The sequence below is a fragment of the Halomonas sp. FeN2 genome (assembly GCF_020595105.1).
Taxonomy (GTDB): Bacteria; Pseudomonadota; Gammaproteobacteria; order Pseudomonadales; family Halomonadaceae; genus Vreelandella; species Vreelandella neptunia.
In genome coordinates this window covers 2761287-2876629 of sequence record NZ_CP074200.1, presented here as the reverse complement: position 1 = coordinate 2876629, position 115343 = coordinate 2761287, and the positions used below count along the sequence as shown (strand labels likewise).

The 115343-nt window shown below is 54.2% G+C and carries 102 protein-coding genes, 1 tRNA gene and 1 other RNA gene (2 of these 104 cut by a window edge); 45 read left to right on the top strand and 59 right to left on the bottom strand.

Annotated elements, in window-relative coordinates; all coding sequences use genetic code 11:
• On the bottom strand, window positions 1-551 hold the 5' portion of the coding sequence (gene dapB / locus KF947_RS13275; RefSeq protein WP_133731598.1) for a 4-hydroxy-tetrahydrodipicolinate reductase. Its footprint begins 256 nt before the window's first position; 551 of the gene's 807 nt are visible here — the first part of the coding sequence; it begins with the start codon at window positions 549-551; the stop codon falls past the left edge of the window.
• Window positions 552-631: 80 nt separating this feature from the next.
• A complete protein-coding gene (locus tag KF947_RS13270; RefSeq protein ID WP_133731599.1) occupies window positions 632-913 on the bottom strand; it encodes a DUF2218 domain-containing protein in 282 nt (93 codons plus the stop codon).
• Window positions 914-1178: 265 nt separating this feature from the next.
• Between KF947_RS13270 and KF947_RS13265 the strand changes: the two genes are divergently transcribed.
• Genes KF947_RS13265 through KF947_RS13255 form a run of 3 tightly spaced genes read left to right on the top strand, consistent with a single transcriptional unit; the run spans window position 1179 to window position 4160 of the window.
• Complete coding sequence (locus KF947_RS13265) at window positions 1179-2312, top strand: ABC transporter substrate-binding protein (protein ID WP_227404169.1); 1134 nt, start codon at window positions 1179-1181, stop codon at window positions 2310-2312.
• Window positions 2302-3417: a FecCD family ABC transporter permease gene (locus KF947_RS13260; protein WP_227404168.1), complete on the top strand. Its 1116-nt coding sequence runs from the start codon at window positions 2302-2304 to the stop codon at window positions 3415-3417. The genes KF947_RS13265 and KF947_RS13260 overlap by 11 nt, the downstream gene beginning before the upstream one ends.
• Entirely contained in the window at window positions 3411-4160 is a 750-nt protein-coding gene (locus KF947_RS13255; RefSeq protein ID WP_227404167.1) for an ABC transporter ATP-binding protein, read from the top strand. The genes KF947_RS13260 and KF947_RS13255 overlap by 7 nt, the downstream gene beginning before the upstream one ends.
• Here KF947_RS13255 and KF947_RS13250 read toward each other — a convergent pair.
• From KF947_RS13250 to grpE, 4 genes are all read right to left on the bottom strand, one after another.
• On the bottom strand, window positions 4157-5062 hold the full coding sequence (locus KF947_RS13250; protein WP_227404166.1) for a DMT family transporter: 906 nt from the start codon (window positions 5060-5062) through the stop codon (window positions 4157-4159). The two genes, KF947_RS13255 and KF947_RS13250, sit on opposite strands and share 4 nt — an antisense overlap.
• An 88-nt stretch (window positions 5063-5150) precedes the next feature.
• The gene (gene dnaJ, locus KF947_RS13245) at window positions 5151-6299 is read right to left on the bottom strand and encodes a molecular chaperone DnaJ (RefSeq protein ID WP_223288908.1); all 1149 of its coding nucleotides are present in this window, start codon (window positions 6297-6299) and stop codon (window positions 5151-5153) included.
• A gap of 164 nt (window positions 6300-6463) precedes the next feature.
• Window positions 6464-8398 carry a molecular chaperone DnaK gene (gene dnaK, locus KF947_RS13240; protein ID WP_227404165.1) on the bottom strand — a complete coding sequence of 645 codons (1935 nt, stop codon included), beginning with the start codon at window positions 8396-8398 and terminating at the stop codon, window positions 6464-6466.
• Between the two features lie 157 nt (window positions 8399-8555).
• Window positions 8556-9197, bottom strand: coding sequence for a nucleotide exchange factor GrpE (grpE, locus tag KF947_RS13235; RefSeq protein ID WP_223288906.1), 642 nt, complete (start codon window positions 9195-9197; stop codon window positions 8556-8558).
• A gap of 210 nt (window positions 9198-9407) precedes the next feature.
• Here grpE and recN point away from each other — a divergent pair, with 210 nt between their 5' ends.
• Window positions 9408-11081 (top strand): DNA repair protein RecN, encoded by a 1674-nt coding sequence (gene recN, locus KF947_RS13230; RefSeq protein ID WP_227404164.1) that lies wholly within the window; start codon window positions 9408-9410, stop codon window positions 11079-11081.
• 206 nt (window positions 11082-11287) lie between these two features.
• On the opposite strand, the gene fur is transcribed toward recN, so the two are convergent.
• Window positions 11288-11740: a ferric iron uptake transcriptional regulator gene (fur, locus tag KF947_RS13225; protein WP_007111850.1), complete on the bottom strand. Its 453-nt coding sequence runs from the start codon at window positions 11738-11740 to the stop codon at window positions 11288-11290.
• Window positions 11741-11812: 72 nt separating this feature from the next.
• Here fur and bamE point away from each other — a divergent pair, with 72 nt between their 5' ends.
• The gene (gene bamE / locus KF947_RS13220) at window positions 11813-12271 is read left to right on the top strand and encodes an outer membrane protein assembly factor BamE (protein ID WP_227404163.1); all 459 of its coding nucleotides are present in this window, start codon (window positions 11813-11815) and stop codon (window positions 12269-12271) included.
• A gap of 7 nt (window positions 12272-12278) precedes the next feature.
• On the opposite strand, the gene KF947_RS13215 is transcribed toward bamE, so the two are convergent.
• The gene (locus KF947_RS13215; protein ID WP_133731610.1) at window positions 12279-12596 is read right to left on the bottom strand and encodes an RnfH family protein; all 318 of its coding nucleotides are present in this window, start codon (window positions 12594-12596) and stop codon (window positions 12279-12281) included.
• Entirely contained in the window at window positions 12586-13020 is a 435-nt protein-coding gene (locus KF947_RS13210) for a type II toxin-antitoxin system RatA family toxin (protein ID WP_088702172.1), read from the bottom strand. The genes KF947_RS13215 and KF947_RS13210 overlap by 11 nt, the downstream gene beginning before the upstream one ends.
• Before the next feature lie 125 nt (window positions 13021-13145).
• Between KF947_RS13210 and smpB the strand changes: the two genes are divergently transcribed.
• Window positions 13146-13637 carry an SsrA-binding protein SmpB gene (gene smpB / locus KF947_RS13205; RefSeq protein WP_008958772.1) on the top strand — a complete coding sequence of 164 codons (492 nt, stop codon included), beginning with the start codon at window positions 13146-13148 and terminating at the stop codon, window positions 13635-13637.
• Between the two features lie 45 nt (window positions 13638-13682).
• Window positions 13683-14063, top strand: a transfer-messenger RNA (tmRNA) gene (ssrA, locus tag KF947_RS13200).
• Window positions 14064-14429: 366 nt separating this feature from the next.
• Here ssrA and KF947_RS13195 read toward each other — a convergent pair.
• Entirely contained in the window at window positions 14430-14705 is a 276-nt protein-coding gene (locus KF947_RS13195; protein WP_227404162.1) for a hypothetical protein, read from the bottom strand.
• Between the two features lie 559 nt (window positions 14706-15264).
• Between KF947_RS13195 and KF947_RS13190 the strand changes: the two genes are divergently transcribed.
• On the top strand, window positions 15265-16245 hold the full coding sequence (locus KF947_RS13190) for an Abi family protein (protein WP_227404161.1): 981 nt from the start codon (window positions 15265-15267) through the stop codon (window positions 16243-16245).
• Between the two features lie 124 nt (window positions 16246-16369).
• A complete protein-coding gene (locus tag KF947_RS13185) occupies window positions 16370-17482 on the top strand; it encodes a hypothetical protein (protein ID WP_227404160.1) in 1113 nt (370 codons plus the stop codon).
• 71 nt (window positions 17483-17553) lie between these two features.
• Here KF947_RS13185 and KF947_RS13180 read toward each other — a convergent pair whose 3' ends face one another.
• From KF947_RS13180 to KF947_RS13170, 3 genes are all read right to left on the bottom strand, one after another.
• Window positions 17554-18147, bottom strand: coding sequence for a hypothetical protein (locus KF947_RS13180; RefSeq protein WP_227404159.1), 594 nt, complete (start codon window positions 18145-18147; stop codon window positions 17554-17556).
• A gap of 278 nt (window positions 18148-18425) precedes the next feature.
• A complete protein-coding gene (locus tag KF947_RS13175) occupies window positions 18426-19181 on the bottom strand; it encodes a metal-binding protein ZinT (RefSeq protein ID WP_227404158.1) in 756 nt (251 codons plus the stop codon).
• A gap of 264 nt (window positions 19182-19445) precedes the next feature.
• The gene (locus tag KF947_RS13170; protein ID WP_007111857.1) at window positions 19446-19652 is read right to left on the bottom strand and encodes a cold-shock protein; all 207 of its coding nucleotides are present in this window, start codon (window positions 19650-19652) and stop codon (window positions 19446-19448) included.
• A gap of 369 nt (window positions 19653-20021) precedes the next feature.
• Here KF947_RS13170 and KF947_RS13165 point away from each other — a divergent pair, with 369 nt between their 5' ends.
• Both KF947_RS13165 and KF947_RS13160 read left to right on the top strand, forming a co-directional pair.
• Window positions 20022-20978 (top strand): calcium/sodium antiporter, encoded by a 957-nt coding sequence (locus KF947_RS13165; protein WP_227404157.1) that lies wholly within the window; start codon window positions 20022-20024, stop codon window positions 20976-20978.
• Window positions 20979-21063: 85 nt separating this feature from the next.
• Window positions 21064-21621, top strand: coding sequence for a hypothetical protein (locus KF947_RS13160; protein ID WP_227404156.1), 558 nt, complete (start codon window positions 21064-21066; stop codon window positions 21619-21621).
• 9 nt (window positions 21622-21630) lie between these two features.
• Here KF947_RS13160 and KF947_RS13155 read toward each other — a convergent pair whose 3' ends face one another.
• Both KF947_RS13155 and KF947_RS13150 read right to left on the bottom strand, forming a co-directional pair.
• Complete coding sequence (locus KF947_RS13155) at window positions 21631-23430, bottom strand: TRAP transporter permease (RefSeq protein ID WP_227404155.1); 1800 nt, start codon at window positions 23428-23430, stop codon at window positions 21631-21633.
• Window positions 23431-23526: 96 nt separating this feature from the next.
• On the bottom strand, window positions 23527-24504 hold the full coding sequence (locus KF947_RS13150; protein WP_227404154.1) for a TAXI family TRAP transporter solute-binding subunit: 978 nt from the start codon (window positions 24502-24504) through the stop codon (window positions 23527-23529).
• 450 nt (window positions 24505-24954) lie between these two features.
• Between KF947_RS13150 and nhaD the strand changes: the two genes are divergently transcribed.
• A complete protein-coding gene (gene nhaD, locus KF947_RS13145) occupies window positions 24955-26433 on the top strand; it encodes a sodium:proton antiporter NhaD (RefSeq protein WP_227404153.1) in 1479 nt (492 codons plus the stop codon).
• A gap of 70 nt (window positions 26434-26503) precedes the next feature.
• On the opposite strand, the gene KF947_RS13140 is transcribed toward nhaD, so the two are convergent.
• The 5 genes from KF947_RS13140 to KF947_RS13120 all read right to left on the bottom strand — a co-directional run bounded on the left by KF947_RS13140 (window position 26504) and on the right by KF947_RS13120 (window position 30521).
• A complete protein-coding gene (locus KF947_RS13140; RefSeq protein ID WP_227404152.1) occupies window positions 26504-28342 on the bottom strand; it encodes a putative bifunctional diguanylate cyclase/phosphodiesterase in 1839 nt (612 codons plus the stop codon).
• A 9-nt stretch (window positions 28343-28351) separates the two neighbouring features.
• Window positions 28352-29023: a glutathione S-transferase gene (locus tag KF947_RS13135; RefSeq protein ID WP_227404151.1), complete on the bottom strand. Its 672-nt coding sequence runs from the start codon at window positions 29021-29023 to the stop codon at window positions 28352-28354.
• 151 nt (window positions 29024-29174) lie between these two features.
• Window positions 29175-29750, bottom strand: coding sequence for an antibiotic biosynthesis monooxygenase (locus tag KF947_RS13130; RefSeq protein ID WP_133731624.1), 576 nt, complete (start codon window positions 29748-29750; stop codon window positions 29175-29177).
• Between the two features lie 128 nt (window positions 29751-29878).
• Window positions 29879-30286, bottom strand: coding sequence for a hypothetical protein (locus KF947_RS13125; RefSeq protein ID WP_227404150.1), 408 nt, complete (start codon window positions 30284-30286; stop codon window positions 29879-29881).
• A 7-nt stretch (window positions 30287-30293) separates the two neighbouring features.
• Entirely contained in the window at window positions 30294-30521 is a 228-nt protein-coding gene (locus KF947_RS13120; protein ID WP_133731734.1) for a DUF2835 family protein, read from the bottom strand.
• Between the two features lie 142 nt (window positions 30522-30663).
• On the opposite strand from KF947_RS13120, the gene KF947_RS13115 reads away from it, so the two are divergent.
• On the top strand, window positions 30664-31305 hold the full coding sequence (locus KF947_RS13115) for a putative metalloprotease CJM1_0395 family protein (protein WP_133731626.1): 642 nt from the start codon (window positions 30664-30666) through the stop codon (window positions 31303-31305).
• Here KF947_RS13115 and KF947_RS13110 read toward each other — a convergent pair.
• From KF947_RS13110 to KF947_RS13050, 13 genes are all read right to left on the bottom strand, one after another.
• The gene (locus tag KF947_RS13110) at window positions 31302-33020 is read right to left on the bottom strand and encodes a putative bifunctional diguanylate cyclase/phosphodiesterase (RefSeq protein ID WP_227406295.1); all 1719 of its coding nucleotides are present in this window, start codon (window positions 33018-33020) and stop codon (window positions 31302-31304) included. The two genes, KF947_RS13115 and KF947_RS13110, sit on opposite strands and share 4 nt — an antisense overlap.
• A gap of 366 nt (window positions 33021-33386) precedes the next feature.
• On the bottom strand, window positions 33387-35339 hold the full coding sequence (locus KF947_RS13105; RefSeq protein WP_227404149.1) for a methyl-accepting chemotaxis protein: 1953 nt from the start codon (window positions 35337-35339) through the stop codon (window positions 33387-33389).
• Window positions 35340-35583: 244 nt separating this feature from the next.
• Window positions 35584-36096, bottom strand: a complete 513-nt coding sequence (locus KF947_RS13100) for a C40 family peptidase (protein WP_133731629.1) — start codon at window positions 36094-36096, stop codon at window positions 35584-35586.
• A gap of 65 nt (window positions 36097-36161) precedes the next feature.
• Entirely contained in the window at window positions 36162-36791 is a 630-nt protein-coding gene (locus tag KF947_RS13095; protein WP_227404148.1) for a histidine phosphatase family protein, read from the bottom strand.
• Window positions 36792-36825: 34 nt separating this feature from the next.
• On the bottom strand, window positions 36826-37641 hold the full coding sequence (phnE, locus tag KF947_RS13090) for a phosphonate ABC transporter, permease protein PhnE (RefSeq protein WP_009287892.1): 816 nt from the start codon (window positions 37639-37641) through the stop codon (window positions 36826-36828).
• A gap of 61 nt (window positions 37642-37702) precedes the next feature.
• The gene (phnE, locus tag KF947_RS13085; RefSeq protein WP_227404147.1) at window positions 37703-38521 is read right to left on the bottom strand and encodes a phosphonate ABC transporter, permease protein PhnE; all 819 of its coding nucleotides are present in this window, start codon (window positions 38519-38521) and stop codon (window positions 37703-37705) included.
• Window positions 38518-39378, bottom strand: coding sequence for a phosphonate ABC transporter ATP-binding protein (gene phnC, locus KF947_RS13080; protein ID WP_227404146.1), 861 nt, complete (start codon window positions 39376-39378; stop codon window positions 38518-38520). The genes phnE (KF947_RS13085) and phnC overlap by 4 nt, the downstream gene beginning before the upstream one ends.
• 77 nt (window positions 39379-39455) lie before the next feature.
• Window positions 39456-40421 carry a phosphate/phosphite/phosphonate ABC transporter substrate-binding protein gene (gene phnD, locus KF947_RS13075; protein WP_227404145.1) on the bottom strand — a complete coding sequence of 322 codons (966 nt, stop codon included), beginning with the start codon at window positions 40419-40421 and terminating at the stop codon, window positions 39456-39458.
• Window positions 40422-40524: 103 nt separating this feature from the next.
• Window positions 40525-42282, bottom strand: coding sequence for an EAL domain-containing protein (locus tag KF947_RS13070; protein WP_133731635.1), 1758 nt, complete (start codon window positions 42280-42282; stop codon window positions 40525-40527).
• 148 nt (window positions 42283-42430) lie between these two features.
• On the bottom strand, window positions 42431-44350 hold the full coding sequence (locus KF947_RS13065; RefSeq protein WP_227404144.1) for an alkaline phosphatase D family protein: 1920 nt from the start codon (window positions 44348-44350) through the stop codon (window positions 42431-42433).
• 19 nt (window positions 44351-44369) lie between these two features.
• The gene (locus tag KF947_RS13060; protein ID WP_227404143.1) at window positions 44370-45758 is read right to left on the bottom strand and encodes a sensor histidine kinase; all 1389 of its coding nucleotides are present in this window, start codon (window positions 45756-45758) and stop codon (window positions 44370-44372) included.
• Window positions 45755-46429 (bottom strand): response regulator transcription factor, encoded by a 675-nt coding sequence (locus tag KF947_RS13055; protein WP_133731638.1) that lies wholly within the window; start codon window positions 46427-46429, stop codon window positions 45755-45757. Before KF947_RS13055 ends, KF947_RS13060 begins: the two co-directional genes overlap by 4 nt.
• A 37-nt stretch (window positions 46430-46466) precedes the next feature.
• Window positions 46467-46826, bottom strand: a complete 360-nt coding sequence (locus KF947_RS13050) for a PepSY domain-containing protein (protein WP_022520757.1) — start codon at window positions 46824-46826, stop codon at window positions 46467-46469.
• A gap of 174 nt (window positions 46827-47000) precedes the next feature.
• Between KF947_RS13050 and KF947_RS13045 the strand changes: the two genes are divergently transcribed.
• Entirely contained in the window at window positions 47001-47480 is a 480-nt protein-coding gene (locus KF947_RS13045) for a PepSY domain-containing protein (RefSeq protein WP_133731639.1), read from the top strand.
• Between the two features lie 120 nt (window positions 47481-47600).
• Entirely contained in the window at window positions 47601-48614 is a 1014-nt protein-coding gene (locus KF947_RS13040) for a DUF1853 family protein (RefSeq protein ID WP_133731640.1), read from the top strand.
• Window positions 48615-48633: 19 nt separating this feature from the next.
• Here the strand turns inward: KF947_RS13040 and proB are convergent, their stop codons facing one another.
• From proB to rplU, 4 genes are all read right to left on the bottom strand, one after another.
• Window positions 48634-49773: a glutamate 5-kinase gene (gene proB / locus KF947_RS13035; RefSeq protein ID WP_133731641.1), complete on the bottom strand. Its 1140-nt coding sequence runs from the start codon at window positions 49771-49773 to the stop codon at window positions 48634-48636.
• Window positions 49774-49955: 182 nt separating this feature from the next.
• On the bottom strand, window positions 49956-51143 hold the full coding sequence (gene cgtA / locus KF947_RS13030) for an Obg family GTPase CgtA (RefSeq protein WP_035582832.1): 1188 nt from the start codon (window positions 51141-51143) through the stop codon (window positions 49956-49958).
• Between the two features lie 207 nt (window positions 51144-51350).
• On the bottom strand, window positions 51351-51608 hold the full coding sequence (gene rpmA, locus KF947_RS13025; protein ID WP_008957069.1) for a 50S ribosomal protein L27: 258 nt from the start codon (window positions 51606-51608) through the stop codon (window positions 51351-51353).
• A gap of 29 nt (window positions 51609-51637) precedes the next feature.
• Window positions 51638-51949: a 50S ribosomal protein L21 gene (gene rplU, locus KF947_RS13020; protein WP_133731642.1), complete on the bottom strand. Its 312-nt coding sequence runs from the start codon at window positions 51947-51949 to the stop codon at window positions 51638-51640.
• Between the two features lie 323 nt (window positions 51950-52272).
• On the opposite strand from rplU, the gene ispB reads away from it, so the two are divergent.
• The 12 genes from ispB (at window position 52273) to KF947_RS12960 (ending at window position 71035) form a co-directional block, all read left to right on the top strand.
• Window positions 52273-53277, top strand: coding sequence for an octaprenyl diphosphate synthase (gene ispB / locus KF947_RS13015; protein ID WP_227404142.1), 1005 nt, complete (start codon window positions 52273-52275; stop codon window positions 53275-53277).
• Between the two features lie 100 nt (window positions 53278-53377).
• Window positions 53378-53454, top strand: a tRNA-Pro gene (locus KF947_RS13010).
• Between the two features lie 470 nt (window positions 53455-53924).
• A complete protein-coding gene (locus KF947_RS13005; protein ID WP_227404141.1) occupies window positions 53925-55457 on the top strand; it encodes a type I restriction-modification system subunit M in 1533 nt (510 codons plus the stop codon).
• A 3-nt stretch (window positions 55458-55460) separates the two neighbouring features.
• Entirely contained in the window at window positions 55461-56711 is a 1251-nt protein-coding gene (locus KF947_RS13000) for a restriction endonuclease subunit S (protein ID WP_227404140.1), read from the top strand.
• Window positions 56708-57742, top strand: coding sequence for an SIR2 family protein (locus KF947_RS12995; RefSeq protein ID WP_227404139.1), 1035 nt, complete (start codon window positions 56708-56710; stop codon window positions 57740-57742). The genes KF947_RS13000 and KF947_RS12995 overlap by 4 nt, the downstream gene beginning before the upstream one ends.
• Window positions 57739-60879: a type I restriction endonuclease subunit R gene (locus KF947_RS12990; protein WP_227404138.1), complete on the top strand. Its 3141-nt coding sequence runs from the start codon at window positions 57739-57741 to the stop codon at window positions 60877-60879. The genes KF947_RS12995 and KF947_RS12990 overlap by 4 nt, the downstream gene beginning before the upstream one ends.
• Before the next feature lie 539 nt (window positions 60880-61418).
• Window positions 61419-62186 carry a hypothetical protein gene (locus tag KF947_RS12985; RefSeq protein WP_227404137.1) on the top strand — a complete coding sequence of 256 codons (768 nt, stop codon included), beginning with the start codon at window positions 61419-61421 and terminating at the stop codon, window positions 62184-62186.
• A gap of 395 nt (window positions 62187-62581) precedes the next feature.
• Window positions 62582-63763 carry an MFS transporter gene (locus KF947_RS12980; protein WP_319796393.1) on the top strand — a complete coding sequence of 394 codons (1182 nt, stop codon included), beginning with the start codon at window positions 62582-62584 and terminating at the stop codon, window positions 63761-63763.
• Between the two features lie 225 nt (window positions 63764-63988).
• Window positions 63989-64387 carry a response regulator gene (locus tag KF947_RS12975; RefSeq protein ID WP_227404136.1) on the top strand — a complete coding sequence of 133 codons (399 nt, stop codon included), beginning with the start codon at window positions 63989-63991 and terminating at the stop codon, window positions 64385-64387.
• A complete protein-coding gene (locus KF947_RS12970) occupies window positions 64371-66023 on the top strand; it encodes a diguanylate cyclase (RefSeq protein ID WP_227404135.1) in 1653 nt (550 codons plus the stop codon). The genes KF947_RS12975 and KF947_RS12970 overlap by 17 nt, the downstream gene beginning before the upstream one ends.
• Before the next feature lie 33 nt (window positions 66024-66056).
• A complete protein-coding gene (locus KF947_RS12965; RefSeq protein ID WP_227404134.1) occupies window positions 66057-68033 on the top strand; it encodes an ATP-binding protein in 1977 nt (658 codons plus the stop codon).
• Window positions 68030-71035, top strand: a complete 3006-nt coding sequence (locus KF947_RS12960; protein WP_227404133.1) for a response regulator — start codon at window positions 68030-68032, stop codon at window positions 71033-71035. The genes KF947_RS12965 and KF947_RS12960 overlap by 4 nt, the downstream gene beginning before the upstream one ends.
• Before the next feature lie 17 nt (window positions 71036-71052).
• Here KF947_RS12960 and KF947_RS12955 read toward each other — a convergent pair whose 3' ends face one another.
• The 14 genes from KF947_RS12955 to KF947_RS12890 form a co-directional block, all read right to left on the bottom strand.
• Window positions 71053-71835, bottom strand: a complete 783-nt coding sequence (locus KF947_RS12955) for a sulfite exporter TauE/SafE family protein (protein WP_227404132.1) — start codon at window positions 71833-71835, stop codon at window positions 71053-71055.
• Between the two features lie 21 nt (window positions 71836-71856).
• On the bottom strand, window positions 71857-74145 hold the full coding sequence (locus KF947_RS12950; RefSeq protein WP_227404131.1) for an ATP-dependent DNA helicase: 2289 nt from the start codon (window positions 74143-74145) through the stop codon (window positions 71857-71859).
• Entirely contained in the window at window positions 74142-75833 is a 1692-nt protein-coding gene (locus KF947_RS12945) for a VRR-NUC domain-containing protein (RefSeq protein ID WP_227404130.1), read from the bottom strand. The genes KF947_RS12950 and KF947_RS12945 overlap by 4 nt, the downstream gene beginning before the upstream one ends.
• A 52-nt stretch (window positions 75834-75885) precedes the next feature.
• Complete coding sequence (locus tag KF947_RS12940; protein ID WP_227404129.1) at window positions 75886-77661, bottom strand: peptidase M14; 1776 nt, start codon at window positions 77659-77661, stop codon at window positions 75886-75888.
• Window positions 77658-78512 (bottom strand): ABC transporter permease, encoded by an 855-nt coding sequence (locus KF947_RS12935; RefSeq protein ID WP_227404128.1) that lies wholly within the window; start codon window positions 78510-78512, stop codon window positions 77658-77660. Before KF947_RS12935 ends, KF947_RS12940 begins: the two co-directional genes overlap by 4 nt.
• Before the next feature lie 2 nt (window positions 78513-78514).
• Entirely contained in the window at window positions 78515-79438 is a 924-nt protein-coding gene (locus tag KF947_RS12930) for an ABC transporter permease (protein ID WP_133731654.1), read from the bottom strand.
• 94 nt (window positions 79439-79532) lie between these two features.
• Window positions 79533-81062: an ABC transporter substrate-binding protein gene (locus tag KF947_RS12925; RefSeq protein WP_227404127.1), complete on the bottom strand. Its 1530-nt coding sequence runs from the start codon at window positions 81060-81062 to the stop codon at window positions 79533-79535.
• A gap of 50 nt (window positions 81063-81112) precedes the next feature.
• Window positions 81113-82969: an ABC transporter ATP-binding protein gene (locus KF947_RS12920; protein ID WP_227404126.1), complete on the bottom strand. Its 1857-nt coding sequence runs from the start codon at window positions 82967-82969 to the stop codon at window positions 81113-81115.
• A gap of 231 nt (window positions 82970-83200) precedes the next feature.
• Window positions 83201-83536, bottom strand: coding sequence for a hypothetical protein (locus KF947_RS12915; RefSeq protein WP_227404125.1), 336 nt, complete (start codon window positions 83534-83536; stop codon window positions 83201-83203).
• Window positions 83537-83638: 102 nt separating this feature from the next.
• Window positions 83639-84673, bottom strand: coding sequence for a histone deacetylase family protein (locus KF947_RS12910; RefSeq protein ID WP_227404124.1), 1035 nt, complete (start codon window positions 84671-84673; stop codon window positions 83639-83641).
• 9 nt (window positions 84674-84682) lie between these two features.
• Window positions 84683-84982, bottom strand: a complete 300-nt coding sequence (locus KF947_RS12905; protein ID WP_227404123.1) for a GIY-YIG nuclease family protein — start codon at window positions 84980-84982, stop codon at window positions 84683-84685.
• The gene (locus KF947_RS12900; protein ID WP_227404122.1) at window positions 84979-88479 is read right to left on the bottom strand and encodes a bifunctional diguanylate cyclase/phosphodiesterase; all 3501 of its coding nucleotides are present in this window, start codon (window positions 88477-88479) and stop codon (window positions 84979-84981) included. The genes KF947_RS12905 and KF947_RS12900 overlap by 4 nt, the downstream gene beginning before the upstream one ends.
• 36 nt (window positions 88480-88515) lie before the next feature.
• A complete protein-coding gene (locus tag KF947_RS12895; protein ID WP_227404121.1) occupies window positions 88516-89544 on the bottom strand; it encodes a tripartite tricarboxylate transporter substrate binding protein in 1029 nt (342 codons plus the stop codon).
• A 32-nt stretch (window positions 89545-89576) separates the two neighbouring features.
• On the bottom strand, window positions 89577-90050 hold the full coding sequence (locus KF947_RS12890) for a YchJ family protein (protein ID WP_227404120.1): 474 nt from the start codon (window positions 90048-90050) through the stop codon (window positions 89577-89579).
• Between the two features lie 184 nt (window positions 90051-90234).
• On the opposite strand from KF947_RS12890, the gene KF947_RS12885 reads away from it, so the two are divergent.
• Window positions 90235-90546 carry a hypothetical protein gene (locus KF947_RS12885; protein ID WP_022520780.1) on the top strand — a complete coding sequence of 104 codons (312 nt, stop codon included), beginning with the start codon at window positions 90235-90237 and terminating at the stop codon, window positions 90544-90546.
• A gap of 77 nt (window positions 90547-90623) precedes the next feature.
• Here the strand turns inward: KF947_RS12885 and argE are convergent, their stop codons facing one another.
• Window positions 90624-91787, bottom strand: coding sequence for an acetylornithine deacetylase (gene argE, locus KF947_RS12880; protein ID WP_227404119.1), 1164 nt, complete (start codon window positions 91785-91787; stop codon window positions 90624-90626).
• A 215-nt stretch (window positions 91788-92002) separates the two neighbouring features.
• On the opposite strand from argE, the gene ugpB reads away from it, so the two are divergent.
• The 4 genes from ugpB to KF947_RS12860 all read left to right on the top strand — a co-directional run bounded on the left by ugpB (window position 92003) and on the right by KF947_RS12860 (window position 96222).
• Entirely contained in the window at window positions 92003-93328 is a 1326-nt protein-coding gene (ugpB, locus tag KF947_RS12875) for a sn-glycerol-3-phosphate ABC transporter substrate-binding protein UgpB (RefSeq protein ID WP_227404118.1), read from the top strand.
• Between the two features lie 88 nt (window positions 93329-93416).
• On the top strand, window positions 93417-94301 hold the full coding sequence (ugpA, locus tag KF947_RS12870) for a sn-glycerol-3-phosphate ABC transporter permease UgpA (protein ID WP_227404117.1): 885 nt from the start codon (window positions 93417-93419) through the stop codon (window positions 94299-94301).
• 18 nt (window positions 94302-94319) lie between these two features.
• Window positions 94320-95162, top strand: a complete 843-nt coding sequence (gene ugpE, locus KF947_RS12865; RefSeq protein WP_133731662.1) for a sn-glycerol-3-phosphate ABC transporter permease UgpE — start codon at window positions 94320-94322, stop codon at window positions 95160-95162.
• 1 nt (window position 95163) lies between these two features.
• Window positions 95164-96222 carry a sn-glycerol-3-phosphate import ATP-binding protein UgpC gene (locus KF947_RS12860; protein WP_223288615.1) on the top strand — a complete coding sequence of 353 codons (1059 nt, stop codon included), beginning with the start codon at window positions 95164-95166 and terminating at the stop codon, window positions 96220-96222.
• 18 nt (window positions 96223-96240) lie between these two features.
• On the opposite strand, the gene KF947_RS12855 is transcribed toward KF947_RS12860, so the two are convergent.
• Both KF947_RS12855 and KF947_RS12850 read right to left on the bottom strand, forming a co-directional pair.
• On the bottom strand, window positions 96241-97881 hold the full coding sequence (locus tag KF947_RS12855; RefSeq protein ID WP_227404116.1) for a bifunctional metallophosphatase/5'-nucleotidase: 1641 nt from the start codon (window positions 97879-97881) through the stop codon (window positions 96241-96243).
• Between the two features lie 544 nt (window positions 97882-98425).
• Complete coding sequence (locus KF947_RS12850) at window positions 98426-99433, bottom strand: porin (RefSeq protein WP_133731665.1); 1008 nt, start codon at window positions 99431-99433, stop codon at window positions 98426-98428.
• Between the two features lie 326 nt (window positions 99434-99759).
• On the opposite strand from KF947_RS12850, the gene KF947_RS12845 reads away from it, so the two are divergent.
• The 6 genes from KF947_RS12845 (at window position 99760) to KF947_RS12820 (ending at window position 104192) form a co-directional block, all read left to right on the top strand.
• Window positions 99760-100923 carry a glycosyltransferase family 4 protein gene (locus KF947_RS12845; protein WP_227404115.1) on the top strand — a complete coding sequence of 388 codons (1164 nt, stop codon included), beginning with the start codon at window positions 99760-99762 and terminating at the stop codon, window positions 100921-100923.
• Entirely contained in the window at window positions 100886-101425 is a 540-nt protein-coding gene (locus tag KF947_RS12840) for a phosphatase PAP2 family protein (RefSeq protein WP_133731667.1), read from the top strand. Before KF947_RS12845 ends, KF947_RS12840 begins: the two co-directional genes overlap by 38 nt.
• 983 nt (window positions 101426-102408) lie before the next feature.
• The gene (locus KF947_RS12835; RefSeq protein ID WP_133731668.1) at window positions 102409-102540 is read left to right on the top strand and encodes an entericidin A/B family lipoprotein; all 132 of its coding nucleotides are present in this window, start codon (window positions 102409-102411) and stop codon (window positions 102538-102540) included.
• 5 nt (window positions 102541-102545) lie between these two features.
• Window positions 102546-103073, top strand: coding sequence for a YqiA/YcfP family alpha/beta fold hydrolase (locus tag KF947_RS12830; RefSeq protein ID WP_227404114.1), 528 nt, complete (start codon window positions 102546-102548; stop codon window positions 103071-103073).
• Window positions 103074-103162: 89 nt separating this feature from the next.
• A complete protein-coding gene (locus KF947_RS12825) occupies window positions 103163-103336 on the top strand; it encodes a DUF6435 family protein (RefSeq protein ID WP_007111925.1) in 174 nt (57 codons plus the stop codon).
• Window positions 103320-104192, top strand: coding sequence for a ChaN family lipoprotein (locus KF947_RS12820; RefSeq protein WP_227404113.1), 873 nt, complete (start codon window positions 103320-103322; stop codon window positions 104190-104192). The genes KF947_RS12825 and KF947_RS12820 overlap by 17 nt, the downstream gene beginning before the upstream one ends.
• Before the next feature lies 1 nt (window position 104193).
• Here KF947_RS12820 and ntrC read toward each other — a convergent pair whose 3' ends face one another.
• The 4 genes from ntrC to glnA form a co-directional block, all read right to left on the bottom strand.
• Window positions 104194-105621, bottom strand: a complete 1428-nt coding sequence (ntrC, locus tag KF947_RS12815; RefSeq protein WP_133731671.1) for a nitrogen regulation protein NR(I) — start codon at window positions 105619-105621, stop codon at window positions 104194-104196.
• Window positions 105618-106676, bottom strand: coding sequence for a nitrogen regulation protein NR(II) (glnL, locus tag KF947_RS12810; RefSeq protein ID WP_133731672.1), 1059 nt, complete (start codon window positions 106674-106676; stop codon window positions 105618-105620). The genes ntrC and glnL overlap by 4 nt, the downstream gene beginning before the upstream one ends.
• 275 nt (window positions 106677-106951) lie before the next feature.
• On the bottom strand, window positions 106952-107506 hold the full coding sequence (locus KF947_RS12805; RefSeq protein ID WP_227404112.1) for a DUF4124 domain-containing protein: 555 nt from the start codon (window positions 107504-107506) through the stop codon (window positions 106952-106954).
• A 122-nt stretch (window positions 107507-107628) separates the two neighbouring features.
• Window positions 107629-109035: a glutamate--ammonia ligase gene (gene glnA / locus KF947_RS12800; protein ID WP_133731674.1), complete on the bottom strand. Its 1407-nt coding sequence runs from the start codon at window positions 109033-109035 to the stop codon at window positions 107629-107631.
• 533 nt (window positions 109036-109568) lie between these two features.
• On the opposite strand from glnA, the gene KF947_RS12795 reads away from it, so the two are divergent.
• On the top strand, window positions 109569-110192 hold the full coding sequence (locus KF947_RS12795; protein ID WP_133731675.1) for a hypothetical protein: 624 nt from the start codon (window positions 109569-109571) through the stop codon (window positions 110190-110192).
• A 62-nt stretch (window positions 110193-110254) separates the two neighbouring features.
• Here KF947_RS12795 and KF947_RS12790 read toward each other — a convergent pair whose 3' ends face one another.
• Complete coding sequence (locus KF947_RS12790; protein ID WP_227404111.1) at window positions 110255-111283, bottom strand: acyltransferase family protein; 1029 nt, start codon at window positions 111281-111283, stop codon at window positions 110255-110257.
• A gap of 152 nt (window positions 111284-111435) precedes the next feature.
• Here KF947_RS12790 and KF947_RS12785 point away from each other — a divergent pair, with 152 nt between their 5' ends.
• The 6 genes from KF947_RS12785 to KF947_RS12760 all read left to right on the top strand — a co-directional run.
• Window positions 111436-112395: an alpha/beta hydrolase gene (locus tag KF947_RS12785; protein WP_227404110.1), complete on the top strand. Its 960-nt coding sequence runs from the start codon at window positions 111436-111438 to the stop codon at window positions 112393-112395.
• Between the two features lie 73 nt (window positions 112396-112468).
• A complete protein-coding gene (locus tag KF947_RS12780; protein WP_133731678.1) occupies window positions 112469-112774 on the top strand; it encodes a hypothetical protein in 306 nt (101 codons plus the stop codon).
• A 320-nt stretch (window positions 112775-113094) separates the two neighbouring features.
• Window positions 113095-113766, top strand: coding sequence for a hypothetical protein (locus KF947_RS12775; RefSeq protein ID WP_227404109.1), 672 nt, complete (start codon window positions 113095-113097; stop codon window positions 113764-113766).
• A gap of 180 nt (window positions 113767-113946) precedes the next feature.
• On the top strand, window positions 113947-114096 hold the full coding sequence (locus KF947_RS12770) for a hypothetical protein (RefSeq protein WP_166650368.1): 150 nt from the start codon (window positions 113947-113949) through the stop codon (window positions 114094-114096).
• Window positions 114093-114827, top strand: a complete 735-nt coding sequence (locus KF947_RS12765; protein ID WP_133731680.1) for a metal ABC transporter ATP-binding protein — start codon at window positions 114093-114095, stop codon at window positions 114825-114827. Before KF947_RS12770 ends, KF947_RS12765 begins: the two co-directional genes overlap by 4 nt.
• A protein-coding gene (locus tag KF947_RS12760; RefSeq protein WP_227404108.1) for a metal ABC transporter permease crosses the window boundary here: on the top strand, window positions 114811-115343 show its 5' portion. The gene runs 358 nt beyond the window's last position; the window shows 533 of its 891 coding nt (coding positions 1-533); it begins with the start codon at window positions 114811-114813; the stop codon falls past the right edge of the window. The genes KF947_RS12765 and KF947_RS12760 overlap by 17 nt, the downstream gene beginning before the upstream one ends.

Below are 115343 nucleotides of genomic sequence, written 5' to 3'. Positions count from 1 at the left end.
TTAAGGTTACGCCCCAGGCTGTCGGCAATGACTTCGCCCATTTTGATCGCAGTACCGGAAGGCGCATCAACCTTATGGCGGTGGTGAGACTCGATCACTTCAATATCGTAGCCTTCATCGCCCAGCGCTTTGGCAGCCGTTTCGAGCAGCTTCAGGGTCAAATTAACCCCGACGCTCATATTGGGCGCGAACACCATGGCAACCTTGTCACGGTAGCTATCGAGCTGAGCCAACTCATCATCGCTCATGCCGGTAGTGCCAATCACGATACGCTTGCCGTGCTCTGCGCAGAACGCCAGATTACCCAGCGTGACCTGGGGAGCCGTGAAGTCGATTAGCACATCAAAGTCATCGACAATCGACGCGAGCGAATCGACCGCAACAACGCCGCGCTTCCCTACGCCAGCAAGCTCGCCAATGTCAGCGCCCGCCAAGGAACTGCCTGGCTCCACAATCCCACCAGCAAGCGTCGCCTCAGCATCTTGCTCTACAGCATTTACCAACGTACGGCCCATGCGGCCAGCCACGCCTACAATGGCAATTCGGGTCATGCGAACTCCTGCGCTCTCGGTTTCAGTGCATAAGACTTATGTTTTCAAAATCAGCGCGATTATAGCAGACCAGTCGTTGCCTAGTTCTCCCATACAATCGCCAGCTCTTCATCACCGGCCATACGCACCAAGTGGCGCTCGACTACCCCCTCCAACTCATCCAGATGCTCCTCTTCCAGGGTTTCGAGGGCCACCACCAACTTATCGGCCTCAGCCACCATCAAGCAGGTACCGGTAGCAAACGTAATGGTGGCTTGCTGGTCGCTTTGCTCGACCTCCAACTTATGCGCCCAGTGCTTGCAGAGCCGATTAATCAAACGCTCGGCGGAAGGCGTGACAATTTCAACTCGAGATAAAGGCATAGCGGCCTCTCCAAAAATGTAAGTACTTACTAACTAACAATGCATCAATAACGCATTGCTGCTTAGAGCCAGATGCGTGAAGCCACCGCCGCAGAATAAATGCTAAAACTAGAGCGTAGCATGTTGACCATTAAGCGCAGCACCCCAATAATGCCGCCCAAACGCTAATCAGTTACAATAGCAACTGCATCTCTGTGCTATCAAACTGTAAAGCCCATCAGCGATGCCAGCCTTGTTAATCAATATCGACCAACGAGTTAAAAAAATGCTCAGTTCTCCGCGCTTAAAAATCCTGTTTGGTACGCTTATCAGCTTTGCTTGCGGCGCCACTGCTATGGCTGACGCTATCACTGTTACTGATGTCGCGGGCCGAGAAATCACTCTGGACGCCCCTGCCGAGCGGGTTATTCTAGGCGAAGGGCGGCAAATTTATTTGCTCGGCTTACTCGAACCTGACGCCCCATTCGCCCACGTGGTCGGTTGGCGCGAGGACTTTTCTCAGGCGGATCCTGATAACTATGCCCGCTACCTGGAGCGCTTTCCCGAGATTGAGGAAATTCCCACCTTTGGCGGTTTTAAAGACGGCACTTTTGACGTAGAGCAGGCGGCCTCGCTTAACCCTGACGTGGTGCTGATGAACATCGAGGCTAAGGCCGCCACAGAAGACGCCGCCTACGACGACAAGCTGGCACAACTCGGCATTCCCATCATCTATGTGGACTTTCGTGAAGACCCGCTTGAGCACACCATTCCCTCCATGCGCATTATCGGCCAGATCATGGACGACGAAGAAGCGGCGGAAGAGTTCATCGAGTTTGCCGAGACGCAGCTGGCACGGGTAACCGATGTCATCGCCGAGGCCAACCCGGAGCGCCCCAGCGTGTTTATTGACCGGGCCGGCGGCTACTCCGATGAGTGCTGCATGAGCTTTGGCCCCGCCAACTTTGGCGACTATGTCACTCTGGCTGGTGGAAGCAATATTGCCGAGGGCATCATCCCTAACAGTTTCGGCAACCTGAATCCTGAACAGATTATTGCCGCCAATCCTGACCATGTGGTTGTCACCGGCGGCAACTGGGATGCCTACGTGCCGGGCGGCGATTGGGTGGGCGTAGGACCTGGTTCAGATATGCAGCAGGCCCACGCCAAGCTGGAAGCGCTGACCGAGCGCACCGCGATGACCGGCATTAAGGCCGTTGAATCTGGCAATTTCCACGCCATTTGGCACCAGTTTTACAACAGCCCCTACTACTTCGTGGCCGTGCAACAGTTAGCCAAGTGGTTCCACCCTGAGCTCTTTGCCGACCTAGACCCCAACGCCACCATGGAAGAGCTCCACGAGCGCTTCTTGCCCATCGACTATGAACCCGGCTATTGGATCTCGCTCCATGACGACTGAAACGAAGCTCACTGAAGCCAGACTTTCAGAGACCAGGCATCCAGATACTGCGGCAGCGGAGCACGTTTCACAGGGTCGCGCCTTCTACCATAGCCAGGTTTTCCGCCGCCAGATGATACTGGTGGCACTGGTTTTAGCGCTGTTTTTTAGCCTCTGTGTTGACCTGGCGCTGGGGCCTGCCCGCTATAGCCTGGGTGAAGTGATCGCAGCGCTGTTTACGCCAGACAGCGTTAGCCAGCAGGCGCGAGTCATTCTGTGGGAAATTCGTATGCCGGTGGCGCTAATGGCGCTGGTGGTGGGCGCCAGCCTGTCGGTGGCCGGGGCGCAGATGCAAACCATTCTGAGCAACCCGCTAGCCAGCCCGTTTACCCTGGGGATTTCCGCCGGGGCCAGTTTTGGCGCCGCACTGGGTCTCGCCTTCGGCGTGGCGCTGGTACCAGCCGCCATTGAGTTTGTGGTACCCATCAACGCCTTTGTAATGGCCATGTTCACCGCGTTTTTAATTCATGCCTTAAGCCTTAAGCGCGGCGTGACGGTAGAGACCATTGTGCTGCTCGGCATCGCCATGGTGTTTATCTTCAACTCGCTGATGGCGCTGATTCAGTTCTTTGCCAGCCAGGAGGCAGTCTCCGCAGTGGTGTTCTGGACAATGGGCAGCTTAACCAAAGCCACCTGGCCCAAGTTCTGGATCGCCCTTAGCATTCTTGCCTTGTCCATGCCGCTGCTTGCCCGGCATGGCTGGGCGCTGACCGCCATGCGCCTGGGCGACGCCAAAGCCGAGAGCATGGGCGTCAATCCCCGCGCGCTGCGTTTGGAAGTGCTGGTGCTGGTGTCACTGCTTGCCGCCATCGCGGTAGCGTTCGTGGGCACCATTGGCTTTATCGGCTTGGTGGGGCCGCATATTGCGCGCATTTTACTGGGCGAAGATCAGCGCTTCTTTTTGCCCGGCTCGGCCCTGTGCGGCGCGCTGATACTCTCCGTGGGCTCGGTCATTTCCAAGATCATTATCCCCGGCACCATTATTCCCATTGGCATTATCACCTCGCTGGTGGGCATTCCCTTCTTTCTATTTCTGGTGCTTAACCACAAGAAGGCCTCATGGTAACCCTACAACTGAACCGTGTATCCGCTCGCTACGGGCGTCGCGCTATTCTGGAAGATATCACCACCCCCTGTTTTCAAGGTGGGCAAGTCGTGGCCTTGCTAGGGCCCAATGCGGCGGGTAAATCGACACTTTTTCGCCGCATACTGGGCTTATTGAAAGGCGAAGGCGAGGTGATTATTAGCGGCACCAACGCCGAGCGCCCCGTGGGCTATATGCCCCAGGACACAGGCGCCAAGGCCGTGCTGACGGTCTATGAATCAGTACTTTTGGCACGTATGCAGGGGCGTGGATTAAAAGTGCAGCCTGAGGATTTAGCGCAGGTTGATCGCGCGCTGGAGGAACTCAGCATTACACCCCTTGGCGAACGGGATATTGGCGACCTTAGCGGCGGCCAGCGCCAGTTGGTCAGCGCAGCTCAGGCCCTGGTGCAAGAGCCCGAGATTCTGATGCTGGATGAGCCCACCTCGGCACTCGACCTTAACCGCCAAATTAGCCTGTTGACGGTGCTGCGGCGGTTAGCCGATGAGCGCCAGATGCTGATTCTGGTGGCGCTCCATGACCTGGGGCATGCACTACGTTTTGCCGATGCCGCCATGATGCTCGAAAATGGTCGCTTGATTGCCTGCGGCCCTACCGCCGAGGTGATTACCCCAGAGCTTTTACGTCAGGTCTACCAGGTAGCAGCGCGTATCGAGCCCTGCTCGAAGGGCCAGCCGCAGCTTATCGTCGAAGCGGCTATCTAGCCCTTAACCCTCGCTCTTAACCTACGCCGCCGCCCCTCCATCGCCGCCAGCGCTACCCCGCTTAACATCAGCGGTAGCGCGAGCAGGAAGCCGCTGGAGACAGGGATTCCAAACAGCACCCAATCGGCGATCACAGGCCAGACGAGCGCCACATACTCAAAGGGAGCCAGCCGCGAGACTTCGGCATAGCGAAATGCCAGCGTCATGGCGATGTGCCCCGCCCCACCAAACAGGCCCGAAAGCACCAAAAGCGCAAACTGGGTGTGACTAAGCGAGGCCCACCCCAGCGGCAGCGTCGCCAGCCCGGCTAGCGCTGCCACCACGATAAAGTAGAAGGCGATGGAGCCGGCGGTTTCAGTGCGCGAGATGCGCCGAACGGTAAGCAGCGCCCCAGCGGTCAATATCGCCCCTAGCGTACCCAATACATACCCCAGTAGCCGCCCATCACCTTCGCTTGAATTAAGCCCTGGAATGACCAGCACGGCCATACCCGCAAGGGCCAGCACAATAGCGCCAGCACGATAAAATGAGAACCTCTCACCTAGCAGCAGCACACCGCCTATCGCCATAAACACCGGCGCAAGCTGTACCAAGAGCGTCGCCTCTGCCACCGGCAAGAACGCCACGGCGGAAAACGAGAAGAACATCGCCGCCGCGCCCAATCCAGAGCGCAATAAATGGCCCAATGGTCGGCGGGTAGCCAGCGCCTTGGGAAATTCCCGGCGGATCATTAAAAAGATGACGATCGGGAAGAGTGCAAACAGCGAGCGGAAAAATATCGACTGCCCCACAGGCACTTCGTCACTGACTGCCTTAATGCACACCAGCATGCCGGTGAACAGGGCACCTGACGCTACCCGGAGCAAAATTCCCTTTATGGGTTTATCCTGAAGGTTATCCATCGCGCGGATCATTCCCTAAATAGCAAAAACCCCCGGCGAACCGAGGGTTTTTGAACCAAACAACTAACTGCTAACCATTATCTCAGACTTACGGCTTCATATCTTCAAAGAAGCTCTTCACGCTGTCGAAGAAGCCGGTTTTCTTCGGTGAGTGGTTATGGCTATTGCTGTCGTCGAAGCTCTGTTGCAGTTGGCGCAGTAGGTCGCGCTGCTCGTCGTTGAGCTTGACGGGGGTTTCCACCACTACCTTGCACAGCAAATCGCCGGGCATACCACCACGCACGGGCTTCACGCCTTTACCGCGTAGGCGGAACAGCTTGCCTGTTTGGGTTTCCGGGGGAATCTTCAGCTTCACGCGGCCGTCTAGCGTGGGCACTTCAAGCTCACCACCTAGCGCGGCATCAACAAAGTTGATCGGCACATCGCACTGCAGGTGCTTGCCGTCACGCTGGAAGATGTGGTGCGGCTTGATCGCCACCTGCACATACAGATCCCCAGGCGGGCCACCGTTCACGCCGCTTTCGCCTTCACCATTCAAGCGAATACGGTCGCCGGTATCCACGCCGGGCGGAATCTTGACGGACAGCGTGCGCGTCTCACGTACACGGCCTTCGCCATTACACTTATGGCACGGCACTTTAATGTGCTGGCCAGAGCCATGACAGGTGGGGCACGTTTGCTGCACGGCAAAGAAGCCTTGCTGCATACGCACTTGACCGTGACCGTGGCAGGTAGGGCAGGTCTCTTTAGAAGAGCCTGGCTCAGCGCCGCCGCCATCACAACGGTCACACTCGATATGCCGCGGCACGCGAATATCCACCGTGGTGCCTGAAACGGCGTTTTCCAGATCCAGCTCTAGGTTATAGCGCAGGTCGGAACCGCGTGCCGGGGCATTGGGGCCACGACGGCGACCACCGCCTCCGCCAAAAATATCGCCAAACACATCGCCGAAAATGTCGCTGAAATCACCAGCGCCAGCACCGCCGAAACCACCGCCGCCGCCACCTTGGCCATCAACGCCCGCATGGCCGAATTGGTCATAGGCAGCGCGTTTTTCGCCGTCGCTTAGCACTTCATACGCTTCGGACACTTCGCGGAATTTTTCCGCGGAGCTGGTATCGTCCGGGTTTCGATCAGGGTGGAATTTTTGCGCCAGACGGCGATAGGCCTTCTTGATCTCTTTCTGATCAGCCCCTTTTTCGACACCCAGGACTTCGTAATAATCGCGTTTGGACATAGGCCCTACGCCTCCTGGTTAGCTACGCACTCAACTGCACATTTAGCCATGTATTCAACTGTATATTTAACTACGTGATACTTAACTACGTGCGTCTTGGCCGCGGAAACAGCAACGCGGGAGTAAGCTCCCGCGTCACCGCTTTCCTTGGCAGAAAGAGGATGTTACTGCTTTTTCTGATCGTCGTTGACTTCTTCGTACTCGGCGTCAACCACGTCTTCTTCCGGCTTGGTACCCGCGTTCTCGGCACCCTCACCGCCCTCTTGCTGAGCCGCTTCGGCCTGCTCGGCGTACATCTTCTGGGCTAGCTGGCCAGAGGCTTCGGTCAGTGCATCCAGTTTCTTCTGAATGTTGTCGACGTCGTCACCTTTAACCGCTTCTTCCAGCTCGCTGATGGCCGTTTCAATCGCCTGCTTCTCGTCGTCAGTCGCTTTGTCGCCAGCTTCTTCCAACGTTTTACGCGTGGCGTGAATCATGCCGTCAGCTTGGTTACGCAGTTGCACCAGCTCTTCGAACTTTTTGTCCTCTTCGGCGTGAGCTTCGGCATCACGCACCATCTGCTCGACTTCTTCCTCGGACAGACCGCTAGACGCCTTGATGACAATCGACTGCTCTTTGCCAGTGGCCTTGTCTTTCGCCGATACGTTCAGGATACCGTTGGCATCCAAGTCAAAGGCGACTTCGATCTGCGGCACACCGCGCGGCGCGGGCGGAATGTCGGCGAGGTCAAAGCGACCCAGCGACTTATTCTGCGATACTTGCTTACGCTCGCCCTGAACGGCGTGAATGGTCACCGCCGTCTGGTTGTCATCCGCGGTTGAGAAGGTTTGCGTCTTCTTGGTCGGGATGGTGGTGTTCTTGTCGATCAGCGGCGTCATCACGCCACCCAGGGTTTCGATACCCAGGGTAAGCGGAGTAACGTCGAGCAGCAGAACGTCTTTAACATCGCCACCCAGTACGCCGCCCTGAATCGCTGCACCCACGGCAACCGCTTCATCCGGGTTAACGTCTTTGCGTGCTTCTTTACCGAAGAAGTCAGCGGCTTTCTTCTGCACCATCGGCATACGTGTCTGGCCACCGACCAGGATCACTTCGTCGATTTCAGAAGCAGATAGGCCTGCATCTTTCAGCGCCATTTTGCACGGCTCAAGCGAGCGCTGAACCAGCTCTTCTACCAGCGACTCCAGCTTGGCGCGTGTCACCTTGACGTTCAGGTGTTTCGGGCCAGTGTTGTCGGCGGTGATGTAAGGCAGGTTCACATCAGTCTGCTGGGCGCTGGAAAGCTCAATTTTGGCTTTCTCGGCGGCTTCTTTCAGACGCTGCATGGCCAGGTTGTCGCCGGACAGGTCAATGCCGCTGTCAGACTTGAACTGGTCTACCAGGTAGTTGATCAGCGCCAAGTCGAAATCTTCGCCGCCCAGGAAGGTGTCACCGTTGGTGGCCAACACTTCAAACTGAGTTTCGCCGTCAACGTCAGCAATTTCGATGATAGAGATATCGAAGGTTCCGCCACCCAGGTCGTAGACCGCGATGGTTTTGTCGCCGCGCGACTTGTCCATACCGTAGGCCAGTGCGGCAGCGGTTGGCTCGTTAATAATGCGCTTAACGTCCAGACCGGCAATGCGGCCGGCGTCTTTGGTCGCTTGACGCTGGCTGTCGTTGAAGTAAGCCGGTACGGTAATGACCGCTTCGGTGACCGCTTCGCCCAGGTAGTCTTCGGCGGTCTTCTTCATTTTCTTCAGCACTTCCGCGCTTACCTGCGGCGGTGCCATTTTTTTGCCTTTTACTTCAACCCAAGCGTCACCGTTATCAGCTTCGCTGATTTTGTACGGCACCATCTTGATGTCTTTCTGGACAACGTCGTCTTTAAAGCGACGGCCAATCAGACGCTTGATGGCGTACAGGGTGTTTTCTGGGTTAGTAACGGCCTGACGTTTAGCCGCCTGACCGACCAGCGTTTCACCATCATCGGTATAAGCGATGATAGACGGCGTCGTACGGCCGCCTTCGGCGTTTTCAATAACTTTAGCGCTGTCACCATCGAGCACGGCCACACAAGAGTTAGTGGTGCCCAGGTCGATACCAATTATACGTCCCATAGCAATACCTCGAATTCGGTTGTTACAAAACTGAAAATTTAGTCTTTAAAGCTTGTCTGCGGGTTTCCCCGCGGGGTTGCTCTTTATTTGGGGGCCGCCGCTGACATTTCAAGGGCTTTTTTCACACTCTTATTTCAAACTCTGTGCCGCCAGTGGCTTAATCGGCTTTTTTACTCACTACAACCATTGCCGGGCGCACCAGGCGTCCATTGAGCAAATAGCCTTTCTGCATAACGTCCATCACGGTGTTCGGATCGAGATCCGGGTTAGGCACCATGGTCATGGCTTCGTGCACCTGGGGGTCGAAGGGCTCACCGTGTGGCTCAATGCTTTCAACGCCGAACTTATTGAGCACATCCAGCTGCATCTTCAAGGTCATGGAGACACCTTCGCGGTGAACTTCCGATGCCCCCTCTTCCATGGTCTCAAGTGCTTTTTCCAGGCTATCCACCACCGGCAGCAGCTCTTTAACGAACTTTTCCAGGGCAAACTTGCGCGCTTTCTCGGCCTCCTGCTCAGCACGGCGGCGCACGTTTTGCGCTTCAGCGGCGGCGCGCAGGGCTTGATCCTTGGCTTCGGCCAAGCTCTGCTCTAACTCGCCCACTTGGGCTGCCAGCATTTCCGCTTCCGGGTTGTCGACGCTGTCCTCTAGCGCCTCTTCGTCATTGATCAATCCTTCCAACTCACCCTCCATCAAGCGCTCTTCAGCGACCTTCTCAGCCGCTTGTTCAGCGCCTTCGGCTTCATGCTCGTGGCGGGCCAGCTCATCGTCCATTGGTGTTTGCGGTTCTTTCGCCATGTTGTGCTCCTAAAAAGTAGAGCGCGGCCACGCGGGCGGCGCGCAAAGAAGTAAGCTTTAAGTCACTAGCTTTGACTGATCATGCACGCTATATGGGGGCCATAAATTCCATCTCAAGAGGTGCATTGAAGTGAGTTATTAACTACTGTATAAATCAACAACTATTGGATAAGTATCCAGCTTCTATGCTGTATCGCCTCAGGAGGCGCCATGCTTACTCAGCTAGCTATTCAAGATTTCGCCATTGTCGATCACTTGGAACTCGACTTGACCGGCGGTATGACTGCGATTACCGGGGAAACCGGCGCGGGCAAATCGATCCTGTTAGGCGCCCTCGGGCTCTGCCTGGGCGAGCGTGCCGACGCTGGAAGTGTGCGCCACGGCCGGGAGCGTACGGATCTCTCCGCACGTTTCGATATTCAGCACCTGCCCGCCGCCGTCGAGTGGCTAACGGCACGGGAGCTCCCAGCAGAAGAGTGCTTGCTGCGCCGCGTGGTCACCGCCAACGGCCGCTCCAAGGCGTGGATTAACGGCCACCCCGCGACTATCTCTGACTTAAAATCCCTCGGCGAGCAGCTGATTCAGATTCATGGACAGCATGCCCACCATGCGCTGATGCGTGAAGAGACCCACCTCGCCCTGCTGGACGATTACGCCGGCCTAAACGATGCCACCGCTCAATTAGCCGAAACGTTCCGGGAGTGGCGCAGCGCGCGTCGTCAGTTGAAGAAGCTAAGCGAAGAAGGCAGTGAAGTTGAGGCCAAACGGCAGTTGCTGCGCTACCAAGTAGAAGAACTGGATCAGCTCGGTTTAGCGGAGGGTGAATTAACCACGCTAGAAGAGGAGCAGCACACCCTGGCTCACGCGGAAGAGACCCTGCGCGAAACCCAGTTTGCCGCCGACTGCTGCGCCAGCGACGAGGGCGGCGCGCTCTCTTTGCTCAACCAAGCGTTCGCCCACTTAAGTGCGCTGCCAGGCAGTGACAAAGGCACCCTGGCAAACACCCTTGCCATGCTGAGCGATGCGCGCATTCAAGTGGAAGAGGCCTCCAGCGAACTCAATCGCCTTGCCAGCACCACCGAATTAGACCCTGAGCGGCTCGCCTGGGTTGAAGAGCGAATGACCGACGTCCATCGAATTGCCCGCAAGCACCACGTTGCTCCTGAAGAGCTATGCGCCCTGCATGCTGAGCTACAGCGGGAAGTCGCGCAGCTAGAAGAGGGTGGCAATGACCTGGAGGCACTCAGTGCACGGGTTGTCGAGCTACGCGAGAGCTACCGCCAAGGGGCAAAAAAACTCAGCGAGAGCCGTCAAAAAGCCGCGCTTCGCTTGGGTAAAGAGGTGCAGCAGCAGCTGGGCTTTTTGGCCATGGGCAAAGCTCATTTTGAAGTGGAAGTCACCGCGAAAGACGCGCCCTCCCCTGAAGGCCTTGATCGCGTGCAGTTTTTGATTAGCGCCAACCCCGGCCAGCCCGCTCGCCCATTGACCAAAGTCGCCTCCGGCGGTGAGTTGTCACGGATTAGTCTGGCGATTCAAGTGGTCGCGGCGACGCACTCAACGGTGCCCAGCCTGGTGTTTGACGAAGTGGATGTGGGTATCTCGGGGGCCACCGCAGAGATCGTTGGCCAACTACTGCGCAAACTGGGCGAAAACGGCCAGGTCATGACCGTGACCCACCTCCCTCAGGTGGCAGCACAGGCGCACCAGCACCTGCATATCGAGAAACAGGCGAAGCGCGATACAACGCTGACCCAGATGGCGCTACTCGACGAGCAGGGGCGCATCAGCGAACTGGCGCGTATGCTGGGCGGTGTCACGCTTTCTGACCAAACCCTCGCCCACGCACGGGAAATGCTGCACGCCAGCCAGCGCCCGCCGCACTGATTGAGCGGGTGACTTACGCCGCCTCTGTGCATGGCGATAGCGCATAGCTATACAGCACACCTGCAGATAGCAAAACAAACGCCCCTGAACCACTTGGCGAATTCAGTTAACAGCTTCTGTTAACCAGGAATTCGGCCAAATGGCTCAGGGGCGCTTATATTTCGAACCGCGATTCACGGTCTGCGACTAACGGCGACCTACGAACGCTATTTCTTGTTCGTCGGCCCGCTGTCCTGTCGCGTCACGTCGGAACCGCGCGGACGCACATAGAGCACCAGAGCATGATCCACTAATTCGTAGCCGTGCTCTTCAGCGATTTCTTGCTGACGGCGCTCAATGATTTCATCAACGAACTCAATGATTTCGCCGCTTTCAAGGCACACCATGTGGTCATGGTGATCCTCTTGGGTCATCTCGAATACCGCATGGCCTCCGTCGAAATTATGACGAATTACCAAGCCCGCTGACTCAAACTGAGTCAATACGCGGTATACGGTTGCCAAGCCAACATCTTCGCCCGCATCAATCAGTGTTTTGTACACTTCTTCCGCGCTAAGGTGGTGCTGACCCGAAACATTTTCGAGAATTTGAAGTATCTTGACGCGCGGCAGGGTCACTTTTAGACCGGCTTTGCGCAATTCATGGTTCTGATCGGCCATGGTCGCTCTTCGCAGTAACTGGTTAGGTCGGGTATGATCAACCGAAACCACGATAGTGAAGAATAGGCCCAAATGCAAAAATTGACTCAAATCATCACGCTCTCCGTTGCCCTTACCGTCATTAGCGGCTGTAGCTACGTAGGCGTGTACAAGCGCGATATCCCCCAAGGCAACCTGGTCACTCAAGAGATGGTCAGCCAGCTTCAACCAGGCATGACCCAAGAGCAGGTGACTTACGTAATGGGCAGGCCATTGCTGGAAGCGCCCTTTGACGCCAGCCAGTGGGATTATGTGTTCCGTTTAGATAAAGCGTATGGCGATGTTGAGCAGCGTCGCGTAACGCTCACCTTCGATCCCCAGGGTCGCTTGGTGAACATTGAGCAAGAGGGAGATCTATCCAAAGAGCTACCGCTTGAAGGCGAGAGCAGCATGGGGCCCGCAACGGAAGGCGTTGACCCAATGGATGCCCTCCCTACAGAGAGCTCCCAGACGCGGCCACCCGAGGGCACACAGCCTGTTCAGCAGTTTTAAAAGCGGGTTAACGCTTCGGGTCGCTCGCTTGGCGCTTAGCGCGCTCTAGGCGAGCGGCCTTGGGGTCAATCGCCAACGGTCGGTAGACTTCGACCCGATCCCCGTCGCGTAATAGATGGGTATCGGGTTCGCGTAGCGCTTTACCGAAGATGCCCAGCGGCGCTTGAGCAAAGGTCTCGCCGGGCACATCAGGAAAGAGCGTGGGCAAATCGGCCAGGGCAACGGCCTGACGTGCGGTAGTGCCCTCAGGCACGCGCAGAGCCACTATGCGCTGTTTGGATGGCAACGCAAAGGCTACCTCAACCGTAAGCGCCTCAGCGCCCATACAGCTCGTTTGCGCGCTTGGTGAAGGCATCGACTAGCTGGCCAGCGATTTGCTGAAAGAGTTTTCCGAACGCCATACCAAGCAGCCGGTTGGCGAACTCGAACTCCATCTCTAGGCTCACTTTGCAGGCATCCTCCCCCATGGGGATAAATAGCCAGCGTCCTTTAAGCCGCTTGAACGGCCCTTTTACCAGCGACAGCTCTATACGCTCGGGCGCAAAAAGTTCGTTGCGAGTGGTAATGGTTTGCTCGACACCGGCGCGACCCAGGGTCATTTCGCCGATCAGATGTACATCATCATGTTCGAGCAAGCGCGCCTGGCGGCAGCCTGGCAAAAACTCCGGGTAGCGTTCGAAGTCGTTAACCAGATCGAACATTTTCTGGGGGGTGTGCCGCACTAAGGCGGAACGATTGACGGTTGGCATTGACCTCTCCGCTGACTTCACAGTGCCCAAAGCGTATCATGGGAAACATTTTTCAGACCCTAAATGGTATCACGCCTCCCCAAATAACGAAGGGGAAGCCACTGACAGATTAATTATGAGGTTCCATGGCCACTAAGAAAGGTAACAGTAAGGGCCCCGGTAGCAGCGTTATTGCCCAAAACAAGAAGGCACGGTTTGAGTATCATATCGATGAGACCTTCGAGGCGGGGCTATCGCTGGCTGGCTGGGAAGTGAAAAGCCTGCGCGCCGGTAAGGCTCAGCTGACCGATACCTATATTTTGGTTCGTAACGGCGAAGCGTTTCTGCTGGGTAGTCATATCATGCCGCTGAATACCGCGAGCACCCACGAGATTGCTGACCCGACGCGCACCCGCAAACTGCTGCTGCATCGCAAAGAGATCGCCAAAATCTTTTCGATCACCCAGGACAAAGGCCACACCTGTGTGCCCCTTAAGCTTTACTGGAAGCGCAATAAAGTGAAGTGCGAGCTGGCACTGGTGACCGGTAAACAGCTGCATGACAAACGCGCGACAGAAAAAGATCGCGACTGGAGCCGCCAAAAAGGTCGAATTATGCGGGAACATAACAAGGCATAACTGGTCAATCAGGTGTGAGCACGTTAGAATGCTCACCTGAAATAAGGGGGCGACATGGTTTCGACGCCGGTGACAACCCTTGCGGTGCATGCCGAGAGCGTGATGTATCTCGTAAATCCCACATCACGAAAAAATAGTCGCAAATGACGAAAACTACGCTCAAGGCGCGCTAGCAGCTTAAACACTGTTAGCTTCTTGTCTGGCCCCAAGGTGATGTGCCTATTCATCACTGCGGGGATACGAGCTAAAGCTGATAGGATCGCGTTTGGTGGTGTCTTCTCGCCAAGCGCTAAACTTTAGAAGACTCGCGTGGCTGAATCCTGACCGTCGGAGTCAGTCGCGCTAAACTAAATGACGGAATCTAAGCATGTAGAGCCAATAGGCGCGTGCTGGCGGACGCGGGTTCAATTCCCGCCGCCTCCACCACCTTACTATACAAATCAAGCACCTACGGGTGCTTTTTTTGTGCCTGGGGGCTGTAAAAGGGCCTGTTTAGGCATAGTGTGGTCAGCTTTTTGGTCAACATTTTTCAGTTATATTTTAGCAAAAGCGGATTAGTCAGTTCATTGCCCTACCCCTTATGCCGACTCATTGACCAATGTGCTCACTTACGGCCCATATCTTTTCGGCAATGTGCGAGGTGCCAGTCTACGGTCGTTTTTCGAAGGCAAATTTCGGCCAAGTGCGGGCTTTAAGGCGATATTGATATAACACCTTCATCATGTGTGGCTTTGGAATGGAGGCTAAGCCGCTATGGAAAAGCCGCCTCCGTGCCTGCGATTATTAAAACCGCTAGTTTTCACAAACCACCTTAAGAGGCAGGCCGTCTTTGAGAGCGTAGTACTCTGTACAGACTTCACCTTCAATGGTGACTTTCCTGGTTCCATGGTCAAAAAAGTACATTGCTTCGGAAATGCCTAACCATCCATCTTGATTCAAATCCATATCAGCATATGTGAACGGTACGCGCGCGAACCAAAAGGCTATTACAGTCACAAGAAGCAACACTGAAACGATACCCAAGCCAATTACCACGCCCGATAGTTTTAACAGTTTATTAGCGTTCATACGTGTCTTCCTGGCAACAAATAACCTAATCATCTACCTGTATATCTGAAATTTATAAAAAACCATCTCTGCGATACACTTTGCCAGAAATATACGCATTGTACTTATATACCCGAACTCGGTGGATACTCGCTCAGGCTCGTTAACAGTCACAGTGTTGCCAGGATTTTTACCCTCATAGCCGCCTGCCAAATCAGCCATATCAAATCCACACTAGTACAGGATGCTTAAGTCGGCTGAGTATCGTAAGCTTGGACTTTAAACGCCCAACCCGCCAAACGAGCAGGATCTGCTATGAATAAGAATACCCTCAGCGCGATATTTGTAACAAGTTCATTGCCCCTGCGCTGGAGCAGATTGAGTGAGGTGTCCAAACACAGTTTCGGTAAGAGGACACCTTTACCGCCGGACGGATCAGTTACTACTTATTGCAACATCGCATCGTCCAAAACTTTGATGAGCTTATGACCTTCTGCGACCAGCTCAAGGAACGCCTGCACCAGGCCAGCGAAACCCGCTGCCAGCTGGCTGAAGCCGTCGTGGAAGGAGCCCTGAGCTAATGGTTTACAGCAGGCCATGGAAATCTTTTCCCGAGCAACTGGAGCTACTCCAATCCCGGGGCATGGTAGTCACTGATGAAGCTGCAGCTCTGGATTACCTAGCGCGTGTGGGCTACTACCGTCTAAGTGCTTACTGGTACCCCTTCCGTAAGTTCGAGCTGGAGCAAAATAGTGGAACCGGCAAGCTCTCCACGAAAGCGATGGATGCGTTTCATAAGGACACTCATTTCGTGGACGCAGTGCGCTTGTATCTTTTCGACAAGCAATTGCGCTTATGTTTGGCAGATGCATTGGAGCGAATAGAAATCTCTCTGCGGGTGGACTTATCTTACTTGCTGGGCAAGCGCAGTTCCTTCGCTCACGTGGAGAATACCAAAGCTCATTTTCATCCAGGCTTTGCCAATCGCCCCTTCCGTAAAGACAGCCAACAATCCTGCTTTGATGCTTGGCTGGTCAAGTACAGAGGATTGGTGGCTCGCTCTAAAGAAGATTTTGTACGGCACCACCACGACAACCACGGTGATGAGTTGCCGATATGGGTCGCGGTAGAGGTGTTGGATTTTGGCGCCATCTCCCAGCTGTTCAGCATGCTGAATGTGAAAGACCAATTGGCTATTGCCAATCGTTATGGAGTAAATGACTGGCAAGTATTCAAAAGCTGGCTATTTAGCTTGAGTTACTTTCGAAATCTGGTTGCGCATCACAGTCGGTTGTGGAACCGAAATATCACGTCCAAACCAAAGTTACCGAAGCGAGGCGGAATTCCGTGGTGTGACTCATTCATTGGTAACGAAGACACCCGGTTCAAACCATTTCTGCTTCTAGCAATTACCCGGATGCTGGTTAAATCCATATGTCCCAATACCCAGTGGCACAACCGACTGGCTGAGCACCTCGATCAATTTCCAGAGCTGAATTCATCAAAGAAGTTGAATTTAAGTGGGATGGGGATAACACAGGACTGGAGAGAGTGGTGGTAGAAAAAAATAAAAACCCCAGCGTAGGTTGCAAGCAACCAAGAGGCCGGGGTCGTGTTGAGATAAATACTAGGCCCTCACGTTTCGAAATACAACACTTTTAAAACCTATAAGGTAGCGAATTAACATGGCCATTGAGCAAGGCATTTGGAAACTCGCGAGCACTCCTGGCGCACTACCGCAAAAGCTACGCCCGACAGGGCTGGCGGATGAGAGCCTGCTGGAAGAACAGATTATGCAGGATGTTTCGATCCTGAATCGGGACTGGCTACTGATTGGCCGCCAGGTGCGCACTGGCTTCGACAAGTTGATTGATCTTCTTGCTGTGGATGCCAATGGCACCGTCATCGTGATTGAGCTGAAGCGCGATAAGACTCCGCGTGACGTGGTGGCTCAAGCTATTGATTACGCTTCTTGGATAGTGACGCTAGCCGACTATCAGTTGATCGATATTTACCAGCAGTTTGCCAAGCGCTATGCGCGCTCCTATGCCACGCTCGATGATGCTTTCGAGGCCAGATTTGGTATCTCGCTAGACGGTGTCACGCTCAATGAAAGCCACCAAATGGTGGTGGTCGCTACGCAGCTAGATGCCAGTAGCGAGCGGATTATTAACTATCTAAATGAGTTTGCTCAGCTATCGATTAACGCCATGTTCTTTAATGCGTTTGAGGATAATGGCAACCGCTATCTCAGTCGTGCCTGGATGATCGACCCCGACGAGCCGCCTAAACCGGTAGCCCGAAAAGCCAATAAAGAGCCCTGGAACGGTGAGTTCTATGCGTCATTTGGCGATGATAGGCCTTGGGAGCTAGCGCGGCGACTTGGCTTTATTGCAGGTGGTGGCGCTGCTTGGTATTCCAAGACCCTTTCAATGCTCTCAGAAGGAGACCTTGTGTGGGTCAACATTCCCAAAACGGGCTATGTAGGGGTCGGCGAGGTAATTGGCGAGCGCTGTCGTGCCACGGAATATCATTTTGAAACGGCAAGCGGCGCCAAAACGCTGCTAGAACTTGCTTCGGCTAGCGAGTACCCACACCTTTATCGAGTCCTTGATGACGAAGAAGAGAGCGCCGAGTACTTGGTACCAGTGCGCTGGCTTTATACGGTAGAGCGCAGCGATGCGTTCAGCGAAGTGGGTTTATTCGGCAACCAGAACACGGTCTGTAAGCCCACCACGCCTAAGTGGTCGCATACGGTCGAACGACTGAAGCAGGTATGGAATATAGCAGGGGAATGAGCACATACTCACATTGCACCGGGCCCATTGTTTGTCTAACCCACTGATGAACTTATAGCTCTATTGCTGGCTCAATTTAGCCGCTTTAAGCTCTGTTTATCATCATCGATGACTTTGAAGTAATGATGCTTTAAGTTCAGCACATAGCTATCTCGTGCATTACCCTGCTTGTCGTTAGTGCGCTGTAAATACGCATGGAGATTTTCAGGTGTACACATAGCTTTTATTTTATTGATAGTGGCCGCCCAAATTCCTTCCATTGCTTTTACTTCCGTTGTTTTCCCATAACCACTTACCATCTTTACCGCTATCCAGTTCACATGATAAAGAACGATAATGCCGGGGTATAACTGATAGTACCTATCCACATCGATTTTATTTAATGTCACCGCGTATTGAGGATCGACGCCATACTTGTGTGACTGAAAAAAGGGCGTCGTTTGGCTTTTAAGGTCAACGTATCTGCCTGATTCAGTGTGGATAAAATCGGGCACAGTTGGGTCGCTTACCTTCTCCTCATTCAGCCTCAACCCCAGCTTTTCGCCGTATAGCGTTAGAAAACGCGTCTCCAAGCGCTCCCCGTCCTTACACCACTCCAGCTTTTTTTGTAAATCGTTGTGGATAAGCTCATTGCCATCTTTGTCATAAAGCGTATAGGTGGCCATACCCGCTCCTATATTCCCTTCACTATTCCCTTCGCGCTTTTTTCGGCTAGCCCCTTATGCTCTGCCCGGTCGAGAGCGCCAAGCGCCTGAGTTAAATTTATTTAGCAATAAAATCATATCCGCTGAGAGGGGGCAATAGGCGCAGCTAAATCCAGTTTAGCCTCGATAAAGGTGGCTTAAAAAGCAAAGCGCTGGCATCTAGCCAGCGCTTTGTAACCTGCACGTATAGCGTGATACGAACCTAATGGACGGAGTTTTTTCGTATCAATCAGTGCGGCTTAATGCGAAATCATTTCTTCAACGATTTCCTCACCGCTCAACTCGGATGGGTAATACGTCGGCCAGTGGGTGACTTCCTCTAATAACGCTTGGCGATCATCACCCCAGTAGAGATGGTAGTGATGCGCATCAGTGGGGTAAATACTGTGGTCGCTAAATTGGATATATTTAGGCAGGTCTTCAGACGCTTCTTCAAGCTCATAGATAAACCGCACACCTCGGTTACCTGCTTGGTAAGTTAGAATTTCATAGCCGTCGTATTGGTATTCGCCTGATCTCTCTTCGCCACTTTCAACGAAGGTGACGCTATTGCCGTCAATGACGATACGCTCTACATCCGTTTGGTAACCGGTATCGTAATACGCTTTGTACTCTTCGGCCGTCTTGTCACCATTTTCTGCTTTATGCGCAAACACTTCGTCAAGCGTGCCATCCTGCAGGTAGGGATAAACGGACTGCCAATCGCCTTCCCAATCTGAAAGCGCACGATCCTCAACCTGCTCATCATCAAAATAGCCTGAATAGATATCGCTATCGCTATCGCTATCGTGGTCGTGGTCGTGGTCGTGGTCGTGGTCGTGGTCGTGGTCGTGGTCGTGGTCGTGGTCGTGGTCGTGGTCGTGGTCGCTATGAGTATGGTCGTGATCATGCTCATGGTCATGGCCATGATCGCTGGCGCTAACGCCTTGAACGCCCGTCAGTATCAGGGCACTCAATACAAACGCGCTGGCGGCCTTAAGTGGCAATGGTGTCATATTCGTTTTTCCTTTGGCTGCTCGTGAAACAAGTCACCAAAAAGATACAATATAACATACCAATCAATCAAGCTCGTTTTTACATTCCGCGAATAAACCCTATAAAACTAAGGAATTGATCGCAGAGCTTTTGCTGCTCTTATAGCAGGCGCAGCTATGCTTAATGGGAAATATTTTTTGGCAGGCACAAACGCATCGGGCCCCGCCTAAGCGGGGCCCGATCATCGAATCTAAACGATTCGAGAACTTAAATAATCGCTAGGATTAAGAAAGCAGCTTAATGTTTGAAGCTTGAAGGCCTTTCTGACCTTGGGTAACGTCAAAAGAGACGTTAGCGCCTTCAGGCAGAGTTTTGAAGCCATCAGACTGAATTTCAGAAAAATGAGCAAAAACGTCATCGCTGCCGTCAGAAGGAGCAATGAAACCGAAGCCTTTAGAATCGTTGAACCACTTAACTGTGCCAGTTGCCATGATATTAAATCCTTTTCGCAAGTCGCGAATTGTAGAAATCCTGGTATTACCCAGATAAATAGTGAGTAGAACAAGGAATACAATTACAGACTACCGAAAGAATTCGAATGTTTCTGGAACCATGCTTGCTTGCTAACTTACTAACTGCGCACATCCTGTCACGTAGTCAACAGCAGGTCAAAGCCTTTATGTTTTTTATTTTGTTGTTCTGCCACTTATAGCCACTTTAAAACCGCGCAAACTCCCCAAAAAAGTCGTAATCTTGCCAGTGAGCTAGGCACTACTAATTCGTCCGCCTAGCGCGCTTGGCTTGCCCGGTGAAACCCGCGTCATTCGCGACCTGGCGAGCACTTTGGAAGAGGTTTTAGCATGCTATATGGACTTAGTTTGTTGGCAGGTATCGCCCTGTTGACCCTCGGTGGGGAATCACTTATCCGCGGCGCGGTGGCTGGCGCACGAAGAGCTGGCGTCTCGCCACTGTTAACAGGGTTGGTGGTGGTGGGTTTTGGCACCTCGGCCCCTGAGCTTGTCGTCTCGATTGATGCCGCAATTAACCAGCAGCCTGACATTGCGGTTGGTAACATTGTGGGCAGCAATATCGGCAATATCTTATTGATTCTAGGCCTATGCGCGGTTATCTGCCCAATGGTGGTTCAGCCTTTAGCGCTGCGCCGGGATGGGCTGGTCGTGGTGTTGGCCAGCCTGCTGTTTATTGGGCTTTCCTTCGGCGGTGCACTGGGTCGTGTCGATGCAGCAATTTTTATAGCGGGCCTGGTTGGCTATCTTGTTTGGGCCTACTTAAGTGAAAGCCGTCAGCACATCCCCGCGGCTGAAATGCACGCCTCAGAAGCGGAGGAGATGACCAAACTCCCCACGACAGGCTGGATGATCACCGTAGCGTTAGTGGTTGGTTTGGGCATGCTGATTGGCGGATCCCAGCTACTCCTATATGGGGCCATTGGGTTGGCCCAGGCCATGGGCATTTCCGAAGCAGTCATCGGTTTAACCATCGTCGCCGTCGGCACCTCCCTGCCGGAGATGGCCGTATCGGTAATTGCTGCGTTACGCCGCCATGCGGATGTTGCCGTCGGGAATATTCTGGGCAGCAATATTTTTAACCTGCTTGGCATTCTGGGTATCTCCGCGTTTTTACAGCCGCTGCCCCTTGCGCCGCGGGTGGCCCTATTTGACCAGTGGGTAATGCTGGGAGCCGCGGGCATACTGGTGCTGTTTTTGTATACCGGTATGCGCCTGTCGCGCTGGGAGGGCGCCGTGCTGCTCGCAGGCTATGCCGCATATATAGCGTTGAGCTTTACGATCTTTTGAGATGATCTAACCGTTGATTGCGTTGAGCCAAAAGCCCATCGTTTTGGCTCAACGACTTGATTGTTTATCGCGGAGAAAAGTCATCGTGCACATTGCAACTTTGGGGCCTAGTGGCAATAACCATGAGCTGATTGCCAAGCGCTATCTCAAAATGCGCTGCTCAGGAGAAGGCAGCATTACGTTATTTACCCGCTTTGAAGATGCCTTCCACGCACTGATCAATGGCCAAGTGAGCCATGTGTTGCAGTGTACCGCGCATTTTGCCCATAGCGATTGCGTCGGCCGCTATATGCATCGCGCTTACCCTGTGGATACGTTTATTGCCGGTAGCAAGCCGCTGGCGCTGATCGCCCAGCGCACCTCTGTTAGCCCCACCCAAGTAGCGCTACAACCAGCGACCCGCTACTACACCGACTTAACAGCCTATACAGAGATCATAGACACCCCCACCACAGTGGCGGTGGCAGAAGGGCTTCTGGCAGGACGTTTTGAGGCGGGCATTTGCGCTGAAGAGGTGCTAGGGCAAGCCCCCGAGCATCTGCGTTTGGTGCAGTCACTGGGGCCTGCGCTAGATACATGGGTAGTGTTTGCCACCACCCCACTACCCGCCTCTTCGCCGTTACGGCTAGACGCTGACGGTTAAACAACGGGGCTAAACTACAAAGATCAGAATAGTTCCTCCCAGGATCAATCCACCCCGCTGCCACAGCGCTTTTCGCGCAATAACTCCGTAAGAGATAGCACCTAAACCAATCGCCACTTTCAGCGCATCCAACAAGGCGCCGAAAGGGTTAAAGGCCAGCTGAATCATCTCTGGGTTGGCCACCATGGCTAGAGGAATAATATACAACCCTATTCCTAACGCCATGGCTTTGAATGCGACTTTTAGCCAATTCTCCCCCACCATGCCCGCAGCGATAAACACGCCGCCACACACCGGCGGCGTGATCGTCGAGAGCAGCGCGTACCAAAATACAAACAGATGCGCCAAAAGCGGTTCCAAACCTAGCGAGGTCAGGGCAGGCCCAGCGACAGAGACACAAATCACATAGGCGGCGGTGGTGGGCACCTCCATGCCTAAAATCAAGCAGGCGAGCGCTGTGAGTAGCAAGGCTGGCCACAGCATGTCATTGGAGAGCGATAAAATGCCCGAAGTGATCTTGACGCCCAATCCTGTCAACGACAGCACGCCGACCACCAGTGAAGCACACAGAATAATGGAACCAATGACGGCAATCTGACGCCCAGCGGTGACCACTGCGTCGGATAAACGGTTAGCAAAGCCGGGGAGCGAAAAGCGCAGCGTCACGTTAAAGAAGAGCAGCGCAATACCGGCGAAAATCGCAATGCTGGCGGCGTACTGGGGAGTAAAACCGCCGTTAAAGATACGTTCTAACAGCAGCACGAAGGGGATGGCAAAAAACAGCGAGGTAATCAGCACCTCTTTCGCGCTGGGTCGTTCACTTTCAGCCACGGGCTTTAGATCATGCCGGGTCGCATAGGCATTAATACCCACCCAGACAGTCAAAAAGTAAAGCACCGCTGGAAGCATCGCCGCGGCCATGATTTGGGTATAGGGCGTGCCGGTCAGCTCCACCATCACGAACGCCCCCGCGCCCATTAGCGGCGGCATAATTTGCCCGCCGGAGGAAGCAACAGCTTCCACCGCACCTGCCAGCGAACGGGGGTAACGCAGCCGCACCATAGAGGGAATGGTGATTGCCCCAGTGGAAGCGACGTTGGCAGACGCCGAGCCGGAGATAGAGCCCATCAGCGCCGATGAAATCACCGCCACTTTAGCGGCCCCACCAGTGAGCCGCCCCGCCACCGCACTGGCCAGGTTCATAAAGCCCTGGCCCGCCTCTCCCGCATTGAGCACCGCACCAAAAATCACAAAAATCGCCACCACGCTGACGCTTACCCCCGTCAGCGACCCCCATAATCCGCCTTCGGCAATCGTTAGCGTACCCACCATACTGGCCAGCGGTAGCCCAGGATGACCAAAAGCGCCAGGAATATATTGGCCGAAGGCGCCATACATTAACGCCAGCAAGGCCACCAGCGGCAGAGGCCAACCGATGGCTCGACGGGCAGCCTCAAGCGCTAAAGCCATCAAAAACAGGCCAATGCCCATCTGTAGATGAGTATCAATAAAGCCGTACTGGTTGGCTAGCGCAGCTTCGTTAAATGCGATATAGCCACACGCGGCAGCACCCAATACCGTCAGCAGCCAGCCGCTGACTCGCCGCGCTGGCGTATTGGCCATATAGACCAGCACCCAAGGCAATAGCAGCGCCATATGCAGCGGTCGGCTGACCAGCGCAGGCGTTAAGCCATAAAAAATCAAGCCAAGATGGAACATTACACTGACCGCGCCTAACGCCATCCAGCCCGGCGCTAAGGAACGATCATCCTCAGGGGTCGCCGCTTGCGAAGAGGTAAAAACACGCATGCCTTGTTGCCTATCAGTACTGCATCAATACAGGACTGCCACAGCGCAAGCGCCGTGGCAGCGGGAAGATGAAAGGTGGAGGTGGGGAGAAAGCCACTAACGCAGCGCGTCAGGCACCGCAATCTCCGCTTCTTGGTAGTAACGCAGCGCCCCAGGGTGGAGCGTGCCGGTCATGTTTTCCAACATATCGGGGCTAATACTGCCCCACCAGGCAGCCTCTTCGGCCATGGCATCGCGGCGCTCCCAAAACGTCTTGGTTAGCGTATAGGCAGTGTCGTCATCCATCGCCGTTGTGGTGTAGGCAATCACCGGTAGCGACGTGGTTTCGACGTCTTGAGCCACCCCGGGGTAGGTGCCGCCGGGTATCGTTTGGCGCGGCGCACCAATCTGTTCAATCTGCTCATCGGTGAGGCTAATCAAGGTCACAGGCATGCTGGCCGCTGTCTCAATGACGTTGGGCGAGGGGAAAGAGCTAGCGGTTACAAAACCATCAATTTGACCGTTTTTAAGTGCATCGGGGCCGCTACCAATTGCCGCATCGGCAATTTGCACGCTCTCTTCCAGACCAAACAGTTCCAGGTAACGGGCCGCCTCACGGGCACCAAAGGTGCCGCGGCCAATCAATAAGTGCTTACCTTCCAGTGCGGAAATATCAGTCACGCCTTCGTCACCCGCTAACACAAAGTGCATGGTGATAGAGGGAATCGGAAACAGGCCTCGAATCTCTTGAAAACGCGGACTCTGCCGCTCGGCAAAGGCGCCCTCGCCGCCCATGGCCTGAGCGACTAACGCAGGCGGCGTGGTAAATACATAATTGCCTTGGCGAGCCATGACCTCCATCACGTTTTGCACCGAGCCCTGGCTCTCTTCCAGAGTGAGGATGATAGCGTCATCGGTTCCCTGACGGATCGCTTCTGAGAGCTCTACACCCATTTGATAATAGGCGGTACCCGCTGAAGCCGATTTATAGGTTACACGGGTTTCTGCGTAGGCGGAGAAGGCGGCACTTGTCAGCACTAACGTAGCAGCCGAGACAAAAAGCGTGCGGTGTAGGGAGCGGAAGGGATTGCGCATCGTTATATTCCTCAACGTATCCAGCGGCCGCTTCTAATCGGCCTCGTTTTTATCTTACCCAGTTGTTATATGACCAAGCTGAGAGCGTGGCGCGCATTAAAATAGCACAACTGTCCTCCGACAGGCACTCTCCGCGGTCGCCCTCCCCATGCCCGCCAGAGTGTTTTATTGACATCTAATATTAGCTTGAAAAGATATAGACTCTGAATCTTATTCAACAATGCTATGCGTCAATAGTATAATTCTTAAACCGCTATTAACTTTTTTATAAAACTATTACTGCACGATTTACCATTACCTAAAAGATTAATTTACTAAAAAAAGATGCTATTCCCTTAAGAAGAACTACTTTCGTTCGTTTTAATAAGGTATTGCGGCGCAATATAGACTGATAAAATAAGGGCGTTTTTACACCACTCCTGACAACTTAACCATGAGGAAGAACGTCACATGCCTACGTTGTGCCAACCCTCTCGCCAGCCACGATTATATCGTCGCTGGCTTTTTTTGTTAGCGGCCTTACTATTAGGCGCAAGTCCCAATGCTTTTGCAGTGACCGGTGAATTAGATCTAACGACGTCTACCGTTGGCTTTTTTGCTGTTGCGATTTTCGTCCTGGCGTATGCATTAGTCATGGCGGAAGAAAAGATCCATATGCGCAAGTCTAAGCCGGTGTTGGTGGCGGCCGGTATCATCTGGAGCCTCATCGGCTGGGTGTATGTCCAAAACGGCATGTCGGACGCGTCTGAGTACGCTTTCCGCGTCACGCTTTTGGAGTTCACCGAGCTGATGCTGTTCTTGCTGGTGGCCATGACCTACATCAACGCCATGGAAGAGCGCCGTGTCTTTGATGCGTTGCGTTCCTGGATGCTGCGCAAGGGCTTTAACTACCGAACGCTTTTTTGGCTGACCGGCGGTCTCGCCTTTGTGTTATCCCCCATCGCCGACAACCTCACCACCGCGCTGTTGATGTGTGCGGTGGTGACAAAAGTGGCCGAAGGCAACCAGCGCTATATTAACCTGGCCTGTATCAATATCGTCGTTGCCGCCAATGCCGGGGGCGCGTTTAGTCCTTTTGGCGATATCACCACCCTCATGGTATGGCAAGCAGGCATGGTAGAGTTCCAGGAGTTCTTTATCCTGTTCTTCCCCGCACTGGTCAACTTCATGATTCCAGCATGCATCATGAGCCTGTTTATTAAGGATGAAAAACCCGAAAGCGTTTATGAAGATGTGTGGATGAAACGTGGCGCCCGACGCATTGTACTGCTGTTTTTACTAACGATTGTCACCGCCGTATTGTGTCACGTTGTACTCCACCTGCCCCCGGTACTTGGCATGATGACCGGCCTGGGCTACTTGCAGTTCTTCGGTTACTACCTGCGCCGGAGCTTGCCCCGCTCCTTGGAGCGCAAGCGCGAGCGGTATAGCCGTGAAGGTGATAACCGTAAGCTGGCGCAGTTGGGTAGCGTGGTGCCGTTTGATGTTTTTAACCGCGTCGCCCGGGCTGAGTGGGATACATTGCTGTTCTTCTACGGCGTCGTTATGTGCGTTGGTGGGCTGGGTTTCATGGGCTATCTCGGCTTACTGTCAGAAGCGCTATATACCGGTTGGAACGCGACCGCGGCCAATATCGTATTAGGCATTGTTTCGGCCGTGGTGGACAACATCCCGGTGATGTTTGCGGTGCTGACCATGGAGCCCGATATGTCCCATGGCCAGTGGCTGCTGATTACCTTAACCGCTGGCGTCGGGGGCAGCTTACTATCGATAGGCTCCGCAGCCGGTGTGGCGGTAATGGGTCAGGCAAGGGGATCCTATACGTTTATGGGCCACTTACGCTGGTCGCCGGTTATTTTGCTCGGCTACATCGCCAGTATTTTGGTGCATATGTGGCTCAACGCCGATAGCTTTGCGCTTTTCAGCTAAGCCAGACAAATTGATAGGTACTACCCTTTACCCCTTTTCAGCGTGCTGGAAAGGGGTTTTGCTTTCCCTCTCAATAGGTCTCGAAAAGATATTCAATGGGCGTCGGGCGGCCAAATAGATAGCCTTGATAGCGGTAGCAGCCGTGGCCTCTCAGCCAGTCAAGCTGCTCTTTTTTCTCTACCCCTTCCGCGACCACAGTTAAACCTAAACTCACCGCAAGCAGAATCGTGGTATCGACAATTGCGGCGTCTGTTTTATCGGTCAGCAGCTCGTGAATAAACGATTGATCAATTTTCAACTCGTCCAACGGTAAGCGCTTCAGGTAACTCAGCGATGAGTAGCCGGTGCCAAAATCATCCAATGCAAAACGTATCCCCCTAGCACGCAGTTTCAACATCGTGCTGCGCACTCTCACCGGCTCGTGCATTAACAAACTCTCAGTGACTTCGAGCACCAAGCGACTCGGCGGTGCCTGGGTTTCTGCTAATAGTGCCTCAACATCCCGCACGAACTCCGGCTGTTGAAACTGCACTGAACTCACGTTGACGGAAATACTTAACGACGCATAGGTCGGCTGATGGAACCACTTCGCTAGCTGCTCGCAGGCTGACTGCAGCACCCAGTAACCGATCGGGACAATCAGCCGGTTCTCCTCCGCCAGCGGAATAAACGTCGCGGGGGATACCCAGCCACGCTGGGGATGATACCAGCGTAGCAACGCCTCAACGCCGGTAGTCACGCCTTGATGGTCGACCTGCACTTGATAGTGGAGTGCCAGTTCGTTGCGCTCGAGCGCCTGGTGTAAATCGGCTTCTAAACTGGCCCGCTCCAATACGCTGGTCTGCATCTCTGTGTTGAAAAAACACAGCGTATTGCCGCCCGTGATTTTAGCCTTCTGCAACGCCATATCAGCCTGTTGCAGCACGCTATCCATGCTGTGTTCGCCTCCTCCCGTAAACAGTGAAATACCAATACTGGCACTGATCGGTAACGAATGGCTGTTTCTCAATTGCGCAATCGTTTCTAGCAGTTGACGCGCCACGCGCTCGGCTTTTAGTGCAGCGTTCGGCTGTTGTTCGCCTAAGTTATTGATCAGCACAACAAACTCATCACTACTAAAGCGAGCCAAGGTTTCCTCTGCATCTAGCCGCTGACGTAGCTGTTCAGCAACGCTGATCAATAGCTGGTCGCCACTCTCATGGCCTTGAATGTCATTCACTAAGCGGAAATTATCCAGGTCAATCACCATTACCGCACTATAGGACGCAGCCCACTCCTCGTGCTCAATAGCGGCCGTTAGGGAATCCATCAGTAGCCGCCGGTTGGGAAGCCCTGTCAGCGAGTCATAAAAAGCCAGATAGTGGGTACGTGACTGCATTTCCAGGTAGTCAGTCAGTTCAGTCGAGATACCGCACAGGCAGGGAACTGCACCGGGTGACATGGAGAGCGGCATTTTAATCGATAAGAACGTTCTTACCCGGCTTTCGCCCTGCAAGACATGGCTCTCCTCCACAGTTACTTTCATACCCGACTCTAATACGCTGCGATCAACTTGAGTGATTTCAGCAGCGCTGCCTGCATCAAAAAACACCTCATCGCGCTTACCGATTATTTTTTCGGCAGGCAGGCCAAATAGGTCGCTAATGCGACGATTAACGTATTGATACTCTAAGGAAGGGGATTTGATATAGATAAAGGCATCGACGCTATCCAGGATAGTCGCCAGCATCTCTTTATTGGTCTGGAGTAGCGCCCGGTTATGTCGCATGCGCCGCTTGAGCAACAGGTTGCCCAGCAGCGCCAAAAGAAGGAACACAAGCAGCAAGACGATACCCCAACGCCCCAAGTAGTCGTCAACACTGCCCAACAGCTCCACTGGAAAAGCTGCAGACGCGGTAAAATAGTACATGGTGGCTGTTCACTGGCCAGGCATGGTAAGCGGGCCCGCCCGCTCGACCACTCGCTGCCAGGCAGCGTCTTTTTCAATACGCGACACAAACGCAGCGATGGCTGGATACTTTTCCAACGACTGCACGGCGGCCACTGCCTGTAGCGGAAAACTCATTTGAATATCAGCACCGCTTGGCCACGGCCCGGCAAAATTCCCCTGCGCCAGCAGATGTTGATTAATAAAGTTAAGGTGCTGCTTAAGCTGCGGTGCTAAGAAGCGCTTGCTTACCGTATCGCTAATCCCTTTAGCCAGTGGCTTAATCAGCCAGGGCGACTGTTTGGGAATTTGGCTAAACACAAGCTGCATCACCAGCAGTGGCATTAACGACCCTTCGGCATAGTGCAGCCAGTAGCGGTAATCCACCCACGCATTCATATCATCGATTGAAGGCTGACAGCGCCCCTGCCCATAGCGCTGCAACAGGTAATCAATGATGGCGCCCGATTCGGCCACGGTAAAATCGCCGTCGGTAATCACCGGTGATTTACCCAGCGGATGAATTTTTTTCAGCGAATCTGGCGCTTGCTGGGTTTTGCCATCGCGTTGGTAAACCACCAACTCGTACTCCAGCTCCAGGGCTTCAAGTAGCCATAGGATGCGGTGCGAACGAGACTTTTCCAGATGGTGAACGTGGATCATAAACTCTCCGTGGGGCTGAGTTGCGCGCCAGCATTGCACTGGCGACACTTATTCCTTTTCTAACGGCACATTAAGCTTAGTACCATATAGCCCATCATCATAGGAGCATCAGTATCAACGCTGCGTCAAAAGCAACTATTAATTAGGTGCGTTATGATCGGTGCGCGTGGCGCCAACGTGCCAGCAGATCCAACGGTGACCATTTACCTTGCAGCCAGGGCGCGAGCAAACGCATAGAGAGCGGAATAAACACAAATACCATCACTGGCGTCAGCATTAGGGTACTCACCACTACCCGCGGCAGCAGCGCCCAATCGGCCAGGACGCCACCAAATACAAGCTGAAAAATTAGCGAGATAGGAAAGAAAGCCAACCAGACAGCAACGGCCTGTTTCCAGCGCGGCGGTGCGCTGCTACCGGTTTGAAACCACGCATCCAGCCCAGTAGCCCGGTGTTCATGGGGCGCCTCATACAGGCCTTTACCGCGCGCTAACCACGCATGGCGTGAGGCAGAGTGCTCCCAAGCGGCTAAGGTTTCGCTGCTGCTAAAGCGGAAAATAATCTGGTATTCATCGTCGTCAGCCGGTGGCGCCAATACGCCGGAGCCGAGGTAGCCAGAAAAATCGGCCGCCAGTTCGCGCCCTTCATTAAGCCAACGATTAAAATCGGAGTAGCGGCCGTGCTCAACGCGACGAGCCACCATCAATGTGACAGGTGAGGCAGACATGGTATATCTCCTAATGTGTCTACAGCCAACGCCGGATAGGCAGGCTGCTTGCTTTCAAGGGGGTAACCCTGAAAGTCATAATTGCCACATTATACAAGCAATGTTGATGCCATGTTGTGAATGTTACACTATGGTCGTATACGCGGCGTAGATTCTCGCCGAGGCACGGGGCTGGGACGCTCGCCGCGTTGAAAGGCGCATACATGAACATAGATATCCACAGCGCTGCGAATGGCATCTGCTTCTTGGGGGTCGGGGTATAGTACCGGGCCGGCATACTCACCTTCGCTGCGTAGTACGGCTTCTAGCTCGGTTCGGTAACGGTCGAGCAGGTGTTCCAGGTTGATGCGTATACGATGAACTTCCAGACCAAACGCCTGACGTTGATCGGTGCGCTTAAGGATGTCCAAAGGGTTTGAAGCCGTTTCAATCAAGCTCTCTAGCGTAGCGAAAACTAACTTTTCAGCACTGTTTAAATTGGGAATAATGGAATAAATGAGGTCATTTAAAGTGATCGGTGTTCCATGGCGGTGCATAGGCAATTCAACGTCCGATTAAAGGATTAATGCTGATAAATCGGCCCTGCTCGGTAAAACTTAATCGATAAATACCGTGCACGCCGTCGCGACTTACTACTCGACGAATCGCCTCGGCCGGAAATATCACCCAACGACCATCTACGCTGCGGGTACGCACATTGGCAATACGCCCTTCGTAATGAGCCAAACACTCATCATAATTAAGATTAATAACTACATCAATGGTTTGCATAGGGTTGGCAATAAGATAGGGCTGGCATAAGAGTGCCATCGTGTCGGAAAAGTAGCGATCTAGTACTGCAAAAACTTGCACTGTCGGTATCGCTCGCTAATACTTCATGGTATCCCAACTCGTACTTAGTCGGTAATGACCTATGGCCGTTTCTTCCATTAGCACCGTTTCTTATGCTGCCTGGACATATCCTTCAGCGAATACAATGTCCCCGCGCGTTGAGCAAACAGCAAAAGGCCGTGCACTTGAAGAAGATACGGCGTCTACAGACGACCCTAAAACGACGAGCGCGAGCGAAGAGAGCAGCAGCGCCGAAGCTGGCCCCAAACGGGCAGACGGCACGCCCATGGCGCCGGAAGAGATTCAGCTACTAGATCAGCTTAAACAGACCGATCGCGAAGTTCGCCAACATGAAATGGCCCACCAAACAGTGGGCGGTGCCTATACTGGCGGCGCCAGCTATGAGTATGAAGTTGGCCCCGATGGCAAGCGGTATGCGGTTGCGGGGGAGGTACCGATCGATTACGGTCCGGTGCCCAATGACCCCCAAGCCACAATTGAAAAAATGCAGACCGTGATCGCCGCTGCCATGGCACCTGCGGATCCCTCACCAAAAGACCACCAAGTGGCCGCCCAAGCGCGCCAGTACCTGTTGGAAGCCAAGCTTGAAGCCTCCATGCAGCGCAGTGAAATGGAGCAAGCTCGCAGTGACGGTGCCGCGGTAACAGCCTCTGCAGATGAATCAGCCGCTGGCGAGCAATCTTTAGAGGAACAAGCCGCCTAATTGTCCACTAGGGCAAGTGAACTCCACTCTTCACGGCTAGGCCAATTCGCTAACCAGTTAGGTAATGCCTCTGCGGGCATCGGCCGTCCAATACCATAGCCTTGAGCTAAATCGCAGCCTAGTGCTATCAAGGCTTTGGCATGCTCTAAGGTTTCTACACCCTCTGCCAGCATGGGTCGCTTAAAGCGATTAGCCATGTAAATGACACTTTCCACAATCGCCATATCGTCCTGGTCGCTAAGCATATCGCGGACAAAGCTCTGATCGATTTTAATCAGACATACCGGTAGCTGCCGCAGGTGGGTTAAAGACGAAAACCCGGTGCCAAAATCATCAATCGCAAAACTGACTCCCAGCGACTGGCAGCGCGACATGTTTTGCAGCGCGGCCTCGATATCGTGCATCGCCGCACTCTCCAACACTTCGAGTTTGAGCATTGCTGGAGGGACATCAGGGTAGCTTGCCAATAGCTCGCCCAACCGCTGGCTAAAGTCACTCACTAACAGATGCGTTGGGCTTATATTCACATTGATCGGTAGCGCAATGCCTTGAACTTGCCACTCACTCAACTGGCGCAGCGCTCGTTCAATGACCCATTCACCAAGCTCCACTTCTAACGGTGTGGTATCGATAATGGGTAAAAACTGCCCAGGTGCAAGCAGCCCCTCTTCAGGGTGCTGCCAACGAATCAGCGCCTCAAGACCGACCACCTTGCCACTGCGCATATCGACCTGGGGCTGGTAATAAAGGCGCAGTTCATTGTTATTGAGCGCATCAATAAAGCGCTGACGCTGCTCATGGCGCACCTGTAGTAAGCGGTCATGGTTAGGGTCAAACAAGTGAAAGGTATCGCGGCCCCGCTGTTTAGCACGGTACATCGCCTGATTGGCATGGCGTAACAGCAGGTCGCCCTGAACCTGATCATTCGGATAGAGCGTTACTCCCAAGCTTGCCGTCAGGTGAATGCTCTGCCCGTCAATCATCAGCGGTTGGCGAATGGAGGCTAACAACTTCTCAAAAAAATCGTCGTCGACACCATGATGGAGTAACAGCACAAACTCATCGCCCCCCACCCGAGCCAACACATCATCCCCGAACAGCAGATGGCTTATCCGCTGCGAAAAAGAGGAAAGCAGCGCATCGCCCACGGTGGAACCCAGCCGGTCATTAATATTTTTGAAGAAGTCGATATCCAGCGAGCACACCGCCAAGGGTAGCTGTTTGGTTTCTGCATGCTGCATGGACTCTTGAATCAATTGTGTCAGTAGCTGCAGATTGGGCAGCCCCGTTAGGGCATCGAAATAGACTTCTCGATTAAGGTGGCGGGCATGGGCTGGAATGGCCGAAAGGTCAGCAAGCACAATCACATGGTGATCGATCTCACCTTGCTCATTGCGCACGCGATTAATCGACATCATGCCCGGATAAAACTGGCCATCATGGCTACGATAGCTAACCTGGCTTTTGCTACGGTCACGCAACTGCAGCTCTTCCCGCATCAACCGCGTGGTTCGGCTATCATCCAGCGGTAAAATACTGAACGCTTCTGGCGTTTTGCCCTGCACATCTCCCTGGGTGATCCCCGTTAACTCACAAAAAGCAGGGTTAACCTCCACTACCCGGTTTTCCGCATCGGTAATAATGATCGCTTCGTTGGCGTAGCAAAATACCGATTCAGCGGGTGACGCTGTATAGCGCTTAGGCGCTGTTGGCATCGTGTTCAAGCGGGGAATTGATGTTGTCAGGGAGGGCTGTTGAGACAAAGACTGCTCCTTCGATAACTTCAAGGATTCGTGCATACGTCTTTGCTCTCCTCGTCATTGTTATAGAGACATCGCCATATAGGTTCGCCGTTATATAGGGCTGTTCAAGTACAAATAATGCGATGATGAGGATAGCACGGCGGACACCCTAGGACGCCCCCGCACTACTTTGATATCTCGCACCTACTCCTGCATAGGTATATTAACACTGCTGTATATTAACACCCTATTCCGGCGCGAGGGCGTTGCAATACTAAAGTGCATTATCGGCTGCCAATACAAAAAGTTAAGGGTGCCCACCCTATCAAGGCTTTAACGCTATGCGTAGGACATGGTTAAACGGCTTGAGGCCGGCTCAATATCGCGCACCAGATAATCACTCACTTTGCTGGTCATGTCGTCTGCCTGATCATCAAGGGAGCGGCTAGCCGCGGCCATTTCCTCAACCAATGCAGCATTTTGCTGGGTTACCTCTTCCAACTGGGCCATGGCACGGTTAATTTGCTCAATCCCTGCCGACTGTTCATGGGTAGCCGACGCCATTTCATCCATCAGGCTTGCCATTTGCCCTACCCGTTGAGCAATCCGCCCCAGAGTTTCATTGGTGGTAGTCACTAGGCTTTCGCCTTCTGAAATCTTTGCCACGTTATTATCGATCAATTGACGAATCTGGCTGGCCTCCTGGGCACTACGACTAGCCAATTTGCGCACTTCGTCGGCGACCACTGCAAAACCGCGCCCATGCTCACCGGCTCTCGCCGCTTCAACCGAGGCATTAAGGGCTAGTAAATTGGTTTGGAAAGCGATGTTATCGATAGTCGCCACAATGCTAGTTACCTGCTCATTGGCTTGCAGGATAAGCTGCATGGCTGTTTGGGCTTGAGAAGCGACGGCGGTGGCTTCTTTTGCCTCTTGAACCACCTCACCTGTCATCTTCTGGGCTTGCTGCGCGTTTTCAGCACTCTGGCGCACCGTGGCGGTGATCTGCTCCATACTCGACGCGGTTTGCACCAGCGAGGCGGACTGCTCTTCGGTTCGCTGGGCAAGGTCTTGGTTGCCCTGGGCCATCTGATTGCTGGCCACCGCCACCGACTGCGCATTGCGCTTTACGTCAGCCACCAGCGCTTCGGTAACTTCCGACGATTCATTAAACGCCTGATATAGTTGTGATAACTCATCGCTACCCGGCACCTCCAAGCGCTGCGTTAAATCACCACCCCGGGTCGCGATACTGGTTAGCGCTTGGTTAAGCGACTGAGTAATGGCGCGTACGATCAATACAGCAGCAATAATCGCCATCAAGCTGGCCACGAGGGCAATTACCGCATACTGCCAAAGAGCCTGTTGCGCCGACTCGCGAAGCGTGACGGTTTGTGCCACCACCGTATCAGCAACATGATTTTCCAAGGCCTTGAGGCGCGCAATTTTTACCGTTTGCCACTCGAACCACTGCTCTGGGTCGACCCCATAACCGCCTGTTTGCGCTTGACTGATCGCCAATTCGCGGCGGGCCAAGAGGCGTTCAATCTCTGCACCGCTTAACGCCTGGTCAAGCTGGTCGCGGCTTTCTTCTCCAGCCAACAGGCGGAAGCTAGTCAAGAATGCCTGTTCCTCGCCCAACAAGGACAAGAAACGGCGCAGTGTAGCGTCAGGCATGCCGTCACTGGCGAAGGCATTAGAAAGCAGCGCCCGCTCAATCCCCGCTAAGTCTTTGGCTTCCAGCAACTGGTAGTAGGCACTTAACTGGCGAGCAATACCGCCTTCGCTGGTGAGATGCGACAGCGTACCCACAAAGGCCATTAGTTGACCGTTGATGCCGGTGTAGTGGCTTAACGCATCGCCCATCGCAATATCCAGGTCATCGACACGCTTGCGTAAGGCTGCCTGGCGCTGCCACTGGTCGTCAATTTCGTTGAGTCGTTGCTGGACAGCAGGCGTTAACAGCGCTGGATCCAAGGCATTACGCTGAGTTTGGAAAGCCTGCACAGCGGCGTCGGTGTTGGGACGCTGCTGTTTAAGCTGGTCGCCAAAGGCATTACCTTCGCTGCCCAGAAAGCCAGCGGTCATTCCGCGCTCAAGCTGCATTTGGTGCACGGCATCACCGGCGCGTTGAGCTAATTGGGTCATGGCGTGCAGACGATCAAACTCCTGCACGGTAGCCAAACGTTCCATAATGCCTTGTGCAGCAAACCAGGCCAGGGCAAGCAAGGGAAGCACCAACACACAGGCAAATTTAAACCGCATCGACATGCGGTTAATGATAGTTTTCATGGCTTAGCCTCAAACAGATAGCGTCGTTGGGGTAAGCGGCGTGTCCAATTATTATTATCCGCATCAAATGATGCGTTTAGCTAAGTCTGCCGCACTTTGTCAGCTAGTTAAATATGTTTCATTTCAATAGATAGATTAATGACAAAGCAGCGCGAGTATAGGGCGTGTGCGGAACGCCATATTGATTCAAGTCATTAAGCCTGACGGATTTTCCGGCCTAACAAGCGGCGGAGTTAAACGCCCCTTAAGGCGCTGGGCTGGCGGCACCCAAAAAGCGCGCCTGCCAGTAATCGATCTCTAACGGCACGCTGACTACTGCGCGGCCATTGCCAGGCGCATGAATCATTTGGCCGTTGCCACGATAAATCCCTACGTGGGTCGCTTTGCGACGGTCGCCAAAGAAAAGCAGATCGCCAGGGCGAGGGGATTTCACCTGGGGCAAGGCGCGAAACTGCTCATCAGCGGTACGCGGAACGCGAATACCCGCCGCCCGGTAGGTCATTTCCACCAAGCCAGAGCAGTCCAGACCATCCGGCGTATTTCCCCCAAAGCGATACGGTGTGCCAATGGCCTGCTGGGCATGGGAGAGAATCAGCGCACGCTCCATAGAGAGTCCTGCGCGGTTAGGGGGTGCCTCAATGGGGGTAAGATCGCGGCTGGCACAACCCGCTAGTGCCAGTAGTAACAGGCAGGTAAGCAGCCACCTTCCAGAGGGGGCCAATCCGCAAGGTAGAGACCACAGGCGAACCAATCTCATGGACAGCCGCTCCGATAAACCAACGTGCCTTCATGATGGCGCAAAGCATGCCTAGCCGCCAATATTTAACGTCCAATCCACTCGACAAAGCTGGTTTCACCCAGCGCATGGCGCTCATGACGCACCCGGCTCATTGCCGCGTAGGGTAAATCCATTGCCAGTACCCGCGAAAGTGGCTGCTCGATTACCTGGCGCAGCAGGCCATTGCAGACAAATAGATGCGCCACTACCAGCACATGCTTACCAGGCGGATTGCTTAACAGCTGCTGCCAGGCCTCGGCCAATCGCGCATCAAAAGCTTGCAGGGTTTCGCCGCCAGGGGGAGACACCGCGGCAGGATCGAACCAAAACGCACTCATTCGCTCGGTGCCCTCTTCGGCAAATACCTGGGCGTGGGTTTTGCCTTCCCACCGCCCCAAGTGCAGTTCGGCGAAATCGTCCTCTACCTGAACGGGCAGATCAAACTCTTCACCCAGCCATAGGGCAAATTCGCGGCAGCGCGTTAACGGCGAGGTCACGATCGCATCGTAGGGCAAATGTCCGTCGACCGTCTGCCGCATGACGGCATCGGTCACCTGCTGCCAGCCGGTTTCACTCAGCGGATGGTCAGTGGAGCCGCGGAGCATACGCCCACCCACCGGCTCACCGTGGCGCAGTAAATCTATCGTTGTTAGCTCGGCTTCAGGAAAGCGCATAGGGGTAACCTCGCCGATTTAGGCAGCTTGCAGTTTAGATAATTGCGTGACGCACGCGGGCAGAGATCCACTCCGACACCAGCACGGTGGCGAAAATCATAATAAAGATGACGCTAACTTGATCCCAGGCGAGGCTATTGATCGAGGCATTCAACTGCAGACCAATACCACCTGCCCCGACCAAGCCTAATACCGTCGACTCGCGAATATTAATGTCCCAGCGGTAAACGCTAATCCCCGCGAACGCGGGCATCACCTGGGGCAGCACACCGTAGTTCATCACCTGCAGTCGGCTCGCGCCGGTAGCGCTAATCGCTTCAACGGGCGTGGGATGGATCTCTTCAATCGCCTCGTAAAGCAGCTTGCCCACAAAGCCGATGGAGCGCAGGGCAATGGCAATAATCCCCGCCAGTACGCCGGGGCCAAGAATGGTGACCAGCAGCATCGCCCAAATCAGCGAGTTAATGGAGCGCGATGAGACGATCACCATCAGCGCCAAACTTCGCACCAGCGGGTGCGGCGTCGTGTTACGGGCGGCTAAAAATGCCACCGGAAACGCCATCATAATCCCTAACGCGGTGCCCAAAGTAGCGATATTAATGGTGTCCCACATGGGCTTCCAGAGCACATTGGCGTAGCCCCATTCGGGAGGGGTCATGCGGCTGATCAGGTCTGCTCCCTGGCGACCGGCATCTTCCACAAACACCCACATGGTATTGTCGGAAATCATCTTCCAGCAGAGCAGAAATAGGCTGACACCTGCCAGCCAAGCCAGGTACTGCAACCATTGAGCGCGAGTAGTGCGCCGCCGCCAAACCGGCAGACCCTGAGGTGTAGTGGAAACAGGCATTTAAACTCTCGACAAATTAAGGGGCCAGAAATTACGGATCCAGCAGTTACTGAATCAGCGTTTACTGCGTCCAGCGGCGGACATGGCTTGAGCTGTACTCGCACAGCAGCACGATGGCGATGATAATCAGCAGAATCGCCGCGGAGGTGTCGTACTCATAGCGGCTCAGCGAGGTATTCAGCGTGGCGCCAATACCGCCCGCGCCGACAATGCCAATCACCGAGGACTCCCGGAAGTTGATATCCAAACGGTACATGGAAAGCCCGATCAAACGCGGCATGACCTGGGGCTGCACGGCGTGATTCATGGTTTGCCACCAACTGGCGCCCGTGGCGCGCACCGCTTCTACCTGCCGCCAATCCAAGTCCTCGATATCTTCCGCCAGCAGCTTGGCCATAAAGCCAATCGTCGCAAATGCCAGGGTGATCATGCCCGCAAAGGGCCCAAAGCCGAACATCACCACAAACAGAATGGCGATGATGATCTCCTGGAACGTACGTGAAACGGCGATAATCCCGCGACACACAAAGTAGATCGGCAGTGGTGAAATATTTCGCGCTGCCCCTAAGCCCACGGGTATCGCCAGTAGCACACCCAGTACCGTGGAGGTGAGCGTCATAGTCAAGCTTTCCAGCAAGCCCGCGACGATATCGTCGTAGCGGCTGACAAAGTCGGGCTGCATAAAGGCGCCTAAAAAATTAACCGCTCGGCCCGCGCCTTCCGCCACCCGCGTCCAGTTCACCTCGACCGAGGCAAGCGCTAAAAACAGATACACCACTGCGCCGATGGCGAGCCCCCAGCGCAAACGGGGACTCTCAATTAGTGGTAGTCGCCGCCACTGACCGCGCTGCGCCGCCTGCTGGCGTGCCTGCTCGTTCATCGTGCCGCTCCCGCTTCAATGGTCGACATCACCCGCGCGTAGGAAGGATTAATCGGGGTAGTGTTAGTCGTCTCATCGCCGCTGACTTCATCGTCCATTGGTTCAGGCGTGGTGTCCCAATCCTCTTCACCGTAAATCGTGGTGAGTATCTCACTGGTGAGTTCGCTGGGAAGGCCATCAAAGACGATTTCACCCGCCCGCAGGCCGACAATGCGGTCAGCAAACTGCTGGGCCAGCGCTACGTCGTGAATATTGATGATCGCCGCCAATTCGCGCTCTGCGCATAGCTCACGAATCAAGCGCATGATTTGCCGGGAAGTTTTTGGGTCAAGGCTGGCGGTAGGTTCATCCACCAGCAACAGTTTGGGACTTTGCAGGAGCGCCCTGGCGATACCCACCCGCTGGCGTTGGCCACCGGACAGGGCATCGGCGCGTTTATCAATGGCATGCGGCAGCCCCACTCGCTCCAATAGACGGAAGGCTTCAATCACGGCCTCCTGCGGGTAGCGGCGCAGGAAGCTGCGCCAAAAGCCCACATAACCGAGCTGACCCGAGAGTACGTTCTCCATCACGGTTAAGCGGTCTACCAGCGCATACTCTTGGAAAATCATACCCATGGAGCGGCGGGCGTGACGCAGCTTATGCCCCGAGAGCTTCGTCAGCTCCGTGCCGTCCAGACGAATGCTGCCCTGGGTAGGCTCAACCAGCCGGTTAACACAGCGAATTAGCGTGCTTTTACCCGCGCCAGAGGGGCCAATCAGCGCCATCACTTGGCCTTTGGGCAGCGTGAGTTCAATATCCGTCAGCGCTCGATCCCCGGTAGGGTAACGTTTGCCAACGCCGGTGAGTGTCAACATGGAAGTGCCTCATCTACATAGCGGTTCGGCCAGAAGGTTGCCCTCCTGGCCGATCGTATTGGGGTACTGCTTAGAGATTAATCGCAGTCGTAGGTCACGCCGTTGGCGTCAGCGATGGTGCGAATAACTTCCCAGTTTTCCTGATAAGTAATCGGAATAAACTGTGCTTCGCCGGAGTTGGCGAATTCTGACTCGAGGGCAGTGCCTTCCCAGTCGTAGCTGAAGAACGCATCCTGAATTTTCTCGGCAAGTTCCGGATTCAGGTTATTCGCCAGCCCGTAAGCGGTGGTGGGGAAGGTTTGTGAGGTGTAGATGATGTCGTAATCACCTTCGTTCACCACACCGCGGGAAATCATCCGCTTGCCTACAGAGTTAGCAATCGCCGCCGCGTCGTAATCTTCGTTGACGACGCCAAGAATAGAGTTATCGTGGGAGCCAGAGAACGCGGTCTCAAAATCTTCGCCCGCTTCCATACCGTACTCAGAGCGCAGCAGCGCAGAGGGAGCGCGGAAGCCAGAGTTGGAAGTCTCGGAGGTAAACGCTAGCTGGCGACCCTGCAAGTCTTCAACGGCTTCAATGCCGCTTCCTGGGTAGGTAATGATCTCCATCTCATAGCCAAAACTGCCATCTTCAGCGGCCATCATGGCGAAGGGGCGGAAACCACCGCAGTTAACCGCGACCGGTACGCCGCCGGTATTGAAACCGGCGACGTGGAGACGGCCAGCGCGCAGCGCTTCCTGCTGGGCAGCGTTGGACTGCACCGGGAAGAACTGCACTTTTTTGCCGGTGGCGTCGCTCAGGTGATCCAAAAAGTCAGACCAGACGTCAGCGTAAACCGCTGGGTCTTCAACCGGAGTATAGGCAAACACCAAGGTATCCGGATCCACCCACTGAGACTCATCGCTGGGCACATCGGCGACCATATCGCCATCGTTATCCACATAGCGCGACGAGAGATCCGCAGAAGCGTTCACCGCAGCCAGGGCGAAGGCGCTAGCAACGGTGGCGCTGATTAACGTGCGGGAGAGAGATAATGTCTGCATGGGTCACCTGTAGCGTTATTAGAAGATGACGACATCCTGACGGCTTCAAGTGACAGAAATGGGGCACTTATGTGACCACTTCGTGACGTTTTGACGAAGGGTATTAATGCACAGATGGAGAGGCTTCGTGACCACGGCGCTCTACAAACAAACTGTTGCCAGGGATTTTTTTGGCCTGATGCTTCAGTTCAGAAAGTTCGCCAGCAATATCCAGCGATTGACAGCTGGTTGTATTGGGAATGGGCTTCACCGCAATCGAGACGCTAACAAAAGGGAAAAACGTCAGCCTATTTTGTCGGTTTTCGATATAAATACCGCCCTGAAGGCGATCAGACTCTTCATAGAAGCCCGGCGCCATCACCTCGAATGAGTGCAGAATTTGCTGACAAACACTTTCCCAGTGCTCAAGCGGCAGCAACATCATAAAATCATCACCGCCAATATGACCAATAAAGCCCCCGGCGTTCTCTACCTGCGCCTGCAGTAGCCGCGAAAGTGAAATAATGATGTGATCGCCTCGGGCGTACCCATAGGCATCGTTAAAGGCTTTAAAGTTATCTAAATCGACGTAGGCGGCGGCAAATCCCCGCTCGGCAGCCAAGTAGCTAGCCAGGGTTTCATTAATCAGAATATTGCCCGGCAGGCCGGTAAGCGGGTTGGCATGTCGCGCTTGGCGCACCTGAATCGCAGTAATCTCACGCAACAGGTCAACGATATTGCCCATCCCCAGGTAGTCACCGTTAGCGTTAACGATGACAAAGTCCTCTTGCTCAATATCCCGACTATCGGTCAACTTCTGACTCAAAATCTCAAGCGGGGTATCCGCTTCGGCCACCAGCATGCGTGCATCCGCAACGTCCAGTACGCGGCGCTTGGCATACAGCGCATGGCTATAGGGGTTGGTAAACAGGGTTAAAAACGCATTGCGGCGCACCACCGCCACGGGCTTGCCGTTTTCCAGCACGGCCACACAGCGCAAGCTGGGCTGTTGGCGAAATCGATCGGAGAGATAAGGCACTGCGCAATCTGTCGTTATGGGATCGGTCGCCCGCAAAATCGAGCGTGCGGTGCGGCCGGCGGGACTTTTTAAGTGAGTGGTCGCCGGTAGCAGCATGTTGAGCTCTAAAGGCGGCTGCTGGCTGGGGCGGGCGAAATAGAAGCCTTGCAGCAGCGCAAGGCCGCGGTCGAGTTCCCACAAGCAAAGATGCTCAGCGGCGGTCTCCACCCCTTCGGCAATGACCTGGCAGTCCAGGCTACGCGCCACGTCGAGAATCGAGCGCAGGAATTCTCGCTTGGCAGGATCCTGGTCAATGCCGGAGATAAAGTGCCGGTCGAGCTTAACGAAATCGGGGCGCAGCTCTGACCAGTGGCGCAGGCTTGAGTGGCCCGCACCAAGATCATCCAGCGCTACCTGAAAGCCCATGGTGCGGTAGTGATCCACCGCCTGACGCATTAGCTCGTAGTCATGGATTGGCACGTGTTCAGTGAGCTCGATCACCACCCGCTCCGGGGGCAAGCCGCTGTCACGAATAAAGCCAAGCGTTAAGCCTTCGCGAAAATCACGCTCAACGATAGTCAGTGGCATTACGTTAAGAAACAGCAAACCGGGCAGCTCAAGCTCTGCAAAGCGACGAATAGCCAGACGTCGGCAGAGAATATCTAACTCCACCAGTAGCCCGGCCTGGGTGGCTACATCAAACAGCCGTAACGGCGAGTGCAGCGGCGACGTTTTCGGCCCGCGAATCAGTGCTTCGTAGCCATAAATCGCCTGCTGACTGGCGTCCACAATGGGCTGAAAGAGCACGTGTAGCTCTTCTGACGCAATAATTTGGTTAAGCCACTGCGCTTCTTGTGCGGTCATTTGCCTGCTGCCCTATTCTGCCACCCTAATAACCAGCGGTGGTGCCTGTGATCTGTCACCTTCCCTGGAGGTTGTTAATAAGCTGCAAGCGTGCGTCATTTTTGTGACGCTATCATGACAAACATCAGTGACGTCAGCCAGTTGGCGCTCAAGTGAGCGGCTTCTCCCGCGGCGGAAAGACCACCTCACTACCGTCAGCGTCGAGCTGGCGGATATCGATAGGGTGGCCCTTCTCATCAAGCGTCACTAAACCAATACCACTGGCGTTCCAAAGCCGTTCACCAGCGCTGGCGCGATCAGGATCGCGGGGGTTAACGCTTAGCTTGCGGCGCTTGGTGAACCAATTAAGCGGCGACCACGGCGCGTAGAGCCAGCGATTGAGCCGGTCAAAGGTATTGAGCAGGTTTTTGGGAAAGGTGTTTTTGATCCCGCTGGAGGTGATCTGCCACAGGTGGGGAGAACGGCGCTGATGGCGCACCACAATGTCGTAGACAAACGAGTAATGCACGTCACCCGATAAAATCACGTAGTTGCCCGGGGTTTTGGAGTGCCGCCAAATCTGCAGCAGCGTATTGGCTGCCCCACGGTGGGCCATCCAGTTTTCGGCATCCACCACCAACGGCTTACCGGCGAGGGTAAACAGCTTTTGAATTCCCTCTATCAACTTGACGCCGAACATCGGCGCGGGAGAGACAATCACCGCACTTTTGGCCCCCATGAGCGCCTGCTGCATCTCCATTAGCGCCTCCCAGTCCATCAAGCCTGAAGGCCGGTGCGGGCTACGCTCACTGCGCCAGCGCCGGGTGCGGGTATCCAGCACTATCAGTGCGGGGGTGCCAGGCACCTGAAACTCCCAGCCCTGAAAGCGCAAAAGCCGCTCAATCAACCCATCCTGTTCAGCGCAGGCTAGCGGTTGGTCGCCCTCACCCAGCAGGGTCGAGGCATGATGGACTAATGGGTTCAATTTATCCGGATCGTTACCCCAGGCTTGGCAGAGCAGATAGGCCACCAAGGCGTTACCGATAATACGCTTAGAGAACGGATGGCCGTAGGCGGCGCGCTCCCAGTCGGCAGTTAGGTTCCAGTCGTCGGTAACGTCGTGGTCATCGAAGATCATCAGGCTGGGCAGGTGCGCCATTACCCGCGCGCACTGGGGCAAACCTTCAGCGAAGGTATCGATCACCGCCTTCTCCTGACGATAGAGTTCGGCGTCTTTTTCATCAAGGGCGGGCGCTTCAGGGGCAATCACTTGCCAGGGCACCGGCGACCACACCAGGCAGTACATGGCGAGCATTTCAGCCAGCGTCATCAGGTGGTTATGGGCATTCGCCGAGGTAAACACCGGCTTTTTGACACCGCCAAAGAAGCGCTCGCGCAGGGCCGCGTTGCTGGTCACATCCGGCAGCAGCTCCGCACGCCGGTAGTAGCTATCCGGCGAGCGGTAGAGCGCCTGACTATCGTCGACAGTCGCGCCTTCCAGCCACTCATCCACCAGCCCTAGCCGCTCAATCAGCGCATGCACGGCGCGTAGCATCGGCCCGGCCACATCGTCGGCGTACACCTGATCACCGGTCATCAGCAGCCAAGCGGGCCACTCGGTGGGGGCTGACTGCTGCTCAGCAAGCCAACTGTCGGCGCGCACCAGACCATCGGCACTGTCGTGATGGGGCTTGCGGCAGGAGCCATGCATCAGGCGGTGATGGCGCGAGGCAATCACAAAGGCGGGATAGGCGGCGCCGTCATAACACAGCCACGGCGCCCACTCAGGCAAAGAACGCCACTCGCCCTGCTGGGTTTCCACCTGCAGGTCGTACTCGATGCGCTCGTCGCAGGGCAGCGCTGACTCAAGCTCACAATCAATTAGGTAGATAAAGGCCCGCTGGCCAATGGGGATGCACTGCTGATGGTGCGCTAAGCTGATCGACTGGCTATCGGTGCGCCCTGGGCGCAGTACCAAGGCCATGTTCAGCGGCCGGGTAGCGACAAGCCAAAGCACCAGACGGGTAGTGCTGATGCGTCTTAACAGGGGGCCGGCGACTATATCGGGCAGCGTATCTGTGCGATTCATTCGGTGCGGTCTCCATTAGTTACGCGCGACGATTACCCGCGACGACGGGCAGCTCCACCACCACTTTCAATCCGCCAGTGCTGGCGCGACTAAGGTGCATATGGCCGCTGTACAGGGTGACAAGGTCAGTCACAATGGCCAAACCCAAGCCACTGCCCGAGCGCTGTTCGTCCAACCGCTTACCGCGCTGTACCGCCTGCTGACACTCGGCTTCGGACATACCGGGGCCATCATCGCTAACGGTTAAGGTTAACTGCTGCTCGTGCATCGCTACCTGTAGCTGCACATCGCTATGCGCCCAGCGTAGCGCGTTATCCATTAGGTTACCCACCAGCTCTTGGATATCCTGGCCATCCATATGCACATTAATCTCACTCGCCCAGGTTTGGCGCAGCTCAATGCCACGCCGCTGGGCGAGCCTAGCCAGCCCATTGAGCAGCGGTGCCAGGGTGGCGTGCAAATCAATGGGCGCAAAGCGAACGCCTTCGCCCGCTGCCGATGCCCGTGCCAGGTGATGACGTACCGCGCTATCCACGCGTTCTAGCTCAACCTCCCAGGCGGCACGGTTCGCTTCCGGCAGTTGGCGTAGCTGCAGGCGCATCACGCTCAGCGGGGTTTTCAGCGCATGGGCAAGGTTGCCAGCGGTATGGCGGCCACGCTCGATCAAGCGCTGATCGCGCGCCAGCACCGCGTTCATTGAAGCGGCAAGCGTCGCCAGCTCGTCGGGCAAGCGGGTATCTAACTGTTCAGCATACCCCTGCTCTACCTCATGCAGGTTGGCGTGCATGCGGCGCAGTGGCGCTAGCCCCCAGCGTACCTGGAGCGCCAATACGCCAAGCAAAAGCACGCCCAAGCCCACTAAACCGCCCCATAGCAGGCGCTGAAATTCGCCAATATCCCGGGCCAACACATCGTCCCGGGCGGCGACGCTAATATGTAGCGGCGCTTCTAACGGCGCCAAGTAAATATCCCGCTCTACCACGCGCAGCGATTGCCCCCGGGGGCCAGGTATCGAGCGAGCGCTAAGGGTGTCGCTATCGATCACCGGCAGGCGCTGATCCCACAGCGAACGCGAGGCCAGGGTGTTTTCCTCGCCATCGGTGATTTGCCAATACCAGCCGGAATAGACAGTCTCAAAACGCGGGTCACCCAGCGCCCGGTCGTGGACGAGCTGCTGCTCGATGGGGTCATAGGTAACGCCTGCGATAATGACGTTGAGGGTGGCCCCCAGGCGCTCGTCAAAGGCTTGAGTTGCGGCGGCGCGGTAGTGGTGGGAAAGCAGCATGCCAGCGATAGGCAGCGCCAGCCCTATCATCACTAGCACGGCCAGCAATAGCCGCAGGCTGATAGAGCGCTTAGCCCAACGCCTTGACCATTGTTCACGCCACGTCGTGCTGGGTTGACTCATTCGGTGGCGGGCTCTTCTGACAGTAGTCGGTAGCCCTGGCCCCGCAGGGTGGCAATTCGCCAACTACCCAACTTACGGCGCAGGCGGCTGACTTGAACATCAATCACATTAGAGTCCGGCTCGTGGTCGCGATCGTAAACGTGCTCCGAGAGCTCGGTGCGGCTCACAACCCGCGGTGCGGCGTGCATTAAATAGCCCAGCAGCCGAGTTTCCTGGGCGGTTAATCCCACAGGCCGCCCTGCCAAGGTAACGTGTTGGGTGTGGGTATCCAAACTCAGCTCCCCCACTTTCAGAACCGGATGGGCATGGCCGTGGCTGCGGCGCACCAGGGCGCGCAGGCGAAACAGGACTTCCGCTGACTCGAACGGCTTGGTGACGTAGTCATCCGCCCCAGCAGTAAACCCCGCGGCTTTATCTGCCCAGCGCTCTCGGGCAGTAAGAATAAGCACCGGTAGGTCGATGCCATCTTCCCGCCATGCCGAAAGCCAGCGGGTGCCATCGCCATCGGGTAGTCCGACATCCAGAATCAGCGTGTCATAGGCTTCCGTGCGCACCAGAAAATCGGCATCCTGACCGTTAGCCGCATGCTCAACAAGCCAGTCGCCGTCGCGCAGCGCTTGGCTAAGCTCGCGAGCCAGCGCCTGGTCGTCCTCTACCAACAAACACTTCATCGGCTAACTACCCTTTTTGGCAAGTGACATCAACAGGCTAGCGGCGCATATCATTGATACGCACCCCCTCAATGGCCATCAATTGGCCGTTATGACCATCAAACTCGAACTCGACAACTTGGCCCTGGGGGCCGAGCAATTTGATCTCATACTCGACATAGCCCCCTTCACGCTCCACCTCAACCTCCAGCACTTCCCCAATATAGTGCGCTTCCAGCCAGTCCAAAATAGTGTCGAGAGGCACGACCTCACCGCGGCGCACTTCACCGTGTAGCGACTCCCAATGCTGGTCACCCACTGCGCTACCCGCCAGCAACAGCACCAAGGCTAACCCAGTGACGTTGCGGCGAGGGACGCTGCGCAGTAGCTTTTTAAAGTGGCGGAGGATTTTACTCATAGGGTCAGCATGCCAAAGGCAACATGAACGTTAGATGAACAGGTTTGTCAGCTTAAGGAAAGTATCGGGGTGGTATAAATTCACTGTCGCATTCGCTGAATGCCGTTTATTCACTGTTGTATAAACATTGACGTACAGAGATTCTCGTACAGATACGTAAAGAAGGAATTTGCTATGAACACCATGAAAAAAATGCTGCTGATCCCGACCTCTGCTCTGCTGCTTGCCGTTGCTGCTGGGAGTGTGCAGGCCGACGATTCGCTGCCGATGGATCGCATTGATGACGTATTGACCCACGCCAATGACTACGGTTTCAGCCACTACGAAGAAATTAGCATTGAAAGCCGTGGCCGCGCAGAAGTAGAAGGCTGGTTGGACGATGAGTGGTACGCCGACGTGGAATTTTCACTCGATAACGGTGAAACACTGCAAGAGCAACGTGAGCGCCTGATTACCGGTGCTTGGGGCATGAGCGAAGATGATATCCGCCAAGCGTTAGACGTAGCCAGCCAGGAAGGTATGGTCGAATTTGAATCTCTCGATATTGGTAAAAGCGGCATCATCGATATCGAAGGCCGTGGCGAAAATGGCCGCGAACTAGAAATCAGCGTGCGTCAGGGCTCTTCCGAAGTTACCCAAATTGACCGCGATTAATATTTTTAGCTAATCGCTTTGCGGGCTCCCTACGGGGAGCCCGCTGCGTTTATGTTAGGCTGCCCAAACATGTCGCTAAAGTGATAGTGCTGACCTTACCAGGTTGCTGAGGAGATATCCGTGCTGAACGAAGGCGTTGACGGCGCGCTGGAAAATGTAGAACTCGGCAACACGGTGTCAGTGCTAAGAGACTTGGCCTGGCTGGTCGCCACGCCTGATCTTGTGGAGCTTCCTCCGCCGATTCCCTGTGGAGGGCGACCTACCATTAAGGAGTTAGGGCTGGAGAACGCGCTACTACCCTGGCTACGTAAGCTTGGCCGACCGCCGTTAGCCGCCTTGAACGGCAGCCGCGCAACGCGCATGGGCCATTACCACGAACGTCTGTGGCATACGCTGTTAGATCATGCACCCAATACACGGCTGCTCGCCCGTAACGTGCGCATCACCCGCCAGCGCAACACCCTGGGCGAGCTGGATATGCTGTACAGAACCTGCGACAACCCGGCACCGATACATTTAGAAGTCGCTATTAAGTTCTACCTGGGGCTGCCTGAAGGGCCTGGGGCAGCCAATAGCCAAAGCCGCTGGATTGGCCCCGGCGGGTTAGACAGCCTGGCGCTTAAGTGCTCTCACCTGCGACGTCATCAGCTCCCCCTTTCCACCACGGCGCCCGCGCTGGAAACACTTACCCATTGGCTAACGCCACGGGATCTGGGTGTTTATGATCTGCGTTTAGGTGAACAGTTAACCCAGCGGTTAGCAATAACCGGCGTACTTTACTACCCCTGGCACGCCGACATGCCAGCGCCGGAGGGCGCCACGGCAGACCATCGCCGAGGTACCTGGTGCTACTTACGTGACTGGCCTGCGCTAGCAGCCCAGTTTCCCACCATGTCGCGCATGGCGTGGTTGGAAAAACCTCACTGGCTGGCACCGCCGCCCCTCAGCGCTTTTCGCCCTGCGGCGGAGCAGTTGCCCGCTATTATCGAAAAGGTTCACGCCTGGCGCTCACCCCAGCAAGTGATGCTGTGTTTCTCAGAGCGGGAGTACAACGAACAACGCTACGAGCGGCTATTTTTGGTTCCCGATGACTGGCCCAGGCAAGTGCCGCTACCGCCCCGCATGCGAGACTAAGAACGATCAGAGGAAGCCTTTATATAACGACAAGGTTATCGCGATGGATCAGTTCATGGGCTTCCACGTAACCGAGGATGGCTTCGATCTGGTGGCTGGGCTGGCCCGCCAATTTACGGGCCTCGTCAGCACCATAGTTGACCAAACCTTTGGCCACTGGCGCACCCTGCTCATCCACGCACACCACCATATCGCCGCGCTTAAAGCCGCCCTGTACGTCGCGCACGCCCACTGCCAGTAGGCTTGAGCCTTTATCGCGCAATACCTTGACCGCCCCCGCATCCAGCACCAGCGTGCCACGCACCTGCAGCTGACCCGCCAACCAGCGCTTGCGTGCCGCCATGGGCACTTGGTCAGGACGCAGCAGCGTGCCGAGAGCCTCCCCCGACATGATTCGGTTGATGACGTCGGGCTGGCGGCCACTGGCAATCACTGTGACCGCCCCGGAGCGCGCCGCCAACTGCGCCGCGCGCACCTTGGTACTCATACCACCCCGCCCCAGTGCACCGCCACTGCCTGCTACGGCGGCTAAGCGTGGGTCGTCGGCCCGTCCTTCGCCAATCATCTGGGCGTTTGGATTGTGGCGTGGATCGGCGTCAAACAGGCCTTCCTGGTCGGTCAAAATCAGCAGCGCATCCGCTTCCAGTAGGTTTGCAACCAGCGCTCCAAGGGTGTCGTTGTCGCCAAAGCGAATCTCATCGGTGACCACGGTGTCGTTTTCATTGATGACCGGCACTACGCGCATCTCTACCAGCGTACGCAGCGCTGAGAGCGCATTCAGGTAGCGCTTGCGGTTGGAAAGGTCGTCATGGGTAAGCAGAATCTGCGCGGTGAGCATGTCGTGGCGGGCAAAGTGCTGCTCATAACATTGGGTCAGGCCATTTTGGCCTACCGCCGCAGCCGCCTGTAGCTCATGCACGGCGCTGGGGCGCACCTGCCAGCCAAGACGCACCATGCCAGCCGCCACGGCGCCGGAAGAGACCAGCACCACCTCTATCCCCTGCTGGTGCAAGGCGGCAATTTGATCCACCCAGCCACCGATTGCGGGTTCGTCCAGGCCGCGACCATCGTTAGTCAGCAGCGCACTGCCAATCTTCACCACGACCCGCCGTGCACGGCTTAGCGCGCTGCGGCCCAGGATTTGCTCGTTACTTTCCATGCGACCCACCTCAATCAGACGCTAACAACTTACATCAGGCACTCATCACTAAATCAGATACTCACTACTAAATCAGACACGTGCAACTTAATCAGACGCCCATAAAAGGGGCCGCGCGAACGCAGCCCCTTTTTGCATACTACCGAATTTAGCTGACTACCGAATACACCCGCTCAATACCACTAAGGGGCGTATTCGACTTCAACGTCGTAATCATCGTCGTCGAAATCTTCGTCATCTTCATCGTCGCGCTTACGCCGACGACCCAAACGGTCTTCGGTACGCGCAACCGACTCTTCTTCCATGCGGCGACGCATCTCTTCTTCACGGGCCAGCGCCTCTTCATCTTCGTTCTCAAGGCGACGCTGCTCGGTCAACCAGCGGTAAGCCGCCTGAACAAGCTTATCGGTGCCGTCGCTGCTGATCGCCGAAATGCGGAACACCGGGCCTTCCCAGTTCAGCGCCTGAATAATCTTCTGGGCGCGCTCTTCACGCTCATCTTCCGGCAGAAGGTCAAACTTGTTCAGCACCAGCCAGCGCGGCCGCTCAGAAAGCGCCGGAGAGAACTGACCCAACTCGTGCACAATCGCCTTGGCTGCTTCCACCGGATCAGACTCATCAAACGGTGCCACATCGACCACATGGAACAGCAGCCGCGTGCGGGTTAGGTGCTTCAAAAAACGAAGCCCCAACCCGGCGCCTTCAGAGGCCCCTTCGATCAAGCCCGGTACGTCGGCCATCACGAAGTGCTCGTGCATCCCCAGTTTCACCACGCCCAAGTTGGGCACTAAGGTGGTGAACGGGTAGTTGGCGACCTTGGGCTTGGCGGCAGACACCGAGCGAATTAGCGTCGATTTACCCGCGTTGGGCATACCCAGCAGGCCTACATCGGCCATTACTTTCATTTCCAGGCGCAAATTGCGGCGGTCACCGTCGGTGCCTGGTGTCGTCCGACGCGGTGCGCGGTTGGTAGATGATTTAAAGTGGATGTTACCCAATCCACGCCGACCACCTTCGCCTACCAGCACCACCTGACCAATTTCGGTCACATCGGCGATGACTTCCAGGGTGTCTTCATCAATTACCGTGGTACCCACCGGCACTTTGACGTGCAGGTCTTCACCGGCCTTGCCGCTCATTTGACGGCCCATGCCGCCCTGCCCGTTTTGGGCTTTATAGAAGCGCTGGAATTTAAAATCGATCAAGGTGTTAAGGGCATCGTCACCAATGAGGTAAACGCTACCACCATGACCGCCATCGCCCCCATCAGGGCCGCCCCTGGGCACATATTTTTCGCGGCGAAAGCTCAGACAGCCATTGCCGCCTTTGCCCGCCTCAACAATAATCGAGGCTTCATCGACGAACTGCATTGGATTCTCCCGGCCGCTTCCGCCGCCCTAATATGCACTGCTGTTTACCAAACTTTTTCCCCACCCTTTATTGCCACCAGCATACTGATTAAAGACATAGTGTTAAGACATATTGGGAAAGGGTATTGGAAAAGAGATTTAACCGACAAAAAAGCCCCGCCATAGCGGGGCCTTTTTTCTCGCAACCGCGAGCATAGCTCTAGCCGTTTAGGCAGAAACGATGCTAACGAACTTGCGGTTTTTCGGGCCTTTGGTCTCAAACTTCACAAAACCGTCGCTCAGTGCGAACAGTGTGTGGTCACGACCAAGGCCTACGCCTGTGCCCGCGTGGAAACGCGTGCCGCGCTGACGCACGATGATGTTACCCGCAGTCGCCGCTTGGCCACCGAAGAGTTTTACACCTAAGCGTTTGGACTCGGAATCGCGACCGTTACGCGTGGAGCCGGCTGCCTTTTTATGTGCCATTGCAAAATCCTCCTAAGGGAATTGACCGCTTACGCAGAAATTCCGGTAATTTTGACTTCAGTGAACCACTGGCGGTGGCCCTGACGCTTCATGCTGTGCTTACGACGACGGAACTTGATGATGGTGACTTTATCGCCGCGCCCGTGGGAAACCACTTCGGCAGAGACTTTAGCACCACTGATCATCGGCGCACCGATGTTGAAGTCATCGCCGTCAGCGACCATCAGCACTTCGTCAAACTCAATCGTTTCGCCGGTAGCGACTTCGATTTTCTCGAGTTTGAGGGTTTGACCTTCTTGAACGCGGTACTGCTTACCACCGCTTTTGATAACTGCGTACATGTCGCTCTCCGGACTGTCGTTAGTGCCGTTTATTCAACCGTTAAACAGCGCTCATCGGGAATCGCTCTTATCGACCTGCTGCGAGTGGCGCCCCTTTTGGAGCCATCTGACAGGGAGCATGATGAGTGGGTCGCGGATTATAACGACTATCTTCTCTTACCACAAGACCACAGTCCGTTGTCAATTGACACGACCATCTCATTATAAAGGCATATCATAGCGAGACCACAGCCCGTGTCTTGACGCCTAACAGGCAGCCCCATAGCATGACCACCACTATGGGCGGGACTTACCGCCTCAATCTGCCGCGATGAACGTATCCCATGACCGCTAACGTCTCCTCAGCCCAGCCTGACAGCCCAACGCCTTCACCGCTGCACGCCGTGGTGGCCGATGATTTCGCAGCCGTCAACCGGACAATTGTCGAGCAGCTCAACTCTAAAGTGCCACTGGTTGAAACCATCGGCCAGTACATTACTGAAAGCGGCGGCAAGCGCTTGCGCCCTTTACTGGCGCTACTGGCCGCCCGCTCTCTCAACTACAACGGCGACAAACATATACCGCTGGCCACATTGATTGAGTTTATGCACACCTCCACGCTGCTGCACGATGACGTGGTGGATGAATCGCATATGCGCCGTGGCAAGAAAACCGCCAACGACGCCTGGGGCAATGCACCCTCTGTCTTGGTCGGTGACTTTCTCTACGCCCGCTCGTTTCAGATGATGGTCGATGTGGGCTCGATGCGCATTATGGCGATCCTTTCCGGTGCTACCTGCATCATCGCGGAAGGCGAAGTGCTGCAGTTGACCAACATCGGCAACCCCAGTATCTCCGAAGAGGACTACTTCGAGACCATTTTGGGCAAAACCGCCATGCTGTTTGAAGCGGCTTCCCACAGCGGTGCCGTGCTGGCAGAAGCAACGCCGGAACAGGAGCAAGCACTCCAATATTATGGCCGCTACCTGGGTCTCGCCTTTCAGTTGATTGATGACCTGCTGGATTATCAGGGCGACGCCGATGCCATGGGCAAAAACGTTGGCGACGACCTAGCCGAAGGCAAGCCGACGCTGCCGCTGATTCACGCCATGGAGCAAGGCACCCCGGAACAGGCCAAGCTGATTCGCCAGGTGATTCGCGACGGCGGGCTTGAGCAGCTCGACGCGGTGCTGGAAATTATTCACGCCACCGGCGCACTCGACTATACCCGCCAGCGCGCCGAAGAGATGGCCGATAAAGCTCTGCAGCAGTTGGACACCCTACCGCCCAGCGCCTACCGCGACAGCATGGCCCAGCTGGCCCGCTTAGCGGTTGATCGCCAAGCATAAAAATTGCCAGATCACACCGCCGGGGACTTGAAAAAACACCTCTGGCTAAGTATGATCCACCTCCGTTGTTGAGCACAGATAAGCACTGCTCGGCAACCTTCGGAATATAGCTCAGCTTGGTAGAGCGCTGCCTTCGGGAGGCAGAGGTCGTAGGTTCGAATCCTGCTATTCCGACCAAAAATTCCAGAAAAAACGGCCACTTAGCTAACGCAGCAAGTGGCCGTTTTTTGTTGTGCTTTTTCTAGGTGACATATAGGTGACAACCGTCTCAAGTTCTTGATCTTACCAGGCCTTCCACACTCTGCCGCACATGCTCTACTACTAAAGGAAGGGGCTGTCGATATACATCCATTCTCACTACCTAGCAAAGTGACGGATAGCTCTGCGATACACTTTCTCCCGCCATGCCCCCTCAGGCAAATTTGTTGTCCCAACAAGCTTTCGCCTGAATTTCTACGTAAGCCAAAATATAGCTTAGGCGTATATTCATAAGCCACCCTATATGTTGTTATATTGCCAACCTGAATCGTTAGCCTAATTTAGCTGTTGCAGCAGCATTCGCACTGCCATGGCTGCACTATTGCTAAATCCTATTATTATTTAAATGTCGACGCGCTGTTTGCTATCGTCATAAATTAGGAAATCTAATGTCTGATCTGCGCACTTCCGACCTAGGCTTTGAGGCCGACCTGTTCAAAGCCGCCGACCGACTGCGCGGCAATCTTGAGCCTTCCGAATATAAGCACGTCGTCCTCGGTCTCGTTTTCCTGAAGTATATCTCCGAAGCTTTCGAGTCTTATCACACCGAGCTTGCCCAAGACGAGTACGCTGATCCCGAAGACCCAGAGGAATACCTCGCTGAAAACATATTTTGGGTGCCGATAGAGGCTCGCTGGACCCATTTACGCAATAGCGCACGCGATCCCAATATTGGTAAGATTATTGATGACGCAATGGAGTCGATCGAGCGAGTCCCCGCTAATGAAAAGCTAAAAGGCGTTCTACCCAAGAATTACGCCCGCCCAACGCTGAACAAAGAAATGTTAGGCGATCTGATAGACCTATTCTCCAAGATCGATATGCGTAAGCAGCAGGAGGACGCACGCGACCTCCTGGGCCGTGTTTATGAATACTTCTTGGCGGGTTTCGCCTCTTCTGAAGGCAAGCGCGGGGGTGAGTTCTTTACTCCACGCTCGGTTGTTCGCACATTGGTTTCCATGCTTGAGCCCAAACAGGGCCGCGTTTATGACCCCTGTTGCGGCTCGGGCGGCATGTTCATCCAGTCTGAAAACTTCATCGAAGATCACGGTGGACAGAGGGATGATATTTCGGTTTATGGGCAGGAGATCAATCACACCACTTGGCGGTTGGCGATGATGAACCTTGCCGTTCAAGGGATCGATGCTGAAATCAGATGGAACAACGAGGGCTCATTTATTCGCGATGAACTCCCCGACCTACGTGCCGATCACATCCTAGCCAATCCCCCCTTCAATATCTCAGATTGGGGCGGTGAACGGCTGACTGAAGATGCCCGCTGGAAATTTGGCAAACCGCCCAAAGGCAACGCGAACTACGCCTGGCTGCAGCATATTTTGCACCATTTGACCCCGCGTGGCACGGCGGGCGTGGTACTAGCTAATGGCTCCATGTCGTCCCAGCAATCGGGAGAGGGCGAAATACGTCGCACGATGATCGAGGCCGACAAGGTCGATTGCATGGTCGCTCTGCCGGGGCAGCTGTTCTACTCTACCCAGATTCCCGCTTGCCTATGGATTCTAGCCAACGATAAATCTGCTAATGGGCATCGGGATCGGCGCGGTGAGGTTCTATTCATCGATGCCCGAAACATGGGCCATATGGTTGACCGCGTGCGACGTGATTTCGATGAGTCCGAGATTGAAAAGATTGCAGATACCTATCACCGCTGGCGAGCGAAAGCGCCAAATGAAACGTATAAAGATGAACCCGGCTTCTGCGCCAGCGCCGACTTGGATACGATCCGTGACAAACATGACTTCATCCTGACGCCTGGTCGCTATGTCGGAGCGGCGGATGTGGAAGATGACGGAGTGCCGTTTAAGGAGCGCATCGTCAGTCTTCGAACAGAACTTGATGCTCAGTTCAAACTTAGTCTTGAACTCACAAACAAAATTCGCACTCAAATTTCTGAGGTCTAACTAATGAGCAGTTGGACAGAAGAACCGCTCGAGCTTTGCCTCGAAGCTCTCATCGACTATCGCGGCAAGAGCCCAAAAAAGTCACCCACCGGAATACCAGTGCTATCAGCAAAGGTGGTTAAAACGTCTGGTTTACTGCGCCCAATAGAACAGACAATCTCACCGCAGCACTACAAAGAATGGATGACTCGTGGCCTTCCGCAGCCCGGTGACGTTGTGATGACAACCGAAGCACCAATGGGGGAGGTCATACAGCTTGACGAAGAGACATCCAAGTTTGCGCTTGGCCAGCGAATCGTTTGCCTTCGAGGGAAGCAAGGAAAGTTGGACAACACCTTCCTCCGTTACTTATTAACCTCGCGAGCCCAACAAGATATTTTGGCCAGCCGTGCTACAGGGACAACCGTACTTGGCATAAGTCAAAAGGCTCTTCGCTCAATGCCTATCCGCTTTCCTAAACTATTAGATGAGCAGAAATCTATAGGAATGTTCCTAGTTACACTCGACACCAAAATCGAGTTGAACCAACGGATGAATGAGACGTTGGAGGCTATGGCACGGGCAGTATTTCAGGATTGGTTCGTCGATTTCGGTCCCACCCGCCGCAAGGCCGCAGGCGAAACCGACCCTGTTGCTATTCTCGGCCGACTCTTCCCTGACTCCGCCACAGCCGCCCCTATCGCAGCTCTCTTTCCCAACGACTTCGGTGACGACGGCCTGCCACAGGGTTGGGAGCTTGAACGTGTCGATCAATATCTCGAACTTGCGTATGGCAAAGCTCTAACAAAGAAAAACCGTGTGGATGGCGATTATCCGGTCTACGGCTCTGGCGGCATTATCGGGACACACAATGCTCCTTTAGCAACTGGCCCTGCTATCATAATCGGACGCAAAGGCACCGTCGGCAGTCTCTACTGGGAAGATCGGAATTCCTACGCAATCGATACTGTTTTCTATGTAATACCGAAAACTCGCCTGAGCTTTTTATATTACCTGCTCCAAACCCTAGGGTTAGGGAACATGAACACCGATGCAGCAGTTCCCGGCTTGAATCGAAATAATGTGTACAGGCTTGAGCGTTCATTTGGATGCGATAATACTCGGAAAGCCTTTGCCGACTTGGTTGATCAGTTCCGAGCATTAATCCGTAGCAATTCCGAAGAAAACCAAACCCTTGCTGCCACCCGAGACCTCCTGCTTCCCAAACTCATGTCCGGCGAAATCCGCCTGAAGAATGCGGAGGGCGTGGCATGAGGGGCTATTTAGAAAATCGTTACAAAGATGCCTTAGATGCTGAAGGGCCTATTTTACTAGGTGGAATTGAATACGACAGTTCTGACGTATTTAAAGTGTATGCACCTAACGATTACGAGGCAAAGTTTACCGAATGGCTTGCTGATCATAAAACGGCTGTGCGGCAAAGGGTATCGGAGGAGTTAGAAAGTAACGGTTGCCTACCACGTTTCAATAGATTGGCAGAAAAGCAACTTAACCAACAGATTTTGCCTTTTGTCGGGGCTGGCATGTCAAAGTCGAGCGGCTTTGTGATGTGGCGGCAGTTCATAGAAGATGTTGCGCGAATCGACCTCGCATTACTGAAAACAGTTAAGCGGCTTATAAATGCAGGAGACTATGAAGGCGCAGCCCAATGCATTTGCGAAACCCAAAATGAAAACCGGCTTGCCGAGCAGATAGAGAATTACTTCGACCGTCAGTATTTCGAGGTGCAAGGGCCTGTACAGTTACTTCCTCTTTTTTTTCAGCTGGGCTGCGTAACAACAAATTTCGACCGTGTACTAGAGAAAATATTTGAAGAGAAGGGGCACGAGTTCGTTACGACTTATGCTGGGCAGCAAATCCTAGACGCGCCGCGAAACTCAGCGAATTCTCAACATGCGCTTTTCAAACTACACGGGCACGCTAACTCGGCAAATGGTCGTATCCTAACTACCAACGAGTACGATCAGGCTTATTCAAATGATGCTGCTCTACCTAGATTGATGGAATTTCTGGCTTCAAATCGTAGCTTCCTGTTCCTCGGTAGCAGCCTGAGCATTGATCGAAATATTAAGGCTCTTCAACAAATCAAAGCCGATGCTCCGCTCAACTACTCCCGGCATTACGCTTTTCTACAAGATCCTGGCAAAGCAAGCCGGGAGAGGCGCGCGGCAGAGCTGGAAAAAGCTGAAATCTATCCAATTTGGTATCCGGTTGAAGACCAGGATGTGGATCACGATAAATGGATAGAGGATTATCTCGTAGCTCTTGAAGGTGGCCCGCTATGATAAACGAAGAAGTTGTTGAGCAGGCCGCACTTGAAATTCTACAAGAGCAGGGGTTTACCTATTTGGGCGCGGAAGTGATCGCACCTGATGGTTCAGCGCCAGAACGTAGTTCAAATGGAGAGGTTCTACTGCTCAGACGGCTCGAGGAGGCCATAGCACGTTTAAACCCGACAATCCCTCTAGATGCTCGCGGTGACGCACTTAGGCAGATAACTGGAGTTCAAACTCACAGCTTGATCGAAGAGAATCTGCGAATCCATAAACTCTTGGTCAATGGCATTGATGTTGAGTTTAATACCGGTGATGGCTCGATTCGAGGTGACAAGGTCTGGCTGGTGGATTATAGCGATCCTCAGGCGAACGATTGGCTGGTTACAAATCAGTTCACCGTGATCGAGGGCAAACACAAGCGACGGCCAGATGTGGTGGTTTTCCTAAATGGCATGCCCGTGGCTGTGATCGAGTTGAAAAGTGCCGCCAGCGAGACGGCAACCATTGAGAATGCTTTTGCACAACTGCAGACCTACAAACAGCAAATCCCTTCGCTGTTTCGAACTAACGCGGTGTTGATCAGCTCTGACGGTTTGCTCGCGCGCATCGGTTCACTTACAGCGACTGAGGAGCGCTTCATGCCATGGCGCTCGGTCACTGGCGAGACCGGAGATTTTACGCCTGCTGGTCCCCAGGAAATGGTCACGCTACTGCAAGGCGTATTCGATCAGGAAAGATTTCTGGCCTTGCTGCGTGATTTCACAGTATTTGGTGATACGGGCGAAGGGTCATTTAAAATCATTGCAGGTTATCATCAGTTTCATGGTGCGCGAAAAGCATTATACAGTGCAATTGAAGCCACCTCACCTGAAGGTGACCGCCGTATTGGAGTAATCTGGCATACACAAGGCTCAGGAAAGTCGTTTCTAATGGCGTTCTTCGCTGGACTATTGGTGCGCAACGCAAAACTCAACAACCCCACGCTTATAGTGTTAACGGATCGCAACGACCTGGATGACCAGTTATTTCAGACATTTGCTCTTACTAAAGATTTAATCCGACAAACGCCTGAACATGCTGAGAGCCGCGAAGAGTTGCGAGAGTTGCTAGCGCGACAATCGGGCGGCGTCATTTTCACAACCATGCAGAAATTCTCGCCTGAGAAAGACGAGGAGAGGTTTCCCACTCTTACCGACCGGCGCAATGTGATTGTCATCGCGGATGAAGCACACCGTAGCCAATATGGTCTCAATGCCAAGGTTAATGTCAAAACAGGCGAGCGAAAATACGGCTACGCCCATTACGTACGCCAAGCCTTACCCAATGCGTCTTTTATTGGTTTCACCGGCACACCAATTGAAGCTGCCGATGTGAACACACCAGCAGTTTTTGGTAATTATGTCGATATCTATGACATTACACGCTCAGTCGAAGATAAAGCAACGGTGCCAATTTACTACGAGAGCCGTGTAGCTAGAATCGAACTGGCAGAGGATGAGAAGCCCAAGATCGACGAAGAAATCGCCGCAATTCTTGAGGATGAAACGTTATCTGATCAGGAAAAGGCTAAAGCTAAATGGAGCACTGTAGAAGCATTAGTTGGGGCTGATAAACGCCTTGAACAGATTGCTTCAGATTTGGTGAAACACTTAGAGGCGCGGACAGAGGCGCTGGGCGGTAAAGCCATGGCCGTATGCATGAGCCGCCGAATTTGTGTAGCCCTCTATGACGCAATTGTTGCCCTCCGTCCTGAATGGCATTCAGATGACGACAAAGCAGGCATTATTAAAGTTGTTATGACGGGCTCTGCCTCTGACCCGGCAAGTTGGCAGAACCATATTGGTAACAAAAAACGCCGTGATGATTTGGCAAAGCGCGCGCGCGATCCTGATGACCCATTAAAACTAGTGATTGTGCGTGATATGTGGCTAACAGGGTTCGATGCACCTTGCATGCACACAATGTATGTAGATAAGCCTATGCGTGGCCATGGCTTAATGCAGGCTATCGCCCGTGTTAATCGGGTATTCCGCGATAAGCCCGCTGGATTGGTAGTTGATTATATTGGCATCGCGCAGAACCTTAAAAATGCCTTAGCGCAATACTCAGATGCAGACCGTGAAAGAACCGGCATCGATGAAGAAAAAGCCATCGCTTTGCTTGCTGAAAAGCTTGATGTTGTACGCGCTATGTTCGCTGGCCACGATTACCAAGCTGGACTTGAGGGTATGGCACAGAAGCGACTCAAAGCGCTAGGGGATGCGATAGATTGGATCGTCGGGCAACAGACAAAAGCCGCTCAACGAAAGACGGCTGAAGCCGACAAGAGAAAAGAGCTTTCGCGTTTTCAAGATGCAACGCTTGAGCTTTCACGGGCCTTCGCTTTGGCTTCATCGAGTGACCTGGCAAGTGAAGTCAAAAACGAAGTTGGTTTCCTTCAGGCAGTTCGCGCGGCTATGGCCAAGACCACCGTCAAGGGTAAGCTATCTTCCCAAGCCAAACAGTTTGCTATCGAACAGCTGGTCAACAAAGCAGTGGCAGATGCAGAGATCGTCGATATCCTCAAGGCTACTGGTATTAAAGCACCAGATATTTCGATCTTATCAGATGAATTCCTACTTGAAGTCCAGTCGATGGAGCGCAAAAACCTCGCGCTTGAAGCACTGAAGAAGCTGTTGAATGGCGAGATTAAAAGCAAGGCCAAACACAATGTGGTGGAAAGCCGTGCTTTCAGCGAACGCCTTGAGCAAGCGGTGATTCGCTATCATGCGAACGCCATTTCTACAGTCGATATGATCCAAACCCTTATAGATCTAGCGAAGGATATGAAGGCGTCAGCCGCAAGAGGCGAAGAGGAAGGCCTGTCTGATGAAGAGCTAGCCTTTTACGATGCGCTTGCCCAAAACCAGCATGCCGTTGAAGCAATGGGCAACGATCAGCTTCGGCTAATTGCACATGAATTGTTGGAGCAGGTTCGAAAGAACGCTACCGTGGATTGGCACAAGAAAGAAAGCGCCCGTGCACGAATGCGGATTTTAGTGAAACGTATCCTGAAAAAATACGGCTACCCGCCCGACCTATCACAACAAGCGGTGCAAACTGTGCTTGAGCAAGCGGAAACGATTCTGCGTGAAATTAACAACTAAATAACAGTTTATGTTCGGTGTACGTAGAGGGGATTACAACTGCACAGATATGAGCACCGAACATACTTTAATCCAGTTTAAATGGCAAGAATCGAGCGATACCGAAACGCCAATTACAGATTGGCATAACATAGCAAGCAAGGCCTTATGTACAAACTCAGCCAAGCTTAAAGATGAGGTTATCAATGATATCATTCTCAAAGGAGTTGGATTAGTTTTAATGTCATGGCAATAAGTATCGCTCGATCATATTCAATCGCCAAACAGCAGACTGAATAGATTAAAAATATTGGCCCTCATTAAAATACAATAAAGTCAACATAGAGACTATAAGATGAATATTTTTCTTACCCATAATAATGTTAAACTTTGAAAGTGCGCCTTCTTATCTAGAAGAAGCAATGGGCCACATAAGACAGCAATCAAGAGGCTGAAGAACCTGAAGCACGTTACTTTTTGAACTAAGAGAAAAAGAGTAACTCGCACCCATTCAGACCATTTTAAAGTCTTTGAAAATTTTACTTGGAAATTTATTTATAATGAAAAAAATACAACCTAAGCCAAAAAAATTCTCTTCTAGGTTCCCATCTTTTCCTGGCCCTGATTTCAAACCTCAAAAATGGTGGTTTTGGACACGCAATAGATATATTTATGTGGATACATTGCCTATTAAAACTCCAGGCCAAACTTTCTATTCAGAGCGCCTTGAGCTGAAGATATCAGAAGTACAAGTAGGAGACATTCTAGTTTGTGTGGGGAAACCCGGTTTCATTACACGTAGAATTCAACGCGCTACCAATGGCCCTTTCACACATGCTGCTATCGTAGGCCCTAATAAAATGGCCCACGAGGCGCGAATAGGTGGAGTTAGGCCGCGTTCAATCGAAGACTTAGTTCAAAATTACGTCTACGTAGTTGTCCTGAGTCATCACTTACTTTCGAGAACTAAAAACCAGAATCAATTGATTTTTTTTCTGGAGAAACAAGACTGGAAGTATAGCATTCACAATGCTTTTCGCTCGGGGAAGGATGGAGGATTACTTCCACAAGCACCAAATTTCAACAAACGACCTACATTTTTAAACTCTAAGAACAAAGCTTTGATATGCTCAAGCTATGTTCGTCTTGCTCTGCATGCTTGTAGGGTCTGGGGGTGGGACGAGACAGGCCCTATAACTACGCCCAACGACATCGCTAACACTCCAGACTTTGCAGTTCGAGGTTTACTATCTACCAGCTGGCCGATCATACCGCACCCTCAAGATAGTACTATCACTTTGCACGATGTCCGAAACTGGAAGAAATGAGCGAGGCAACTCCAATAAGTGCCACAAACAAAAAACTACGTTAATATAACTGCCAGATATCGCAATAGTGACTCACAATTTCTGGCAAGGAGAAATTTATAGACAATACTATTACAGCACTTTTCTTTTTAAAATGGCTGTCCCTCTTATGATATGGCTGGCCTCACTGCACGATATCTTTATTTACATAAGTATTTGCTGTACCTTAATAACACTGGTTAAAAAAGATTCAAAAATTGGCAGTTTTTTACTCAGTGAGTATGCTATAGGCAGTTTGGTTCTGATTAACCTTTTATCCATAGTAAAATTATTAGATAGCCTGCTAACAACCATGCTACTATCAGCATTCCCTTGAAAATGCTTAGCCATCAGCTTCACAACGATTTCTAACCAGGATAGCGATCATCAACCGTTTAACCCATACCAAAGCCGTACTGCTATTTGCCAGCACCATGACCGTAATGTCGGGGGCGATTATCGCGCCTGCGCTGCCGGGAATTAGCCGCCATTTTCCTGACCAGCCACAGGTGTTGATTCAACTAATCCTCACTATTCCTGCGCTGATGATTACCCTGTTCAGCCCACTGATGGGGTATCTGGCTGACCGGTTTGGGCGCAAGAAATTGCTGCTAATGATGCTGGGCATCTATGGTTTTGCCGGGGTCGCGGGCTTTTTCATTGATCGCGTGGATCTGCTATTGAGTTCCCGCGCCCTGATGGGGATTGCGGTGGCCGGTATCCTCAGTATCAGTACTACCCTGGTAGGTGATTATTTTGATAGCACCGAGCGCGCCCGCTTTTTGGGGCTACAAAGCAGTTGCATGGCTTTGGGCGGGGTTATTTTTATTAACCTTGGTGGAATACTTTCCGACTGGAGTTGGCGCGGCCCGTTTCTCCTCTACATAACCGGCGTACTTTTGCTTCCCTATGCCTGGGCGGTTCTTCAAGAACCCAAATCCAGCGGAAGCGTAAACGCTGGTGTCATTGATGCGCCAGTGAAGGTGGATTATGGGCGCACCGGCCTTGCCTACCTCATTGCTATGATCAGCATGGCGATGTTTTATATGTTTCCCGCCCAACTCCCCTTTTTGCTCTCTCAGCAGGGCCAGATCAGTGGCATGGCGATCGGCATCGCGCTTTCGATGGCGGCCCTAACGGCCAGTATCGTGGCGTTTTGCTACGGCTACTACAAACCGTTTCTGTCGGTGATGACGATCTATGTTTTAGGGTTCCTGCTGGCGGCCACTGGCTTTTTGATCGTTGGGTTCACCCAGAGTTACGCCATGGCCATTGTGGGTGCGGCGATTTCCGGTTTAGGTCTAGGTGCGTTTATGCCCAACACTACCACTTGGCTGATGCGAATCACTCCGCAGCGAGTGCGGGGCCGGGTATTTGGTGGTTTTACCTCAACCTTCTTTTTTGGCCAGTTTATCTCCCCGGTGGTGGTCGCCCCCACAGTGGTTTGGCTGGAATCCCTACGTAATGTGTTTACCGCGATGGCGCTCGTTTGCTGTCTTTTAGCCGTCGTCCTGATTATTCTGGGCAAAACGACCCTACAGGCAGATAACAAGCTGTAGGCCGACCTTAATTTGCCATTACCAGCCGCTGCTAAATAAAGCGCGTCCGATCGCATCATAATAAAACGTTTCAAAAAAGCTTGGCGGAGCGTGGATCGAGCAAACGTTGATTGCAATAAGCAGCCGCACCATCGCCGCTACTAAAAAAGCATGGCACTTCTAGTATATCGCTCATACAGTGATAGCTTGTGATAAATCCTTTAAAAATCTTGAAGGAGACGCTGCTTGGATACACTAGAAAGAGTCATGTACGTTGAAGACGATGACGATATCCGTTTAGTCGCATGCATGGCGCTGGAGGATGTCGGCGGCTTAACAGTCAAGGCCTGTAGTTCCGGCGAACAAGCATTAAGAGATGTTGAAGCGTTTGCTCCCCAAATGTTTTTACTTGATGTGATGATGCCGGGCATGGATGGGCCTAGCACGCTATTGGAATTAAGCCGCCAAGGCTATATCACCGAAGCAACAGCGGTGGCCTTCATGACGGCTAAAGTTCATCCTGAAGAGATCGCGCGTTATAAGAAGCTCGGGGCCACAGACGTCATAGCAAAGCCATTTGACCCCATGACGCTCGCTGACGAGGTTCGCTCAATCTGGAAGGCATTTAATGGCCGACTCAACTAACCCCCAAACCTTCGCTGCCCGGCTGGAAAAGCTAGCTGCTGCCTACTCAAAACGTCTTGCTGATGATTTTAGTCATCTCACGATGCTCGCTGGTCAGCTCGAAGAAGACCCGTCGTGTACACAATCCCTTCAGCAATTACATGCCGCCTTGCACTCGCTGGCAGGTTCTGCAGGTACCTTCGGCTTCGTGCAGCTTGGGCGTCAGGCCAGAGAGCAGGAGCTGCAGGTAGCACAAAACCTGGAGCAATCTTGCAATGACAAACAGCCACTGCCTGTTTTTGAATGGATTACAGCGTTACAAAAAGCGCTTAAAACGGATGAAAGCAAAAAATCGGCTATCCGCATAGAGACTTCCAGGGCAGAAAGCGTTGGCGGAGAGCCGGTCATCTGGCTGGTAGAGCGCGATACCATGTTGGCAGAATATATGGTTCAACAACTGCACAGCTTCGGATTTCATATCCGCCATTTGCTTAATGCAGAGGCGCTCGCTCACGACAAAAACTCATCGCCTGATTTGCTCTTAATCGACCATCGTGCCTCCCATCTAGGGGCCCTCAGAGCTGATCCTGTCACCTTCTGGCAACAGCATTTAAAAGACTTTACCTGCCCGGTTCTCTTTATCGGGAGCGAGGAAAGCTTCACGGCGCGCCTCAACGCCTTACGTAGCGGAGGACAGAGCTATTTCGTCAAACCCTTGGATATGATCAATCTGGCCTCCTATATGGCGCAATTGATTAAAACCAAAGATACCGTGCCCGAGCGGGTGATGATTGTCGAAGACGACGAGGAATTGGCTCAGCACCTTCAAGGCGTGTTGGTAGAGGCTGGCATGCACGTGACAGTGCTTGATCGTGCCGATGCGTTATTCGAGGCGATGCATGATGCGAACCCTGAACTGATTTTGATGGATCTCTGGTTGCCTGACGTTACCGGCACAGAGATGGCGGCCCTTTTAAGGCAAGTGGAACAATGGGCTCAGGTGCCCATTGTGTATCTTTCGAGCCACTTCAATTCAGAGCTACGCGACCAGGCATTATTAAAGGGGGGCGATGCGTTTCTGGAAAAGCCCATTGATCCCGACCTTCTCATCAACCTATGCCGCTCCCGGGTAAAGCAACGACGTAAGCTGGAAGATACCCAAAACCGAGACAGCCTTACCGGTCTGTTGAAACACGCCAGCATCAAAGAGGCGCTGGACTACCAATGGCAGTTGACTCAACGAAAACCGCAACCTTTCAGCGTGGTCATGCTCGATATCGACCACTTCAAGGCCGTTAACGACACCCATGGACATGCCATGGGGGACGTCGTCATTGCAGCGGTAGGCACCCTGCTGCGCCAACGTTTCCGGAGTACCGACCGACTAGGCAGATACGGTGGAGAAGAGTTTACGTTGGTACTGGTTGATTGCACCGCTGACCACGCCGAGCGCATGGTGAATAACCTGCGCGAAGACTTTGCTGCTATTCAGTTTACCGGCGGCGGCAACCCGTTTGCCTGCACCTTGTCGGCGGGCGTGGTAGACAATCAGCACTTTCCTGATGACACCGCCGAGTCTCTGCTTAACCGAGCTGATCAAGCGCTTTACCAAGCCAAGAACAGTGGCCGCAACCGTGTCTGTTTGGCGATAGATTAGCATCAAAAGCGATGTGACCGTTGAGGTAGAACAATGATAACGCCACCGACCCCGGATAACGAAAATGAACGTCAGCGCGCCCTTGATGCAACCGGATTGCTGAATAGCGGCCCGGTGGAGCGCTTTGATCGCCTAACGCGCCTTGCCCGACAGTATTTCTCAGTGCCCATTGCCCTTGTCTCATTAATTGACCACGAGCGGCAGTGGTTCAAGTCACGTCAAGGGCTCGATGCTGAGGAAACGCCGCGTAACCTATCCTTTTGCGGTCACGCCATTCTGTCCAGCTCGCCATTGATCGTCGAAAATGCACTGGAAGATCCCCGCTTTGCCACCAACCCCCTAGTGACCGAGGCACCTAAGATACGCTTTTACGCGGGCGCGCCGTTACATACCGTCGACGGCTATCGCATTGGCACACTGTGCCTGATCGATGTTCAACCGCGAACCTTTTCAGCAGAACAGATCGGTATGTTGGTCGATCTAGCGGCAACGGCGGAAGAGCTGATACAAGTCGACGAAATCAGCCAACAATCATACTTAAGCCTTGAATCTGAATTGAGAACCAGCCGTGAACGGCTGACAAAGCTAGTGGCCCAACTGCCAGGTACGATCTATCAGTTTCGCCGTTTTCCTGACGGCCACATGACGTTTCCATTCAGCTCACCGCAAATTCAACAACTGTATGGCATCACCCCCGCGCAGGCCGCAGAGGATGCTACCCCGGCCTTTGAGCGGATTCATCCCGATGATCTCGACGCCATCAGTGCGTCTATCGAACACTCAGCCAACACACTGGAAGACTGGACGGCAACGTTTCGTGTTGCGCGCCAGGAAAACGACTATCGCTGGATTACGGGCCAAGCCAAACCAGAACGCCTTATCGATGGCAGCACCTTATGGCATGGTTACCTGCAAGATATTCATGAACAGGAACTGGCACGCCTTTTCTTAGGGAAAAGTGAAGCCCGCTTACGGGGGCTGTTCGAATTTTCTCCCATCGGTATTGCCCTCAATGATATGGCCACCGGGCAGTTTATCGATTTAAATGACGCCTTACTCTTACCCACGGGTTATACCCGCGATGAGTTTGTTTCATTGAGCTATTGGGACGTCACCCCGATAGAGTACCAACCCGCAGAAGAGCAAGCGCTTTTAAGCTTAAAGTCGACGGGACGCTACGGCCCTTACGAGAAAGAGTATGTCCGCAAGGATGGCAGCCGTTATCCCGTCCGCTTGCAAGGCATGCTCAGCCAGGAACAGGATGGGCGACAGGTGATCTGGTCATTGATAGAAGACATCACCGAGCGCCGCAAATTGGATAAAATGAAAGATCAGTTTATTGCTACCGTTAGCCACGAATTGCGAACCCCGCTTACGTCGATTAAAGGCTCACTGGGGTTACTGAACGGTGGTGCCGCAGGCCCCCTACCCAGCAAAGCTCAGGCGCTGCTAAGCACCGCTGAACGCAACGCTCAACGCTTGTTCGTATTGATTAATGATTTATTAGACATGGAAAAACTGGTGGCTGGCAAAATGCCCATGAACCTGAGCATGCAGTGGCTAGCCCCGTTACTTGATGAGATCATTGAGTCCATGGACGGCTATAGCAAGCAGCACCAAGTTTCTATTCCAACACCTCACGAATGGCCTCGCGTTCAGGTTAATGTTGACGCTCCTCGCTTGGCACAAGCACTCTCTAACTTGTTATCCAATGCAATTAAATTTTCCCCCCAAGGCGAAGCTGTTGAGGTTCAAGTTAAGCCTTATGCCAACACCGTCGAAATTTCCGTTTGCGACCACGGCCCGGGGATTGATCCGATATTTCGCGCTCAGTTGTTTCAGCGTTTTTCTCAAGCTGACGGCAGTGATACCCGAAAGCTACCCGGAACGGGGCTTGGGCTGGCGATTAGCCAGGAAATTTGCCAGCAAATGGGCGGAGAAGTCGGCTACCGCGAAGCGATAGGTGGCGGAGCCAACTTTTTTATTGTATTGCCAAGGGTATTATCATGATAAAAGCACCGCTAAGCGTGCGAATTGTCCTACTCGTGCTAGTCACGAGTGGCATCCTGGTCGGCGGCATGTTAGCAACGGTTTACCAGTTAATGGTCTCCGATTACGAAGCATTGGTCGCTGAGCGAGAAACAGCGGTCATAAAGCGCGTAGCCTCCGAGCTGGAGTTATCAAATCAAAAACGTTTGCTGGGATTGGAGGCCTTCGCCACCCGCTTAGTTACCGATGACGGACAGCTACTTGACGACGACGCACTGCAATCGCTGCTGCAGAAGTCTTCTGTTGCCAGCGAGCTGTTCCCGGATGGCTTGCTGGTGCTTGATGCAGAGGCCACTGCTGTTGCAGAAGATCAATATTCACCGGGGCGTTTGGGCACCAATTACGCCGACCGCCCTCACTTTCAACTTGCCCGGCAAACCCAACAGGCAGTGATTTCTGAGCCGATTTTGGGGCGTACCACCGGGCTGCCGTTGCTCTCATACTTGCAACCGATTGTGGCTGAGAGTGGCGATCTTATCGGCTATGCGGGCGGTCTACTGAATCTTGCCAATACGCCCCTCGTCGACACAGGGAGCGTCATTGAGAGCGACCCAAGCACAGTTACCCTGATCATTGACCCTCAACACCGCCTGTTTGTATCAATGCAAGAGCGCTTCGACAGGCCCGAACCTCTGCCCGATGAAGGCGCTGATGCCTTAGTCGACGCGGCACTATCGCTCAGCCCTGCGGGCAGCATCGTTGAGTATCAGCAAGAGTCCTACCTAGTGGCTAGCCGGCAGTTGGACTCTCCCGGCTGGATCATCCTGCGGGCGCTGCCTTACAGTGAGGCCATAGCCCCAGCGCAGGCATCTTTTCGCCATTTTCTGCTTATCGCGCTGATTGCTATGACCATCGTGGGCTTAGCGGGGGCATGGATTGCACGCAGCCTAACGCAGCCCATAGAAAGAATAACCCGCCGTATTGAGCATATGGCTGATAATGCACGCTTTGATAGTGATTTCCAGGAAAAGGGCGGCCCGGAGGTAACTGCATTAGCCCACGCGATGAACCGCTTAGCCAATGAGCGCAAAGCGGCGGATATGGCCATTTATAAAGCCGAGCGATTTTTATCCAGTGTGCTTGAGTCCGCGTCGGAAGTATCAATTATTGCGACCGATACTACCGGGATAATCACTGCATTTAATAAAGGTGCCGAGAATATGCTCGGTTATAGCCACCAAGAGATGGTCGGCAAACAGACCCCCGCCATATTGCACCTGAAAGAGGAGGTGGATGCTCGGTCGGCACAACTAACCACTGAGCTAGGCCATTCCGTTGAGGGTTTTAGAGTATTTGTGGAGAAAGCCGAACAACGTGGATCAGAAAAACGCGAGTGGATCTACGTTCACAAAGATGGCCACCAGATCCCCGTATCAATGGTAGTCACGGTCATGCGCGACAGTGCCGGAGAGATTAATGGTTACGTGGGTATTGCTGAAAACATTACCGAGCGGAAACGCGCCGACCAGATTAAAAATGAGTTTATATCGACGGTTAACCATGAACTGCGTACGCCGTTAACATCCATCTCCGGTGCGCTGGGCTTGATGGTCGGCGGTAATGTTGGTGAGTTGCCTGAAAAAGCCCGGACACTGCTGGCTACCGCCCATAGAAACAGCAAGCGTTTGACTCACTTGATTAACGATTTGCTGGATATCGAAAAAATCGCCGAAGGTAAACTGCATTTCGATATGCAGGTTCATGCAGTAATGCCCTTGCTCGAACAGGCCCTGGAGGCGAACCAGCACTATGGAAGCAACCGGGATATTACGCTGTCATTGGCGGGTAATGCGTCAAATGCGCTGATCAATGTTGATAACCAGCGCTTAATGCAGATACTGGCCAATTTGTTATCCAATGCGATCAAGTTTTCTCCCCAGGGGGGCGAGGTGATCCTCGCGGTGGAGACAACGAAAAGCAAGGTAAGTATCAGCGTTATTGACAGCGGGCCAGGCATTGCCAACGCGTTTCGTAAACAAATATTCCAGCGTTTTGCCCAAGCGGATGCCTCGGATTCCCGTGCTAAAGAAGGCACTGGCCTTGGCTTAGCCATCACGCGTGAACTGGTGGAACACATGGGGGGGCGGATTGATTTTGAGTCCACCGAAGGCAACGGATCACGCTTTTTCTTTGAACTACCGTTAGTACAAGCGGCAGAGCAAGATACTTGGCAACTGGAAGGTATCACTGACCATCAGGAAGCTCCCCGCATTTTAGTGGTCGAAGATGATAAAGACGTCGCCAAACTGCTGAGTATCATGCTCAACGATGCCGGGTACCAAGTCGATACTGCATCGACTGGCGCAGAGGCACTGAACCGCCTGAAGCAAACGCATTACGACCTTATTAGCCTGGATTTGATGCTACCCGATACCGATGGCCTAGATATTATCCGTCTGCTGCGCCAACAGCCAGACACCGCTGACATACCGATAGTCGTGGTCTCGGCAAAAATGGAACAGGGTCGTTTAGCTATCAACGGCGATGCAACAAACATTGACTGGCTGGCTAAACCGATCGATCAGCAACGACTCATCGGCATAATCCAGCAACAATTATCCGAAAAGTACGAGCACCGTCCACACGTACTTCACATCGAAGATGACAGCGACTTACATGAAGTGGTTTGTGCCATGGCCGGTGATCACTTTTCTTTTGAAGCTGCCTATACGGTGCAAGAGGCGCGCACACGCCTGAAGCAGGGGTCATTTGACGTCGTACTCCTTGATATCGGGCTGCCGGATGGATCGGGATGGGAGTTAGTTGCTGACATTCGCGCTTGCCAGCCTGACGCTAAATTGGTCATCCTTTCCGGAGCCGATATGACAAAGCAACAACATGGGCAAGTCGAAGCTGTTTTGCTTAAATCACGGCTATCCAAAGAGACATTGATTAATGGAATCAATGCGCGTATTCAATCGTTCCGCTCGACCAAGCAGCCACCCACAAACCCTGCTAGTTAAGTGCTTACATGGTTTAGTTACCCTGGCGGGTGAATCAACCCCGCCACGCTGACCAAAATCAGCACCGCGCCCAGCACACGGAAGAACAGCCCGGTATCCGCATTGAGCATATAGCGGTGGGCTTTCTCGCCTGCCAGATGGCCAATAAAAGCGCAGGGTAGCAGCCACAGCTGGTGGATTAACTGCAGATCCACGCCTGCAATCAAGAACGAGACCATCTTGATCACCACCAGGATAAACCACAGCACAAACATGGTATCCCGCAGTTGCTCTTTGGCCACGTGAGTGGCGAACACCGCCACAATCAACGGCGCGCCAATCAGCGAGGTACCGCTGACATAGCCGCCGAGTGCCAGCAGCACGTAGTCCACGTACTTGTTCTTACTCTTAAAGGGCTTGTTCAGCACATAGCCAATGGCATAGATGATCACAATGCCGAAAATGATACTGGTCATGACCTGCGCGGGCAGCGTTAACAGCCCTACCACCCCGATCAGTTTGGGGATGATCATGATTTTCAAGGCTTTGGTTAAATACCCCCAATCGATATTACTCTCTGGCGATGTGGTGCCCACGCCCGCTTTCTGCAATTGGCGGTGCCCGCTCCAGGCGATCCAACTGGAGAAAATCAGCAGGTGAATGGCAATAATCGGCAAGAACACCAGTGGCTCATTGACCACTAAAAGTAGGAAAGGCAGCGCCAGCACGGCGCCGCCAAAGCCCAGGCTAGTTCGCACAAAACCGCTCCAGGCGAAAATTAGCCCAATCAGCGCATACTGGTACCAAAGTAGATCTGTCATGGCTCGCGTTAAGGTTCTCAATTAGGGAGTGGGGTTGCCCAGCGACCACCAGCGTGGCAATAGCGCGCGCACACTGGCCTGGGCAAAACGATCATCCATTAATACCACAACCCCTTGATCTTCTGGACTACGAATAACGCGGCCTGCGGCTTGCACCACTTTGATCATGCCGGGAATGCGGTAGGTGTAATCGTCGCCCTGGCCAAAGCGTGCGGTTAAGCGTGCTTTGAGTGCTTCGTTAAAGTCGTTAAACGGTGGCAGCCCCAGGGTGGCGATAAAAGCACCGATCAACTGATCGCCAGGCAGGTCGATACCTTCCGCAAAGGCACCGCCCAACACCGCAAAGCCGATGCCTTCTCCGCCGGGCGCAAAGCGCGCCAGAAACGCTTCGCGCTGCGCTTCCGGCATCCCGCGGGTTTGGCTGAACACAGGCACTTCCGGGTGCACCTCGCGAAATCGCGCCAGCGCTGCTTCCAGGTAGGCAAAGCTGCTGAAGAACGCTAAATAGTGGCCGGGCTTGCGCTGATACTGCTGCACCATGGTCGCGACGATAGGATCGATCGAAGCCTCTCGATCACGATAGCGCGTCGAGATATCGCTGCGTATTCGCACCTCAAGCTGACGCGCAGCAAAGGGGGAGGCAACTTCACGCCATACCGTGTTCTCCGGCAGGCCGAGGAGATCCCGATAGTAGTGAGCAGGGGTTAGCGTTGCCGAAAATAGCACGCTTGTACGGGCTGCTTTAAACCGCGGGGCCAGAAAATCGGCGGGTATCAGATTGCGGAGACCCAGCACCGCTCGCCCACGGCCGTAGCGGGTAAGGTCACACAGGGAGTGCTCACCAAAGTGCTCTGCCAGGCGGCAAAACGCTAGCGCTTCAAATAACACTTCCTGGAGCTCCAAACTGGCGTCTTCGGGGTGCTCACCCAAGTGATCGGTAATCGCAGCGCCGACCTGCTGGGCAGCGGTTACCAGCTTTTCGGGCAGCGCCGTGAGCAGGCGGTAGGCCGGGCGTCTCAGCTCGCCCTGTTCCTCAATCCCCGCATCTCCAATCACCGCCTGCCACTGGCGGGCCAAACGACCCAAGGGTCGAGAGAGCGGCTTTGGGGCAGCGCGACGCACGCGATTGAAACGCTGCTGATCGAGCTCGGCGCTGTACATGCCGCGGGCGCGCTCAATCAGATTATGTGCTTCGTCGACCAGCACGCCCGTGCGCCAATCGTTGGCTTGGGCCAAACCGTGCAGCAGCGCGTGGCTATCGAACCAGTGATTGACGTCGCCGACGATCACATCGGCCCAGCGCGCCAGCTCCTGACCCAGGTAATACGGGCACACGTCATGGGCCAACGCCACTTCGCGCAACGCGTCACGATCCAGCCATGCCTGCTCTACTGCCGCTTGGCGAGCCGCGGGCAGGCGATCGTAAAAGCCTGCGGCCAATGGGCACGACTCACCGTGGCAGGCGCGATCTGGGTATTCGCAGGCTTTCTCCCGCGCCACCAGTTCCAGCACCCGCAGAGGAAGTGTTTCATCACTATTGCGCAGTGTAGCCAGGGCATCTAACGCCAAACGGCGGCCAGGGGTTTTCATGGTCAGAAAAGCGATGCGATCGAGCTGCTGGCGGGGCATGGCCGAGAGCATGGGAAACAGCGTGCCCAGCGTTTTGCCGATGCCCGTGGGCGCCTGGGCGAGCAGGCAGCGCCCGGTGCTGGCAGCTTTGTAAACGTCTTCGGCGAGTTCGCGCTGGCCGGGGCGAAACGTAGCATGGGGAAAGCGCAGGGTCTGCAGGCGACTATTGCGATCCTGACGGTGCCCGGCCTCCTGTTCTGCCCAGGCAAGAAAGCGTTGGCACTGCTCGACGAAGAAGGCCTGGAGTTCATCGGCAGTGGCTTCCCGACTGATCAGGGTCTCTTTGCCGCTGGCAATATCCAAATAAACCAACGTCAAGGTAACCTGTTCCAACGCACGCTCAGCACATAGCAGCGCGCCGTAGACTTTTACCTGCGCCCAGTGGAGGGCACGCTGATTATCCGCCATGCGCTCCAGGCTGCCACGGTGGGTCTTGACCTCTTCCAGGCGGTTGGCCACCGGGTCATAACCATCGGCGCGGCCGGTGACGGTTAGCCCTTCAAAGGCGCCGGTCAGCGGCAATTCGGCGATATAGTCTGCCCCGCGTCGGCTGGCTACAAGGGTGTGCCCTTCTATGCCTTCGCGCGCGCTGGGGGCCGGGGTAAAGCGGTGATCGAGATCACCCTCCCGAGCAGTGAAGTCGCACAGCGCCCGCACCGCCACGCGATACTTCGCGATCATGACTCAGGCTCATCGCTGGCGACCCAGCGCACGTAACATACCGCGACGGGCATCCCATGGCTGTGAAAGAACTTAAGCCAGCGGCGTTGGTTATCCTGCAGCCGATCGCCGGGGCCTTTGACCTCAATCATCCGATAGCGTGGCTCGCCAACGGGCGCATCGGGCATAAATTGAATTAAATCCGGCAGTCCGGCCCGGTTGGCTTTCAAATCACCCAGCAACCGCCCAAAGCAGCGCTTTAAGTGCTCAGGCGGAATGCACGTCAACGCCAGCTCAACCAGCGGTTCATCGACAATCGCCCAGTGCACAAAGGGAGACGCCAGGCCGTGTTTCTCCCGCCAAGTCGCCCGAATCACCTCTTGATAGCTGCCGTCGTTCAGGTGTGCCAGGCAGGCATCGAAGGTGTCTTGCCGCCGCGCCACAAAATCGTCGCGGTATAAATCCGCCGGGCCATTGTGGAAAGGATGGAAAAAGGCCCCTGGCAGTGGGGCGAAAATCGCTGGCCAGCAGAGCAAACCAAACAGCCCGGTCAGCAGCGCGTTTTCCACGTAGTAGACCGGCGTCCCAGGCTCGCTGAGTGCCTCGACCACGGCGCGTTCAACCCACTGCGGCCCAGGCAATAATAAGTCCCACCGCTCATGGGCGGGTTCGGGGTCGCTCGGCTCAGCAGGCAATTTAAGTCGCCGTCGCAAGCGGGGTAGAATCCGCGCCAGCGCCTGGTGCTCGGTTTCGTTGGGACTGCTATTAAGCGCTTGGGTCGCCAGCTCAAAGGCCGCAGGGTGTTCCCCTTGGCGCTCCAACACACGTAGCTGCCGAACGCGCGCCTGACTACTGGCGGACTCGCTATACAGCGTCATCGCTAGCGCTGCGTCTCCGCTACGCTCTGCTACTCGGCCCAACTGGAGCAGTAACCGCGCGCGCCGTGTGGCCAGCCAGCGGTTATCCGCAGGCGGTGGCACTTCAGGGAATAGATCGGCGGGCAACTCGCCGTTGTCCAGACGTTGGCGCAGACGATGGAGCGCTAAGTAGGTGTCCACTTCCTGGCGCGACTGGAACGCGCGGGACTGCGGGGTAAAAGGCACCGACTCGAAACGCTGGAGGCCAAGCTCGGTCAAAACGAACTCGGCCCAATCCTGGCGCAGGTTGCCAAAGAACATCAGCCGCAGCCGGTCGCAGGTTTCCATGACCGTTAGCCGCAGAATTGGATCGTTTGCCTCGGGCCACCACTGGCATAACCGCTTGGGTTCATTGAGTGGGCTTGCCAGCGTGTCGTAGAGCACGGTTTTGGCGCTAGAGGCACTCAGCCCGGCGGCGCGTATATCCGCCGCCAACGCCTGGCGTAACTCGGCCAAGCGTAGCTGGTTAAACAGCTCATCGACGCTAAGCGCCGGGTCGCTATCGACCCAGCCAAGCGCGATCAAGGGCGCCATCGCTTCGGCGCTGTCACCTACCTCGGCATAACTGAGCTTGCTGAGCCGAAACAGCTCCCCCTTGCGCATTACCATGCGTACCAAGAGCGCTTGAGAGGCCTGCGCCAAGCTCTCAAACTGTTCAACAAAAGCGAGTTCGTCTGCTGCAAGCAGATCAGCGTGGCGCTCCCCCACCCAGGCCAAAACGAAGCGGAAGTTCGTTAAGTAATAGAAGGGGTCATCAAGGGAGGCGGTAGGTGTCTCGAAAGCACTGTTCATTTATCCATTGTATCAGTGCGACGCTATTTTGACAGTCTCGCCGTCATTGAGATTAAGCATTCAATGAGAGCGTTTGAAAGGCCTTATAGGCCGCCACCACCGTTGCCATTTGCGCGGTATGCGCCTGCACAAAGGGCTCGCCGGTTAGGGTTTCATCAGGGTATTCAGTGATCAGCATCAATGGGGTTAATTGATCGGCGTCTTCCGAGCTTAGGTAGGGGAAGCCATTCAACATCTGGAAAGTTAACGCCCCCGCATGGGTCTCAAATAGCGCAATTTGCGCGGCATTAAACTCGACCAGACCAGGCACTTGCGCAAGCTGCTGGGTGACGGCTTCCACCAATTGCTCAGCCGCTGTTTCGTAGCCTGGTTGATAGCGCAGGATCAAAAAAAAGCCCTTGGGAATCGTCCACATCTCAAAGCCGCGGGGCACGTAACCGCTTAACGGCCGCGTCCACTCATGGGCCGGGTAGCCGTGCAGATTGATATGCAGTCCGGCATTACTGAAAGCGAATGCCTGTTCACGAATAGCATGTTCAAATGGCTGCCCAAGCGGCTGGCTCTGGAGGTCATTACCAAAGGCCGTGTAGCGCGCCGCATGGTGCATATGGCGTGGCTGAGTGGCGATGAGCCGGCCCTGCAACGCGTAGCCATCAGGGTTTTCCAGCGGCGAGATGACGAAGTGGGCCTCTGGCTCACCGCTAAGCTGATGAGCGGCACGTAAGGCACCCACCACGCCGGAGGTTTCGTTGGCATGCTGCCCCGCACTGATCATCACGGCGCGGTCAGTACCGATGATATAACGCGCCTCTATCGCTCTCCCCGCCCGTGTCTTGGTCTGTAATTCCTGACCACCCAGTTCTGCTAATATCGCCTCTATTTGCTCAACGCCGATGGCCTGCTGTGCGCTCTCCAGCTCTACCTCGGCCCGCGGCAGTTGGGAGGCATCCAAAGGCCGCAGGCTGACGTTTAAATAGGCTTGCTCCCCCTGGGAGGAGACTTCCGGCACAATCTGCCCCGGCTGAATGGATCGATCCCCCAGCGCCAACCCTGCACGGCGCTGAAAATACTCCAGCGCTGAGAAATAGAGCTCTTCATGGAGCGCCTCGGCAAGGCTGATATGCTCATCGTCCAACGCTAAACGGCGGTCACTACAGGGCAACTGCACCGTAAAGTTGAGCTCTTCGAAATAGGGCGACACTGCCTGCCACTGGGTTGAGGATAACGTCGCCATCGCCGCTTGAAACAGCGCTTCATAGTCCGTCTCAACAATTGACTCGCTTACCTCGCCATTGGGAGAGGTGAGCCGCAGCCAGCCACAGGGTGAGCACTGTGCTTCGTCTACATGATCTAGATGCTGACGATTAGGCGCTTCAACACAGTACGTTTCCAGCTCCCCAGTGCTACGCTCCACACGGACGCGATAATGAAGAGGCGTAGAGTCAGTGGAGGACGTGGCATCAACTTCCTCCCAGCGTAACGATACACCTTGCGGAAGTAGCGCCGCCATCGGGTAGGCTTCCAGCAGAAAGCGGCGCGGCGCATGTGCTAACACCGGGTACTCAATTACCAACGACTGCAGCGACGCCCACGAGAACTCCTCCAAAAAGAAGTGCACCAGGGGCTTATAGGCACTGCGCAGGCGCGCACTAATACCCGCAGCCCTGAAGGCCGTTTCTGTGGCTTGACGTTCGCTTTCATCGTCGAAGACCCATGCCTCCAACTGATAGCCTTGGTAGGCAGGCGTGGCGTACTCATCAAGCAAAGATCGCGTGGTGCGTGGAAACGAGCGCTCTAACAAGATATCCATACGGGGATCGTTGGTCATAAGGAGGTGCGTCCAGTGGGATCCAGGGCATCCCGGAGCCAGTCACCCAGCAGGTTCAGCCCCAGCACGGTTAACAGAATAGCCAGGCCGGGGAACACACTAACCCACCACGCCGTTTGCAGGTAGGTACGCCCTTCAGCCAGCATGCCGCCCCAACTGGGAATCACTGGATCCACGCCCAAGCCTAAAAAGGTCAGGCTGCTCTCAAGCAGAATATTATTGGCCACATTGAGGGTCATCAGCACGATGACGGGGCCAATCAGATTCGGCAACAGATGCTGGAACAGAATGCGAATATCTTTCACCCCAATCGCTTTAGCCGCCAGAATAAATTCGCGGTCGCGCAGCGATAGCACCGAGCCGCGCACCAAGCGCGCGTACTGCACCCACTGGGAGATAATCAACAGAATAATCATATTGGTTAGCCCGCCACCAATCACGGCAATAAAGGTAATCGCCAGCAGGATGAAGGGCAGCGCGAGCTGCACGTCGGCAAAGCGCATCACGATCATATCCAGAAACCCACCGTAGTAGCCGGATACCAACCCCATAATGATGCCGATCACCACCGCTCCGAGAGCTGAGTAGACCCCAACTTTTAGCGAGATTTCACCGCCGATAATCACTCGCGCGAGCACGTCCCGGCCTAATGGATCCGTGCCGAGGGGGAAGCCTGGCTCCGCCAGTGGGGGCGTTAAACGGTAGGCTAAGTTAAGCTCTGAACCTCCACCCGGAAACAGCCAGCCGGAGAAGATCACTGCAAAACCGATACCGCCCACAAGCAGCACGCCAAGGATAAACTCAAGGTTCTTAAAGCGTTTCAATTTGTCAGTTTTAATAGCTGCGGTCATGATTATTCCTTGCGCACCCTGGGGTCGACCAGGCCATAGGCGATATCAACGAGAAGGTTAATGGAGATGATCATTAACGAAAGCACGGTGATAACACCTTGTAGAACGGGATAGTCCCGGGCCGATACGGCTTCGAAAGCCAAGGTGCCGAGTCCTGGCCAGTTAAAGACACGCTCGACAACCACGATACCGCCCAACAGACCACCGAACTGCAAACCAAAATAGGTGATCAGCGGAATGGAGCAATTGCGCAGCGCATGTTTGTAGAGTACGACCGTGTTGGAAAGGCCTTTTGCCCGCGCCACCATGATGTACTGAGAGCGGAGGGTATCCAGCATAGTGGTTCGCACTAGGCGCACGTTGGTGGCGGTTAGAATGATCCCCATCGTCGCCGCGGGCATAATGAAGCTGGAGAAGCCCTCCATGCCACTGGGCGGCAGCAGATTAAAAGTGATGGAGAGCAGCAGCACCAGCATGATGGCCAGCCAGAAGTTAGGAAAAGAGAGCCCGATCAGGGAAAATATCCTGATCATCTGGTCGGGCCACCTTCCCCGCGATACCGCTGCCTTGATTCCCAGCGGTATCGATACCACGATAGACACAAACAGCGAGGCGAAAGCCAGCGCCAAGGTGGCGGGCAGCGCGCGACCGATCAGGTCACTCACAGGGGTTCCGCCCATAAAGCTGCGCCCAAAATCACCCACCACCAGACCGCGCAGGAAACCGATGTACTGGGTCAGGAAGGATTGGTTCAACCCCAAGGCTTCACGAATCCTATCCAGATCCGCCTCGGTAATACTCCCCGCCCCTTGTGCCAGCATGACCGCCGGATCACCGGTTAACCTGATCGCAAAAGAGACGATCAGCGTCACGGCGATCACCACAAAGACGGCCTGCAGTATTCGATAAAGAAGAAATTTTGCCACTATGACCCCAAGCCCGAAACGCTTACATGAAGCTTTTGTGAAGTGTCAGTGTGAAGAACCGGCCGCTCTTGCAAGCGGCCGGATGGCGTTACGTTTATTCACTAACGTCCACGTTGGTTAAACGTATACGGTTATCCGGGGCAGGCTCAAAATTCTCCACCCGGTCACTGACACCGTAAAGGGCATTGATACTATAGAGCGGCATTTCCAAGGCGCGATCCTGGGTATATTGGGCAATCTCCTGGAGCAGCGTTTCTCGCTCTTCCTGATCCGTAATGCTGCGCTGGGATTCGAGCATTTCATCTAACTCAGCGTCGCTGTCATAAGGATTCCAGCGTTCGCCTGTGTGGTACATCAGATAAGCGGTATTGTCGAAGTCGAACGTCCAACCGCCCCATTTCTGCTGGAACATCTCTCCAGTGCGGCCTGCCGGAATAATGTCGTTGAGTAGCACATTGGTCTCGTAAGGCTGGATCGATGCGGTAATCCCCACCCCTTGCAGGTAAGCCGCCACTACCTGGGCCACCTCACCAAAGGTGGCGTCGTTACCGCGCACATCGATCTGTACCGTAGCGCCTTGCTCGACGCCCGCTTCATCCAGCAGTTTGCGAGCCTGCTGCGGATCATATGGCAGGGGCTCCATATCTGGGTCGTTACCGAAGGACTGAGCGCCCTGGAAACTGGCGATCATTTCGCCCTCGCCAGCCAGGATGGAGTCGATAATCGCCTGACGATCCACCGCCATGATCATGGCTTTACGCACGCGTTCATCGGCGGTAATACCGGACTGGGTGTTGAACCGAATCGCTTCCACCGTTGGCGAAGCCACGCTGACAACGCTGATCCCGTCATGGTTATTGATGGTGTCGATCATGCCGATAGGAACCGTCGGCGGAATGACGATATCAACCCGCCCAGCCTGTAGTTCAGCCACGGCAGTAGATGGCTCGGAGATAAAGCGGTAAGTCAATTCGTCAAGTTTCGGCGCGCCGCCCCAGTGCTCGGCAAAGGCCTCAAGCTGAACGTCTTCACGGGGATTATATTCCACTACTTTGAAAGGCCCGGTGCCTACCGGATGGGTATTGAAGTGCTCATCGCCATGCTCGGCCAGGTACTCCGGTGGCACAATCATTGCGCCGTAGCCTGCTAGTTTGGTGAGCAGCACTGGGTCGGGCTCATTCAGGTGGAAGTCGACTGTATAGTCATCAATGACTTCCACGCTTTCAATCGCCGTGTAGTTGGAGCGCTGGGGCCCCTGCCCCCCTTCCTCACCTAATAAGCGATCAAAGGTAAACTTTACCGCTTCAGCATTGAAGGGCTCGCCATTATGGAAGGTGACGCCTTCACGCAGAGTGAAACGGATACGGGTACCCTCATCCAGCTCCTCCCACTCGGTTGCCAGGCCGGGCACCAGCTCTAAATCAGGGCCTCGATAAGTCAAACCATCGAAAATATTGGTGGCGACCGAGGCCCAATTCACCAAAAAAGTGTCGATGGGATCCCAGCTACCCGGATCTTGCGGTGAAGCAATTGTTAATGAACCAGCCTGCGCAGAGGCAGAGAAGGCAACGCTCAGTGCCATACCGGCGATGGCACCATTGAGCACGCGTTTGTTTTTCTTCATGGGATTACTCCTGTTGTTGTCTCACAGTTTTTATACCATCAGGAAACTAACTATGATGCCAAACGCTCGGCGCTGCCTACTTCCTGGGCAACGAAATGACCGCTAGCCACCTGCACTAATGGCAAATGTTCTGGCTCATCACCGACCTTACGGATAGGGCTAAGAATATCGCCCTGCAGCAATGTACGCTCCCGCCTCTGTGAGGGGTCGGCCACCGGCACAGCGCTCAACAGCTTGCGGGTATAGGAGTGCTGAGGCGAATCAAACACCGCTCGACGCTCGCCTAACTCAACGACTTGGCCAAGATGCAATACCGCCACGCGGTGGCTCATTTTTTCCACTACAGCCATGTCATGACTAATGAACAGATAGGCCAAGCCTTCGTCTTGCTGCAATTCCATGAGCAAGTGAATGATCTGCGCCTGGATAGAAACATCGAGGGCAGATAGCGCTTCATCAGCAATGATCAACTTAGGCTTGGAAGCCAGAGCGCGGGCAATACATACCCGTTGGCGCTGGCCGCCAGAAAACTCATGGGGATAGCGCTCAGCCTGATCAGCACTCAAACCAACGCGCTCAAGTAACTGATTAACGCGCTGACGGATTGCTTTAGCACCGTGCAACAAGCCGTGCGTACGAATGGGTTCGGCTATCGAAAAGCCCACGGTTTTGCGGGGATCCAAGGAGGCAAACGGGTCTTGAAAAATGTACTGCACTTCTTGGCGCAGGCGCATTTTTTCTGCCCGCGACATGTCGGCCACGGCCTTGCCACCAAAGCGTATCGTGCCACTGGTGCTTTCCTGCAACTGCTGAATGGTGCGCCCGATGGTCGACTTGCCAGACCCCGACTCTCCTACCAGCGCCAGCGTCTCTCCAGGAAAAATGCTGAAACTGACATTTTCCACCGCATGGACGCGATGGCTAACTCCACCAAAGAAGCCCTTACGGATATCGAAGCGGGTGACTAAATTTTCTATCTCCACCACTGGGGCTGCATCGGTTCTAGCGGTATCCTGCTGACGACTTTCACCCAGCGTACGCGCAACATTTCCATCCAGCACCACTAATGGATCCATGCGTGGAAGGGCTTCGCCCTGCATGCTGCCAAGCTTTGGCACCGCCGCTAACAGTGCTTGGGTATAGGGGTGTTGGGGGCGGGCGAAAATCTCCTCCACCGCCCCTTCCTCGACCTTTTCGCCATGGCGCATGACCACTACCTGGTCGGCCATCTCCGCCACCACCCCCATATCGTGGGTAATGAAGATGACAGCCATCCCTAGCTCCTGCTGCAGGTCACGCATAATGGTAAGGATCTGCGCTTGAATGGTGACATCCAATGCGGTGGTGGGCTCATCGGCAACCAGCACTTTTGGTCGGCAGGCCAGCGCCATCGCTATCATCACTCGTTGGCGCATGCCGCCGGATAGCTGGTGGGGGTAACGTTTTAACAGCGCTTCAGCATCGGCCAGGCGCACCAGTTTTAACAGTTTTACTGCTTCGACCCGCGCCGCGTCTTGGGTTAGCTTCTCATGCAATACCAGCACTTCGGTAATCTGATCGCCAATGGTGTAAACCGGATTCAGCGACGTCATGGGCTCCTGAAAAATCATGGCAATCTCTTTGCCACGTATCTTGCGCATCGCCTTATCCGAAAGCTGGGTAAGATCTTGCGGTTGAGAGCCACTGGCGTCACGGTGGAACAGTATTGTGCCGCTGGTAATCTCAGCATTCATGTACTCCACCAAGCGCATAATAGCCAGTGAAGTCACCGATTTACCCGAACCAGATTCGCCAACGATTGCCGTCGTTTTACCGGGATAAACATCAAAACTCAGATTTTTAACAACCTGGTTGGAGCCAAAATTCACGCCCAAGGAGCGAACCGATAGCGCTGGTGTAATGGTCACAAGATGTATTGCCCCCTGCTCTTAGATAGCGTTTTTGTAAAACGTTAGTCGAGTAGACATATCCTTTCAAACTACTCATCTTGTTAAACTTTTGTCAACACATCGTTGTTAAGCACCTACTAATTTTCCTGCCATTAAAAAAATTCGGCTACCTGTTAAGACATACATCTCGCGCACAAAAAAAGCCCCATCGCAGGAGCTTTTGATCGCAGTTAGTGCTGATGAGCGCTGTTACCCCACCCGGTGCTGCTTGAGCACGGTGAGGCTTCGTTCTTCTTCGCTTTGCGGCTGGGAAGGTGCCTGACGGGTACCGACCAGCACGTACCACTCGGCCTCTGAAAGGTAGGTTTGGCACCAGCGGCCCAGGTTGGCGGCGCTCTCTTCGCGGCTAGAATCGCCGCAGCGGTAGTCGTGCGCCAAATGAAGGAGGTCTTGACGGGCAGTACGCGCACGGGCGTTGCCACCGTGCACTTTGACCAGCGGGCAGCGTCGGTCATAGGCGGCGTTGGTTAACGCATTAAGCCAACGCTCCAATTCATGTGCCTGAATTCCACCATACACTGCCACGCTTGAGCTCCCTGCCCCGTTGAAAGGGCAATAGCCTGCCCGATTTAGGGGCCGCTGTCACGGTTAACCTTTACCCTTGGTTAGAGGCAGTTCCAGACCTTTTTATAGCGCCTGTTCAAAACCTTGTAACACGTTGACTACATTGACACCGATTTCATCTACCGCATAGCCCCCTTCCATCAGAAATACGCTGGGTAGGCCTGCTTGAGCCAGGCGCTCACCTAACGCTATGAAATCTGCGCTAGTAAAGGTGAAGGCACTTATGGGGTCACCTTCGAAGATATCGACTCCTAGCGATACGATCAGGCATTCACACTCCGCGGCTTTAATTTGCGCCAAGGCTTGTTCAAGTGTGGCCATCCACGTGGTAACGCTGGTACCCGGCGGCAACGGGTAATTGACGTTAAAGCCCTCGCCTTGCCCTTCGCCGTTTTCATCAGCGTAGCCCAAATAGTAAGGAAAGGTAACTTCGGGGTCGCCGTGCAGCGAGATAAACAGCACATCGTCACGCTGGTAGAAAATTTGCTGGGTGCCATTGCCGTGATGAAAGTCGACGTCAAGAATGGCGACCCGGCGTTTGCCTGTATCTAAGGCTCGCTGGGCGGCAATGGCGGCATTGTTAAAGAAGCAGTAACCGCCAAACTGATCAAACGCGGCGTGGTGGCCTGGCGGCCGGCATAAACCAAAACTGGGTTCGCCAGTTTGCAGCGTATGCTCTACCGCGCCTAACGCCACGTCTTTACTCGCCATGGCGGCTTCAAAGGTGCCTTCTGAGATCGACGTTTCCGCCGCCAACGCGTAGTAGCCTAGCTGACCGCTAACGGATCGCGGAATGCGGTCACCACGCATGGTTCGTGCGGGCCAAATATTGGGAATCGCCTCCCCCTCATGCCCAGCCGCCTGCCACTCTTGCCAACAGTTGGCTAGAAACTCCACGTACTCTTTGTCGTGCACCGCTAATACTGGCGCTACCCCATAGGCGCTAGGAGTACGAATATCCCCAAGCTCGGACTGGCGAAGATGCTTCAGCACTAAATCAAGGCGTTCGGGGCACTCAAACGGAGTCACCAGCGCGCCATCGTGTAATTCCGTGCGCGCTTGGCGCAAACGGCTGTCCTCTGAGTAAAATGTCAGCATGTGGGCTCCTCAATCGGCGTCTAACTGAACAGGCCACTGCTCGGCCCAGCGGCGCTTTTGACTCGGCGTTTGTTGCTTTAACTGGTATTCAGCCCGGCTTGCGGTAGCGCGATCATTAAACGGTTCGGCGCCCAGCAGTGCAACGGGAGGATTCGCACGGGTATAACGCGCCCCTTTGCCTGTGCAGTGTGCTTGATAGCGCTTTGCCAGGTTATTGGTAATACCCGTATAGGTGCCGCGCTGGCACTCCAGCAGATAAACATACCACTGATTTTCAGCAAGCAGGCTTTCGCTTGGCAAGCTAGTCACTCATTTGCCTCGTAATCGGGAATTGAATCGGTCGATAGCGAGGTAATAAAGATTTTCAAGGCATCTATTGACATCGGCTTCGCTAACCCAAAACCTTGAAATACATCGCATTGATAGGCCATTAAACGTAGATGCTGCTCTTCCGTCTCGACGCCTTCCGCCACCACCCTTAGCCCCAGGTGGTGCGCCATGGAAATAATGCCTTGCACGATGGCGGCATCATCGTCGCTATGGGTAAGCTCGTGGATAAAGCTACGATCTATTTTTACTGTGCTGATCGGCAGGAGTTTTAAATAGCTTAAGCTTGAAAACCCGGTGCCGAAATCATCGATCGATACGCTTATCTGCATACTTCGCAGCGCTTGAAGGGTATCAATCGCCGCTTCGGTATTATCCATTAGGATTCCTTCGGTCAGTTCTAACGATAACTGTTCCGGTGGCAACCCAGTGTCTAACAGCGTTTGACGCAGCGTAGTCAGAAAACTAGCACGGTTAAATTGAAGGGGTGATAGGTTAACAGCGACTTGAACCCGCCCCAACCCTTCTAGGGTTAATGCCTGCATATCCAAACAAGCACGTTTAAGCACCCATTCACTGATCGGCATGATCTGGCCGGTGGCTTCAGCAAGCGGTATAAAACGTGATGGTGAAATCCACCCTTTACTCGGGTGTTGCCAGCGTAGCAAAGCCTCAACGCCCGCCAACTGACCTCGCTGGTCTATCAATGGCTGATAATGTAGCTGGAAGGCCTCCCGCTCGATTGCTTCTTGCAGGTCATGGCGTAACACCATCCGCTCGCTGACTGAGTCGGTAAAGGCCTCGGTAAACCACTCAAAGGCGTTGCGGCCCTGCTGCTTGGCTTTGTACATCGCCATATCTGCCTGCTGAATCAGCATTTGCGGCTGTAGGGTAGTGTCTTGACTGAGCGCAATGCCAATACTGGCCGTGAGGTAAAGTTCTTGTCCGTCTAGGCAATAGGGTCGCGCCAGTGTCGTTAGCATGCACTCTACACGTTCTACTACCTGCGCTTCTTCTGTGATATCAGTAAGTAGCATCACAAACTCATCGCCACCTAGCCGCGCCACTATATCGTTTGGCCCTAAGGTAGCTTGCAGGCGCCTAGCCACCTCGGTTAATACCCGATCCCCTACGGCATGGCCGAGGTTATCGTTTATTGGTTTGAAATCGTCCAAGTCAATAAATAGCACCGCTAATCGCAGCTCGCCTTGCTGTAAAAGGGTGAATTGCGCCAGCAGCTTATCTTCAAACAGCGCACGATTAGGTAACCGAGTTAAAGCATCATGACTGGCATGATAAGCCAGACGTGCTTCATACGCCTTGTGTTTAGAAATATCGTGTTGAACCCCCACAAAATGGGTAACGCGCCCGTCTTGATCACGAACTGGAGAAATATATAAATCGTTCCAAAAAGGGGTTCCATCTTTACGATAATTGCACAGGGTGACGTGAACATCACGCTGCTGAGCAAGGTGACGGCGGATTTTCGCCACGCTGGCAGGGTCGCTATCACTGCCCTGCAGAAACCGACAGTTGTGACCGATAACATCTTCCTGTGTATAACCAGTCATAGTGGTAAATGCCCGGTTTGCATACAGGATTGGCATACCCGGCAGAGTGGCATCCGCAATCAGTACCCCGTTAACACTAGCTTCAACACTGCGCTCTAAGATTCGTAATTGAGTTTGCTGCGCACGGCTGACCGTGACGTCCTGGGCAATGCAATAGATGCCATCAACATTGTCATTGATGCTAATCGGTAAGGCAATCAAGTCTAAAAGGTGGAGCTCACCATTGCGATCAATAATAGAGAGCTCAAAACGCGAAATTTCGCCCTGGATGGTCGCTTGAAAATACTGACCTATACGATCCATGTCGTCTGCATTAATAAAATGCGTAAAATGCTGGTCTAAGATTTCACTATGCGTATAGCCGGTGATGGTAACGCAACTCGCATTGGCGGTAACAAAGCAGCCCTCTCTATCGAGTGAAAACACCGCATCAGGGTGGTGGGTAAAAAGTGAGCGATAACGTTGCTCACTCTCTTCCAGTGAAAGCTGCGCCGCTGTTAACTCTTGAGTACGTGCAATACCCGCTTCCACCAAACCTAAACTAAATGCCAATAACCAGCTGAGCAGCAGCCCTCCCATGGCAACGGTAACGGGCATAAAGCTCATCATATACCAGTTATAGTGGGCCCCCGGATAGGCGTGTAATGTGAAGTTGACCCCTCCCGGCAAACCAGCATGCCGCGATGCCAGCGCCATATCTGGCGTTAACACAGGGTCAGCATTAAACCCTGCCGGGTGCAGTATAAGCAGCGGCTCTGAGCCACGATTAATGCTGACTTGAAAAGGTCCTAGCGCCATTCGCAGCTCATTATTGAGCATTTGCGAGATATCGAACGTCGACAGTAACTGTTGGTTACTTCTCTCGGTAAGAATAGTCAGCAGTATCCGCTGGGGGTGACCCGCATCTGGCATCATTAAGCGTGGCCGGCCAAGCGGAACGCCCAACCAGTTAGTTACTCGCGGCTTGGTTATTTGCTGTTGAAACCACATCTGCTCCTTAGAAGTGCGAGCGATCGACCACACGCGTTGTGTCTCTTCATTGAGTAGCATTATGGCTTTTAAGCTGGGCATATCGTCGAGATAGTTCTGGGCATCTTGGGCCAATAAGGCCGCGTCAACATTGCCTCCCGCTGCATCCAATCGCTTGGCCATACGCTCCATCTGGTCTAAACGGGTACGCATCGCCTGTTCGGCACTGAGCTGGACATTATCCAGTAGGTACATGGCTTGTTGATGCGTGGCTGAATGTTGCTGCATGCTGAGTAGCAGCCACACAATGCTACTAATCGCCACGCCTGTCACCGCCGCAACGAAAGCCCAACGGCCTGGATTAAGGCGTTCTGGTTGTTGGCGCCTCCCAATCGCGACCAAAGCGGCCCCAAGCAGCATAGCGAAAACCACCACCGCCACAGGTGATGAGGAAAAAAGTGGGCTATCTACTTCGACGCCACTCCATAAACGTGCAATGACTAAGCCTGCAAAGAGCCATAAAACAATGCCAGTCACCAGCCATATACACCGGCGCCTAGAGGTGGCAAACCCAATCAATAAACACAGCGCCACTACTAATAGCATTAAAGCGGCTATTGAAGTAATCCGCAGCTGGCCGGTTAACCATGATTCTTGTTGCCCTCCCGCCCATTGATTGTGCACCAGGGTATACACCAGCACGACCATCAATAAACAAGCACAGAGCAGGCGCAACGTCCGCCAATGCTGCAATGCTGCCAGCAGGCCGATACCTAACAGCAACGTGATGAGGGCAGCGTCCGGCACCAATGACACTGCGAACAGCGAGTACTGAGCACCAATTCCAAACACTAGCCCCGCCACACCCATAAAAAGTAGCGCTGATGCGACCATTAAGAGCAGTGTTTCCAACGCCAAATCTCGGCTATTAATTGGCATGTGCTACGGAACTCCTACTTAGCACGACACTGAGGGCTAACGTTCAAATGCGACGCTTTCCGACAGCGACTTCAACAGCATGTATTGATTGTTAAGATAATCGCCATAATCGTTAAGTGGACGGTAATCGATTAGGGAGCCATGGGTATGCTCAATGGTGCGTGCCAGCATTGGCTGAGCCAATGCGTGCTCGAAGGCACTGGCCAGTATCGCCAATCTTTCGGGGGGAGTGTTCAACGGTGCAAAAACGCCGCGATCCGTCGTGTTCACTAAATCAATCCCCTGCTCTTGTAACGTGGGGATCGATGGTAATGCCATTAACCTAGCCTCACCTGCCACGCCCAACGGCGTGAGTGCGTTGGTAGCAAATAACTGGCTTGCTGAGGGCAAGTTAAGCATTGCAAAGTCGATCTCACCAGCGAGCAAACCAGCCACTTGTGACCCTGTACCAGGGTAATGAATAAATGCTACCTCTTGGGCGTCGATACCGGTTTGATGGAAGAAGTGCAGCCAAAAAAGATGGTCCGTGGAGCTGGGCACCACGCCAAACATCAACGGTTCGTCTTGCTCAGCGACTAACGCTGGAATATCACTGGCGCGTTGAGCAGCGTGACCGGGATAAGTAGCGGGTATATTGACTGTTCGTGTGAGTAGGGCGACAGGTGCAAAGGCATGATGAGAATAAGCGGACAATCCCGCAAAGTATGCAAGGTCAATGGTTTGGTGGCTGCCAAGCAGTGTATGACCATCGGCATCAGCCTCTTTAACGACTTGAGATCCACGCGTCGCACCGCTGCCCGCAATATTAACGACATTAATGGAGGTATCCAGATAGCTTTGTGCTTCCGCAGATATGTCACGAAACAGTACATCGGTGGCACCACCGGGACCAAATGGCACAACCAGCGTAATATCTGAGGTGGGAAAGGGCTTATCTGCCAGCGTGGCAAAGCTCCATATGCATAACCACACTCCCAGCCACCCAGTAAGCGTTATTTTTAAGCGCTCCCTAATGCCGCCACTTTCCTTCTGGTGTCTTAACGCTAATCCCTGTTGCGGGCTCATTTTTTTGCCTCATTTTTATTAGCGCTTTGCGCCTACTCACCGCAACATACCTTTAATTTACGCCCACTACCACATAAGCATGGGTCGTTGCGGCGTGGTTTCAGGCGGGTAAGCGTGGGTGTTCCGTCTATATACCACCAGCGTTGCTGCTCGTTAACGAAGCGGGAGACCTCTTCTAATACGTGCCATCCTTTTTGCACTCGCCCCCTTTCATAAAAACAAGCACGAAAATGCACGTAACCGATATTCTCGATCGGCGGTTCTGCGGAGATGATGGATAGCGACTTCCACTCAGCGTCAGGATCCGGCGCAAGCTCTGCAGGGCGGGTAGAGGGATGCCATGTCGCCAACAGGTAGTCGCTACGCCCTAGCACAAAAGCCGCATAACGAGAGCGCATCAATGCTTCAGGCGTGGGGACAGGCTCGCCTTGATGATAACGGCCACAGCACTTATCAAGCGTTAAAGAGCTACCACAGGGGCAACTTGGATCAGTTGTGGAGGTCATAAAAAAGCTCGTTAGTCACATCATTTATAGCCTAACCGATACGCCCTATGCGCGTCGCCCGACGTGTATGACTATTGTTCGATATTTATGCTGCGTTAGGTATATAGTGGTGGGGCAATACATTCAGACGATGGGGTACGAAACACGATCGATCATTCTTTCCAAAATTTTTGGAGGTTCTCCTATGAAGGTCTTTAAACCGGAATGGCAGTGCACGTTTAGCGTAAACGAAGGCGCGGAAGAATCAGCAACTTGGAAAGAGAAAATCGCGTGGCGACTCAGGGGAGTTGCGGATCGGTTGGAAGGTGGTGGGCGCACGGTAAAAATCGATTACCGAGTGACGCCAGCGGTTAGCCAACAGGAAGTCGACACTTGCTTAGGCAAGGGCTTCGAAGTAACTCAACGCCTGCTAACGCAGTTAGCCCAACAGCAGGCGTGCGAAGATGTGATGCGCCATGCCAAAGCTGAGCTGTTCGAACAACATCCTCAGCACTGAAAAAGCGACATGGTATGAAAGCACTACAAAAAATCCCACCCCATTAACCGGGTGGGATTTTTTTGGTTATTAGCTATTTAGACGGGCTTATCTAATGCTTTGCCCATCTTCATTAGAAACTCTTCGCACGCTTCAAGCTGCTCAATATCGATATATTCATCGGGCTGATGCGCCTGGGCGATGCTGCCAGGGCCAAGAATTATTGTTTGCAAGCCCTGGCCCTGGAACTGCCCCGCTTCCGTGGCGTAAGCCACCGCGTGGTCACAGCACCCTGTTGGCAAATGGTCTTTAGCTAAGCGAAGCACCTGGTCGTTTTCGCGGTCGGCCAAGCCCGGCACTGTCACGTTTAGCGGCTCGGTGATGATTTCAACGTGCTTGCCTTTGGCCTGCAGCTCAGCGCTTAGCTGGGCGCAATAGGCCTCAAAGCGCGCGTATATTTCGTCGAAGGTGTCCGTAGGCAGATGGCGAATCTCCCACTCAAACTGACACTCCCGCGCCATGATATTGATCGCCGTACCGCCTTTGATTTTGCCAACGTGCAGGCTGGTGTGAGGCACGTTAAAGGCTTCATCGACGCGCCCCTCTTCCACCAACGCCGCCATGATGTCCTCAATAAAGGCCACCAACCTTGCCGCTACGTGGATGGCTGAGGTGCCTTGATTGACCTGGCTGCTGTGAGCTTCCTGACCAATCACCGTGGTGCGTAGGTTGGTCGCCCCTTTCTGCGCGACCACTGGCTGCATGCTGGTGGGCTCGCCGACAATCACATGGGCGGTGGTGGAGTAGTGCTCGTAAAAGCGCTTAATTAGGCTTGGCGCGCCCACGCAGCCGATCTCTTCGTCATAAGAGAAACCCAGATAAATAGGCTGCTGCAAAGGCGCTTCAACCCACTTGGGCACCATGGCCAATACGCAGGCAATAAAGCCTTTCATATCGCAGGTACCGCGCCCATAAAGGCGCCCATCGCTACCGTCACGCAGGGTGAAGGGGTCACTCGACCAGGGCTGCCCCGCTACCGGCACCACATCGGTATGCCCGGAAAGCATCACCCCACCCGGCGCCTCAGGGCCGACCCTTGCAATTAAATTAGCCTTGGTGCCGCAGGGGCTCATCACCCGCTCGGCACTAACGCCGTACTCGGCCAAATAACCTTCCACGTACTCAATCAGCGCTAGATTGGATTCGCTGGAGGTAGTGTCAAACGACACCAGCTTCGCCAGCAAAGTTGTCGTTTCAGTCATACTTCTCTCGTTAGTTAGGCTGTTTATATCACCCTATCACTGGCCTCTTCGTTTTCCTACTGAGCAGACCGGTTAATAAATTAACGTTGACTGTCACGGCAGGTTCATCGTGCATTCACTAAAACGTCATCTACACTTCTTACTGTTCAGTGCATCCAAAAATCTCAACAAACGCATTGCACGCCTGACTAAGCTCAGGCCCACAAGGAGCTGTTATGTCTCGTTTTACACTGCACGCACTTGCCGTTGGTGTGGCTACTGCCAGCCTTAGCCTGTCTGCCCAGGCAGCTACTGAAGTTAGTTGGTGGCACGCCATGGGCGGTCAATTGGGCGAAATTCTCGAAGAAATGACCGAAGAGTTTAACGCTTCACAGGACGACTACCACGTCACACCCAGCTATCGCGGCACCTATACCGAGACGATGACGGGCGCCATTGCCGCCTTCCGCGCCAATGAGCAGCCGCATATCCTGCAGGTGTTTGAAGTCGGCACCGGTACCATGATGAACGCCAAAGGCGCCATCTACCCAGTGTACGAGTTGATGGAAGCGCATGGTCGCGCTTTTGATAACGAAGCCTTCCTGCCCGCCGTGGTTGGTTATTACACCGACACCAACGGCAATATGCTCTCTTTCCCGTTCAACTCTTCTACGCCCATCATGTACTACAACCGGGACATGTTTGAAGAAGCGGGCCTGGATCCTGAGCAGCCCCCCGAAACATGGGAAGAAGTGGCCGATTTTTCACGTCAAATCGTCGAGTCTGGTGCGGCCAGCTGTGGCTTTACCACCTCCTGGCCTAGCTGGGTGATGCTGGAAAACTTCTCCGCTTGGCATAACGTGCCGCTAGGTACGCTGGAAAACGGCTTTGGCGGTATGGAAACCGAGTTTACCTTCAACAATGAGCTAGTCGCTCGCCACTGGGACAACCTCCACGACTGGCAGGAAGAAGGTGTCTTTAAATGGGGTGGCCCCGGCTCCGGCCCCGACTCTGAGCCGATGTTCTACTCCCAGGACTGCGCGATTTTCTTCGGCTCTTCTGCTTCACGTGCGGATGTCGCCGCCAATTCAGAATTTGAAGTTGGCTTTGGCATGCAGCCCTACTACGACGACGTAGAAGGCGCACCGCAAAACTCGATTATCGGTGGCGCCACCCTGTGGGCACTGCAGGGCCATAGCGACGAAGAGTACGAAGCCGTTGCAGCGTTCTTTGAGTACCTCTCTCAGCCCGAAGTGCAGGCACAGTGGCACCAGCAAACCGGCTACCTGCCCATCACCCAAGCCGCTTGGGATCTGAGCAAAGAACAGGGCTACTACGAAGAGAATCCCGGTGCAGATATTTCGCTGAAACAGATGACCCTTAACGAGCCAACCGAAAACTCTAAGGGCCTACGCTTTGGCAACTTTGTCCAGATTCGCGACATCATCTCTGAAGAAATGGAAGCTGTGATGACCGGCGATAAATCCGGCCAGGAAGCAGCTGATGAAGCAGTAGCACGCGGCAATGATCTGCTCCGTGACTTTGAAGATGCCAACCAGTAAATAAGCACTTACTTCGCCGCTCACCCTAAGGTGGGCGGCGATTTTGTTTGTTGATGCTTATATTTACTAACCATTTGCAGAGCTGCCCATGCAAACCAAACGCATGACCTACCCTGGTCGCTTTTTGCCCTACGCGCTGCTGGCGCCCCAGGTGATTGTGACACTGATTTTCTTTATCTGGCCTGCAGGCCAGGCGCTGTATCAGTCGCTGTTGCGCGAAGACGCCTTTGGGCTGCGCTCAACGTTTGTGGGTCTTGAGAACTTTGCCCGTCTATTTCGTGACGGCAGTTATGTCAATTCGCTATCGGTGACGGTGGTATTCGCCGTGGGCACTACCCTGCTATCGATGACAGTGGCGCTTTTATTGGCCAGTACCGTCAATCGGATGATTCGCTCACGCAGCACCTACACCACGCTACTGGTGTGGCCCTACGCCATCGCCCCCGCTCTTGCGGGCGTGTTGTGGTGGTTTATCTTCAACCCCTCTATCGGCATTGTGCCCTATATGCTGGAAATGGTGGGTTACCAGTGGAACCACCGTAACTCGGGCAGTGACGCCATGCTGCTGGTGATTTTTGCCGCTGCCTGGAAGCAGATCTCCTATAACTTCCTGTTTTTTCTGGCGGGTTTACAGTCCATTCCGCAATCGCTGATTGAAGCCGCCTCCATTGACGGCGCCAGCCCGATCAAGCGCTTCTGGACGATCATTTTCCCGCTGCTCACGCCTACCACCTTCTTCTTGCTGGTGGTTAACGTGGTGTACGCCATGTTCGACACCTTCGCGATTATTCACGCCACCACCGCAGGCGGCCCGGCCCAGGCCACTAACATACTGGTTTACAAAGTGTATGCCGACGGTTTTGTCGGGCTAAACCTTGGCTCGTCCGCGGCTCAGTCGGTGATTCTGATGGTGATTGTGGTGGCATTAACGATGATTCAATTCCGCTTTATTGAGCGCCGAGTCAATTACTAAGCCTTAGGGAGAACGTTAATGGTTGAAAACCGCCCTTGGGCTAACCTGATAGCCCATATTGTTTTGATCTCTGGTGTCGCGCTGGTGGCTTTTCCGGTGTATGTCGCGATCATCGCCTCTACCCACTCCCTCTCGGGCTTGCTGCAGGGCACGCTACCACTGCTGCCCGGCGGTCACGGGATCGAAAACTACACGCGGATGTGGCAGTCGGGCGTCTCCAATGCTGGCGCACCGCCGGCCGCCCTGATGCTCTGGAACAGTTTTATAATGGCCATGGCGATCACGGTAGGAAAGTTGTCTATTTCGCTACTTTCCGCCTTTGCCATCGTCTACTTCCGCTTCCGCTTCCGGATGTTCTTCTTCTGGGTGATCTTCGTCACGTTGATGCTGCCGGTGGAAGTGCGCATTATTCCGACTTTTCAGGTCGTCGCGGATCTTAATATGCTCAATAGCTTTGCCGGGCTGTCGATCCCGCTGATTGCCTCGGCTACCGCAACCTTCTTGTTCCGCCAGTTCTTTATGACCATTCCCGAAGAGATGCTCGAAGCCGCCCGGGTCGATGGCGCAGGGCCGCTGAAGTTTTTTAAAGACATACTGATGCCGCTGTCGGTAACCAATATCGCCGCGCTGTTTGTGATCATGTTTATCTACGGCTGGAACCAGTACCTCTGGCCGTTAATTATCACTACCGACCCTGATTATTACACCATCGTGATGGGCATTCAGCGCATGACCTCGGAAGAGAACCCTCAGTGGCAACTGGTGATGGCGGCAGTGGTGATGGCAGCGCTGCCGCCGGTTTTAGTGATTCTGTTTATGCAACGCCTATTTGTGAAAGGCCTGACCGAGACGGAGAAATAAGATGGCCAGCATTACCTTGGAAGGGCTAAAGAAAACCTATAGCGGCGATGTTCACGCCGTCAAAGGCATCGATTTACAGATTGAAGATGGGGAATTTGTGGTGCTGGTCGGGCCTTCCGGCTGCGGCAAATCTACCCTGCTGCGCATGGTGGCGGGGCTTGAAACCATTACCGAGGGCACGCTCAAAATCGGTGACCGGGTGGTCAATAAGCTAGAACCCGCCGAGCGTGATATCGCCATGGTGTTCCAGAACTATGCGCTCTACCCGCATATGACGGTGTACAACAACCTTGCTTACGGCCTCAAGAACCGCGGGTTTAACAAAGAAGACATTGAAAAGCGCGTGCGAATTGCCGCCAAAATGCTCGAGATCGAAGATTTTCTAGAGCGCAAGCCGCGCAAGCTCTCCGGCGGCCAGCGCCAGCGGGTAGCCATGGGCCGTGCCCTGGTGCGCGAGCCTGCGGCGTTTCTATTCGACGAACCGCTCTCTAACCTGGATGCCAAGCTGCGGGTGCAGATGCGCGTGGAGATCAAACAGCTGCAGCGGCGCCTGAAGACTACCAGCCTCTATGTGACCCACGACCAGCTGGAAGCCATGACCCTGGGTGACCGTTTAGTGGTGCTTAACGCCGGGCAGATTGAGCAAGTGGGCACGCCCATGGAGATCTATGCCCGCCCCGCCACCATGTTCGTCGCCGGGTTTATTGGCTCCCCCGCCATGAACATGCTACCGGTGGATTACTTGAAAGAACAAGGCGCCAACGGTCTACTGGATAACCTACCCGAAGGCACCGATGTCGTCGGCATTCGACCGGATGATATGCATCTAGCGCCGCCGACTGCGCCTCACCTAATTGTCGACTCTACGCTTGCGCTGTTTGAAGCCGCGGGGGCCGAAAGCCACCTGTATGTGACCCTGGCCGATAGCGACCAGCCCACAGTCATCCGCGTATCGGGGCAGCCGCCGGTCGCTGAAGGCGAGACGTTACGCTTCTATGTCACTTTAGAAGCGCTGCATCCCTTCAACAGCGCTACGGGGAAACGCACGGAAACACGATAGAGGCATAAAAGCGACTTATTACGCGCCCTCTTGAGCCAAGTCGATGATCCGCCCTTCGACTTGGTAGAATACCTCTTTACGCTCCACCATATAGTCGCGCAGCATTTCCCAGTCTGTATTGCCGACGATGGTGTTACGACCATCTTCATAGGCAGCGCCAAGCACCGTATGGCTGTCGCCACCGGCGGCGGTAAAGCTATTGGTGGCGATGGTATAGGTACGCTCTGGATCAATCGCCTGCATCGCGCCTTCCTGGGCAACGTGTAGGCTCACAACCCGCTCACCTGGCGGCTCGCTGCTGTCATACACCAACTCAACGCCTGCTGACACCTGCAGAAAACCGCCATCCTCGCCGGGTGCATTGGCCAGGGCGATTTCGAAGGTTTCCAACAGTTCGGCGCCGGTGACGTCAAGCAGCGTCAGGCGATTGCCAAATGGTTGTACGGCGATTAGATCGCCTACGGACACATCCCCCCTTTCAATCGCTTCACGGATACCGCCGCTATTTTGGATCGCCATGACCGTGTCGGGCGCTACCTGCTGCGCGGCATGCAGTTGGGCATCGGTAATCAAGTTGCCTAGCGCTGTTTCATTGGCTCGCACGCTCCGTTCATCACCGCTGCCGTGGCGGGGATTGGGTAACTCGGCGATCGCCTTGGCGCCGATCAAGGTATCCCGTAATGTTTCAATTTCCGCGGTGTAGGGTTCAAGCCGCTGAGCCGCGTCAGAATCCGCTTCGCGGTCGTCGGCGGCCAGCAGCTCACCACTGGCATCCACCACCACGCCGTTCTCGTCGAAGATGACCTGCATAACGCCCAGGTGCTGGCCATACTCGCCTGCCTGGCCAATCACCGTTGGTGATGTGAGCGTCTCACCAGCGCGACTCTCGCTCAGCAGCCTGGGGGGCGATACTTGGGTATGGCTGTGGCCACCAATAATAATGTCGATGCCTTCGACATGCTCTGCCAGCAGCAGGTCGTTACCTACGCTGGGGTCGCTGTCGTAACCAAGGTGGGTAAGGGCAATAATTTTGTTAACACCCTGCTCTTCAAAGCTTGCCACCATGACTTCAGCGGCTTGACGGTAATCACTAATAGTAACGTGGCCAGGACTAGAGATCGTCTCGCTGTCCGGAGTGCTTAACCCAAAGATGCCGATAGGCTCGCCGTTATGCTCAACAATAATGCCGTCATAAAGCGTCCCCGCTTGCGGGTCAGCACTGACTGACTCACCCAGCATGTCAGCAAACTCCGGGCCTGCGGAGAAGACCAGATTAGCCCCTAAAATAGGAAATTCGGCGCCTGCGAAAAACGCTGCTAGCGCTTGGTGACCTTGCTGTGGATCACCTAAATCGAACTCATGGTTGCCGGGCACAAAGGCGTCGTAGCCCATCAAGTTCATAAACTCCAGCGCGTCCTGGCCCTGAAATTCAGTGAAGTAGAGCGTGCCCGAAAAGATATCGCCAGCGTCTAGCAATAATCCTTCGCCGTAAGTCTCCCGCGCCTCATTCAGCGTGGTGATCAAAGAGGGATACTGATCGGTACGCCCGTGTAGATCGTTGGTGTGAAATAGCGTCAGGGTGTAATTATCAGCAAAGGCGGGAGGAACGGAGGCAATTAGCGCTGTCCCTAGCGCCAAGCCATAGCGGTGAAAACGCATTCAAATGACTCCTTTCATAATAGTGTTCAGACACCCTAGCAGTAAAGATAGGGCTCTTCGTCATTCGGTATGGAATTATTTCTGACAACTGACCTGTGGGAGGGAGCTTTAGCCCGCGACCGTTTAGGCTGCCAGCCTGACAACACCGGGGTACCTTTGGTACCCTTCGCCCGCTGGAAGCGGCCTCCCACAACAGACAGTTGGCTTGGTGGTTCTGTCTGAACCGTGAGGCACAAAATGTGCCGGTTAATATTAAATCCACATTAGATGACGAATAACCAAAGATAGCCTACCAGCGACATTTCGTCTCCATGGCAAAATTATTACCTTCTCTCCTCTCCTTAAGTTTACGGTTCGAGAAATAACTCACCGAGAATAAAGAGCGCCTCTTTGAGGGTAGCCAAGTAAAGCATAAAATATAAAAACGCTAAAAACCGGTGTGGAATTATCCACACCGGTAAAGATCGAAACATGCGAGCTAACTAAAAGCTAAAGAACTAATACAAAAAACAATGCAACACTACCGCTTACATCACTCTATTAATTAGAAGTGATAGCGAGCGCCTAGTGCGTAGTACATATCTTCTTCGAAGTCATTAACAGCATCCAGGTTACGATCGTTAAGCTCGAGGAACATATCGAAATTGCTAGACAGCTTGTACATGGAGCCTAGCGCCCAAGCGTTGCGCTCATCGCTAGCGCCGTCTACATCGATGTTGTAGTAATCGGCGAAGAACTTCCAGGAATCGATAGCGAAAGTCGCACCAACACCGATTTTATCGAAACCGCCACCGTTAACATCGTCATCACCGCGGGTTTCATAACCTACACGTGCAGAGAATGAGTCCGTAATGCTGAATTCACCCGTTGCGCCATAGCGCATTTCATCATTACCGCCGCCAATCGCTACATCATCGACAAAACCTAGCGCCAGACGTGCTGGGCCTGTTTCATAAACTAAACCACCTTGAGCGGCAATATCACTGCCACCGGTTGCTTCAATCTCTGCATCGGTCATGCCACGCTCAGAGAAATGCTTGGCAGAAATAACCGCCTGAAAACCACTCATTTTAGGCGTTTTATAGCCAATAGAGTCGCCACGTGCCTGTAGGCCGCCACCAGCAAACTCGTAGCCACGCTCAACGTAGACATCGAACGGCGTCATAACGTAGTTATCGTAAAAACTGTTGTAATTACCGGCCATAAAGGTACCGAACTGCTGGCTTTCCAGGCCTAGGTAACTGTTACGCACCTCATCGAAACCAGAGGATGTATTACGTTCGTCACCCGTAAAACGCCACTCTACACGGGCGAATGCACGCAGGTCTGAAGAAATCTGGTGACCAGCGGTAATCCGCAGACGGGAGCCGAAATTGCGGAACTCTTCGCCGTTATCAACACCGTCATCAACACCGCCACCTTCAAACCCCATGGCAATACGGCCGTAGATTTCCAGGTCGGTACCGTCTTGATCATAAACGGTTGCTGCTTGTGCTGCAGAGGCTGCCAATAAACCGCTAACGGCCATGGCCAGTGTCGTTTTTTTAAACATGATTGTTCCCATTGAAGTAGTTAATGCTTGCGCTTTGCGAAGGCACAATGAAGGACGAATAACGCCTCAACGCAGGCAACCTTAAAGGAGTTATATTTCATTAATTTTAAAGTTTTATTTTTTAGGGAACTTATTTTTTAATGTGATATTAAAATAAAACTTCCATCCAAATTTAACATTGAACTGATATAGGAATAGATGACTGTAGCACTTTATCTATCAACCTATTTATTTAAGCGTGTCATCACTTATTCACCTGTTTGACTCGGCAGTGTCATTCACCTCTCCCACACTGGACGAAAACGTGATAAAGGGATGAATCGCTTATGCGGCTCTGCATCGTTAGTGAGACATGGTCACCGGACATCAATGGTGTTGCCCATACGTTGAGCCGGTTAAGCTATGAACTTAACCGGCAAGGAGTGCCGGTAGATGTGATCCGCCCGCGCCCTCGAAGCGCAGGGAATGCAACCGGTGTTAACCGGGAATTACAGGTGCAACGCTTTGCCTTACCCGGCTACACGGATGTGCAAGTGGGGCTGGTTAGGCCCACTACGCTGCGCCGCTTTTGGCGCCAACATCGCCCCGATGTTATCTACCTAGCGACCCAGGGCCCTCTCGGCTGGGCGGCACGCCAAGCGGCGCGGCAACTCAATATCCCTCTGGTAGCAGGCTGGCATACTAACTTTGACCACTACTGTGAAGATTACGGCGTCAACTGGCTGGCCTCGACTACACGCCGCTACCTTCGCTACTTCCATAACGGCTGTGACTTGACGTTAGTGCCTACTCATCAGCAGGCTAAAGCCCTGCAGCGACAAGGGATCCGGGGTGTCAACGTGCTGTCACGCGGGCTGGATGGAGAGCGCTTCTCACCCAACCATCGCGATGCTCAATTGCGCCAGCGCTGGGGGGTCAGCGAGCATCAGCCGGTGGCCCTTTACGTTGGCCGGTTAGCCGCAGAAAAAAACCTCACCCTGCTCCATGAAAGCCTTCAAGCCATGCGCGAGGTACGGCCCGATATCGCCCAGGTAATCGTTGGCGATGGCCCCGCACGGGCACAGCTGGAAAAGGCGCTCCCCGATGCCCATTTCACTGGTTTCGTAGGGCAGGAATCCCTCGCTCGCCACTACGCCAGCGCCGACCTGTTTATTTTCCCCTCGCTTTCCGAAACCTGGGGCAATGTAGTGGCGGAAGCCATGGCCAGCGGCTTAGCCGTGGTGGCCTATGATCACGCAGCCAGCGCTGAACTGATTAGCAGCGGCCACAACGGTGTCACCGTCCCAGCTGGTAATAGCGCCGCTTTCCAACAGGCAGCGGTGGAGCTGTGCCAACACCCCGCTGATTACGCTCGTTTAGGCCGAGTAGCGCGTTTACGTGCTCTTGAGCAGAGCTGGACGGGGATTGCCGAGCAGTTTTTGAGTTACCTACACCAAGCCCAGGAGGCTCATCATGCGCCCGCGTCCGCTTGTCGTATTCGATCGTCTTGACCTGCTGGAGTGGCAGTTCTGCCAGCGCATTTCGCGGCTGTCGACCTACCGCCCCTGGCGAATCACACTTCAGGCCGCCAGCCGCTTAGGCGATTGGCCTGTTTGGGTGCTGCTGATTCTCGCCCAGCCTTGGCTTCAGCCAAATGGCGCCTGGCGTGTTTTGCAGTACAGCGTCATCGCACTATTTGCCGTGGCGGTATATCGGCTAGTGAAAACCCGCTTATGCCGTGAACGGCCCTTCATTACCTATAGTGAAGGTATTGAATGCTGTGAACCGGCCCGTGACCGATACAGCTTTCCCAGCGGCCATACCATGCACGCAGTGATGTTTAGCGTTTTAGTCGTCGCCCACACGCCCTGGCTGCTACCGGTGGTGCTGCCATTAACGCTGCTGATAGCGATCTCACGGGTAGGGTTAGGATTGCATTATGTCAGCGATGTGCTGGCAGGGGCAGCGATGGGCTACGCTTTTGCCTTGGCCAGCCTGTATTGGATGGGGTAAAACGCGTCCTGCCCCTTAATGGACAACCCTTTGATGGACAGCCGCGTGATAGACAGTCAGCGCAAAAACGCCCGCTTATGCGGGCGTTTTACTTTCAAGGCAGGTAGTTAAATATCAGGCGGCATATCATCACGCTCATCAATTCTAGCCATGAATGATGTCTTAAACATCATATACACGCCCAGTCCTGAGAACCCTAAGAACAAAACAAACATGCATAACATCAATGCCATCGCCATAATCTTGTCCCTGATAGTGAGCGGTCGTTACGTTGACGTTTTCTAACCGCTGCATTTCGATTTCATCGAAGGATAGACCAAAACAACGCATTAATCTGTGCGGTAGCGATCCGTACAGTTACCGCACGACAAGACGTTCAAAAAAACCATTTAAAATCAATATCTAATATATAAAGCTGCGCGCACAAAAAAACCACCTCATTTTCATGAGATGGTTGTTTTGCATCAGACCACTCCTTTGTTTGATGAACAGCGCCTCCTTGCGCTGTAACCAGTGAGTGGGCTGAATATCCTTCAACATCCTGTTTATCTTTCGGCTTCCTGCCTTCCTTTTGCTTGTCAGCCCACTCACTCAGTTTTTTGCAAACACTAGATTTGAACGTTTAACTCTAAACAGCTGAATAACTGAAACATCTCTGTGCAACCACCTAGTAACTGCATGTATTGCGCCAAAAGCCCCATTGAAAAAATATAACTTTAAAAAACAATTGCTTATAAAACAAAAAGCATGCCAAAAATCACTCACGAACGGTCATTTTGATGTATAGAACTGACACATGCGACATAAGTACAGACCTTAGGGGCACACTTTCACGCCCAGCTAGGTAGAAAACCGTGGCAAAACGTCCACGCAGGGATTATTTTTGCTGACTAATCATTTGGTTTTACACCTCACTCAGGCCAGGCTTCAAAGGCCACCTCTTTACCCCATCTGATTTACCCCATATGTTCAAGGAGATCGATATGAAACGCCCAGTTGCCCTAGGCATACTCATAATCACTACACTGCTGCTGGTCAGCGGCTGTAATACCATTCGTGGTGCGGGTGAAGACCTTCAACAGGGTGGCGAAGCTATCCAGCGCGCAGCGAGCTAAACGTTATGATGATTGTTTATCTGTCCCATGGCCTTGAGAGCGGGCCGGGCGCACTGAAAACCCAGGCGCTGAAAGGGGTCGCTGAAAAGCTGGATGACTGTGAGCCCGTTGTTATGGATTACCGGGGCATGGCAGAGCCACAGCAGCGCCTCGAATACTTGCTGCGAGTCTTGGTCGAGCGCGGAGACGACCCAGCTCAGTGTGTGCTGGCAGGCTCAAGCTTAGGGGGCTGGTTAAGCGCGGCAGTTAGCGCTCAACGGCCGGTATTGGGCTGCTTTCTGTTGGCACCCGCGCTGGGGCTTGCCGACTACCCAGAAACGTCGCTGATGATACAAGCGCGGCACACACATATTATTCACGGCTGGCAGGATGACGTGATTGCCCCTGAACCGGTGATCGAACGTGCCCGCCTGCAGCGTCTATCGCTGCGGATGGTAGATGACGATCATCGCCTGCACGCCAGCCTGGAGACTATTTTGCTCGATTTTGAGCGTTTTTTACGCCAGTGCAGAGCGCCCGCACAGAACCATTAGCAAGCCTAGCTAAAACAAACATTCGACACGAGCACTCTAAACCTATACAAATGGTGTACACCATTACGTAGATAGTGAGGAGATTGCTCATGTTAGGAATGTTTAAGCGCGACCCCAAAAAGAAGCTTCAGCAAGAGTATGAACGCAAACTACAAGCTGCCATGGAGGCTTCACGCAATGGCGATATGCGTGCCAATGCCACGCTTACCGAAGAAGCAGAAGCATTACTTGCCGAGATCAGACGCATTGAAGCGACACAATAACCGCAATAGACAACACTTTGGACTACTCGCGGCTTTTGCGCTGGCTAGCCTGCTGCCCAATGTAGCTCTGGCGGTTTGTCCAAGCCCAGGGCATTGGTGGCAGGAAGGGCAGCCATTCACCAGTAGTGAGCTGCTGCAGACGGCGGCCCAGCGACAAGTGGTATTGCTGGGTGAACAGCACGATGAGAGAGCCCACCATCGCTGGCAACTGCACACCATAGCGGGACTGCATGCCCTCCGCGATGATCTGGTAATTGGCTTGGAGATGCTGCCGCGCAGCGCTCAGCCGGCTCTCGATGCCTGGGTCGCCGATGAGTTGGATGTGGACACCATGCTTGAGCAAACGCAGTGGGCTGAGGCGTGGGGGTTTGATTCAGCGCTGTATATGCCGATTTTAGAGTTTGCCCGGATGGCAAAAATTCCGTTGGTCGCGCTCAACATTACCCCGGATCTGCGCCAGCGCCTGGTCAATGATGGCTGGGAGCACGTGCCCGCGGATGAACGCCATGCGATCCCGTCACCATTCCCCGCCAGCGCCAGTTACCGCTCAAGGCTCACCGAAGTATTTAATCAGCACGCCATGGGCGATGACCCCGAAGCGCTTGAGCGTTTTATTCAAGCGCAGCTCACCTGGGATATCGCCATGGCCCAGCGCCTGACCGAAGCCACGCAGGGCGGCGCCCTGGCGGTGGGCTTAATGGGGCTAGGCCATGTGAGCTATAACGAAGGCGTTGCCTATCAGCTCAATGCCCTGGGCGTTAGCGACACCGTGAGCCTGCTGCCCTGGCAAATGAGCGACTGCACCCAGCCCGACCCCACCCTAGCCGATGCGGTGTATATACTCGCTGACGAATAGATTACTCATCAGCGAGCGCCGGTAATAGTGTTTTCAGTTTACGCGTGAGCGTATTGCGCCCCCAGCCCAGCAGCTCAGCGGCTTCACCTTTACGCCCGCCGGTATGTTTTAGCGCTGTCTCAATCAGAATCCGCTCAAAATCGGGCACCGCTTCTTCCAGCAGATGAGTATGGCCTTCAGCCAGGGCATGATCCGCCCAGTCGCGAAACGCCGTGCGCCAATCGCCGTGGGCGCTGCTTTCCGAAGCACTGGGTGAACGCAGCTCCGGCGGAAGATCTTCAACCAGAATTTCACGCCCTGACGCCATTACGGTGAGCCAACGGCAGATATTTTCTAACTGGCGCACGTTGCCGGGCCAAGGCAAACGCGTTAAGTGGGCTTCCGCTTCGCTGGTCAGCACCTTGATGTCCGTGGTCAGCTCTTTCGCCGCTTCGGCTAAAAAGTGCCGCGTTAAGCGCGGAATGTCTTCACGGCGCTCGGCAAGCTTGGGCAGGTGGATACGGATCACGTTCAAGCGGTGAAACAAATCCTCCCGGAAGCGGCCGTCGTCCACCAACACCTCAAGGTTTTGGTGGGTGGCAGCAATAATGCGTACATCCACTTTGACCGGGGTATGCCCGCCAACGCGATAAAACTCGCCATCGGCCAGCACGCGCAATAGCCGCGTTTGAGTTTCAGCGGGCATATCGCCTATTTCGTCCAAAAACAGCGTGCCGCCGTTAGCCTGCTCAAATCGCCCCTGGCGCTGCTGGGCCGCACCGGTAAACGCGCCCTTCTCGTGACCAAACAGCTCAGACTCAATCAAGTCGCGAGGAATCGCCGCCATGTTGAGAGCAATAAACGGCTTGCCCGCTCGCGGACTGTGCTGATGAAGCGCCTGGGCAACGCGCTCTTTACCGGTACCCGATTCCCCGTTAATCAACACCGTGATGTGGGAGTGAGAAAGGCGGCCAATGGCGCGAAACACCTCCTGCATGGCGGGCGCTTCACCGATAATCTCGGCGTTTAAACCTTCCGGCACGGCGACTGGACGCTGGCGCTCCCGAGCGTGGGCCACGGCGCGGCGCACCAGCGCCAGGGCTTCGTCAACATCAAACGGCTTGGGTAGGTATTCAAACGCCCCGCCCTGATACGAGGCTACGGCGCTGTCCAGGTCGGAGTGCGCGGTCATCACGATCACCGGCAAGTCAGGATGCGCTTCGCGTACCCGGGACATGAGATCCAGCCCATCGATACCCGGCATACGAATATCGGTGACCAGCACGTCGGGTGGGTTTTCCAACAAACGCGTCAGGGCAACGTCGGCGCGCTCGATACACTCAACGTCAAGGTCGGGTTGCGCCAAGGCGCGCTCCAACACCCAGCGGATAGCGCGGTCATCATCGACAATGACCACCCGCGCAACATCATTACGTGCAGCCTCAGTCATGACGCTTCTCCGGTGTAATTAATAACCATGGGAATCAGTAAACGAAATTCGGTGTGTCCAGGGCGTGAGTCGCATTCGATCAATCCTTGATGCTGATGCAAAATCGACTGGGCGATAGAAAGCCCAAGACCACTGCCTTCCGCGCGTCCCGACACCATGGGGTAAAACAGCGTTTCCTGCAGCGCTATCGGAACCCCAGGGCCGTTATCGATGACCGCGACTTCACTCACCAGCCGGTGGCGTTCAGCACCAAGGGTAAACTGGCGACGGGCGCGGGTGCGCAGTATTAAGCAAGGTTCCGGCGTTTGCGCATCACTCATGGCCTGCACCGCATTACGGGCCACGTTGAGCACTGCCTGAATCATTTGCGACTCATCGCCGGAAAGGTCGGGCAAGCTGGGATCGTAATCACGGCTGATGGTCACACAAGGGTGTTCGGCAATCAGCAGCGCCCGCACTCGCTCCAGCACTTTATGAATATTGACCGGCTCGTGTTTAAGCATCCGGTTAGGTCCGAGCATGGAGTCGACCAGATCGCGCAGCCGATCCACCTCCTCCACAATAATATGGGTATATTCGCGCAGAGCCGGGTCGTCTAGATCCCGCTCTAATAGCTGCGCCGCCCCGCGAATGCCACCTAACGGATTTTTGACTTCATGGGCGAGCCCGCGGGCCAGCACCTTGATGGTCTCCTGGCGAGTGGTCAACGCCTCTTCCCGAGAGATCTGCATCAGCCGATCCCGCGGCTCCACTTCCAGCAGCAGCTCATCGTCGGATAACGGCGTCACTGTGTAGTCCACGGTGAGCGGCTCGCTATTCAGCGGGGTAATCCGCGCTTCACGCTGGGTATAGGGGTGAAACGCATCCCGCGCCTTGGCCAATACATCGTCAATGCTTTCATCCCCGCCGAGTAGCGTGTCCAGGCTAATGCCGTGAACACGGCTAAGGCTGACCGCTAGCAACGCTTCAGCGGCAGGGTTCATCCAGCGCACACGCAGTTCGCCGTCTAGCAGCAGTACCGCCGTGGTGAGATGTTCAAGCAAACGCTGATGCATGGTGGTGTCCTGAAAAATCGCGTCTTCCATCGCCGATACAGACCTACAGGTGGATGATCAATGAGGAAGCTGCAAAAAGCGCGCCAACTATGCATTGATGCCCATTTGCACGGCTTGCGGGCATCGCAACGGAAGCGGGTGGATCGTTTTAGCGCACTTGTCGTGCCAAACGCCCCTGGCAATGCACCACTTTAGTGCATACAGGTTTTGGAAAGAAATATATAGGCCTGTTTTTTCTGATTGCGCTTTTCTAATCGCGTTGATGAAGGCGTTTTTTAAGGAACCGTAATCGTCACCGCTGCCGTGCGGTGCTGCAAACGCTGGCTGCTATCCAGCAGCTCTGCCTGGAGCTCGTATCGCCCCGTGGTTAGGCCCGTTAACCAGAAGACATCGCTGTGCAGCGCTGTCTGGCTAATCTCGCCATTCACCAACAGCCGCACCTGATGGTCGTCGCGCAACGGTGGCGCAACAGTCACCTCCACCGCGGTCATTCCTTCTTCCACCTGTGCGCCTTGCTGGGGCAGAGCGATCGAAAAATGGTCGTAGGGCATAAAGGGCTGCCCCGGTTTACCGCGTGGCCGTACAGCGGCGGGCGAGGCTGCACTTGGATTGGGGTTGGTGAGAGCAGCGCTTAACGCAGGCGGCAGGCTGGGCAACGGCGCTAATTCCAACGCCTCGCCACCGCTACCTGGGTTATCGGTAAAGGTAACGTTGCCGTGCTGATCGGTCACCCGATAAACCGTCTGCCCGAACGCCGTGCTAACCACTACTCCCACGCCTAAGAGAGCTACCAGCACACTGCTTATCGCTACTGTATTGATTTTGCTCATAGCTCTCCTTGCCACGCTTCTAAGCCCCTAATAACAAAAAACCCCGCCGTAGCGGGGTTCTCTTAGCAATCATTGTTACCACCGCCTGGCTGATAGTAACAGCCAGGGGCGAGTAACGCTGATTAACAGCTGTAGTACATATCAAACTCGATGGGGTGAGTGGTCATACGAATACGCTCCACTTCTTCCATCTTGAGTTCGATGTAGGCATCGATCATTTCGTCAGTAAACACGCCGCCTTCGGTCAAGAACGCACGGTCAGCGTCGAGGGCTTCCAGTGCTTGATCCAGGCTGTGCGCCACAGTCGGTACTGACTTGCCTTCTTCTGGCGGCAGGTCGTACAGGTTTTTGTCCATGGCATCGCCAGGGTGGATCTTGTTCTTGATACCGTCGATACCCGCCATCAACATGGCAGAGAACGCCAGGTAGGGGTTGGCAGTCGGATCAGGGAAGCGCGCTTCAACACGCTTGCCTTTCGGGCTAGCGGTGTAAGGAATACGGATTGAAGCAGAACGGTTACGGGCACTGTAGGCCAGCATGACCGGCGCTTCGAAGCCAGGCACCAGACGCTTGTACGAGTTGGTAGAAGCGTTAGTAAAGGCGTTCAGGGCACGGGCGTGCTTGATGATGCCGCCGATGTAGAAAAGCGCCATTTCAGACAGGCCAGCGTACTCGTCACCGGCGAACTGGTTGTTGCCATCTTTCCAGAACGACTGGTGTACGTGCATGCCCGAACCGTTATCACCGACCAGCGGCTTCGGCATAAAGGTGGCCGTTTTGCCGTAAGCATGCGCCACGTTGTGGATCACGTACTTCATTTCCTGAACTTCGTCAGCTTTCTTCACCAGCGTGTTGAATCTAACGCCGATTTCGTTCTGGCCTGCGTTGGAAACCTCGTGGTGGTGCACCTCGACGGTCTGACCAATCGCTTCCAGGGTGTTACACATTGCACCACGAATATCGTGGAAGCTGTCGACCGGAGGAACCGGGAAGTAGCCGCCTTTAACGCGCGGGCGGTGACCCAGGTTGCCGCCTTCTACTTGGCTATCGGTTGCCCAAGCACCTTCCTCGGAAGTGATTTTGTACATGGAACCCTGGATATCAGACTTCCAATGCACTTCGTCAAAGATAAAGAATTCAGGCTCAGGACCGAAGAACGCGGTGTCGCCCAGGCCAGTTGACTGCAGGTAAGCTTCTGCACGCTTAGCGATAGAGCGCGGGTCACGATCATAGCCTTGCATAGTGGCCGGCTCGATGATGTCACAGCGCAGTACCAGCGTGGCATCTTCGGTGAAGGGGTCGAGGTAACCCGTGCCATCTTCCGGACGCAGAATCATGTCGGATTCGTTAATGCCCTTCCAACCTTCAATAGAAGAGCCATCGAACATTTGGCCATTTTCGAAGAATTCTTCATTCACATCTCGCGCAGGCACGGTCACGTGCTGCTCTTTACCGCGAGTGTCGGTGAAACGCAGGTCTACCCATTTAACATCGTGTTCTTCAATTAGCGCGAGAGTCTTGGCTGACATAGTGTCCTCCGGTATGAGCGTGGCTTAAAGCTAACGACAGTAAGCTACCGATAAAAGTGTTGTTCGACAAAATACGTGCTTAACCGCACGTTTGTCATTCTTGTTCGCTCAACGTTTGTCTGACATTGATTCACAAATCGCTCAGCGAGCATTTCAGACCGGCTATCGTTTTAGCACGCCGTAAGGCTTATGCCTACGGCCCGCTAGCCGCTTGCAAATACAATGCAGAGAGCATGCCAACACTGCACCAATATGGCATGAAAAGACAACAACCATTTGTTTTATAAACATTAAAAAATGGACTCCAATGCCACTTGATGACGCATACCGGCGAAACAGAGCTTTCACAGTCATGTAAAAACCCCATAACGCACCAAAATAGAACAAAAATAGTCTCTCGCGCCCACTTATGGTGCACAGAGAATGCTGAGCTCTCATTTTTAGCTCGCAAGCTTTTTTACTTGCTACCCAAATAAACCGGATACTACAATAAATTACAATTTGATAGGTTTGCTCACAATCGGAGTCGGCAAATGGGATCGGTCTGCTTTATCGTTGATGCCATGGTGACGGGTGAGATGTTGCCACGCCACTTAAAATCCATACGTAAATCCGGTGTTGCCGACCACTTGCTGCCCATTTTGGTGACGGCCACTCAAGCCCAAGAGCGCCTGAGTGCTATTGAGCAGCGTTACCACACTCACTCGCTGATTACGCCAGCGCGGCCTCTGGGAGCTCGCCTCAATAAAGCCGCGTCTTCCAGCCAAGCGGAGTGGCTCATCATCGCGCTGCAGAAAAAACCGCTGCCAGCCGACCTATGGGGTGCGCTTTATCCCCAGCTCAACACCTACACCCTTGACGCCTTGATTATCGGCCTTCCCCAGCCATCGCTGCCGGAGCGTATCCTGCGGCGCTTGATGGCCAGCGCCTTGATATTCCCGCCCTACATTGCCGTTAGGCGAGCCTGGCTTGAACGCTTGGGTGGGTTTGACCCTGAGCTGGACGATGACAGCGCGATAGACGATTTTCTGCAGCGTTTACACACCTGCCCCACTCGTTTGAAAACCTACAGCGGACACCTACTGAGCCAAGCGGAGGAGCCAGCCCCCTCCGTGCAGCCTAACGCATCCGATGCGGCTTTCACGACACCGCCCTGATACGCTTTCTGCCGCTCTCCTCTAACATTTTTTACTGGCTACTCCTTACTGACCTACCCTTGCTAACTTACCTTCAACCGCTTGCCGAACAGCATCGCACCGAGCGTGGTGGTATTGGCCAGTTTATTCAGCCCCACTGAACCAACGACACCAACCACCATAAGCAATAGCGCATATATGCCAACGGGTAACGATAACGGCTCGACCACCAGATCGGTGAGCACAAAGAACATGGGGTGAGCCAAGTAAATACCGAACGAATAGGCATTGACGTGACGCACCCACAAAGGCGCAGGCCGCCCGGCCAAGTAACGCATAGCGCAGAGCGTAAACAACACAAAGAACGGGATTACCCATACCTCTTTGGAAGAGAACGCTAGCCAGCCAGCAAAGGTGGCGGCGACAATCAGCACCACTAACAGCCCCAGCCATAGCGGGCGGGCCATTTGCTGCATCCAGGTAGGCTGCTCTAGTAACAAGCCTTCAGGGGCTAACGGGTAATAGCGCACCAACACCAGCGCCAGGAAAAACACGTAGATCCACCCCAGCGGGGCAATCCACAGCAGATAGCCGGGCAGGTCAACGTCAAACCAGTAAGCCAGACCCCAATACGCCATGCTGATCACACAAGCGCCCCACAGCCAAGGCACCGGGTTTAAACGCCATAGCTGCCAACGGGTAAACAGCCAATAAGCCACGTAAAACTGCATGGCAATGATCAAAAAATAGCCATGCCAGCCCGCGTAGACATAATACTCAATGGCATTGGCTAACAATCCCACCGGCTCATCTGATGTCTGCAGCCTCGCCCATTCTGCCGTCGAATAAATAAAACCATACACAAAGTACGGCACCATCACATACTTCACGCGCTGGGCAAGAAAGCCTTCCGGCACGGCTTTGTCGTAGCGAACGGCAAACACAAAGACAGCAATAAACAGGAAAATTGGCGTACCCAAGACCAGCGGTATGCGCATCAAATCGATAGCAACGTTATCGAGGCGTTGATTGACGTGATCTAGTAAGTGAAACAAAAAAACGGCTATACAGCCGTAAGCACGCAACCAATAGATCTCTTCTATTTTCCGCACTGGGCCTCCCGCCGCTACCTACTCCTACCCTGGCATTTTGAATGGCGATGATGAATAGCTTTGCTAACTGGCTGTCTTATATGGCTATGCTGAACAATCAAAGCCTTCGCGCTGTCCGACCTTTTTGAACAGTTTTAATTCCCGGAGGAAAAGTGTTCACCCTCAAGCCACCCGTTCTTTCCTACCGCTTTAACGCCCTAATGACGGCATTGATTGGCTGGCTAACGTTCAGTGGCCATAGTTTGGCCAGCGAGGTTGAACATCATCAGTTTTTCTCGCCCACGCTAGGTTACGACTACCCCTATAGTATTTATTTACCCGACAATTATGACGACCAAGCGACAGACGCGTACCCGGTCGTTTATATGTTGCACGGCTCTTTTGGTACTGACCGCGACTGGGTTTCTCGCGGCAATTTGCAACAGGTGGCGGATAGGTTAATTCGCGCCGGGCATATTCCTCCGACAGTTTTCATTATGCCCGGCAGCCGCAGCTGGTGGGTGGATGGCCACAATGAACCCGCCCGAAGCGCGTTTTTTAACGACCTAATGCCCCACGTGGAAGCGACCTACCGAGTGGGACAAGAGCGCCACCTGCGTGGCGTGGCGGGCCTCTCTGCCGGTGGCTACGGCGCGCTCAATTTTGCTCTGGAGCGGCCTGAACTGTTTGCCGCGGTAGCCGCATTAAGCCCCGCCAGCTACGCCCCCCTGCCGCCGCGAAACTCCACCGCCTGGCGCCACCCCTCATTTATCAATGACCAGGGCCAATTTGATCGCGAGCTGTGGCAAAACCTCAACTACACCAACTACCTGGAAGAGTATCGCCTGCGCGTAACCCCCCGCGGCACCGAGGAAGAGGGCGATCTTTCCCCCGTGCCGCTGTATATCAGCGCTGGGCGAAGCGACGTTTATGACGCTGAATTTCACGCCCGCATCCTGCGCCAAGCCATGGAGCGCATCCAACCCAACGATGTCCGCCTCGACCTCTACCCCGGCGGCCACACTTGGCGCGTATGGCGGGCCAGCCTTCCAGCTGCGCTAAACTTTCTCTTTCAGTACGTAGGGCAGGAAAACAGCTCAGAGATGGAAATGAATATGGCGGTCGACGAATAGCACACACAACCCCGTTAAGGCACTACACTGAAGCAACACTCATCACGCCACTCACTAGACAAGGAAGACAGCGATGCATCAGCATATCGAATGGGATGAACCCGGCAACGCCAGTGTTATGCAGTACTTTAAGAAACACCCGGATCAAAGCAGCCAACCCGACCCAGGCGACGTTATTTCCGCCCGCTACCAAGGCGCCATGGTGCGCATCAAAGTAGAAGCCTACCGAGAAGATGACGCGGTCAGCATTGGCGAAGTCGCCGCCATCATCGACACCGACGGCAGCCGCCACCAAAGCCACAACAAACTGGAAGTCGGCCACATCGTCCGGGTACCTGACGACAAACGCGCCCTAGAATCACCGCCGCAAGAAGATTAAAGCCCTAGCATTGAACTGCACCCCAAAAGTTGGACATTCATCCAATGATTGGGGTGTTTTTCGTGGCGAAATACAATGAAGCGTTCAAGCTACTTTAGCGCTGCGTCAGCCTCAGGCGCAGCAGTGCCAAGGGCACACTTAAATCTAGCTTCAAAACTGCCTGGCAGGCAGCGAACTGCGGATGAAGAGACTCGAACTCCCACACTTTGCTGAGCCGCCTATTTTAAGGGTTATGCACACTTCGACACCCTGCCCCCTCGTCTCATTTGATTTGCGTGCTACGCTTAGCGCTACTGCACCCCTTATATAGGCGCTTCATCATGCATGTTTTTCGTCTTTTTGCCGCGTTGGTTACCACCTTGGTGATCGCCCTGCCTGTCTCTTCACACGCCCAGGCTCAAACCAACGGGCAGTCGAGTGAGTACGATGATGTGTTTGAGGACGGCGCACGCCACGCCAATATTTGGCAGTGGGGCTGGACGGGCATTTACGCCACCAGCCTGGCGGTGAACGCTTACCAGTCCAGCGAGGCGAGCGATCCGGATGACCGCTTTGATGCTCGGGTGGGCGTGGTGAAATCCGCCCTGGCCGTGGGCGGCATGCTGACCGACCGCCAGCCGCACCCTGCAGCACTGGCCGAGTATCAGCGTTTGAAAGCCAGCGGTGATTTAAGTGGCGTGCAGGCACTGGGTTTACAGCTCGCCCAAGCGGAGCGTGAGCGCCGCGGCTGGGGTGCCCGCGTCAGTTCGCTCGTGGTGAATGGCGTGGCGGGTGCGGTGATTGCCGCTGATGGTCGTGAAAGCGATGGTGCGATCAACTTTGCCACCGGCATGCTGGTTAACGAACTGCAAATTTGGACACAGCCGAATCAGGCGTCTTCCGCGATTAATCGCTTCCAGCCCGCTAATCTATCGCTTGGGCCAATAACGATCCCCGGCGAGTACGCGCTGCATGTGGCGCCCCAGCAAGTTGGCGCCACCTGGCGTTACTAGGCTTTTACGCAACGGCCTGCACCACTCCTCTTTTTTTATACTCCTCTATAGCGCTGGCGGCGGTTCTCCCCCAGCGCTTTATCGTTGCCAGCACGGCGTGAACGAGTAAAATAACCAGCAATTTTTTAGCTTTGCTAAACGTTATGTTATAACCTATTCGACATTATACGAGGCCGCTTGATGAGTGAGCATACGCACCGCCACAACAAGGAGGGCCCCTGCCACTTCTCCTTGATGTCGCTATCGGCTGTTAAACGGCTGCTGTTTGTTGCCGTGCCGCTATTGGCGCTGTGGGGTTTGGTGGTTTGGGCTGGCGGGTGGTTAGGATGAGCCAGCGCTCTTTATCACGTTTACAGCTGCACAATCTGCACTTGGCCCAGGCGCGCCGCACGGTGCTGGAGCACCTTGAGGGCGACTTTAAGCCGGGGGCAATTACCGCGCTGATCGGCGCTAACGGTGCCGGTAAAAGCACGCTTATTCAGGCCATTATGGGCGAACTTCGGCCTATTAGTGGGGAAGTGGTGTGCACCGTCGCGAAAGAGCGCCGAGCGTGGTTGCCCCAACAGTTGGCGTTAGACCTAACCTTCCCCATGAGCGTGGAAGAGTTAGTGATGACCGGCAGTTGGCCCAGCCACGGCGCGTTAACCGGCTACTGTGCGGGGCACTATCGCAAGGGCCGCGAAATCATGGCGCGGCTGGGCATTTCGCACTTGGCCCACCGCCCGTTGGGTGAGCTTTCCGGCGGCCAGCGCCAGCGCGCGCTGATTGGCCGAACGCTGATGCAGGAAGCCGAGCTGCTTCTGCTCGATGAACCGTTTGCCAATGTGGATAGCGAAACCGTGGATATTTTGATCCGCATCCTGCGCCAGATGGCTGATGACGGTGCGACGATCATTGTCGTGCTCCACGATATGGATCACCTGCGCCGCCTGGCGGATGAAGTGCTGATGCTAAACGGCGGTCATGGCCGCTGGGTCGCACCCAGTGCGCTGACGCATCAACACGCACCCGCTCAGGTAGTGCCGTTTACCATGGGAGGACGCCATGCTGGATCTGCTTAATGTGTGGTTTGTCAGCCCGTTCGATTACGGCTTTATGCGCCGTGCAGTGGTGGGTGGTTTGGCGCTTTCGTTGGCCGCGCCGCCGCTGGGAGTGTTTTTGGTGCTGCGCGGCATGAGCCTGATCGGCGACGCCATGGCCCACGCGATTCTGCCCGGCGTTGCGCTGGGGTTCCTGCTGGCAGGGTTTTCGCTGCCGATTATGAGCATTGGCGGGGTGCTGTTTGGGTTAATGGTAGCGCTGCTGGCGGGGGCGGTCTCGAAAATGGGTGGACAGCGCGAAGATGCCGCCATGGCGAGCTTTTTTATTATCTCGCTGGCCGCAGGCGTGATGCTGATTTCACTGGGCGGCAGCAGCGTTGACCTTACCCATGTGCTGTTCGGCTCGATTCTGGCGATCAACTCTACCGCGCTGCTGCTGATCGCGGGTATCAGTACGCTGATTTTGGTGACGCTGGCAGTGGTGTTTCGCGCCTTGGTAGTGGAGTGCCTAGACCCGCTATTTTTACGCGGCCAAAG

Excerpts from the sequence above, each read along its gene's own strand:
- KF947_RS13270 (WP_133731599.1), bottom strand. The coding sequence starts at position 913 with ATGCCTTTATCTCGAGTTGAAATTGTCACGCCTTCCGCCGAGCGTTTG.
- KF947_RS13265 (WP_227404169.1), top strand. The coding sequence starts at position 1,179 with ATGCTCAGTTCTCCGCGCTTAAAAATCCTGTTTGGTACGCTTATCAGC.
- KF947_RS13260 (WP_227404168.1), top strand. The coding sequence starts at position 2,302 with ATGACGACTGAAACGAAGCTCACTGAAGCCAGACTTTCAGAGACCAGG.
- KF947_RS13255 (WP_227404167.1), top strand. The coding sequence starts at position 3,411 with ATGGTAACCCTACAACTGAACCGTGTATCCGCTCGCTACGGGCGTCGC.
- KF947_RS13250 (WP_227404166.1), bottom strand. The coding sequence starts at position 5,062 with ATGGATAACCTTCAGGATAAACCCATAAAGGGAATTTTGCTCCGGGTA.
- dnaJ (WP_223288908.1), bottom strand. The coding sequence starts at position 6,299 with ATGTCCAAACGCGATTATTACGAAGTCCTGGGTGTCGAAAAAGGGGCT.
- dnaK (WP_227404165.1), bottom strand. The coding sequence starts at position 8,398 with ATGGGACGTATAATTGGTATCGACCTGGGCACCACTAACTCTTGTGTG.
- grpE (WP_223288906.1), bottom strand. The coding sequence starts at position 9,197 with ATGGCGAAAGAACCGCAAACACCAATGGACGATGAGCTGGCCCGCCAC.
- recN (WP_227404164.1), top strand. The coding sequence starts at position 9,408 with ATGCTTACTCAGCTAGCTATTCAAGATTTCGCCATTGTCGATCACTTG.
- fur (WP_007111850.1), bottom strand. The coding sequence starts at position 11,740 with ATGGCCGATCAGAACCATGAATTGCGCAAAGCCGGTCTAAAAGTGACC.
- bamE (WP_227404163.1), top strand. The coding sequence starts at position 11,813 with ATGCAAAAATTGACTCAAATCATCACGCTCTCCGTTGCCCTTACCGTC.
- KF947_RS13215 (WP_133731610.1), bottom strand. The coding sequence starts at position 12,596 with ATGGGCGCTGAGGCGCTTACGGTTGAGGTAGCCTTTGCGTTGCCATCC.
- KF947_RS13210 (WP_088702172.1), bottom strand. The coding sequence starts at position 13,020 with ATGCCAACCGTCAATCGTTCCGCCTTAGTGCGGCACACCCCCCAGAAA.
- smpB (WP_008958772.1), top strand. The coding sequence starts at position 13,146 with ATGGCCACTAAGAAAGGTAACAGTAAGGGCCCCGGTAGCAGCGTTATT.
- KF947_RS13195 (WP_227404162.1), bottom strand. The coding sequence starts at position 14,705 with ATGAACGCTAATAAACTGTTAAAACTATCGGGCGTGGTAATTGGCTTG.
- KF947_RS13190 (WP_227404161.1), top strand. The coding sequence starts at position 15,265 with ATGGTTTACAGCAGGCCATGGAAATCTTTTCCCGAGCAACTGGAGCTA.
- KF947_RS13185 (WP_227404160.1), top strand. The coding sequence starts at position 16,370 with ATGGCCATTGAGCAAGGCATTTGGAAACTCGCGAGCACTCCTGGCGCA.
- KF947_RS13180 (WP_227404159.1), bottom strand. The coding sequence starts at position 18,147 with ATGGCCACCTATACGCTTTATGACAAAGATGGCAATGAGCTTATCCAC.
- KF947_RS13175 (WP_227404158.1), bottom strand. The coding sequence starts at position 19,181 with ATGACACCATTGCCACTTAAGGCCGCCAGCGCGTTTGTATTGAGTGCC.
- KF947_RS13170 (WP_007111857.1), bottom strand. The coding sequence starts at position 19,652 with ATGGCAACTGGCACAGTTAAGTGGTTCAACGATTCTAAAGGCTTCGGT.
- KF947_RS13165 (WP_227404157.1), top strand. The coding sequence starts at position 20,022 with ATGCTATATGGACTTAGTTTGTTGGCAGGTATCGCCCTGTTGACCCTC.
- KF947_RS13155 (WP_227404155.1), bottom strand. The coding sequence starts at position 23,430 with ATGCGTGTTTTTACCTCTTCGCAAGCGGCGACCCCTGAGGATGATCGT.
- KF947_RS13150 (WP_227404154.1), bottom strand. The coding sequence starts at position 24,504 with ATGCGCAATCCCTTCCGCTCCCTACACCGCACGCTTTTTGTCTCGGCT.
- nhaD (WP_227404153.1), top strand. The coding sequence starts at position 24,955 with ATGCCTACGTTGTGCCAACCCTCTCGCCAGCCACGATTATATCGTCGC.
- KF947_RS13140 (WP_227404152.1), bottom strand. The coding sequence starts at position 28,342 with ATGTACTATTTTACCGCGTCTGCAGCTTTTCCAGTGGAGCTGTTGGGC.
- KF947_RS13135 (WP_227404151.1), bottom strand. The coding sequence starts at position 29,023 with ATGATCCACGTTCACCATCTGGAAAAGTCTCGTTCGCACCGCATCCTA.
- KF947_RS13130 (WP_133731624.1), bottom strand. The coding sequence starts at position 29,750 with ATGTCTGCCTCACCTGTCACATTGATGGTGGCTCGTCGCGTTGAGCAC.
- KF947_RS13125 (WP_227404150.1), bottom strand. The coding sequence starts at position 30,286 with ATGCACCGCCATGGAACACCGATCACTTTAAATGACCTCATTTATTCC.
- KF947_RS13120 (WP_133731734.1), bottom strand. The coding sequence starts at position 30,521 with ATGCAAACCATTGATGTAGTTATTAATCTTAATTATGATGAGTGTTTG.
- KF947_RS13115 (WP_133731626.1), top strand. The coding sequence starts at position 30,664 with ATGGCCGTTTCTTCCATTAGCACCGTTTCTTATGCTGCCTGGACATAT.
- KF947_RS13110 (WP_227406295.1), bottom strand. The coding sequence starts at position 33,020 with ATGCCAACAGCGCCTAAGCGCTATACAGCGTCACCCGCTGAATCGGTA.
- KF947_RS13105 (WP_227404149.1), bottom strand. The coding sequence starts at position 35,339 with ATGAAAACTATCATTAACCGCATGTCGATGCGGTTTAAATTTGCCTGT.
- KF947_RS13100 (WP_133731629.1), bottom strand. The coding sequence starts at position 36,096 with ATGAGATTGGTTCGCCTGTGGTCTCTACCTTGCGGATTGGCCCCCTCT.
- KF947_RS13095 (WP_227404148.1), bottom strand. The coding sequence starts at position 36,791 with ATGCGCTTTCCTGAAGCCGAGCTAACAACGATAGATTTACTGCGCCAC.
- phnE (WP_009287892.1), bottom strand. The coding sequence starts at position 37,641 with ATGCCTGTTTCCACTACACCTCAGGGTCTGCCGGTTTGGCGGCGGCGC.
- phnE (WP_227404147.1), bottom strand. The coding sequence starts at position 38,521 with ATGAACGAGCAGGCACGCCAGCAGGCGGCGCAGCGCGGTCAGTGGCGG.
- phnC (WP_227404146.1), bottom strand. The coding sequence starts at position 39,378 with ATGTTGACACTCACCGGCGTTGGCAAACGTTACCCTACCGGGGATCGA.
- phnD (WP_227404145.1), bottom strand. The coding sequence starts at position 40,421 with ATGCAGACATTATCTCTCTCCCGCACGTTAATCAGCGCCACCGTTGCT.
- KF947_RS13070 (WP_133731635.1), bottom strand. The coding sequence starts at position 42,282 with ATGACCGCACAAGAAGCGCAGTGGCTTAACCAAATTATTGCGTCAGAA.
- KF947_RS13065 (WP_227404144.1), bottom strand. The coding sequence starts at position 44,350 with ATGAATCGCACAGATACGCTGCCCGATATAGTCGCCGGCCCCCTGTTA.
- KF947_RS13060 (WP_227404143.1), bottom strand. The coding sequence starts at position 45,758 with ATGAGTCAACCCAGCACGACGTGGCGTGAACAATGGTCAAGGCGTTGG.
- KF947_RS13055 (WP_133731638.1), bottom strand. The coding sequence starts at position 46,429 with ATGAAGTGTTTGTTGGTAGAGGACGACCAGGCGCTGGCTCGCGAGCTT.
- KF947_RS13050 (WP_022520757.1), bottom strand. The coding sequence starts at position 46,826 with ATGAGTAAAATCCTCCGCCACTTTAAAAAGCTACTGCGCAGCGTCCCT.
- KF947_RS13045 (WP_133731639.1), top strand. The coding sequence starts at position 47,001 with ATGAACACCATGAAAAAAATGCTGCTGATCCCGACCTCTGCTCTGCTG.
- proB (WP_133731641.1), bottom strand. The coding sequence starts at position 49,773 with ATGGAAAGTAACGAGCAAATCCTGGGCCGCAGCGCGCTAAGCCGTGCA.
- cgtA (WP_035582832.1), bottom strand. The coding sequence starts at position 51,143 with ATGCAGTTCGTCGATGAAGCCTCGATTATTGTTGAGGCGGGCAAAGGC.
- rpmA (WP_008957069.1), bottom strand. The coding sequence starts at position 51,608 with ATGGCACATAAAAAGGCAGCCGGCTCCACGCGTAACGGTCGCGATTCC.
- rplU (WP_133731642.1), bottom strand. The coding sequence starts at position 51,949 with ATGTACGCAGTTATCAAAAGCGGTGGTAAGCAGTACCGCGTTCAAGAA.
- ispB (WP_227404142.1), top strand. The coding sequence starts at position 52,273 with ATGACCGCTAACGTCTCCTCAGCCCAGCCTGACAGCCCAACGCCTTCA.
- KF947_RS13005 (WP_227404141.1), top strand. The coding sequence starts at position 53,925 with ATGTCTGATCTGCGCACTTCCGACCTAGGCTTTGAGGCCGACCTGTTC.
- KF947_RS13000 (WP_227404140.1), top strand. The coding sequence starts at position 55,461 with ATGAGCAGTTGGACAGAAGAACCGCTCGAGCTTTGCCTCGAAGCTCTC.
- KF947_RS12995 (WP_227404139.1), top strand. The coding sequence starts at position 56,708 with ATGAGGGGCTATTTAGAAAATCGTTACAAAGATGCCTTAGATGCTGAA.
- KF947_RS12990 (WP_227404138.1), top strand. The coding sequence starts at position 57,739 with ATGATAAACGAAGAAGTTGTTGAGCAGGCCGCACTTGAAATTCTACAA.
- KF947_RS12985 (WP_227404137.1), top strand. The coding sequence starts at position 61,419 with ATGAAAAAAATACAACCTAAGCCAAAAAAATTCTCTTCTAGGTTCCCA.
- KF947_RS12970 (WP_227404135.1), top strand. The coding sequence starts at position 64,371 with ATGGCCGACTCAACTAACCCCCAAACCTTCGCTGCCCGGCTGGAAAAG.
- KF947_RS12965 (WP_227404134.1), top strand. The coding sequence starts at position 66,057 with ATGATAACGCCACCGACCCCGGATAACGAAAATGAACGTCAGCGCGCC.
- KF947_RS12960 (WP_227404133.1), top strand. The coding sequence starts at position 68,030 with ATGATAAAAGCACCGCTAAGCGTGCGAATTGTCCTACTCGTGCTAGTC.
- KF947_RS12955 (WP_227404132.1), bottom strand. The coding sequence starts at position 71,835 with ATGACAGATCTACTTTGGTACCAGTATGCGCTGATTGGGCTAATTTTC.
- KF947_RS12950 (WP_227404131.1), bottom strand. The coding sequence starts at position 74,145 with ATGATCGCGAAGTATCGCGTGGCGGTGCGGGCGCTGTGCGACTTCACT.
- KF947_RS12945 (WP_227404130.1), bottom strand. The coding sequence starts at position 75,833 with ATGAACAGTGCTTTCGAGACACCTACCGCCTCCCTTGATGACCCCTTC.
- KF947_RS12940 (WP_227404129.1), bottom strand. The coding sequence starts at position 77,661 with ATGACCAACGATCCCCGTATGGATATCTTGTTAGAGCGCTCGTTTCCA.
- KF947_RS12935 (WP_227404128.1), bottom strand. The coding sequence starts at position 78,512 with ATGACCGCAGCTATTAAAACTGACAAATTGAAACGCTTTAAGAACCTT.
- KF947_RS12925 (WP_227404127.1), bottom strand. The coding sequence starts at position 81,062 with ATGAAGAAAAACAAACGCGTGCTCAATGGTGCCATCGCCGGTATGGCA.
- KF947_RS12910 (WP_227404124.1), bottom strand. The coding sequence starts at position 84,673 with ATGCTGACATTTTACTCAGAGGACAGCCGTTTGCGCCAAGCGCGCACG.
- KF947_RS12900 (WP_227404122.1), bottom strand. The coding sequence starts at position 88,479 with ATGCCAATTAATAGCCGAGATTTGGCGTTGGAAACACTGCTCTTAATG.
- KF947_RS12895 (WP_227404121.1), bottom strand. The coding sequence starts at position 89,544 with ATGAGCCCGCAACAGGGATTAGCGTTAAGACACCAGAAGGAAAGTGGC.
- KF947_RS12890 (WP_227404120.1), bottom strand. The coding sequence starts at position 90,050 with ATGACCTCCACAACTGATCCAAGTTGCCCCTGTGGTAGCTCTTTAACG.
- KF947_RS12885 (WP_022520780.1), top strand. The coding sequence starts at position 90,235 with ATGAAGGTCTTTAAACCGGAATGGCAGTGCACGTTTAGCGTAAACGAA.
- argE (WP_227404119.1), bottom strand. The coding sequence starts at position 91,787 with ATGACTGAAACGACAACTTTGCTGGCGAAGCTGGTGTCGTTTGACACT.
- ugpB (WP_227404118.1), top strand. The coding sequence starts at position 92,003 with ATGTCTCGTTTTACACTGCACGCACTTGCCGTTGGTGTGGCTACTGCC.
- ugpA (WP_227404117.1), top strand. The coding sequence starts at position 93,417 with ATGCAAACCAAACGCATGACCTACCCTGGTCGCTTTTTGCCCTACGCG.
- ugpE (WP_133731662.1), top strand. The coding sequence starts at position 94,320 with ATGGTTGAAAACCGCCCTTGGGCTAACCTGATAGCCCATATTGTTTTG.
- KF947_RS12860 (WP_223288615.1), top strand. The coding sequence starts at position 95,164 with ATGGCCAGCATTACCTTGGAAGGGCTAAAGAAAACCTATAGCGGCGAT.
- KF947_RS12855 (WP_227404116.1), bottom strand. The coding sequence starts at position 97,881 with ATGCGTTTTCACCGCTATGGCTTGGCGCTAGGGACAGCGCTAATTGCC.
- KF947_RS12850 (WP_133731665.1), bottom strand. The coding sequence starts at position 99,433 with ATGTTTAAAAAAACGACACTGGCCATGGCCGTTAGCGGTTTATTGGCA.
- KF947_RS12845 (WP_227404115.1), top strand. The coding sequence starts at position 99,760 with ATGCGGCTCTGCATCGTTAGTGAGACATGGTCACCGGACATCAATGGT.
- KF947_RS12840 (WP_133731667.1), top strand. The coding sequence starts at position 100,886 with ATGCGCCCGCGTCCGCTTGTCGTATTCGATCGTCTTGACCTGCTGGAG.
- KF947_RS12835 (WP_133731668.1), top strand. The coding sequence starts at position 102,409 with ATGAAACGCCCAGTTGCCCTAGGCATACTCATAATCACTACACTGCTG.
- KF947_RS12830 (WP_227404114.1), top strand. The coding sequence starts at position 102,546 with ATGATGATTGTTTATCTGTCCCATGGCCTTGAGAGCGGGCCGGGCGCA.
- KF947_RS12825 (WP_007111925.1), top strand. The coding sequence starts at position 103,163 with ATGTTAGGAATGTTTAAGCGCGACCCCAAAAAGAAGCTTCAGCAAGAG.
- ntrC (WP_133731671.1), bottom strand. The coding sequence starts at position 105,621 with ATGACTGAGGCTGCACGTAATGATGTTGCGCGGGTGGTCATTGTCGAT.
- glnL (WP_133731672.1), bottom strand. The coding sequence starts at position 106,676 with ATGCATCAGCGTTTGCTTGAACATCTCACCACGGCGGTACTGCTGCTA.
- KF947_RS12805 (WP_227404112.1), bottom strand. The coding sequence starts at position 107,506 with ATGAGCAAAATCAATACAGTAGCGATAAGCAGTGTGCTGGTAGCTCTC.
- glnA (WP_133731674.1), bottom strand. The coding sequence starts at position 109,035 with ATGTCAGCCAAGACTCTCGCGCTAATTGAAGAACACGATGTTAAATGG.
- KF947_RS12795 (WP_133731675.1), top strand. The coding sequence starts at position 109,569 with ATGGGATCGGTCTGCTTTATCGTTGATGCCATGGTGACGGGTGAGATG.
- KF947_RS12780 (WP_133731678.1), top strand. The coding sequence starts at position 112,469 with ATGCATCAGCATATCGAATGGGATGAACCCGGCAACGCCAGTGTTATG.
- KF947_RS12775 (WP_227404109.1), top strand. The coding sequence starts at position 113,095 with ATGCATGTTTTTCGTCTTTTTGCCGCGTTGGTTACCACCTTGGTGATC.
- KF947_RS12770 (WP_166650368.1), top strand. The coding sequence starts at position 113,947 with ATGAGTGAGCATACGCACCGCCACAACAAGGAGGGCCCCTGCCACTTC.
- KF947_RS12765 (WP_133731680.1), top strand. The coding sequence starts at position 114,093 with ATGAGCCAGCGCTCTTTATCACGTTTACAGCTGCACAATCTGCACTTG.